86 protein-coding genes (1 of these 86 only partly in view) are annotated in these 115,343 nt (G+C 63.2%); 51 read left to right on the top strand and 35 right to left on the bottom strand.

Going from position 1 to position 115,343, the window contains the following annotated elements; genetic code table 11:
- Window position 1 precedes the first annotated feature (1 nt).
- From PPGU16_RS24270 to PPGU16_RS24260, 3 genes are read right to left on the bottom strand one after another with little or no spacing between them, the layout of a single operon-like run.
- Window positions 2-559, bottom strand: coding sequence for a MarR family winged helix-turn-helix transcriptional regulator (locus PPGU16_RS24270; RefSeq protein WP_180722954.1), 558 nt, complete (start codon window positions 557-559; stop codon window positions 2-4).
- Window positions 556-1,335 carry an SDR family NAD(P)-dependent oxidoreductase gene (locus tag PPGU16_RS24265; RefSeq protein ID WP_180722953.1) on the bottom strand — a complete coding sequence of 260 codons (780 nt, stop codon included), beginning with the start codon at window positions 1,333-1,335 and terminating at the stop codon, window positions 556-558. Before PPGU16_RS24265 ends, PPGU16_RS24270 begins: the two co-directional genes overlap by 4 nt.
- Window positions 1,335-3,707: a bifunctional salicylyl-CoA 5-hydroxylase/oxidoreductase gene (locus PPGU16_RS24260; RefSeq protein ID WP_180722952.1), complete on the bottom strand. Its 2,373-nt coding sequence runs from the start codon at window positions 3,705-3,707 to the stop codon at window positions 1,335-1,337. Before PPGU16_RS24260 ends, PPGU16_RS24265 begins: the two co-directional genes overlap by 1 nt.
- Window positions 3,708-3,983: 276 nt before the next feature.
- Here PPGU16_RS24260 and PPGU16_RS24255 point away from each other — a divergent pair, with 276 nt between their 5' ends.
- The 3 genes from PPGU16_RS24255 to PPGU16_RS24245 all read left to right on the top strand — a co-directional run bounded on the left by PPGU16_RS24255 (window position 3,984) and on the right by PPGU16_RS24245 (window position 8,596).
- Entirely contained in the window at window positions 3,984-4,994 is a 1,011-nt protein-coding gene (locus PPGU16_RS24255) for an MBL fold metallo-hydrolase (RefSeq protein ID WP_243460607.1), read from the top strand.
- Window positions 4,995-5,714: 720 nt separating this feature from the next.
- Entirely contained in the window at window positions 5,715-7,892 is a 2,178-nt protein-coding gene (locus PPGU16_RS24250) for a TonB-dependent siderophore receptor (protein WP_180722951.1), read from the top strand.
- A gap of 404 nt (window positions 7,893-8,296) precedes the next feature.
- Window positions 8,297-8,596 (top strand): DUF4148 domain-containing protein, encoded by a 300-nt coding sequence (locus PPGU16_RS24245; protein WP_180722950.1) that lies wholly within the window; start codon window positions 8,297-8,299, stop codon window positions 8,594-8,596.
- 16 nt (window positions 8,597-8,612) lie between these two features.
- Here PPGU16_RS24245 and PPGU16_RS24240 read toward each other — a convergent pair whose 3' ends face one another.
- The 4 genes from PPGU16_RS24240 to PPGU16_RS24225 all read right to left on the bottom strand — a co-directional run bounded on the left by PPGU16_RS24240 (window position 8,613) and on the right by PPGU16_RS24225 (window position 13,467).
- Window positions 8,613-9,347, bottom strand: coding sequence for a hypothetical protein (locus PPGU16_RS24240; RefSeq protein WP_180722949.1), 735 nt, complete (start codon window positions 9,345-9,347; stop codon window positions 8,613-8,615).
- 22 nt (window positions 9,348-9,369) lie between these two features.
- Window positions 9,370-11,850 (bottom strand): TonB-dependent siderophore receptor, encoded by a 2,481-nt coding sequence (locus PPGU16_RS24235; RefSeq protein ID WP_180722948.1) that lies wholly within the window; start codon window positions 11,848-11,850, stop codon window positions 9,370-9,372.
- Window positions 11,851-11,963: 113 nt separating this feature from the next.
- Window positions 11,964-12,950, bottom strand: a complete 987-nt coding sequence (locus PPGU16_RS24230; protein ID WP_180722947.1) for a FecR domain-containing protein — start codon at window positions 12,948-12,950, stop codon at window positions 11,964-11,966.
- Window positions 12,951-12,954: 4 nt separating this feature from the next.
- On the bottom strand, window positions 12,955-13,467 hold the full coding sequence (locus tag PPGU16_RS24225; protein ID WP_180722946.1) for a sigma-70 family RNA polymerase sigma factor: 513 nt from the start codon (window positions 13,465-13,467) through the stop codon (window positions 12,955-12,957).
- Between the two features lie 388 nt (window positions 13,468-13,855).
- On the opposite strand from PPGU16_RS24225, the gene PPGU16_RS24220 reads away from it, so the two are divergent.
- A complete protein-coding gene (locus tag PPGU16_RS24220) occupies window positions 13,856-17,224 on the top strand; it encodes a DNA-binding protein (RefSeq protein WP_224029367.1) in 3,369 nt (1,122 codons plus the stop codon).
- Between the two features lie 16 nt (window positions 17,225-17,240).
- Here PPGU16_RS24220 and PPGU16_RS24215 read toward each other — a convergent pair whose 3' ends face one another.
- The 5 genes from PPGU16_RS24215 to PPGU16_RS24195 all read right to left on the bottom strand — a co-directional run bounded on the left by PPGU16_RS24215 (window position 17,241) and on the right by PPGU16_RS24195 (window position 23,424).
- Window positions 17,241-18,548: a four-carbon acid sugar kinase family protein gene (locus PPGU16_RS24215; RefSeq protein ID WP_180722944.1), complete on the bottom strand. Its 1,308-nt coding sequence runs from the start codon at window positions 18,546-18,548 to the stop codon at window positions 17,241-17,243.
- Entirely contained in the window at window positions 18,545-19,831 is a 1,287-nt protein-coding gene (locus PPGU16_RS24210) for a ribulose-bisphosphate carboxylase large subunit family protein (protein WP_180722943.1), read from the bottom strand. The genes PPGU16_RS24215 and PPGU16_RS24210 overlap by 4 nt, the downstream gene beginning before the upstream one ends.
- Window positions 19,828-20,367, bottom strand: a complete 540-nt coding sequence (locus PPGU16_RS24205; RefSeq protein WP_180722942.1) for a VOC family protein — start codon at window positions 20,365-20,367, stop codon at window positions 19,828-19,830. Before PPGU16_RS24205 ends, PPGU16_RS24210 begins: the two co-directional genes overlap by 4 nt.
- 70 nt (window positions 20,368-20,437) lie before the next feature.
- Window positions 20,438-22,348 (bottom strand): TRAP transporter large permease, encoded by a 1,911-nt coding sequence (locus PPGU16_RS24200; protein ID WP_180722941.1) that lies wholly within the window; start codon window positions 22,346-22,348, stop codon window positions 20,438-20,440.
- A gap of 53 nt (window positions 22,349-22,401) precedes the next feature.
- Window positions 22,402-23,424 carry a TRAP transporter substrate-binding protein gene (locus PPGU16_RS24195; RefSeq protein WP_180722940.1) on the bottom strand — a complete coding sequence of 341 codons (1,023 nt, stop codon included), beginning with the start codon at window positions 23,422-23,424 and terminating at the stop codon, window positions 22,402-22,404.
- Between the two features lie 234 nt (window positions 23,425-23,658).
- On the opposite strand from PPGU16_RS24195, the gene PPGU16_RS24190 reads away from it, so the two are divergent.
- Window positions 23,659-24,714 carry a LacI family DNA-binding transcriptional regulator gene (locus PPGU16_RS24190; protein ID WP_180722939.1) on the top strand — a complete coding sequence of 352 codons (1,056 nt, stop codon included), beginning with the start codon at window positions 23,659-23,661 and terminating at the stop codon, window positions 24,712-24,714.
- Between the two features lie 18 nt (window positions 24,715-24,732).
- On the opposite strand, the gene PPGU16_RS24185 is transcribed toward PPGU16_RS24190, so the two are convergent.
- Window positions 24,733-25,158, bottom strand: a complete 426-nt coding sequence (locus PPGU16_RS24185; RefSeq protein WP_180722938.1) for a VOC family protein — start codon at window positions 25,156-25,158, stop codon at window positions 24,733-24,735.
- 102 nt (window positions 25,159-25,260) lie between these two features.
- Between PPGU16_RS24185 and PPGU16_RS24180 the strand changes: the two genes are divergently transcribed.
- On the top strand, window positions 25,261-26,136 hold the full coding sequence (locus PPGU16_RS24180; RefSeq protein WP_180722937.1) for a LysR family transcriptional regulator: 876 nt from the start codon (window positions 25,261-25,263) through the stop codon (window positions 26,134-26,136).
- A gap of 30 nt (window positions 26,137-26,166) precedes the next feature.
- Here the strand turns inward: PPGU16_RS24180 and PPGU16_RS24175 are convergent, their stop codons facing one another.
- Window positions 26,167-27,198, bottom strand: a complete 1,032-nt coding sequence (locus PPGU16_RS24175) for a LacI family DNA-binding transcriptional regulator (protein ID WP_180722936.1) — start codon at window positions 27,196-27,198, stop codon at window positions 26,167-26,169.
- A gap of 194 nt (window positions 27,199-27,392) precedes the next feature.
- On the opposite strand from PPGU16_RS24175, the gene PPGU16_RS24170 reads away from it, so the two are divergent.
- Complete coding sequence (locus PPGU16_RS24170) at window positions 27,393-28,448, top strand: sugar ABC transporter substrate-binding protein (protein ID WP_180722935.1); 1,056 nt, start codon at window positions 27,393-27,395, stop codon at window positions 28,446-28,448.
- Window positions 28,449-28,466: 18 nt separating this feature from the next.
- On the top strand, window positions 28,467-29,468 hold the full coding sequence (locus tag PPGU16_RS24165) for a fatty acid desaturase (RefSeq protein WP_180722934.1): 1,002 nt from the start codon (window positions 28,467-28,469) through the stop codon (window positions 29,466-29,468).
- A 65-nt stretch (window positions 29,469-29,533) separates the two neighbouring features.
- Here PPGU16_RS24165 and PPGU16_RS24160 read toward each other — a convergent pair whose 3' ends face one another.
- Window positions 29,534-30,706: a thiolase family protein gene (locus PPGU16_RS24160; RefSeq protein WP_180722933.1), complete on the bottom strand. Its 1,173-nt coding sequence runs from the start codon at window positions 30,704-30,706 to the stop codon at window positions 29,534-29,536.
- Between the two features lie 78 nt (window positions 30,707-30,784).
- Window positions 30,785-32,092: an MFS transporter gene (locus PPGU16_RS24155; RefSeq protein ID WP_180722932.1), complete on the bottom strand. Its 1,308-nt coding sequence runs from the start codon at window positions 32,090-32,092 to the stop codon at window positions 30,785-30,787.
- A 305-nt stretch (window positions 32,093-32,397) separates the two neighbouring features.
- Here PPGU16_RS24155 and PPGU16_RS24150 point away from each other — a divergent pair, with 305 nt between their 5' ends.
- Entirely contained in the window at window positions 32,398-33,165 is a 768-nt protein-coding gene (locus PPGU16_RS24150; RefSeq protein WP_180722931.1) for an SDR family oxidoreductase, read from the top strand.
- A gap of 10 nt (window positions 33,166-33,175) precedes the next feature.
- Window positions 33,176-33,979: an enoyl-CoA hydratase/isomerase family protein gene (locus tag PPGU16_RS24145; RefSeq protein ID WP_180722930.1), complete on the top strand. Its 804-nt coding sequence runs from the start codon at window positions 33,176-33,178 to the stop codon at window positions 33,977-33,979.
- On the opposite strand, the gene PPGU16_RS24140 is transcribed toward PPGU16_RS24145, so the two are convergent.
- Window positions 33,966-34,880, bottom strand: coding sequence for a LysR substrate-binding domain-containing protein (locus PPGU16_RS24140; RefSeq protein ID WP_180722929.1), 915 nt, complete (start codon window positions 34,878-34,880; stop codon window positions 33,966-33,968). The genes PPGU16_RS24145 and PPGU16_RS24140 overlap by 14 nt on opposite strands.
- Before the next feature lie 186 nt (window positions 34,881-35,066).
- On the opposite strand from PPGU16_RS24140, the gene PPGU16_RS24135 reads away from it, so the two are divergent.
- On the top strand, window positions 35,067-37,076 hold the full coding sequence (locus PPGU16_RS24135; protein ID WP_180722928.1) for a CoA transferase: 2,010 nt from the start codon (window positions 35,067-35,069) through the stop codon (window positions 37,074-37,076).
- A 125-nt stretch (window positions 37,077-37,201) separates the two neighbouring features.
- On the opposite strand, the gene PPGU16_RS24130 is transcribed toward PPGU16_RS24135, so the two are convergent.
- Together PPGU16_RS24130 and PPGU16_RS24125 are read right to left on the bottom strand one after the other, a co-directional pair.
- Entirely contained in the window at window positions 37,202-37,693 is a 492-nt protein-coding gene (locus PPGU16_RS24130) for an SRPBCC family protein (RefSeq protein ID WP_180722927.1), read from the bottom strand.
- Window positions 37,665-38,033: an ArsR/SmtB family transcription factor gene (locus PPGU16_RS24125; protein ID WP_180722926.1), complete on the bottom strand. Its 369-nt coding sequence runs from the start codon at window positions 38,031-38,033 to the stop codon at window positions 37,665-37,667. The genes PPGU16_RS24130 and PPGU16_RS24125 overlap by 29 nt, the downstream gene beginning before the upstream one ends.
- Before the next feature lie 97 nt (window positions 38,034-38,130).
- Here PPGU16_RS24125 and PPGU16_RS24120 point away from each other — a divergent pair, with 97 nt between their 5' ends.
- The 3 genes from PPGU16_RS24120 to PPGU16_RS24110 all read left to right on the top strand — a co-directional run bounded on the left by PPGU16_RS24120 (window position 38,131) and on the right by PPGU16_RS24110 (window position 40,534).
- Window positions 38,131-38,949, top strand: coding sequence for a class I SAM-dependent methyltransferase (locus tag PPGU16_RS24120; protein WP_180722925.1), 819 nt, complete (start codon window positions 38,131-38,133; stop codon window positions 38,947-38,949).
- 190 nt (window positions 38,950-39,139) lie between these two features.
- The gene (locus PPGU16_RS24115; RefSeq protein ID WP_180722924.1) at window positions 39,140-39,592 is read left to right on the top strand and encodes a hypothetical protein; all 453 of its coding nucleotides are present in this window, start codon (window positions 39,140-39,142) and stop codon (window positions 39,590-39,592) included.
- 183 nt (window positions 39,593-39,775) lie between these two features.
- Window positions 39,776-40,534, top strand: coding sequence for a YoaK family protein (locus PPGU16_RS24110; protein WP_180722923.1), 759 nt, complete (start codon window positions 39,776-39,778; stop codon window positions 40,532-40,534).
- A 62-nt stretch (window positions 40,535-40,596) separates the two neighbouring features.
- Here PPGU16_RS24110 and PPGU16_RS24105 read toward each other — a convergent pair whose 3' ends face one another.
- The 6 genes from PPGU16_RS24105 to PPGU16_RS24080 all read right to left on the bottom strand — a co-directional run bounded on the left by PPGU16_RS24105 (window position 40,597) and on the right by PPGU16_RS24080 (window position 45,687).
- Window positions 40,597-41,307, bottom strand: coding sequence for a dienelactone hydrolase family protein (locus PPGU16_RS24105; RefSeq protein ID WP_180722922.1), 711 nt, complete (start codon window positions 41,305-41,307; stop codon window positions 40,597-40,599).
- Between the two features lie 144 nt (window positions 41,308-41,451).
- Window positions 41,452-41,676 carry a hypothetical protein gene (locus PPGU16_RS24100; RefSeq protein ID WP_180722921.1) on the bottom strand — a complete coding sequence of 75 codons (225 nt, stop codon included), beginning with the start codon at window positions 41,674-41,676 and terminating at the stop codon, window positions 41,452-41,454.
- A 233-nt stretch (window positions 41,677-41,909) separates the two neighbouring features.
- A complete protein-coding gene (locus PPGU16_RS24095; protein ID WP_180722920.1) occupies window positions 41,910-42,347 on the bottom strand; it encodes a carboxymuconolactone decarboxylase family protein in 438 nt (145 codons plus the stop codon).
- 206 nt (window positions 42,348-42,553) lie between these two features.
- Window positions 42,554-43,399, bottom strand: coding sequence for a carbohydrate ABC transporter permease (locus tag PPGU16_RS24090; protein ID WP_035999640.1), 846 nt, complete (start codon window positions 43,397-43,399; stop codon window positions 42,554-42,556).
- Window positions 43,396-44,286, bottom strand: coding sequence for a carbohydrate ABC transporter permease (locus PPGU16_RS24085; RefSeq protein ID WP_180722919.1), 891 nt, complete (start codon window positions 44,284-44,286; stop codon window positions 43,396-43,398). The genes PPGU16_RS24090 and PPGU16_RS24085 overlap by 4 nt, the downstream gene beginning before the upstream one ends.
- Window positions 44,287-44,454: 168 nt before the next feature.
- Window positions 44,455-45,687, bottom strand: a complete 1,233-nt coding sequence (locus PPGU16_RS24080) for an ABC transporter substrate-binding protein (protein ID WP_180722918.1) — start codon at window positions 45,685-45,687, stop codon at window positions 44,455-44,457.
- 307 nt (window positions 45,688-45,994) lie between these two features.
- Between PPGU16_RS24080 and PPGU16_RS24075 the strand changes: the two genes are divergently transcribed.
- The 3 genes from PPGU16_RS24075 to PPGU16_RS24065 all read left to right on the top strand — a co-directional run bounded on the left by PPGU16_RS24075 (window position 45,995) and on the right by PPGU16_RS24065 (window position 48,835).
- Window positions 45,995-46,768, top strand: coding sequence for an SDR family oxidoreductase (locus PPGU16_RS24075; RefSeq protein WP_180722917.1), 774 nt, complete (start codon window positions 45,995-45,997; stop codon window positions 46,766-46,768).
- Window positions 46,769-46,826: 58 nt separating this feature from the next.
- Entirely contained in the window at window positions 46,827-47,900 is a 1,074-nt protein-coding gene (locus tag PPGU16_RS24070) for an ABC transporter ATP-binding protein (RefSeq protein ID WP_180722916.1), read from the top strand.
- 62 nt (window positions 47,901-47,962) lie between these two features.
- Window positions 47,963-48,835 (top strand): MurR/RpiR family transcriptional regulator, encoded by an 873-nt coding sequence (locus PPGU16_RS24065; RefSeq protein WP_091779138.1) that lies wholly within the window; start codon window positions 47,963-47,965, stop codon window positions 48,833-48,835.
- A 14-nt stretch (window positions 48,836-48,849) separates the two neighbouring features.
- Here PPGU16_RS24065 and PPGU16_RS24060 read toward each other — a convergent pair whose 3' ends face one another.
- The gene (locus PPGU16_RS24060; RefSeq protein ID WP_180722915.1) at window positions 48,850-49,674 is read right to left on the bottom strand and encodes an IclR family transcriptional regulator; all 825 of its coding nucleotides are present in this window, start codon (window positions 49,672-49,674) and stop codon (window positions 48,850-48,852) included.
- Window positions 49,675-49,676: 2 nt separating this feature from the next.
- Window positions 49,677-50,480 (bottom strand): IclR family transcriptional regulator, encoded by an 804-nt coding sequence (locus PPGU16_RS24055; RefSeq protein WP_180722914.1) that lies wholly within the window; start codon window positions 50,478-50,480, stop codon window positions 49,677-49,679.
- 273 nt (window positions 50,481-50,753) lie between these two features.
- Between PPGU16_RS24055 and PPGU16_RS24050 the strand changes: the two genes are divergently transcribed.
- From PPGU16_RS24050 to PPGU16_RS24000, 11 genes are all read left to right on the top strand, one after another.
- Complete coding sequence (locus tag PPGU16_RS24050; RefSeq protein WP_180722913.1) at window positions 50,754-51,713, top strand: MBL fold metallo-hydrolase; 960 nt, start codon at window positions 50,754-50,756, stop codon at window positions 51,711-51,713.
- A 42-nt stretch (window positions 51,714-51,755) separates the two neighbouring features.
- Window positions 51,756-53,468, top strand: a complete 1,713-nt coding sequence (locus PPGU16_RS24045) for an FAD-dependent oxidoreductase (protein ID WP_180722912.1) — start codon at window positions 51,756-51,758, stop codon at window positions 53,466-53,468.
- Between the two features lie 43 nt (window positions 53,469-53,511).
- Entirely contained in the window at window positions 53,512-53,760 is a 249-nt protein-coding gene (locus tag PPGU16_RS24040; protein WP_180722911.1) for a DUF2783 domain-containing protein, read from the top strand.
- A 114-nt stretch (window positions 53,761-53,874) separates the two neighbouring features.
- Window positions 53,875-55,206: an MFS transporter gene (locus tag PPGU16_RS24035; protein WP_180722910.1), complete on the top strand. Its 1,332-nt coding sequence runs from the start codon at window positions 53,875-53,877 to the stop codon at window positions 55,204-55,206.
- A gap of 464 nt (window positions 55,207-55,670) precedes the next feature.
- The gene (locus tag PPGU16_RS24030) at window positions 55,671-56,387 is read left to right on the top strand and encodes an RNA polymerase factor sigma-70 (RefSeq protein WP_180722909.1); all 717 of its coding nucleotides are present in this window, start codon (window positions 55,671-55,673) and stop codon (window positions 56,385-56,387) included.
- 58 nt (window positions 56,388-56,445) lie between these two features.
- On the top strand, window positions 56,446-56,679 hold the full coding sequence (locus tag PPGU16_RS24025; RefSeq protein WP_180722908.1) for an MbtH family protein: 234 nt from the start codon (window positions 56,446-56,448) through the stop codon (window positions 56,677-56,679).
- A 139-nt stretch (window positions 56,680-56,818) separates the two neighbouring features.
- On the top strand, window positions 56,819-57,844 hold the full coding sequence (locus tag PPGU16_RS24020; RefSeq protein WP_180722907.1) for a TauD/TfdA family dioxygenase: 1,026 nt from the start codon (window positions 56,819-56,821) through the stop codon (window positions 57,842-57,844).
- A 4-nt stretch (window positions 57,845-57,848) separates the two neighbouring features.
- Window positions 57,849-58,691 carry an ABC transporter ATP-binding protein gene (locus PPGU16_RS24015; protein ID WP_180722906.1) on the top strand — a complete coding sequence of 281 codons (843 nt, stop codon included), beginning with the start codon at window positions 57,849-57,851 and terminating at the stop codon, window positions 58,689-58,691.
- Window positions 58,688-60,814 (top strand): Fe(3+)-hydroxamate ABC transporter permease FhuB, encoded by a 2,127-nt coding sequence (gene fhuB, locus PPGU16_RS24010; protein WP_180722905.1) that lies wholly within the window; start codon window positions 58,688-58,690, stop codon window positions 60,812-60,814. The genes PPGU16_RS24015 and fhuB overlap by 4 nt, the downstream gene beginning before the upstream one ends.
- A gap of 2 nt (window positions 60,815-60,816) precedes the next feature.
- Entirely contained in the window at window positions 60,817-61,614 is a 798-nt protein-coding gene (fhuF, locus tag PPGU16_RS24005; RefSeq protein WP_180722904.1) for a siderophore-iron reductase FhuF, read from the top strand.
- The gene (locus tag PPGU16_RS24000; RefSeq protein ID WP_180722903.1) at window positions 61,611-62,627 is read left to right on the top strand and encodes an ABC transporter substrate-binding protein; all 1,017 of its coding nucleotides are present in this window, start codon (window positions 61,611-61,613) and stop codon (window positions 62,625-62,627) included. The genes fhuF and PPGU16_RS24000 overlap by 4 nt, the downstream gene beginning before the upstream one ends.
- A gap of 757 nt (window positions 62,628-63,384) precedes the next feature.
- Here PPGU16_RS24000 and PPGU16_RS23995 read toward each other — a convergent pair.
- Complete coding sequence (locus PPGU16_RS23995) at window positions 63,385-65,184, bottom strand: cyclic peptide export ABC transporter (protein WP_180722902.1); 1,800 nt, start codon at window positions 65,182-65,184, stop codon at window positions 63,385-63,387.
- Between the two features lie 255 nt (window positions 65,185-65,439).
- Between PPGU16_RS23995 and PPGU16_RS23990 the strand changes: the two genes are divergently transcribed.
- The 6 genes from PPGU16_RS23990 (at window position 65,440) to PPGU16_RS23965 (ending at window position 85,729) form a co-directional block, all read left to right on the top strand.
- A complete protein-coding gene (locus PPGU16_RS23990) occupies window positions 65,440-75,036 on the top strand; it encodes a non-ribosomal peptide synthetase (RefSeq protein WP_180722901.1) in 9,597 nt (3,198 codons plus the stop codon).
- 11 nt (window positions 75,037-75,047) lie between these two features.
- Window positions 75,048-80,030 (top strand): non-ribosomal peptide synthetase, encoded by a 4,983-nt coding sequence (locus PPGU16_RS23985; RefSeq protein ID WP_180722900.1) that lies wholly within the window; start codon window positions 75,048-75,050, stop codon window positions 80,028-80,030.
- Window positions 80,031-80,046: 16 nt separating this feature from the next.
- Window positions 80,047-81,045 carry a GNAT family N-acetyltransferase gene (locus PPGU16_RS23980; RefSeq protein ID WP_243460606.1) on the top strand — a complete coding sequence of 333 codons (999 nt, stop codon included), beginning with the start codon at window positions 80,047-80,049 and terminating at the stop codon, window positions 81,043-81,045.
- Window positions 81,046-81,109: 64 nt separating this feature from the next.
- Window positions 81,110-82,495: a lysine N(6)-hydroxylase/L-ornithine N(5)-oxygenase family protein gene (locus PPGU16_RS23975; RefSeq protein WP_180722898.1), complete on the top strand. Its 1,386-nt coding sequence runs from the start codon at window positions 81,110-81,112 to the stop codon at window positions 82,493-82,495.
- Window positions 82,496-82,543: 48 nt separating this feature from the next.
- Entirely contained in the window at window positions 82,544-84,733 is a 2,190-nt protein-coding gene (locus tag PPGU16_RS23970; RefSeq protein ID WP_180722897.1) for a TonB-dependent siderophore receptor, read from the top strand.
- A 48-nt stretch (window positions 84,734-84,781) separates the two neighbouring features.
- Entirely contained in the window at window positions 84,782-85,729 is a 948-nt protein-coding gene (locus PPGU16_RS23965) for a GNAT family N-acetyltransferase (protein ID WP_180722896.1), read from the top strand.
- Window positions 85,730-85,741: 12 nt separating this feature from the next.
- On the opposite strand, the gene PPGU16_RS23960 is transcribed toward PPGU16_RS23965, so the two are convergent.
- On the bottom strand, window positions 85,742-86,215 hold the full coding sequence (locus PPGU16_RS23960) for an Lrp/AsnC family transcriptional regulator (RefSeq protein ID WP_180722895.1): 474 nt from the start codon (window positions 86,213-86,215) through the stop codon (window positions 85,742-85,744).
- A gap of 474 nt (window positions 86,216-86,689) precedes the next feature.
- On the opposite strand from PPGU16_RS23960, the gene PPGU16_RS23955 reads away from it, so the two are divergent.
- The 3 genes from PPGU16_RS23955 to PPGU16_RS23945 all read left to right on the top strand — a co-directional run bounded on the left by PPGU16_RS23955 (window position 86,690) and on the right by PPGU16_RS23945 (window position 89,997).
- On the top strand, window positions 86,690-88,159 hold the full coding sequence (locus tag PPGU16_RS23955; RefSeq protein WP_180722894.1) for an NCS1 family nucleobase:cation symporter-1: 1,470 nt from the start codon (window positions 86,690-86,692) through the stop codon (window positions 88,157-88,159).
- Between the two features lie 241 nt (window positions 88,160-88,400).
- Window positions 88,401-89,327 carry a LysR family transcriptional regulator gene (locus PPGU16_RS23950; RefSeq protein WP_180722893.1) on the top strand — a complete coding sequence of 309 codons (927 nt, stop codon included), beginning with the start codon at window positions 88,401-88,403 and terminating at the stop codon, window positions 89,325-89,327.
- A 106-nt stretch (window positions 89,328-89,433) separates the two neighbouring features.
- On the top strand, window positions 89,434-89,997 hold the full coding sequence (locus PPGU16_RS23945; RefSeq protein ID WP_180722892.1) for an RrF2 family transcriptional regulator: 564 nt from the start codon (window positions 89,434-89,436) through the stop codon (window positions 89,995-89,997).
- 76 nt (window positions 89,998-90,073) lie between these two features.
- On the opposite strand, the gene PPGU16_RS23940 is transcribed toward PPGU16_RS23945, so the two are convergent.
- From PPGU16_RS23940 to PPGU16_RS23930, 3 genes are all read right to left on the bottom strand, one after another.
- The gene (locus PPGU16_RS23940) at window positions 90,074-90,745 is read right to left on the bottom strand and encodes an FMN-dependent NADH-azoreductase (protein WP_180722891.1); all 672 of its coding nucleotides are present in this window, start codon (window positions 90,743-90,745) and stop codon (window positions 90,074-90,076) included.
- A 488-nt stretch (window positions 90,746-91,233) separates the two neighbouring features.
- Window positions 91,234-91,674, bottom strand: coding sequence for a DUF3331 domain-containing protein (locus PPGU16_RS23935; RefSeq protein ID WP_180722890.1), 441 nt, complete (start codon window positions 91,672-91,674; stop codon window positions 91,234-91,236).
- A 318-nt stretch (window positions 91,675-91,992) separates the two neighbouring features.
- Window positions 91,993-92,424 (bottom strand): cupin domain-containing protein, encoded by a 432-nt coding sequence (locus PPGU16_RS23930; protein WP_180722889.1) that lies wholly within the window; start codon window positions 92,422-92,424, stop codon window positions 91,993-91,995.
- 307 nt (window positions 92,425-92,731) lie between these two features.
- On the opposite strand from PPGU16_RS23930, the gene PPGU16_RS23925 reads away from it, so the two are divergent.
- Window positions 92,732-93,967 (top strand): YbfB/YjiJ family MFS transporter, encoded by a 1,236-nt coding sequence (locus PPGU16_RS23925; RefSeq protein WP_180722888.1) that lies wholly within the window; start codon window positions 92,732-92,734, stop codon window positions 93,965-93,967.
- A 187-nt stretch (window positions 93,968-94,154) separates the two neighbouring features.
- Window positions 94,155-94,652: a hypothetical protein gene (locus PPGU16_RS23920; protein ID WP_180722887.1), complete on the top strand. Its 498-nt coding sequence runs from the start codon at window positions 94,155-94,157 to the stop codon at window positions 94,650-94,652.
- A 56-nt stretch (window positions 94,653-94,708) separates the two neighbouring features.
- Here the strand turns inward: PPGU16_RS23920 and PPGU16_RS23915 are convergent, their stop codons facing one another.
- Window positions 94,709-95,602 carry a LysR family transcriptional regulator gene (locus PPGU16_RS23915; protein WP_180722886.1) on the bottom strand — a complete coding sequence of 298 codons (894 nt, stop codon included), beginning with the start codon at window positions 95,600-95,602 and terminating at the stop codon, window positions 94,709-94,711.
- Between the two features lie 90 nt (window positions 95,603-95,692).
- Between PPGU16_RS23915 and PPGU16_RS23910 the strand changes: the two genes are divergently transcribed.
- From PPGU16_RS23910 to catC, 3 genes are all read left to right on the top strand, one after another.
- Window positions 95,693-96,850 carry a muconate/chloromuconate family cycloisomerase gene (locus PPGU16_RS23910; RefSeq protein ID WP_180722885.1) on the top strand — a complete coding sequence of 386 codons (1,158 nt, stop codon included), beginning with the start codon at window positions 95,693-95,695 and terminating at the stop codon, window positions 96,848-96,850.
- A gap of 79 nt (window positions 96,851-96,929) precedes the next feature.
- Window positions 96,930-97,832: a catechol 1,2-dioxygenase gene (gene catA / locus PPGU16_RS23905; protein ID WP_180722884.1), complete on the top strand. Its 903-nt coding sequence runs from the start codon at window positions 96,930-96,932 to the stop codon at window positions 97,830-97,832.
- Window positions 97,833-97,952: 120 nt separating this feature from the next.
- Complete coding sequence (gene catC / locus PPGU16_RS23900; RefSeq protein ID WP_180722883.1) at window positions 97,953-98,243, top strand: muconolactone Delta-isomerase; 291 nt, start codon at window positions 97,953-97,955, stop codon at window positions 98,241-98,243.
- A gap of 106 nt (window positions 98,244-98,349) precedes the next feature.
- On the opposite strand, the gene hmpA is transcribed toward catC, so the two are convergent.
- Window positions 98,350-99,531 carry an NO-inducible flavohemoprotein gene (gene hmpA, locus PPGU16_RS23895; protein ID WP_180722882.1) on the bottom strand — a complete coding sequence of 394 codons (1,182 nt, stop codon included), beginning with the start codon at window positions 99,529-99,531 and terminating at the stop codon, window positions 98,350-98,352.
- Between the two features lie 134 nt (window positions 99,532-99,665).
- Between hmpA and norR the strand changes: the two genes are divergently transcribed.
- The 6 genes from norR (at window position 99,666) to PPGU16_RS23865 (ending at window position 106,922) form a co-directional block, all read left to right on the top strand.
- Window positions 99,666-101,264, top strand: coding sequence for a nitric oxide reductase transcriptional regulator NorR (gene norR, locus PPGU16_RS23890; protein WP_180722881.1), 1,599 nt, complete (start codon window positions 99,666-99,668; stop codon window positions 101,262-101,264).
- A gap of 83 nt (window positions 101,265-101,347) precedes the next feature.
- A complete protein-coding gene (locus PPGU16_RS23885) occupies window positions 101,348-101,785 on the top strand; it encodes a MarR family winged helix-turn-helix transcriptional regulator (RefSeq protein WP_180722880.1) in 438 nt (145 codons plus the stop codon).
- A gap of 182 nt (window positions 101,786-101,967) precedes the next feature.
- Window positions 101,968-102,405 carry a MarR family winged helix-turn-helix transcriptional regulator gene (locus PPGU16_RS23880; RefSeq protein ID WP_180722879.1) on the top strand — a complete coding sequence of 146 codons (438 nt, stop codon included), beginning with the start codon at window positions 101,968-101,970 and terminating at the stop codon, window positions 102,403-102,405.
- A 35-nt stretch (window positions 102,406-102,440) separates the two neighbouring features.
- Entirely contained in the window at window positions 102,441-103,949 is a 1,509-nt protein-coding gene (locus PPGU16_RS23875; RefSeq protein ID WP_180722878.1) for an efflux transporter outer membrane subunit, read from the top strand.
- 33 nt (window positions 103,950-103,982) lie between these two features.
- Window positions 103,983-105,287: an HlyD family secretion protein gene (locus tag PPGU16_RS23870; RefSeq protein WP_180722877.1), complete on the top strand. Its 1,305-nt coding sequence runs from the start codon at window positions 103,983-103,985 to the stop codon at window positions 105,285-105,287.
- Window positions 105,288-105,362: 75 nt separating this feature from the next.
- Window positions 105,363-106,922 carry a DHA2 family efflux MFS transporter permease subunit gene (locus PPGU16_RS23865; RefSeq protein WP_180722876.1) on the top strand — a complete coding sequence of 520 codons (1,560 nt, stop codon included), beginning with the start codon at window positions 105,363-105,365 and terminating at the stop codon, window positions 106,920-106,922.
- A gap of 76 nt (window positions 106,923-106,998) precedes the next feature.
- On the opposite strand, the gene PPGU16_RS23860 is transcribed toward PPGU16_RS23865, so the two are convergent.
- Window positions 106,999-108,609 (bottom strand): tetratricopeptide repeat protein, encoded by a 1,611-nt coding sequence (locus PPGU16_RS23860; RefSeq protein WP_180722875.1) that lies wholly within the window; start codon window positions 108,607-108,609, stop codon window positions 106,999-107,001.
- 714 nt (window positions 108,610-109,323) lie between these two features.
- Here PPGU16_RS23860 and mprF point away from each other — a divergent pair.
- The 3 genes from mprF to PPGU16_RS23845 all read left to right on the top strand — a co-directional run.
- A complete protein-coding gene (gene mprF, locus PPGU16_RS23855; protein ID WP_180722874.1) occupies window positions 109,324-111,918 on the top strand; it encodes a bifunctional lysylphosphatidylglycerol flippase/synthetase MprF in 2,595 nt (864 codons plus the stop codon).
- Window positions 111,915-113,192 carry a virulence factor family protein gene (locus tag PPGU16_RS23850; RefSeq protein ID WP_180722873.1) on the top strand — a complete coding sequence of 426 codons (1,278 nt, stop codon included), beginning with the start codon at window positions 111,915-111,917 and terminating at the stop codon, window positions 113,190-113,192. Before mprF ends, PPGU16_RS23850 begins: the two co-directional genes overlap by 4 nt.
- A gap of 666 nt (window positions 113,193-113,858) precedes the next feature.
- Window positions 113,859-115,343 carry the 5' portion of a xanthine dehydrogenase family protein molybdopterin-binding subunit gene (locus tag PPGU16_RS23845; RefSeq protein ID WP_180722872.1) on the top strand. 816 nt of this gene lie beyond the right edge of the window, so only the first 1,485 of its 2,301 coding nucleotides appear in the window; the start codon lies at window positions 113,859-113,861; the stop codon falls past the right edge of the window.

The raw sequence follows: 115,343 nt of genomic DNA, 5'->3' as shown, positions 1-115,343 counted from the left end.
GTCAGCTCTTGATCGTGTTCAGCAGATGCTGCTTGAGCTTGCCGAGCTTTTGATGCGTGCGCGATTTCTCATCGAGATCGAGGCCGCCGAACATCTCGACGACCCATTGTTCGTGTGCGACGGCCATTCTGTCGAACAGCGCGCGGCCTTCCGGCGTGAGACGCACGCTGATCGAACGGCGGTCGTTCTGATCGGTGTCGCGCGCGACGAGGCCTTCTTTTTCCAGTTGATCTGTAATGCCGGTGATATTGCCGCCCGTCACCATCAAGCGGCGCGACAGTTCCGTCATCTTCAGGCCTTCAGGATGACGCTCCAGTTGCGCCATCAGATCGAAGCGCGGCAACGTCGTGTCGAACTCGTTGCGCAGACGCTTGCGCAATTCCGCTTGCACGAGGTTGGTCGTCGTCAGCATGCGCAGCCACAGGCGTAAGCCCATGTGGCTGTCCGCGCCCGTGCTCATTTCCATGTCCACGACGTTCTCCGCGGGTTTCGCAATGCCTTTGCGCGTCGGTTTGGAGTCGGCGGCGTCGGTAGTTTTCTTCTTTGCAATGTTGCTCATGTGACTTCTCCGCCTGAAACGGAAACAGATTGACCTGTGATGGATTCGGAACCCGGCATGCACAGCCACAGCACGGCGTTTGCGACTTCGGCGGGCGCGATGAAGCGGCGCTGCGGGTTGTTGCGCACGAGAATGTCGCGTGCTTCCTGCTCGCTGCGCGAAGTCTTCGAGGTGATCTGGTCGAGCGACGCGCGCAGCAGTTCCGTTTCCGTATAGCCGGGACAGACGGCGTTGACGGTGACGCCCTTCGTCGCGACCTCGAGTGCGAGCGAGCGCGTGAGGCCAATCACGCCATGCTTGGCCGCGCAGTAAGCGGCGACGTACGCGTAACCGATCTGTCCCGCCGTGCTCGCGACGTTGATGATGCGGCCATAGTTGCGGTCGAGCATCGACGGCAACACGGCGCGCGTGCAGAGAAACACGCCCGTCAGGTTGACGTCGAGCATGCGTTGCCACAGCGCCATATCCGTCTGCGTGAACGGTGCGGCTTGTGCCTGGCCTGCATTGTTGACGAGCACGTCGACAGCGCCTGCAATCGACGATGCTTCAGAAAATGCCTTGTTGACAGCGCTTTCGTCGCACACATCGACGCTGATGCAAGCTGCGATCTCGCCATACGCGCTCAACGTTTCGCGCTGCGCGGCAAGACGTTGCGCATCGCGGCCCATCAACGTGACGCGCGCACCCGCGCGAACCAGCGCTTCTGCCGTCGCCGCGCCGATGCCGCTGCCGCCGCCCGTGACTACCGCGTGTTTTCCCGCAAGGGTGCTGTTCATCAAACCGTTCCTTCCGCGCGTTGTGCGCGCTCTAGCGGCGACAGCCGTGCATTCTCGGCGGCCTGTGCGCGCTCGCGCTCGTAGTTGCGTTCGAGTTGCGACTTGGCGGCGGTGTACTGCTTCGGCCAGTTCACGTCGAAGTAGCCGATCTTCGCTGCTTCGTTCAGCGTCCACGACGGATTCGCCAGATGCGGACGCGCAACCGCACACAGGTCCGCGCGGCCCGCAGCGATGATGCTGTTCACGTGGTCCGCCTCGGAGATCGCGCCGACCGCGATCGTCGCGATGCCCGCTTCGTTGCGGATGCGATCGGCGAACGGCGTCTGGAACATGCGACCGTACACGGGCTTTTCTTCCTTGCTCACCTGTCCCGACGACACATCGATCATGTCCGCGCCCGCCGCCTTGAACGCGCGCGCGATCTCGACGGCATCGTCGGGTGTCGTGCCGCCGTCGACCCAGTCGTGCGCGGAAATGCGCACCGACATCGGCTTGTCCTGCGGCCAGGCCTTGCGCATCGCGGCGAACACTTCGAGCGGATAGCGCAGACGATTCGCCAGCGTTCCACCGTATTCGTCAGTGCGATGATTGGTGAGCGGCGAGAGAAAGCTCGACAGGAAATACCCGTGCGCGCAGTGCAATTCGAGCCAGTCGAAGCCCGCTTCCGCGGCCATTTCCGTCGCACGCACGAACTGTGCTTCGATCTCGCGCAGTTCTGCATGCGTCGCTTCGCGCGACCATTGGCTCACGCCGCGCAGGTATTGCTGCGGCGATGCCGACACCAATGACCAGTTGTCTTCGGGCAAGGGCTGGTCGATGCCGTCCCAGCTGACACGCGTCGACGCCTTGGCGCCCGCGTGGCCGAGCTGCATGCCGATCTTCGCGTCGGACTGCGCGTGCACGAACTGCACGATGCGACGCCACGCGGCCAGATGTTCCGGCGCGTACATGCCGGGGCATCCGGGCGTGATGCGTGCCTCGGGCGACACGCAGGTCATCTCGGTCATCACGAGCGCCGCGCCACCCATGGCGCGAGCGCCGAGATGCATCAGGTGATAGTCGCCCGCGACGCCGTCGACGGCTGAATACTGCGCCATCGGCGACACGACGACACGGTTCTTCAGCGTCACGCCTCGCAGTTTGAACGGCGTGAACATGGGCGGAACGGAGTGCTTGTCCGGCGCGCGTTCGATGCCCGCGCGCGCTGCGAGCCAGTCTTCGAATGACGAGAGATAGCCGGCATCGCGCTCGCGCAGGTTCTCGTGCGATATGCGCTGCGAGCGAGTCAGCAGCGAATATGCGAACTGCTCCGGCTCGAAAGACGTGTAACGGTCGACATGCTCGAACCATTCCGTCGAATTGCGCGCGGCGTTCTGGATGCGCAGCACGTCCACGCTGCGCACTTCCGTGTAGTGCGCGAGCGCGGCGGCGAGATCATGCGGATGCGCGTCGATGCTGTTCGCGAGTTCGATCGCGTCTTCGAGCGCGAGCTTGGTGCCGGAACCGATCGAAAAATGCGCGGTGTGCGCGGCGTCGCCCATCAGCACGACGGGTACGCGTTTGCCGTCGGCGGCTGTTTTCCAGTGCGCCCATTCGCGATTGACGACACGCGGAAAGCGGATCCATTGCGACGAGCCGCGCAAGTGGCTCGCGTTCGACATCAACGGATGGCCGTCGAGATACTTCGCGAACAGCCGCTCGCAGAACGCGATGCTCTCTTCCTTGCTCATTTCGTCGAGTCCTGCCGCGCGCCACACGCGCTCAGGCGTTTCGACGATGAACGTCGACGTCTGGTCGTCGAAGCGGTACGCGTGCGCCTGGAACCAGCCCCATTCGGTCTTTTCGAACGCAAATGTGAAGGCGTCGAAGAGCTTGTTCGTGCCGAGCCACACGAAGCGGCAATCGCGCATGTCGACGTCGGGCTGATAGGTCGAAGCGTATTTCTGGCGGATGGCGCTGTTCAGGCCGTCGCTGGCGATGATGAGGTCGGCGTCGTAATCGTCGTCGTTCGTGACCTGCGTTTCGAACACCAGCTTCACGCCGAGTTCTTCGCAGCGCGCCTGCAGGATGTTCAGCAGCCGCTTGCGGCCGATGCCGCAAAAGCCGTGTCCCGACGAGCGTACCTTCGCGCCGCGAAAGTGGATTTCGATGTCGTCCCAGTGATTGAACGCGCCGAGGATCATGTCGGCGCTATTGGCGTCGGCGGCGCGCAGATTGCCGAGCGTCTGGTCTGAAAACACGACGCCCCAGCCGAAGGTGTCATACGGCCGGTTGCGCTCGACGACGACCACTTCGTGCGCCGGATGCCGGTGCTTCATCAACAACCCGAAATACAGCCCAGCCGGGCCGCCGCCGATACAGACAATGCGCATGCTGGTTCCCCAACGTGTGTGCTCGGCTTTACTTTAGGTTTTGATAGTTTAGGTGTCAAGTAAATTTGCGAGACGATGGGTTCGTGCCCTTGATCCGTGGAGAGCCGGCCAACTATAGGCGTTGCTTATCGTTTGAATAGTAAACAGGTCTTGGACGCTATAGCCGCGTCGCATCACTATTTCTTCGCCCTTTGGGGAAATGACCCGTTCGCCGGCTATCCCCATTGCTCGACAAGCATTCAGATGTACCGGTTTCCCAAACGAAAGCGAAGAACCATGAATACGTTGATCAAGCCAGGAAATAAAGGCAGCATGCTTTCCACACTGTTTGTATTGCTCGCGATTGCTGCGGGGTCGTCGCTAGCCTCGACGGCAGCGTTCGCTGAAACGGGCAGTCCACCTTCACCAGGAAGCAACGCCGGACCAGACGACTATTTTCACACTGGTGCAGGCGCCCGATATTTACGCCGTGCCGACGGGGAAATCGTCGTGCAGCCATTGCGTGGAAATATCACCGTGCTGATGGGTTCAGGCGGCAACATTACCGTCCTGTCGGGCAAGGATGGCAAATTTCTGGTCGACGCGGGCATTAGCAAATCGCAAGAAAAGCTGCAGGCCGCCCTCGGCAAGATCAGTCCCTCACCGCTGAAATACGTGGTGAACACGCATTGGCATTGGGACCATACCGACGGCAATGCATGGATGCACGCAGCTGGCGCCACCATCGTTGCGCACAAGAATACTTTGAAGCATCTGACCGAGACCACGCATGTCAACGCCTGGAATTGGACCTTCGATCCGGTGCCGGCCGGTGCACGCCCAACCCTGATTGTCGATAACGAAAAGACTTTCAACTTCGCAGGAACGACGATTGAAGTAGAGAACTTCGGTGGTGGCCACACCGATGGAGATCTATGGGTCTACTTCAAAAAGGCCGATGTTCTGGCGCTGGGAGACACCTTCTGGAACGGCATTTATCCGTATATCGACAATGAAGATGGCGGCAATATCGACGGTGCGATCAAATGGGCCAACAAGGCTGTGGCATCTACCACAGACCACACCATCGTCGTTCCCGGCCATGGCGCGGTGGGGACGCGCACTCAACTGATCGAATTCCGCGACATGCTGGTTACGGTCCGCAATAACGTCGCAGCCTTGAAATCGCAGGGCAAATCACTGGACGAAATTATCGCCGCCAGGCCGACCGCGGCCTTCGACGCGAAATGGGGGAATTTCGTGTTCAACGGCAGCCAATTCACAAAGATGGTCTACGACGGGCTGTAGTAAATAACTCTAAAGCGCCCGGCAATCTTCGGCGGCTTCAATGTTTCCTCGTACGGGCGTCACGTGGCGCTCGACAACCACGCTGCAAGTCGCACCATTCCGATCAGCGCACCGGCCCCCACAATAGCGAATCCGGCAGCACGCCGGATATATCGTCCAGCGTTTCCGCGTCGCTGCTGAGCATCCACATTTCTGCCGTCGAACCATACGTTCATCGTTTTGCTCCCTGTGTCTCCTTCAACCCGTGGCGGACATCCATCGCCGGGTGTCACGGGTGCGCGGATGTTCCAGCGCGGTCGGTCGTGACAGCAAGCGTTGCGTATTCGGCGATCAGCACGACAAGCAAAGAGTAATTTGCACTCCGAACGATACGATAGAGCCTGAAGAACATAGGTCCCCATCTACCGCCTGTCATCTGTCGCAATGCGTCATAGACGAGGGGAAACACGCGCCTGGCAAGAGTATGCCACATTTTCGTCGTAAATGCGAATGAGTCGCATTTGATAGTTTTAGTAAGAAACACGGCGCGCCTCGTGAGCGCCGCCACGGGTCGGCGCGAGCGGCATCTACACGCGAAAAACAGGCTGTGGCGTGGTGACGACTAAATGTACTAAACGGTCAAATTGATTTGCAATTGCGAATCGTTGTCATTACCATTCACCCGAAATTTTCGCCACCATTTGCACCAGGTGTTTCGTAACCCGCCTGCCATAACAACGAATGAAGATTCTGAAGTCTGACCACGCGCTTACCGCTCACCGCTATTCCCGTAACCAGTCTGTTCTCGGCGCCGCGCTACTCATCAGCGTCGGACTGGCGCTATCGACTGCGACGTCGTGCGCTCGCGCGGACGACGCGGTTGCCGCAGACGCGACGCTCCCAACCGTCAGCGTGAAAGCGTCGGCGGATAACAATGGGGCGCAGCCCGACAAGATCAGTGCCGGTGCGCTCGGCACACTCAAGCAGGTCGACACGCCGTTTTCGACGCACGTCGTGACGAGCGAAGAGGCGCAGGATCTGTTCGCGAATACGGCCAACGACCTGTTCCAGTACGACCCGGCCGTGTCGATCACGAGCACCAACGCCATCGGCGAAAACTCGATGTTCAACGTGCGAGGCCTGCCGATCGACACGCTCAACAGCATCAAGGTCGATGGACAGAGCTTCCCGTCGTGGGACACCGATCTCGCACTCGAGCCGTTCGAGCAGGTCGAACTGCTGAAGGGGCTGTCGGGCTTCATGTACGGGTTCGGCTCGCCGGGCGGTATCGTCAACTACGTGCTGAAGCGTCCGACCGATACGCCGTATCGCAGCTTTTCGGTGGGCTATCAGTCGGCGGGTGTGTTCAGCGAGAAGCTTGACGTTGGCGGCCGCTTTGGCAAGGACGACCGGTTCGGCTACCGCTTCAACCTCGTCAACGAGGAAGGCAATACGGCCGAGGCAAATGGACATCTGCGACGCCAGGTGGCGTCGGCGGCGCTCGACTTCCGCATCACGCCGGACCTGACGTGGACGGTCGACGCGTTCTACACGAAGCGTAAGCAGGAAGGCACGATCTTCGGCCTGATGTTCGGCTCGGACGCGGGCGGCATTCCGGACGCCAGTCTGGTCACGCACAATCTGTCGCAACCGCAGAACTACTACCAGGTCGAAATGGCGTCGTTCGGAACGGGGCTCGACTATCGGCTCTCCGAGAACTGGCACGCGAGCGTGAAGTACCGCTTCGCGAAGGAAAACCGCACGAACTCGGACAGTCTGCTGTACGTGTACAACACGGCCGGTGACTACTCCAACACGCTGTATGCGGCGATGACGCGATACTTCTACCAGAACGTCGACGCGATGGTGGAAGGCAAGTTCAACACGGGCAGCATCAAGCACGATGTCGTCTTCGGTGCGGGCTATCAATCGCAAGTCACTGAGTACGATAACAGCGAAGGCTGGAACGACGGGTATACCCTCGGTATCGGCAACATCTATAGCAGCACGTTCCTGACCAATGCCGACGTGCATATCGGCGAGAACCTGTACAAGCAGTCCCGCACGACACAGGCCGCGATCTACGCTAGCGACACGGTTCAGTTCACGCCGCGCATTTCGGCGCTGCTCGGCTTGCGCTATACGCAGTTCCATCAGTTCACGTACGATCCGACGGGCGCGACCACGGCGAACTACAGCGCGTCTCCCGTGACGCCGACTGTGGCGCTGATGTACAAGACGGACGCGTATTCGACGCTGTACTTCAGCTACGTTCAGTCGCTGGAGCAAGGCGGTTCGGCTGCGAACACCAACCTCAACTACCCAGCGACGTTCGGTCCGCTGCGCAGCAAGCAATATGAAGTGGGCTTCAAGACGGATCGCAGCAAGTGGGGTGCGAATCTCGCGCTGTTCCGCGTCGATCAGGGCTACAACTACACGAACTCGGCGAACATCTTCGTTCAGGACGGCACCAAGCGTTACACGGGCGTCGATGCGAGCGGCTGGCTTCAGCTTGCCAGCGACTGGCGCGTGATGGGTGGCGTGATGTGGCTCGATACCAAGGCCGTCGATATCGACGATCCGACTATCGAGGGCAAGCGTATCTATGGGGCGCCGCGATGGACCGTGACGGGCCGCGTCGAATACAACCCGTCGTACATGCGTCGTCTTACGCTTGCGTTCGGTGGCCGCTATGTCAGCGATATGGCCGTGGATGCCGCCAACACGCAATTCGTGCCGGCATATACGGTGTTCGATCTGAGCGGCAAGTATGAAACGCGTATTGCGGGCAAAGAAGTGACGTTCCGCGCGGGTATCAACAACCTCCTCAACCGCCGTTACTGGACGACCGCGTGGGGCTACTACGTCAGCCCGTCCGCGACGCGTACGGCGGTGGCTAGCGCGACGATGCAATTCTAAGCAGGAAGCTGCGATAATCAGCGCAGAGAGGTAAAGGAAGCGACAGGCATACCATGCAGTGTGACTGTCGCTTCGTCTAATGCGTCCAACGCATTCACCAGCGCCAAGCAAATCCATCTTGTTCGAACGCTCATCGACAGATTGACGCTTCGAATACAGCCGAACGTACGCCATCGATTGACACCTCATTCGATGACCTTCCTTGCAGATAACAGATTCGTAATCGAGCGGCCAGATTATGGTCATCCGCGCTCGACAATAATCTAACCGTCACAAACCTGGTCCCAAGCCTGATGACAACGGCAACTTGAAATCGTCGTGAGCGAATAAGGAACCGTTAAGTCTTTTGGACCTAATCTGAACGGGCATCTTTTTGAACCTGTTCACCAAGCAAGGAGAGTTCGATGAAAACCTCAATCACCATCGCAATGCTGACGGCCGTGCTTCTGATGCCTGCAATCTCATACGCAAAGATCGATTCGAATCAGACGACGACGCGCGGCGAAGTCAAGGCGCAAATCGTGCAAGCCGAGAAAGATGGCACGTTGCATCAATCGAAGGTGCACTATCCCGACTACAACGCAAACGCGTCGACAGTGGCACAGCAATCGGACAGCGGCTACGGAACGATGCCGTTGAATTTTTCGCAATCGGGGTCTCCGGCGCAAGGCATCAACAATAGCATCCTGTTCGACCATCATTGATCCGAGCCGGGGATGCCTAACGTTTGATGGCCCAGTCTATCGCGGCATCGAACAATTGCTGGCCTGACTGCGAGAGGTTCGCGAAGGAGTCGTTGCTCATGAAGAACATCACGCGTCGAGCGGGTGCGAGCGCTTCGTAGTCCATCGTTGCGCCCGCTTCGTAGGCGAAAATGGCAGCCTTGTCGGGCTGACCGTAGACGCTCGCGATAACGGATGCGCCGAGGCCCGGCTTGCCCCAGCTCATCGCCGCCTGCTTTCCGTACACGTTGACGACGCCTGCCGGCAAGCCCGCAGCAATCGGATGCGGTGCATTCACCAGCCACAGGTAGCGCTCTTTATCGGTCTCACCGAAATCGACATCATGGCGTTTGCCACACATCGCCAAATCGTCGAGCAAGTCGTTTTCCCAGGTGACGAGCGGCACGGGTAACGTGCGCCATCCAGGCAGTACATCCTTCGACGACACCGTCGACGAGATCACGATCAGATTCGCGTCGCGCGCGAGTTCGGGGCGGTAATCCTGATCGACGAGTTGAACCGAGTAGCCGCGTGCGCCGAGATGGGCTGCAATGCGCTGATCGGTCGCGAGGTTGGGGCCGTTCAGTTGTACGACCATCACGATGTTTTTTCGAGCGTCTTTGGTATTGGCGCGAGCGATGGACGGTAATAGCGCGGCAGTCGCCAAACCCAAAAGCGAAGAGAGCGCATGGCGTCGCGTGTGATCGGGCGCTGCCGTTCGATTGCGTTTCATGTTGATGTCCTCGTGGCCGCGTTCAGAATTCGAGCGTAGAAAGAAGCGAAACCTGCCGCGCGTCGCCGACCGCGACGAAATAGCGATTAGCGCTGGACGGGTAATAGGTCTTGTTGAAGAGGTTCTTCACATTCAACTGGAACGACACGTTATGTCCGCCCCATTTCGTGTTGTAGTTTGCGAACGCATCGGCGACGGTATAGGCGGGCAGGGTGAAGCTGTTCGCCGAATCGCCGGGCCGTTCGCCGACGTAGTGCGCGCCCGCGCCCACGCGCAACTGATCGCCGCCGAAGATCGCACCGAAGTCGTAAACGGCCGCGAGCGACGCCGTATGCTGCGCGACATTCCACAGCCGGTTGCCCGCATAGAGCGGGTCTTCCGTCGTTTTCGCGTCGATATACGCGTAGCTCGCAATGACGCTCCAGCGTTGGCCGATCTGCCCGGCGACATCGAGCTCGATGCCGCGCGAGCGCGCCTTGCCCGACGTTCGCCAGTCGGTTTGTTTGGTCGAGTCGTTGTACTGTGACACCAGCACGTTCGATTTATCGATGTTGAAGAACGCGAGCGTGCCCGTCAGGCCGGCCGGCATGGCGACTTTCGCGCCGACTTCCCACGAGGTCGCTTCTTCGGGCAGCACCGACGAGTCGATCACGACGCCCGTGCTGAGCGGAGCGATCGTCGACGTTGGCTTCAGCGATTGCGTATAGCTGCCGTACAACGAGACGTTATCGGTCCACTTGTAGACGATACCCGCGCGCGGCAACCATTTGGTCCCGTTCAGATCGGTGTTCACGTGGAACGGGCGGCCGCGTCCCGCGACCTGGTTGTACGACAGGAACCGTGCGCCGCCGACGAGGATCCATTTGTCGGTCAGATGCAGGCTGTCCTGAAAGAACACGGATGCGTCATGCAGCGTGTCGGTCTGGTCGCTGTCGCTGGCGGACACGGTGGTCGACGGGCTTTCGAGCCCATACACGGGGTGCAAATAGTTGAACGTGTACTTCGTCGCCTGCCGCAACAGGTCCTTCCGATAGATGCGCCGATATTCGTCGTCGACACCCACTTGCAGGTCGTTGCGCAATCCCGCCACCGTGAAATGTCCATCGATATAGGCGATCGCGTAGCTGTCCGTGCTGAGCGCGCCGTGCGTCGCGTCGTTGCTGCGCGAGAGCACGCCTGTCGTGCTGTTGACGCCTTGCACGCGCAACTGGCCGGCGTCGTACGTTTCGCGGTTGTAGCTGTAGCCGAAATGCGCCTTCCAGTTCGCGTTGATCTGATGATCGACGGTCAGTTGCGCGAGATGCGATTCGCCGTCCATTTCGTTGAACGGCTCATCGAGACGCTCGCGCGCGGGAATGGCCAGCGGCTCGTTGGTCTTGGGATCGAGCGCGGTGCCGCGATCGAACGGATACAGAAACTTGCGATACTCGTAGGACAGTACGACCTGGGTATCGCGTCCATACCAGGCAAGCGAAGGCGCGACGAGCGTTTCGCGGTGTTCGCCAAAGTTGCGCCAGTATTGTTCGTTGACCTGGTCGACGATGAGACGGTACGCGAGGCCCGAATCGCCGATGGGTCCTGTCAGATCGAGCGTGCCATCCGCGCCGTTGCGGCCGTGGCCATAGGTCGAACCGAGCAACGAGACGGCGTGATAAGGCGTGAGCAGCGGCTGCTTGCTCACCACGTTGACGACGCCGCCCGGGTCCATGATGCCGTAGAGCAGCGATGCCGGTCCCTTGAGCACTTCGACGCTATCCGCTGCGGCGTTGAGGCCGCGGCCCTGCACGAGCGGCATGCCGTTGTGCATGATCGAGCCGTCGCGGTTGCCGCCGAAGCCGCGTTTGAGCAACGTGTCCTGCGTGCCCGCCAGCGTGTTGCCTTGCACGATGCCGCTGACGTTGGCGAGCGCGTCGTCGAGATTGCGCGGACGCTGATCGCGCAACACTTGCGCGGGCACGACGTTGATGGCCTGCGGCGTATCGATGACGGGAATGTCGGAGCGCGTGATATTCGCTTCGGGTGGCGGTCGGTAACTCCCCGCGCTGATGCCTGTCGAGGCGACCTTGACGGTGGGCAATACGGCCGTGTCGTCGAGTTCGACATTGCTGGCATCTTCGACCAGCGTGTAGCTGCCGTTGCTCTGTTGAACGGACGACAGCCCCGTGCCGCGCAACAGCCGCACGAGCCCCTGTTGCGTATCGTATTCGCCATGCAGGCCCGCGCTATGACGATTCGCGGTGAGCGCGCTCGGATACGACAGCATGATGCGCGCTTGCTGGCCGTACTGGCTGAGCGCGCTTTCGAGCGGTCCGGCAGCGACATCGAAAGTCTTGCGTGGTGAGGCTTGGGCCGTTTCCGTTGCATCGGCGGCGAAGACGGTGGGAGACGCAATGGTCGCGAAGATGGTTGCCGTCGCAATGCCGATGATGTGCCGTCCGGGAAACGCACGACGACGTGATTCTCGTGCGGCGGTATTCGCGCTGGCTCTTGCAGAAAGTCCCATGTTTTACGAGGCTCGAGGAGGTAGATGATCTGGTGTTCTCATCTGCCTTGTCCCGCGAGAATCGAAAACAGCTCAATGTCGACGAAAATTTTTTGCCGCGTAGTGATTGCGCGCTACGAACGCGCTCGCTTCACCGTTACCCAGTAGCGCGTGATGTACTCCAGTTCGACGGGCAGCGTGGTCGCGAGGGTGTTGAGCACGCGATCGGTGTCCGATAGCGGATACGTGCCTGACAAGCGGAAGTCCGCGATCGAAGGATCGCAGCGCAGGTAGCCGTCCCGATACCGTCCGAGTTCCGACAGGAAGTCGGTCAGACGCATGTTGCTGGCGACCAGCATGCCTTGTGTCCATGCCGCGGTATCCGCGCTTGTCGGCTCGATAGACATGATCTGCGTGGCGGTGAAGCGCATGCGCTCGCCTGCATGCACGACCTTCGACACCCCCGGCGCGTGGCCCGGTTCGACCTTGACCGCGCCTTCGAACACGTCGAGCCGGGTCGTCGAGTCTTCCTGTCTGAGCGAGAAGCGCGTGCCGAGCGGTATCGATACGCCTTGTGCCGTCTGTGCGACGAACGGGCGCGGCGTGGGTCCGTCGTCGTGCCCCGTGACGACCATGATTTCGCCACGAAGCAGAACGATGCGGCGCTCGGTGTCGGAAAAGCGGACATCGACGGCGCTCGCGGTATTGAGCATGAGCCGCGTGCCGTCGGCGAGCGTCACGTTGCGCTGCTCGCCCGTGCTGGTGCGCAGATCCGCGCTCCAGCTCCGCCACGCAATCTGATCGCGCGCAAGCCAGGCGGTCCCGCCCGCAAAGAAGAGCAGGACCAGCGCCTTGACGCCCGCGCGCCGCGCGGGCGAACGTGGACGCGTCAACGCGGCGCGCGCGGCACTCCCGCCTGCGCCATCGTTGAGCGTCTGAAAGCGTTGACTCACGGACTGGATATGCCGCCACGCGCGATCGTGGTCGGCATGTTCGGCCCGCCAGCATTCGAACGCGCGTCGTTGCGAGTCCGTGATGTCGCCGGACTGCAGATCGAGCCACCATTCGACCGCACGACGCGCGACATTGGGCGCGATGCCAGGAGGGCTGCCGATATTCACGCGTTCATTCCAGTTTCATTGCAAAGAAGCATTGCGCGGCTGCTTTCAGCAGATAGCGCTTCACCGTCGCAAGGGAAATGCGCAGCGTGGCGGCGATTTCCGTCTGCGTCGCGCCGTCGAGTTGCGCCATCAGGAACGCGCGTTTTACCAGTACGGGCAGACCGTCGAGCAACGCATCGATCTCGCACAGTGTTTCGAGCAGCACGGCACGCTCTTCGGGCGACGGCGCAAGCGGCTCCGGCACCAGCGCGAGCGCTTCGAGGTACGCGCGCTCGATCTGCTCGCGTCGCCAGTGATTCGCCAGCACGCGCTGGGCGACCGTCGTCAGGAAGGCGCGCGGTTCGAGCAGTTCAAGCGGTTCGTCGCGCGCGAGCAGGCGCATGAAGGTGTCGTGCGCAAGGTCGGCCGCCCGATGCGCGCATCCCAGCTTGCGGCGCAGCCACGTGTGAAGCCAGCCATGATGGGCGACGTAGAGGTCTTCGACCTCGAGACGCAACGAGAGATTGTCTGCCGGCATGCGCGGTCTTCCGGACGAGTCCAGTAAGCAAAAATAAAGCTTCTAAATGAGAATTATTCGTATTGTCGCATAAGGGAAGAGAATCTTGCACGCGATCAAATTTCCCGCGCGAGTCCCGCCTGCCGACGGCGATGGCGCGTGGGCATACGTCCTGCAACCGGGTCGAACGCCCGTTGCGCGGGTTCTGACAACCGTTGGCCCAAAGCCATCGCCCATCCCGTCGATGCCGCCTGTCAGAATCAGGGCGTAGCGTTACGGACGCCTGCACCGCCCTTCAAATGCTTGCTGGATGCGCATTGGCACGTTTCTTACGTTGCGGATGCCGCCGATCGTAGTAACGTATCGAAAATTTTGTCTTTCGCCTGGCCAGTTGATTCTCGAGGCGCCTATGTCCACCGACACCGACACCACCATGATTGATGAGCAGGTCGCAGCCGTTGCAGACCGCATGACCGAAGAAGGCCGTCTGGTTTCCCCCGTCACGATCTGGGCGGAAGTTCGCAGCGGTTCGATCGTCGCGGTCGCCGCCGCGCTGCAACGCTGGCGCGAGGCGCGCGAGCCGCAGCCGCCGGCACCGGAGACGCAAGCGCAGAAGGCGCTGCCGGGCGAACTGGCGGAAACCTTGATGGAAGCCGCACGCCGCATCTGGACCGCTTCACAGGACGACGCCGGGCGGTTGCTCAGCGAAGGCCTGGATGCGGCGAGCCAGCAACTCGATGTCGTGCGCAGGGAGCGTGACGAGGCGCTTGCCGCGTATCAGGAGACGGGGGAAGAGGCCGCGACGGGGCGCGAGCGGCTGGACAGGTTGCGCCACGACCTCCACGCGTTGCAGGAATCCGCCGCGCAGGTTCGCGCCGACTTCGAAACAGTAACCGCGCGCGCGGAAGCCGCCGAGGCCAGCGCCCAGAACCTGAGCGAGCGCGCATCGGCGGGCGAGGCCAGGCTCACGGCGATCCAGAGCACGCTCGAAGATCAGCACCGGGCAAATGAATGGCTCGCCGCGACGGTTTCGGGCAAAAACGACGAGATCGCGCGGCTTGGCCGCGAGCGCGATGACGCGCGTCGGCAGATCGCGACACTGGACGAGGCTTGCCAGGCGAAGTCGGAAGAAGCCGAGCGCTGGTCCCAGGAAGCGGCCGCAGCGGTGTCGCGCGCCGATGCAGCGGCGGCGCAGGCGAACGAGAGCACCGCGCGCCTCGCATCGGTCGAGGCCGACCTGAACGAGACCCGCAATGCACTCGCCGCGGAACGCGACGCCGCGCTGGAACATGCCGCCGACCTGTCCGAGCAGCGCAACGCACTTGAGCGCGTCAACCACGAACTGAACGAATCCCGAGCGCAGATCGGCGCGCTGACCGAGGCGCACACGCTGGCGGCAGCCGAACTGGCGCGCATGACGCAGGACGTCTCTGCCGCGACCGAACGTGCCGACGCAGCGGAACAACGCGCGTCCCAGCTGGACCAGAGCCTGACGGTGGAACGCGAGGCCACGGCGGCGCAGCGCGACGAACTGCAGCGCGTCACACGCGAACTGGAAGAAGCACGCACGCGTGCCGATACGCTGACCGAGGCGCAGACGGCCGCGAGTGCCGAACTGGCGCGGGTCTCGCAGGACGCGTCCACCGCGAAGCAAAGGGCCGATGCGGCCGAGCAGCGCGTGTCGCAACTCGAGCAGAGCCTGACGGTAGAGCGCGAGACAACGGCGGCGCACAGCGATGAACTTCAGCGTGTCAGGACCGAACTGGACGAAGCTCGCGCGCAGATCAATGCGCTGACCGAGGCGCAGACGGCCGCAAGCGCCGAACTGGCGCGGGTCACGGAAGACGCATCGTCGGCAAAACAACGGGCCGACGCGGCCGGGCAGCGAGTAGCGGAACTGGAGCAAAGCCTCGCATCCGAGCGCGAGGCCACGGCGGCGCAAAGCGACGAACGGCAGCGCGTCACGCGCGAACTCGACGAAGCCCGTTCACGGATCGACGCGTTGACGCAAGACTCGACGGCCGCGAAGGAAAGGGCCGAAGCCGCCGAACGACGCGCAACGGAGCTGGAGCAGAACCTCGCGAGCGAGCGAGAGGCATCGGCGGCGCGGACCAGCGAATTGCAGCGCGTCACGGATGAACTCGAAGGCGCGCGAACACAGATCCACGCGCTCACCGAGGCGCAGACGGCGGCAAGCGCCGAACTGGCGAACGTCCGGCAGGAAGCCGCATCCACGAAGCAGCGGGCCGAAGCCGCCGAACAGCGCGCCGTCCAGCTGGACGAGAGTCTTGCCGTCGCGCGCGAAGCAGCCGTGGCGCGCAACAGCGAAGCGTCCGCTCAGTTCGACGAGTTGCAACGCGTCACGCGCGAACTCGAAGAGGCCCGCAATCGGATCAACGCGCTGACCGAGGCGCAAACGGCAGCCGCCGCCGAACTGGCGCAGATGACGCAAGATGCATCCGCCGAAAAGCGCCGCGCCGATGCAGCCGCGCAACTGTCAGCCCAGTTGGGACGGGATCTCGATGCGGAACGCGAGGCAGCGACAGCGCGAAGCGCCGAAGCGTCGGCTCAATCGAACGAGCTGCAACGCGTTACGCGCGAACTCGAAGAAGCGCGTAATCAGATCAACGCGCTGACCGAGACGCAAACGGCGGCAGCCGCAGAACTGGCGCAGGTGACGCAAGACGCATCCGCGGCGAAGCACCGCGCGGAAGCAGCCGAACAAACGCTCGCAGCCGAACGCGATGAAGCCCGCAAACAGGCAGCCGCGCTGACGGAAGCCCAGTCCGTCGCAAGCGCCGAACTGTCGCGGCTCACGCAAGAAGTATCCGCCGCAAAAGAACGAGCGGACTCAGCCGGGCAACGTGCAGCACAACTGGAACAGAGCCTCGCAGCGGAACGGGAAGCCGCCGTCGCGCGCAACAGCGAAGCATCGTCGCAACTCGACGAACTGCAGCGCGTGACGCAAGAACTCGCCGAAGCCCGCAAGCAGATCGACACGCTCACCGACGCGCACACATCCGCGAGCGCAGAACTGGCAAAGCTCGCACAGGACGCATCGGCGGCGAAGGAAAGAGCGGACGCAGCCGAACGTCAGGCAGCGCAAGCAGAGCAGAGCCTTTCATCCGAGCGCGAGGCGGCCGCAGCGAAAAGCGACAGCGCGTCGACGCAACTCAACGAACTGCAGCGCGTCACGCGCGAACTGGACGAAGCCCGCGCGCAGATCAGCGCGATGAGCGAGTCGCAGACGGCGGCCAGCGCCGAACTGGCGCGCGCGACGCAAGACGCGTTCGCCGCGAAAGAGCGGGCCGATGCCGCGGAACAGCGCGCAGCCGAACTGGCGCAAAGCCTGGCCGAGCGCCCGCGCGAACAGGCATCGACACAGGGTGCGCAAGGCGGCGAACTGCCGGGCGGAGCCGATGTCGCGGAAGAACTCGCGTCCTTGCAACGCCAGATCGCGGCTCAGGCGAAGACTCACACGAAGGCCTACAACGAGCTTCGCGCGAACGCCGAGCAATGGGTGACGTACGCGAAGGACATCAAGCAGCGGCTCGACCAGGCGAACGAAAAAATCCTCTTCATCGACGCGCGCAGCACCGGCGAAGTCGCGCTCTTGCGCAGGCTGTCATTCGAACTGGAGCGTCTCAAGCCCGATCATGAACTGGTGTTCAGGGAAGCGCAGAAGAAGCTGATCGGCGCGACGATGACCCAGCAACTCGCGCAAAAGGGCTACCAGTACGATCCGGCGACGTCGGTGATGTCGAAGCTGGAGGGCTGACGCGCACAACGCGCATTCAGCCTTCGATCAGCCGTTCGAGGACATCCACGTCGCCCATCTGCCCGCCTTTGAACATGATGTCGGTGCCGTCGAGCCAGGGCTCGTCGGCATGCAGGCGGCAGACGGTGACGCCCGCCGTCAGCGGCGCGCGATAGGACAGACCCCACGCATCGAGTGCCTGGACCGCATGGCTCGATGTGTCGCCGCCCGCAATGCCGATGCGTCGTGGCCTCGCCGCGCGCACCACGTCGCGCAGCAGCGCCGCGCACGCATGCGCAGTCTGCTCGCGGCTTGCGTCCACCTGCTGCGCGTCACGCGCCGATGCGTGCGGGCGGCGCGTGAACGCGAGCACATTGCGTCCGTCGCGCAGCATGTCGACGATGGGCGCGGCTTTGAAACGCAGCGTATCGCCGTCGCACGCGAGCGGATCGAGTTCGATCTTCCAGTACGAGCGGGTGGCTTCGATCTGCGCCGCCGTGACGGGCGACAGGCTGCCCGCGAGCGCGAATACGGGCCCTTGCGCGCGGCCGAGCGGCGGCGCTTCACGTTCCCGGCATCCAGCCGACGCGCCATCGGCAGCGCACCATGCCTGCGCGACGCTGCTCGCGCCTACGGCCAGCAGCGGCGCACGCTGCGAACGCGCCGAGATCAGGCGTCCAAGCGTCAGCAGATCATCGTCGCGCAGCACGTCGAAAACGATAGCGGACGAACCCAACGCGACCTTCGCATCGACCATCGCTTCGAGTTCGTCGAACGGCATTGCGTACGCGCGCCAATCCACCGATGCCACATCGCGCATGCCCTGAGCTTCGAGATGCAGCCGCAAATCGGCTTCGTGCATCGGCGTGACGGGATGACGGCTCATCGTCGGATGTCGGTCGATGCGATGAACGGCGCGCGTATCGCCGCCCGATGCCGCGAACAGTTGCCCGAACGCGCAGTAGCGCAGCAGCCCAGGCTGGCCGCCGACAATGGCAACGAACGGATTGTCGACGTAGCGGCGCAGCGTCGCGACGGCAGTCGCGATGTTGCCGACGTCCGGCGCGCTGTCGAACGTCGAGCACACCTTGTAGTGCATCACGCGCACGCCGAGCGCGGCGAAGCAGGCGCCGACCCGCGCCAGCTCGTCGGCCATCGCGGCGGGCGGCATCGCGCGCGCGGCGCCCGCAATGCCGATCGCGTCGAGCGGGCCGACACTGGCGAGCCGCGCCTGACTGGGCGGCGCGAGAAACAGCAGTGACTTGCGGCCGGCACGGGCGAGATGCGCGAGCGTGTCGGTTGCGCCCGTAAAATCGTCGCCGTAGAAACCGTACGATGCGCTCATGTCCGCGGTCCGAAGAACGCGAGCGCGGCGCGCAGTTCCGGCGCGTGCGCGGCATAGTCGTGCAACGGAGTGCGCGATTGCGCGGCGTCCCACGCCTGCCGCACGCTGCGCACGCCCGCCGCCGGACCGTCCGGATGCGCGAGCACGCCGCCGCCTGACATGAAGAGCAGATCGCTCGTGCCGATCGCATCGAAGGTGGCGGGGACCGTGCCCGCCCATTGTCCGGACGAGAACGCGGGCAGCACGCGGTCGTCGAGTCCGTCGGCGAGCGGCGTGGCGCAGTCGCGAGCGGATTCGGTCACTTCCGTGTCGCTTTGCGCGAACTTGCCCGCGAGTCCATGCACGTGCATATGATCGACGCCCGCGAGTCGCCATAGCGTCTGATAAGCCTGAAAGCCGATGCCGAGCGAAGCGTCGCGCGACATCATGCCGAAGCCGTTGCGATGCGCGTGCAGCGCGAGCGGCGTCGCGCGGCGCAGCGCCTGGATCGCGGAGAAACCGCACCAGTTGATGCTCGCCATCACGCAGTCGCCTTCTTCGCGTTCGACGAGTTCGGCGTGACGCCGCATCGCGTCCATGTCGTCGGTGATGTTGAATGCGATCATCACGCGCTTGCCCGTGCGCTCGCGAAACGCGCGCACTTCGCGCATCACGGCGGGCACGCGCTCTGCGATCGGCGCGTGCTCCGGGTTCGCGCAGACCTCGTCGTCCTTGATGAAATCGATGCCCGCCTCGCACAGCGTTCTGACGAGTTGCGCGGTCTCCTGCGCGGACAGCCCCACATTCGGCTTGATGATCGTGCCGACCATCGGCCCTTCGACAACGCCCGTCAGACGCCGCGTGCCCGCGACGCCGTGCTCGGGAAGATCGAAGCGCTCGCGATACGCACGCGGCACACGCACGGACTGCAGACGCATGCCCGTCACTTCGCCGAGATCGTACAGATTGCCGGCGAGCGTCGCGGCGAGCGTCGGCAGATTGGCGCCGATGTTCGCGACCGGAAACGACAGCGTGACGCGCGCGCGCCTGAACGGCCCGTTCACGCGTTGCCTTGTGAGCCATGCGCTCGGCAGCGACGCATGCGGCACTGGCTCCAGCTCCTCGATGCGCAGCACGCTTGCGCGGCTGCGCGCGCGCAACGCGTCGCTTTCATTGGCAACGCGCACGAAGGTGCCGCTCGATTGTTCGCCCGCTATCGTGTCGGCGACCCGTTCGAGGTCGAGCGGTGTCTCGATCAGATAATCGGCTTCGACGCTGTCGTCGCGAGAGGATGGCGCGCTCATAGCGTCGTCAGATCGGGAAACGGGCGCACGGCATCGCGGCCGTCCCAGTTCAGCGACGCGGCACGGATCATGTCGAACAGCTTGCCCTTCGGCCCCGCCACTTCCGACAGTTCGATCACCGTCCCCGGATGCTGCTCCGTGTCGAAGTACACGAAGCGCCCGTTCTTGCCGACGTTGCCGCTCATCGCCACCTTAAAGCCTTGCTGAAGCAGACGTTCGAGATCGGCATCGAACGAAGTCGTCCAGTAGGCGTTGTGCTGCAAGCCAGTGTGACCGGCCGCGAGAAAGTCGCGGTACATCGAAGGCGCGTCGTTGCGTGTCTGGATCAGTTCGACCTGCAAGTCGCCCGAATTCGCGAGCGCCACCGAGTTATGCACGTCGTAGTGTTCGCCGCGATAGCGATAGTCCTCGATAGGCACGCGTTCGTTATAGAACCACGGGCCGACGCCGAGCACGCGGCTCCAGTGGTCCATTGCCGCCTCGATGTCGCGCACGACATAACCGGCCTGGCGGATTTCGCCGAAAAAACGACTCATGAAGACACTCCCAATACCAGAGAAGGGATCGTGATGAAACGGTGTAACGATGGATAAAACGGAAGCGCGCTCAGAGAAAGCCGGTCGATATCCACGGAATGAACGCGACGAGAATCAGGCCGATCACCAGTGCGCTCATATAGCCGACGATGGGCCGCATGCCGGCATCGGGATTGATGCGGCTGACCGCGCACGCCGAGTAGTAGCCGACGCCGAACGGCGGCGAGAACAGGCCCACGCCCATCGAAAGAATCACGACGATGGCGTAGTGCACTTCGTTGACGCCGGCGGCGCGCGCAATCGGAAACAGCAGTGGACCGAACAGCACGATCGCGGGAATGCCTTCGAGCACGCTGCCGAGCACGATGAACACGACCATCGACAGCGCGAGGAACGCCCACGTTCCGCCCGGCAGGGCAGTCATCAGTTCGGCCAGGTCCTGCGAGAAGCCCGATTGCGTGAGCGCCCAGGCCATCGCCGTCGCGCAGCCGATGATGAAGATGATCGCACCCGACAGCGTCGCCGCATCGATCAGCATGCGCGGCAGGCGGGACCACGCGAAGCGCCGGTAGACGAACAGGCCGATCAGCACCGCATACGCGATGCCGATGGTCGATACTTCCGTCGCCGTGGCGACGCCTTCGACTACCGCGCCGCGAATCACGAACGGCAGCGCGAGCGCAGGTAACGCGACGACGAACATGCGGCCGATTTCACGCCGGTTGAAGCGTTGCGCGTGGCTCAGATCTTCCTTGCGATAGCGCAGCCACACGACGAAACACAGCATCAGCGCGAGCACCAGCGCGGGCAGCATGCCCGCCGTGAACAGCGCGGAGATCGACAGGCCCGTGACGGAGCCGATCGTGATGAGCACGATGCTCGGCGGCACGGTTTCCGTCTGTGCGCCCGCCGTCGAGAGCAGGGCGACGAGGTCGCCTTCGTCGGCGCCGCGCCGTTTCATTTCGGGGAACAGCACGGGCGCGATGGCGGCCATGTCGGCGACCTTCGAACCCGAGATACCCGACACCAGATACATCGTGCCGATCAGCACATATGACAGCCCGCCGCGCACATGACCGACGAGGCTCGCGAGAAACTGGATCATCGCGCGCGCCATGCCCGTCATTTCGATCATCAGGCCGAGGAATACGAAGAGCGGCACAGCGAGCAGCACGAGATGCGACATGCCCTCGTCCATGCGTCCGACGATCACTTCGAGCGGTGTATCGGTGGTGAGGCTCAGATAGCCGAAGGTCGCGAGCGCGAATGAAAAGCAGATCGGCACGCCCGAGAAAATGCCGATCGCGACGACGCCGACGAAGAAGATCAGCAGATTCGCCTTGCCGAGATCGGGCAAGACAGGCGCTGCCCACAAGATGACGCCCGCGACCACGGCGACGAACACCAGCGCCATGACGACGTCGCGCACGCGGCTCACTTGCGCGAGGCGGATCAAGCCGACGAGCAGCATTAACGCCGCGCCGACGGGCAGCGCGAACGCGCGCCAGGCGTCGCTGATCTGCAGTGCGGGGGTGAGGATCACGGTCTCGGCGGCGGCGAAGTCATACGCGGGCCACAGCACGAGCGCGAGCAGTGCGATCGAGAGAACGATAGCCAGCGTATCGACGAGCGCGCGCCGCTGCGGGGACAGGCGGCTGACGAAGGCTGTCATCCGCATGTGCTCGCCGCGCCGTAACGCGAGCACGGCGCCGAGCATCGACAGCCACAAGAACAGAATGCCCGCCAGTTCATCCGACCAGACGAGCGGCTGATGCAGCGCATAGCGGCACACCACACCCACGAACAGCACGACGATTTCGACGGCAAGCAGCAGCGCGCACGCGCTTTCGACGAGCGCAATGAGCGCGCGGTCGAAGCGCCGCAGCCAGCGCCTCGGGCCGCTCGCGGCGAGTGCGGCATCGAATTGCGCAGCGGCGGCCCCATCCGCGAGCGCTGCGTGCGGCAGTGCCTGATCCGTCATGTCGGTCTCCCCAATGAGCGATGCGCGCGGCGTGCGCGGCACACCGCGCCGATTCACGCGAGCTTGCCCGTGTAGCCTTCCAGCAGCGACCACGCCTCGTTGCCGAAGCGGCCTTTCCAGTCGGCATAGAAGTTCGCTTGCCGAAGTGCCGAGCGGAACGTGTCGGGCGACGGGCGGTTGATCGACAGGCCTTTGGTTTGCAGATCGGCGATGGCGGCGTCGTTGAGCTTGCGCACGTCGTCGCGCTGGCGCAGCGCGGCCTGGTTGAACGCATCCGACGCGATGCCTTGCAGGTCCTTCGGCAGCTTCTGCCACGCACGCTGGTTCAGCACGAACCAGAAGCCGTCCCAGATGTGATTCGTCAGCGAGCAGTACTTTTGCACTTCGTAGAGCTTCGCGACCTGCACGATGGGCAGCGGGTTTTCCTGCGCATCGACGATATGCGTCTGCAGCGACGAATAGACCTCGCTGAACTGCAGGCTCGTCGGCGCCGCGCCGAGACCCTTGAACATGTCGATGCTCAACGGGCTCACGGGCACGCGAATCTTCAGCCCGTGCATGTCCGCTGCGTTCGCGATTGCGCGTGTGCTCGACGTGGTCTCGCGAAAGCCGTTGTCCCACATCTTGTCGAACGATTCGAGACCGGCCTTCAACATCGCAGCGCGCACATACGCGCCGAGCTTGCCGTCCATCGCGCTCCACACCTGCGAGTAGTCGCTGAACGCGAAGCCGATCGCGTTGATCGCGGCGACGGGCGCGAGCGTCGACACGACGAGTGCCGACGGCGTGAACATTTCGATGCCGCCGCTGCGCACCTGCGCGAGCATGTCGGTATCGCCGCCCAACTGATTGTTCGGGAAGATGCGGATTTCCATGCGCCCCTTCGACTGCTCCTTCACCTGATCCGCCGCTTCCTTCGCGCGGATGTTGAGAGGATGCGTGAGGGGCAGGTTGTTGCCGTACTTGAATGTGTATTGCGGCGCAGCAGCACGGACGATGGCGGGAAAGCCGAGCGCGCCGGCGACGGGGGCTGCCGCGGCGGCGCGAAGCAGCGAGCGCCTGACGAGATTGGTCATTCGAATGTCTCCTTCCTTTGTCCCATGCATGAGGGTTGTTCGTTTTGTGTGATGTGTGCCGCTGTGGCATCATGCGCCATCAAAAACCATCAAGTCCCGCACGCGCGCTGCCGAAGATTTTTCGCTACGCTGTGCCGTATCTGCATGATGTTGCTGCAAGACTAGGGACCACCACTCGCCCTGTCAAACCGCAAACCTGATTGTTTTTGATGGACTTAGCCCTCAGGAACCCGCATGGCTGACGCGCCTATTCCTCTTTTTCCGCCGCGCGCGCGGATCGCGGACATCGCCGCTGCGGCGGGCGTGTCGACGGCGACAGTCGATCGCGTGTTGAATGGCCGCGACGGTGTGCGGCCGATGACGGCGCGCCGAGTGATGCAGGCAGCCGCGCAGGCGGGCTACGCGATCGATGCGCCCACACCCGAAGCGAAACCGGCGCGGCCGCTGAAGATCGAGTTTCTGGTGCCGGCGGGCACGAACCGCTATTTGCGCATGTTGGGCGATTACATCGAGTTCGCGCACAACCAGTGGGCCGCGCAAGGGATGCGCTGCCGGGTGCATTACGTGGAGAGCTTCAATCCGAACGAACTCGCCGCGCGTCTGCTGCACTACGGTCAGCGCGCGGACGGCGTGGTCTTCATGGCGCTCGAACATCCCGTCGTGCGCGATGCGGTGAATGCGCTTGCCGAACAGAACGTGCCCGCCATTACGCTGATCTCGGATCTGTCGAATTCGCGCCGGCTCGCTTATGTCGGCATCGACAACCGTTCAGCGGGGCGCACGGCGGCGCTGCTGCTGGGCCGCTTCATGGGGCCGCGACCGGCAGGCAAGATTGCGATGCTGGCGGGCAGTCTCAACTATCGCGGGCATGAGGAACGCGAGATCGGCTTTCTGCATCTGATCGAATCGACGTTTCCGCAGGTGAAGGTGATTGGCTTGCGCGAAGGGCAGGACGACAGCGAGCGCAATTACGTGCAGACGCGCAACCTGATCGCGCAGCATCCCGATCTGGCGGGCATCTACAACAGCGGCGGCGGCTCGGATGGGGTGGCGCGTGCGATCGTCGAAGCCAAGACCGAACAGAAGATACTGTTCGTCGGACACGGCCTGACGCCGGATACGCGGGCGTTGCTGATCGATGGAACGATGGACGCGCTCATCACGCAGACGCCGCAGGCGATGGTCGGCAACTGCCTGAAAATTTTCGGCAACGTGCGTGAGGGGCGCGACGCGCTGGACGGCGTGAAGCCTGTGCAGTTCAGCATCGTGCTGCGCGAGAATCTGCCGTGAAGCATCGCGCGTCGTGCGTTACTTCGCGAATAGCTGGCCGATATCCTTGAACGCCTTGAACTCCAGCGCGTTGCCACACGGATCGAACAGGAACATCGTCGCCTGTTCGCCGACCTGCCCCTGAAAGCGGATATACGGCTCGATCACGAACTTCGTACCGAACGATTTCAACCGTTCCGCAAGCGCTTCCCATTGATCCCATGCGAGCACGACGCCGAAATGCGGCACGGGCACGTCATGGCCGTCGACGGGATTGCTGTGCACGCTCTCTTGCGAAGCGGTCTTCGGATGTTCGTGAATCACGAGTTGATGGCCGAAGAAATTGAAGTCCACCCATTGTGCGCTGGAGCGGCCTTCTTCGAGGCCGAACACGCGTCCGTAAAAGTCGCGCGCGGCGGGAAGATCGTAGACGGGAATGGCCAGATGAAAAGGGGAAAGGCTCACTGTTTTCTCCATGTGGGGCGCTCGCAGATCGCACATACTACGCGGCGGAATTGAAAAATAGAATCAATATATAATTTCGTCAAACACAAACAGAATTTATCAATGATCCGTGAGCTGAAAACGCTGATCGCCGTCGCCCAGGAAGGCACCTTCGCTGCTGCCGGCAACAGGATCGGTCTGACCCAGGCTGCCGTCAGCGCGCAGATGCAGCGGCTCGAAGCGGAAATGGGCTTTGCACTGTTCGACCGCGAAGGGCGGACGGCGCGTTTGAATGCGACGGGTCAGCAGATACTCGTGCAGGCGCAGGAAGTCGTCCGGCTATACAACAACCTCAGTTCGTCAGCGGCCGATCCGGCGGCCATCGTGCGCGTGACTATCGGTGCGATTGCATCGGTGCAGCGCTCGTTGTTGCCCGATGCCTTGGCGCGGTTCCATGCGCAATGTCCGGGCTGCACCACGCGTGTGATTCCCGGTGTGTCGATGGAACTCGTCAATCTCGTCGACGCCGGTGAGATCGATATCGCCGCGATCATTCGTCCGCCGTTTTCTTTTCAGAGCGATCTGCGCTGGACCGCACTCGCACAAGAGCCGTTCAGGCTGATCGTGCCGCGTAGTGTGAAGGGCAAGGACTGGGCCGAACTCCTTGCGGATCAGCCGTTCATTCGCTACGACCGCGCGTCGTTCGGCGGCCGGCAAGTGGACCGATTCCTGCGCCGGATGCACTTCACCGTGCGCGAAGTGTGCGAACTGGACGAACTCGAAGCGATCGTCAGACTGGTGGAAAATGGCGTCGGCGTGGCGATCGTGCCGCAAACGGCGACGTACCGGCGCTGGCCTGCGAAGGTGCGTGCCGTCGACCTCGGGCATCACACGTTTCATCGCGACATCGGCCTTGTGCATCGCGCGCCGCAGCATCTGAGCGACCCGGTGAAGGTGTTGCTTCAACTGATTGAAGCGCAGGCGCGGAAGAAGCCCTGAACAGGCGATCGTTCAAACACGTTTTCTAGATCACGATGCTGGCGGCAAGTTCTCCTGCAGATAGATCGACATCGGCGTTTGCAACGGAAGACCTGAAGGCGTGCCCCTGTTGTAATGACCCAATATCGCTTCGACGGCCCGCACTGCTTCGACAAAGGGACTCTGATCGAGCACGGCATCCATCACGCCGTCTATCAGCAACGCCCGGCTGATCTCAGTCAGTTCGTGACCGATCAATACTGTCGAATGCTCGCGCTTGAGTGCCTTGAGCGCGCGCGCAATGCCCTCATCGCCAACTGACAGGTTGTAAATGCCGCGCAAATCCGGGTACTTTTTGAAGGCATCGCGCGTCAAGCGCTCAGTTGATTTTTCGTCTTCACGGCTTTCGACAGTCGCCACCACGTCGCACGCAGGAAACTTGCGGCGCATGACTGAGCGAAACGCGGCTTCGCGTTCTTCGTGCCCGAGATACGTGCGCAAGCCCGCAATCACGATGACCTGTCCGCCGTCGCGTCCGATAAACCGGCCCATCAGTTCACCCGCGGTTCGTCCCGCACAGCGATTGTCGATGCCGACATACGCGAGCCGCCCCGTGTCTGGAAGATCGCTCGCCAGTGTCACGACGGGAATCTTGCGCGCGACGCGCGAGATCGCATCGACGACGACGCTGTGCTCGTACGCGACGACGATCATCGCGTCCGCCTTCTGCGAGGCGCGATTGATGACGGCCGCCAGCGACTTCGGTTCGAGGTCGTCGAAAAACGTCAGATGGCACACCACGCGATGCGTTTCGAACGACTTCTGCGCAAGCTCGAACCCCTGCCGTAGCGCAACGTAGTACGGCGACGATGGTTGTTGCGTGAGGATCGCGATGCGCAGCCAGCGCACCGACACTTCGTCGAGCGCGCGATCCATCTTGAGCTTGCGCGCCCATTCGAGCACGCGCGATTCCTTCTCGCGTGCCACGCCGCCACGCCCGTTCAGCACGCGCTCGACAGTCGAATAGCTGACGCCCGAGGCCTTCGCGACATCTTCCATGGTCGGCTTGCGTCTGACGTTCATACGGTCCCTCCTGTTTGAGGAAATATCCTCAATAAACCGTTTGAGAGCAGAGATTCGATCAACTAGATTCTAACCACCGGAAGCGACCGGGCGTTAGCGATAAAGCCCCGGCGATCAAGATCCGGTGGCCCGGCGTCGCGCATCTCCGCAGAGTGCATTCCGCCATGCCAATCCCATGTCAGGAGACAACCATCATGGACAAGCCCGCATTTCGCGCAACCCAACGCGCGGTCAAACGAATCGCCTCTGCGCTCGCAGCGCTGACGCTGGTCACCGGCTTCGCCGCGAACAGCGCCGCCGCCGACGAGCGCTTCGTGATGGTCAGTCACGGATCGGATTCGAACGTCTGGTGGAACACCGTCAAGAACGGCATGCGCGACGCGAGCGAAGATTTCAACGTGCCCGTCGATTACCGCAATCCGCCTTCGGGCGATACGGGCGACATGGTGCGCATTCTCGAACAGGCGGCGGCGCGCAACTACTCGGGCGTGATCACGACGGTGCCGAACTTCGACATGATCCAGAAGGGTCTGACGGGCGTGAAAGCGAAGCACATTCCGCTTGTCACGATCAACGGCGGGCCCGAATCGGGCATGAAGCTCGGCGCGTTGATGCACATCGGCCAGCCCGAATACGATGCCGGCAAGGCAGCGGGCGAGCGCGCGAAGGCGGCGGGTATCCACGAGTTTCTGTGCGTGAATCACGGCGCGGACATTCAGGCGCTGTGGGACCGCTGCAAGGGTTTCGCCGATGCGCTCGGCGTCGACTACAAGAAGTCGACGATGGATAGCGGCGAAGATCCGACGGTGATCGAAAGCAAGGTCGCCGCCTACCTGAGATCGCACCCGACGACGCAAGCGATTCTCGCGCTCGGTCCCGATCAGGCGACGGGCGTGCTGCGCGGCGTGAAGGACGCGGGCATGAGCGGGAAGATTTACGTTGCCACGTTCGATCTTTCGCCCGACATCCTGAAGTCGATTCAGGCGGGGCAGATCGCATTCGCCATCGACCAGCAGCCATATCTGCAAGGCTATTTGTCCGTCGCGGCAATGGCGATTGCGATTCGCGACAAGACGAACGACTCCGCGCGCATCGTCGCGGCATTGAGAGAGGACAAAAAGGTCGCGGCGCGGCTCGCCAAATACGATCTGAAGCCGGTTTATACGGGCTCGACGGTGAGTTCCGGGCCGAGCTTCGTCACGAAGGACAACCTCGCGCCCGTGCAGAAGTACGCAGGCTCATATCGTTAATCGTGTGGGGATGACGCAATGAACATCGATATGCACGCGTGGCACAGGGTCGACATCGATCGCAAGATGCTCAAGGATTTTTCCACGCGTTCCGATGCGCGCGGTCTCGTACAGGCGGGCGGCTTCTTCGCGCTCGTTGCGGCGACAGGCGCGCTCGCGTGGGCATCGCTTGGCACAGCATGGGTGATTCCCGCGTTTCTTTTGTACGGAACGGTGTTTGCGTTCAGCGAGGCCGCCGCGCACGAACTGGGGCATGGCACGGTATTCAAGACGCGTTGGCTGAACGAGGCCGTCTACTGGGCGATCTGCCTCATGTCATGGCGCGAGCAGGTGTATAGCCGCTGGCTTCATGCGAAGCATCACACCTACACGCATCTGACGGCAGCGCCTTATAAAGATCCTGAACTGGCGTTCAAGCGTCGGCCGCATAGCTATATAAAACTGATGACGGATTTCGTGCGCGTATCGCATGGCGTGCAGTTTCTCGGCGCGGTCTTTCTGCACAGCTTCGGCATTATCACGAAGGGCGCGAAAGAGGTCGTGCCCGAGGCGGAGTACAAGAAGATGTGCGATAACTCGCGTGTGCTGCTTGCGTGCTATGTCGCTGTGTTCGTTTGGGCCGTGCTTGCGCATAGCTGGTTGCCTATCGTGTTTCTGTTTCTGGCGCGTGCTTATGGAACCTGGTTGCATGAGCTGTGCGCGTTGACCCAGCATACGGGCCTGAAGGAGAACGTGCTCGATCATCGCGTGTCCAGCCGTACCGTGAAGCTGAATCCGGTTGTGCGCCTGCTGTACTGGAACATGAATTTCCATATTGAACATCACATGTTCCCGAGTGTGCCGTTTCATGCACTGCCGAGATTTCACGAGGCCGTTGCTGAGCAGATGCCGCAACCGTATGGGGGCTTGTGGTCTGCGTGGCGTGAAATCCTGGTGATCTTCGCGAGGCAGCGGCGCGATCCCGAGTATGTCGTCGTGCGCGAGTTGCCGGTTGGCAAGCGGGGGAGTGCGGTGGCGTGAAATTGCGCCGTATCCAGACGTCGCGCCGCGTGCTTCACGCGGCGCGACGGTACAGCAAGCTGCAATCAAGTCGACAGAATCGTCACCAGCGCAACCGCCGAATCCCCCGCCAGTTGACCGCCATTATTCTCGGCCAGCGCCACCTTCGCCCCAGGCCGTTGCCGTGCGCCCGCCTGACCGCGCAATTGCTGCGTCAGTTCGACGATCTGCGCGACGCCCGTCGCGCCGACAGGATGACCGCGCGACAACAGGCCGCCGCTCGGATTCACGGAAATCCGCCCGCCGATATCCGTATCGCCGGAACGAATCAGCTTCGGCGCATCGCCGGGTGCGCACAGACCGAGGTTCTCGTAGTGAATGAGTTCGGCAGGCGCGGAGGCGTCGTGCAATTCGACCACATGCACATCCGACGGACCGATGCCCGCCTGTTCATACGCCGCATTCGCTGCGCGCACCGCGACGAGTTCGCCCGATCCATCCGCTTTCGCCGACACGATCGAACTCGCGCGGATGTACACAGGACGAATGTCGCGCTTCGCCGCGAATTGTTCCGAGCAGATGAACACAGCCGCGCCGCCGTCGCCGATCGACGAGCACATGAAGAGCGTCAGCGGATCGCTGACCATCCGGCTGGCGAGCACTTCTTCGACGCTCGTCTCGTTGCGAAACTGCGCATGCGGATTCAGCGATCCGGCGCGGCGGCTCTTCACGACGACGCGCGCGAAATCGCTCGCCTGGGCGCCCGTCTTTTCCATCCATTTGCGCGCCTTGGCCGCATAGAGGTCCATGAAGAGTGAGCCCGTTCCCGTCGTGACGCCTTCGGGCAGCGGCTCTTCGAGATCCACGGCTTTTGCGAACGCGCCGAACGAGATCGCCTTGTCTTCGTGCGTGAGCTTTTCGACACCGACCACGAGCGCCGTTTCCGACTGTCCCGAAGCAACGGAAAGCCATGCGAGATTCAACGCCGAACTGCCCGACGCGCACGCGTTCTCGACGTTGAACATCGGCTTGCCGTCGAGCCCCGTATTACGCAGCGACGACTGCGCGCGAATCATTTCCTGACCGGTGACGACGCCTGCCGCCGCATTGCCGAAAAACACGCGATCGACCTCGTCGACGCTGACGCGCGCATCCTTCAATGCGAGCGAGACCGATTCTTCCGCGAGCGACTTCAGATTCCGCTCCAGGAATTTGCCAAAGGACGTCATGCCGACGCCGCCGATTACCACTTTGCGCATTGCTGCCTCCAATAAACGAACATCAGAACCTGTGACGACGAGCGAGTCTGCCGAATGCTCAGTAACGTTCAGTAACGCTCAATCCAGAACCTTCCCGCGCGTCTCCGGCATCCGTGCATAGACCACGAAGCCCACGGTGCACACGGCTGCGACGTAGACCCACAGGTATTGCGACATACCGGAACTCGACATCGCGGTGACGATGTAAGGCAGCGTCCCGCCGAACAGCGCCGCCGATACCGCATAGGGCAGCGCGACACCCGTCGCACGCACTCGCGCCGGGAACTGCTCGGCCATCACCGTCGCGCAGGTTGCGGCGAAGCCCGATGAAAGCAGCATGCCGATCGTGACGATTGCGGTGGCGCTCCAGAAGTCGTTGCTGAGGAAATGCAGCGCGGGCCATGCGAACAGCGCCGAGCCGCCTGCGAAAACGAGCAATACGGGCTTGCGGCCAATGCGGTCCGACAACTTGCCGATAAACGGAATCGCAATCAGCGAGACGACGATCGAAATCACGCTCGCGTTGAACGCGTCATGCAGCGGCAGGCCCGTGCGCAGATGCGCAAGCGTCGGAAACAGCACGAGCCACAGATAGATGCAGAGGTTGCCCGCCATCGCGATGCCGATCACGCGCAGCGCGGCGCGAGGATGCTCGCGAACGATCTCGAGAAACGGATGACGCGTGCGTTGATGCGTCGCGGCACTCTTCTTGAACGCATCGGTTTCGGCGACGGCAAGGCGGACCCACAACGCAACGAAGCCGAGCAGGCCGGCAATCGTGAAGGCAACGCGCCAGCCCCACTTCGCCATGCCCGCATGATCGATCATCGACGTGAGGATCGCGCCGATCAACGCCGCCACCAGCACGCCTGCATTGACCGCGAAGTGTTGCCACGAGCCCGCGAAGCCGCGCCGCGAAGGCGCGGATGATTCGATCAGGAACGTCGACGCCGAGCCGAACTCACCGCCCGCCGCAAAGCCCTGAATGAGCCGTGCGAGCACGAGAATCAGCGGCGCCGCAATGCCAATCGATTCATAGCCGGGACACACGGCGATCACGAGCGAGCTGCCCGCCATCAATGCGACCGACAGCGCCAGGCCGTTCTTGCGGCCGTGCCGGTCGGCATACGCGCCGAGCAGCGCGCCGCCGATAGGCCGCATCACGAAGCCGACCGCGAACACCGCGAATGCGGAGAGCAGCGATACGCGGTCGTTGTTCGCGGGAAAGAAGTGCCGTGAGAACAGCGCGGCAAAGGTCGCGTAAATGATCCAGTCGGTGAATTCGACGACCGTGCCGAGCGTCGCCGCCACGATGGCTTTTCTCTGCGCTCGCGTGAGCGGCGTCGCGGATTCCTCGTGCGCAACGCCCGGAAGGATGGTGTCCATGCTGTCTCCGTGTCTCTTGTGGTGAGCGCGCGCTGGTTGCGCGACGCAGGTGAGAAGTGCTGAACGTATCGCTTGATCCGGCACATGGACGCATCGTAGGTTTCGCCAGATGCGCCGCGCAAACGACTTTTTCTGCGCTTTCGATTGATATTTTTTGCAGCGAAGCCGCAGACCGCCGAGGCGCGGACGCGAGCGGTTTCGATTGAGCGAAAGTCAATTGAAGCCGCGAAAAAAGTCGTTTGAGCGTGGGGTGTGGTGCGCCCTAGCATGGGATGCACAGGCTTTTCATTCCATGGAGACACGTCATGAACGCATCACCTCACAACCCGGCCGCCGAAGTCGCCATCGTCACGGGCGGCGCGAAGGGTATCGGCTTCGGCATCGCGGCTGCGCTGGCTCGCAACGGGCGCCGCATCGCGCTGTTCGATCTCGACCGCGCGGCGCTCGATCACGCCGCCAGCACGCTGGCCGCCGCGGGTGCCGATGTGATCGCGCTGCCCGTCGATGTGACGAATAGCGCGTCCGTCAACGAAGCAGTCGAGGCTGTCGTCGAACGCTTCGGTCAGATCGACGTGCTGGTGAACAACGCGGGCATCGTGCGCGACAAACGCATCACGAAGATGAGCGACGACGATTGGGATGCCGTGATCGGCGTGAACCTGAAGTCGCAGTTTCTGTGCTGCCGCGCCGTGCTCGCGCATATGAGCGCCGCGCGCTATGGGCGCATCGTGAACATTTCGTCGCGCGCCTGGTTGGGTGGTGTCGGGCAGTCGAACTATTCGGCGGCGAAGGGCGGCGTGGTGAGCCTGACGCGCAGTCTCGCGCTCGAATGGGCAAGCGCGGGCATCACGGTCAACGCGATTGCGCCGGGCATCGTCGATACGCCGTTGTTTCAGGCCTTCGATGCGGACCTTCAGGAGCGGCTGAAGAAGTCGGTGCCCGTGCAGCGCATCGGCACGCCCGACGATATCGCGCAGGCCGTCTTGTTCTTCGCGCAGCGCGAAGCGTCGTACATCACGGGGCAGACGCTTTATGTGTGCGGCGGCCGTTCGCTGTCGTCACCGAGCGTTTGAGGAGCACATCATGACGATTCACTACAGCGTGTCGGACCATGTGGCGACGGTGAGCCTGGACCGTCCCGAAGCGCTCAACGCGCTCGACCTCGACAGCCTCAAGGATTTGCGCGCCGCGCTGGCGGAAGCGCGCGACGACGATGAAGTGCGCGTAATCGTGCTGACGGGCGCAGGCCGCAAGTCGTTCTGCGTCGGCGCGGATCTGAAGAACACGCTGCCGCCTTCGACCAGCTTTAGTTCGTCGTTCGTGCGATCCATCGACCGCGCTGCCGCCGAAGGCATCTATGTGCGCCTGATGGATCTCACCTCGCTGCGCCTCTTCAAGCCGGTCATCGGCGCGATCAACGGCTATTGCCTCGGCGGCGGACTCGAACTGGCGCTGCAATGCGACTTGCGGATCGCCTCGACGGAGGCGGTGTTCGGTTTGCCCGAAGCTGTCGTCGCGAGCATTCCTGCCGTATGCGGCATTCAGACGTTGCAAAAAGCGGTGCCTTCCGCAATCGCGATGAAGATGCTGCTGACGGGCTGCAAGATCGACGCGGCATACGCGGAGCGGATCGGGTTGATATCCGATGTCGTCGAGCCCGAAGCGCTGATGGACAAGGCGCGCGAGCTCGCGCGCGCGATTGCATCGAATGGTCCGCTTGCCGTGCAGATGATCAAGAAGGTCGCGGAAACGAGCAGCAATGTGCCGTTGGCGCAAGCGCTCGAATTTACCGAGCTGGCGTGGGGCGCGATGCGCGATTCGGAAGATCGCGTGGAAGGGCGTAAGGCCTTCGCCGAAAAGCGTAAACCGCAATTCAAGGGCCGCTAGACGCGTCAGGCGCTTCGCCAATCGACAAAAGCCAGTTGCGGAACGCAGCGAACTCGGCATTCGACAGATGCTCGCGCGGATAGATCAGGTAGTAGGTGTAGGCGCCCTGGTCGAGCACGAACGAGAAGGGCATCACGAGCGTGCCGTCGCGCAACTGATCGGCGACGAGCACGCGCTGCGCCATCGCAACGCCCACGCCTTGCGTCGCCGCGAAGTACGCGAGGATCGAGCTTTCGTAGCTGAGTCCGCTCAGCGGATTGACGCCGCGCACGCCCGCCGCGTCGAGCCACTTGGCCCAGTCTTCGCGGCGCGCCAGCGAATGCAGCAAGGGCACGTTGCGCAGCGCCTCAGGCGTGGCATCGGCGAGATCGGGATGCGCGCGCAGGAACTCGGGGCTGCACACGGGCACGAGTTCGTTCGGTACGAGCCGGTCGTAACCGAGATCGGACGATGGCGCATGTGAGAGGCGGATCGCCGCGTCGACGTCTTCAGTGTTGAAGTCGACGGGTTGCAGCGAGGTGGTGAGACTGACTTCGATATCGGGATGCTCGCGATGAAACGTCGACAGACGCGGCAGCAGCCAGTTCATCGAGAACGTCGTGTAGCCGCGAATCTTCAGCGTGCGGCGGCGGCGGGCTTCCGTGAGATTGATCGTCGCGGTGCGCAGCGTTTCGAAGCCGCGCACGACGTCGGCGAGGTAGCGCTCGCCCATCGGCGTCAGTGCGATCGCGCGATGACCCCGCTCGAACAGCAGCACGCCGAGCTGGTCTTCGAGCAGCTTGATCTGCCGGCTGACAGCCGCGGGCGTGACGTTGAGTTCGTTCGCGGCGAGCTGCACGCTGAGCAGGCGGCCACAGACCTCGAAGGCGCGCAGTGCGTTGAGTGACGGAAGGGTTCGCATCGAAAAATGGTAGCACGCGCTTTGCACGCTGCATGCCGGGATTGCTACGTAGAAGCGCGTCCGCATTCGCGGTTGCATTGGCGTCAGCAAAACTCAATCGAGTGCGCAGCAAATGTCGTTTGAGCGCGCCTGTTGCGCGCCGTATCGTTGATTCAAAGGCAACTGGTGGGACTGAAGGAGACAACCATGCTGGACGGTGTGCAAATTCTGGCCTGGGGCTCGCGCCAGGCCGTGAGGCTCGGTGCGACGCTGCTCGAACGCGCCGGGGCGCAAGTCACATTTGCGCAGGCGCAGCCAGCGAATGGCTTCGCGTATGACGTGTTCGTCGTTTCATCGGACGTGAGCACGGCGAGCGAACGAAACGCGATCGCGGAAATGAAGGCAGCGGGCAAGCATATCGTTTGCGATATCACCGCGACGGGACCACAAGGCGCGCGATCGGGCATGCGTGCATCCGATGCGCAGATCCAGGCGATCAGCGGCCTGATGGACACGACGGGCTTTGCGCATGGCGAGCCGGTGCGCATCGGCGTGCCGTTCACGGAGATATCGGCGGCGCTGTATGCGTGCGCGTCGATTGCGGCGGCCGTACGCGTGAAGCGCCTGCACGGCATCGCGCAGAACATCGACGTGACCTTGTTCGGCTGCGCGGCGAGCGCGCTCACGACGTTTCTGCCCGCAGCGTTCGCGCAACGGACGGTTGGCCGCGTCGGCAATCGTCATCCAGCTTGCGCGCCGTGGAATGCGTATCGGACGCTCGACGGCTGGGTGCTGATTTGCACCAGCACCGAAGAGCAGTGGCGCAAGATCAAGCGCGCGGCGCGCGTGCCGCAACTCGACGAGCCGCGCTTCGACACGTTGCAAGGGCGTGTGTCGAATGTCGATGAACTCGATGCGCTGATCGAAACGTGGACGTCCACGCTGACGACGGACGCATGCTCGCAACTGTGCGAACAGATTGGCGTGGCGGCCGGACCGATCGTGTCCGTCGCGGGACTGTCCAGCGAGCCGAACTTCCGCATGCGGCACGCGGATGCGGCGGCGCAGATCGACGCGCGCGGGATCGATGGCGAGACGTATCGGCAGGTGTCGATCTTCGGCATGTCGCGCTTGACGGACGACGCATCTTTAGCGGCGCGTACAGGCGTCGAAAGCACAGTGCGCTCCTGCGACGCCGGGCCGCTTGCCGGTATCAAGGTCGTCGAGATCGGGCAGTACACGACGGCGCCGCTGGTCGGCAAGCATCTGGCGGCGCTGGGCGCGGACGTCGTGAAGATCGAGCCGCCCGACGGCGAGGTCGCGCGCGCATGGACGCCGGGGCAGGCGGGCACGAGCTACTTCTTCGCGCTCAACAACACGGACAAGCAGACCTTGGCGCTCGATCTGAAGCAGCCGGCCGACCGCGCGCATCTGCGCACACTGCTCGCCGATGCCGATGTGCTCGTGGAGAATCTGCGGCCGGGTGCGCTCGCAAAGCTCGGTTTCGGACGCGAGGCGCTTGGCGAGATCAACCCGCGCCTGATCTATTGCTCGATCTCGGGTTTCGGCATCGCGTCTGCCTACCCGGCGCGGCCCGCGTTCGACACGGTCATCCAGGCGATGGGCGGCCTCATGGACCTGACGCGCGGCAATGGCCAGCCCGTGAAGCTCGGCGCATCGGGCGCGGACATTCTGGGCGGGCAGGCTGCGCTGCTGGCAATCGTCGCGCTCCTCGCCGATCCCGCGCGGCAGGCCGGGACCTTCGTCGAAATATCGATGCAGGACGTGGCGGCCTGGTGCGCGCTGTTTGCGTCGGGCAATCCCGCATGGGAGGGGATCGCTGTCGCGTGCATCGACGGACATGTGTGGCTCGAAAGCGATGAGCGTTTCGATGTGGCTGCGCTCGCGGCTTGCGCCAGGCGCGAGCGGTGCGGGTCGCTGTCGCGGGCCTCGGCGGTTGCCGCGCTGGCAAACGCAGGCGTCAGCGCGGTGCCTGTTGCGCGTGTCGATGAACTGATCGAAGACGGCGATTTTCTCGCGGACGTGCTGAGCGTCGCACGCGATGCGAGCGGCGCATTCTGGCCGATTCTTAAGGTGCCGTACCGCTTGTCGCGCACGCCTGCGCGCGTTCGCGCGGTGCCGGGCGCGCCCGCGCGATATGCGGAAGAGACTTCGCGAGGGCCGGCTATGAAGTGGGGAATGGTCGAGGCGGGTTGAACGCCTGCTGAGACGTCGATGTACGGTCGTTCTCCGTTCACCCGGCACCGCCGCGCGATGAAGGCGCCTCTGGCCACTGATACCGTTTGACGTTCAGCGCGCGAGGCCCGCTCACGCGCCGGTGCTTACGCCCGGCCTAGCGTGAGCGCGAATTCGTCGAGTTGCGTGATGCAGGTGTTCCAGCCGTCGAAGAAGCCGAGTTGCTCGTGCCGGTCGCGCGTCGCGGCATCGGGATGCATGACGCGCGCGATGTAGCGGCTGCCTTCGCCTTCCCCGGACATGGCGATGTCGGCGGTGAAGCCGAGCCAGGGCGTGTTGGGACGCCAGCCCGCCGTGAGCATCGACGTGAACACGATGCGCGCTTGCGGGGCGACTTCGAGAAAGCAGCCGGGGTTGTCGCTCGTGCCGCCATCGGGACCTTGCATGAAGGTGTGGAAGGCGCCGCCCGGCCGCAGATCGAACGCGCGGACTTCAGTGGTCCAGGGCTTCGGGCACCACCATTCCTTCAGCAGGTCCGGTTCGGTCCACGCGCGCCACAACGCAGCAACCGGTGCGCGCAGCACGCGCGTGATGACGAGATCGTTCGTGTCAGCGCTTTCGACGGGTTGGGTTGACATCAGCTTGCTCCTCTTGATGAAGCTGTTCGACGAATTCGACCATCCGGTCGGATCGTGCTTCCCACGCGGCGCGCTGCGCGGCCAGCCAGGTTTCGACTTCCGTCAGCTTCGCGGGCATCAGTTCACAGGTGCGCGCGCGGCCGATCTTGCGCGTGCGGATCAGACCGCTGTGCTCCAGCACGGCGACGTGTTTCATGAACGACGGCAACGCCATGTCGAACGGCTGGGCCAGCACCGAGACGGTCTGCGCGCCGCGCCCGAGCATGCCGACGATCGCGCAACGGGTCGGATCGGACAGCGCCTGGAACACCTCGCTTATTTCGCCATGATAGTTAGCCATAAGGCTAAGTATAGTGCAAAAACGGTGGCGCAGCGAAGGCGCGCGTCTAAGCTGTCCACATGGGCTTTGCGTCAATCGCGCGGAACGGAGGCGTCCGATGAGCACATCCAACGACACGGGTTTCACTGGCTCGATCCCTGAAATCTACGAGCGCTACCTCGTGCCGATGATCTTCGAACCCTACGCACGCGATCTCGCCAGCAGGGCGGCGTCGGTTCAACCGTCGTGCGTGCTCGAAATCGCGGCGGGCACGGGCGTCGTCACGCGAGCGTTGGCGGAGGCGCTGCCCGAGCATGTCGAAATCATCGCGACAGATCTCAATCAGGCGATGCTCGACTGCGCCGCAACGCTCGGCACGCGCAGGCCCGTGACATGGCAGCAGGCGGATGCGACGCACCTGCCATTCGGCGACGCAAGCTTCGATCTGATCGTCTGCCAGTTCGGCGCCATGTTTTTTCCCGACAAGGCGCGTGCGTATGCCGAAGCGCGGCGCGTGCTGCGAAGCGGCGGCGTGCTGCTGTTCAACGTCTGGGATCGCATCGAAGAGAACACGTTTGCCGATACGGTTTCGGACGCGCTCGGCAAGCTATATGCGGCGGACCCGCCGCGGTTCATGCAGCGCGTGCCGCACGGCTATTGGGACACCAACATCATTGCGCGCGACCTCGCGAACGGTGGCTTCGATGCGCCGCCGCCGCGCATCGAGACGATCGCGCAACGCAGCGGCGCGGCGTCGGCGCAGGCAGCCGCGATCGCGTTCTGCCAGGGGACGCCGATGCGCGCCGAAATCGAGAGCCGCCCGGGCGCGACGCTCGACGAAGCGACCGCAGTTTGCGCAGCCGCCCTTCGCGAACGTTTCGGGGCTAACGCAATCGACGGGAAGATTCAAGCGCACGTCGTCGCTGCACAACGTTGAGCGACGAAAAAGTGTGTCCTGCTGAGCGCAACGATGGCTCAGAAAGCCGCGCGCGCCTTATCTGGCGGGCCAGTCGCCCCAAAGCGGGCGGAAATTGTTACACCTCTTACCGGGAGGAATGACCGGTGTTACGAATGCCTTTCAGGGCGTTGGTTATACTCGGCCCGTCTCAAAAACTACAGATCAAACTATGTCGAAGCGAATCATTCAGATGGTGGCCATTGCAGCGCTGACGGCTGCGGCCTCGTTGCCGGCGATGGCTGGCGATATGAACAATGCGCTTGGCGGCGCGCTCGGCGGCGTCGCCGGCGCGGCATTGGGCGGCGCAGTGGGCGGTAGCACGGGCGCCGTGATCGGCGGCGCGGTGGGTGGCGGCGCGGGTGGCGCGGTCACGTCGAACCGCCGTGAGCGCACGGGCGCGATCATCGGCGGCGCGCTCGGTGGCGGTGCAGGCACCGCGGCGGGCAACGCGATGGGCGGGCGCGGAGGCGGCCTGGTCGGCGCGGCGCTGGGCGGCGGCGCCGGCTCGGCGCTCGGCGGCAACATCTCGCGTTCCAACTCGTACGCCGACGACTATTCGCGCGGTTACGGTTCGCACGGTTCGTACAAGCGCAAGCACAAGCATCGTCACTACGACGACTGATTGGCGAACTGACGGCCTTGCGAGTTCGCTGAACGGCGAACTCGCGGGCCGGACGGGCACGATCTCGCAGCGGCGACGATGCCCTGCGACAAATCATCGCAGGGTGTTGTCGGGCATCAAAAACGAGATAAGCGCCATTTGAAGGTAGGATTGTCGAAATTCCCTTCTTTTGCAGGCGTCATCGTGCCCGTTGACTATCTTCGCGGCTTTACCTCGGCCGCTCGCACTGACGCCGCCAACCGGCGGCTTGGCCTCGCGCTCGCCGGGATTGCCGGCGCTGCAAACGCTGGCGGCTTTCTGGCGATCGGCCAATACACGTCGCACATGTCCGGCATGGTGTCGTCGCTCGCCGACAATCTCGCGCTCGGCAACCTCGCGTTCGTGCTGTCGGCGGCGAGTTCGATCTTCGCGTTTCTCGCGGGTGCGGCGAGTTCGGCCATTCTGATCAACTGGGGCCGACGACGAGGCACGCAAAGCGTCTACGCGATGCCGCTCGTGCTCGAAGGGCTACTGCTGTTGTGCTTCGGCGTGCTCGGCGCGAACCTGGAGCAGCACCGTCTGCTGTTCGTGCCCGCCACCGTCACGCTGCTTTGCTACGTGATGGGGCTGCAGAACGCGATGATCACCAAGATATCGAAAGCGGAAATCCGCACGACGCACGTCACGGGACTCGTGACGGATCTCGGCATCGAAATCGGCAAGGGCTTGTACTGGAACCGGGGCGTGCCGTCGACGGAAGCGGCTTACGTCGGCGCCGATATGCGGCGGCTCGGTTTGCTCGCCTCGCTGCTCGGCATGTTTCTCGCGGGCGGGCTTGCCGGCGCGATTGCGTTCAAACAGGTGGGATTCATTGCGACGCTGCCCCTCGCGGCGCTGTTGCTCGTGCTGGCCGCCGTGCCCGTTGCCGATGATCTGTTGAGGTATCCGCGACGGGCGCGGTGAACTGCGCCCGCCGGGCGGACCCGAACACGCTTTTCACGCGCGCACATCGCGCGCTGCGACTTTTACTTCTCCCAGAGCTTGCGCCCCAGAAAGGTCAGCGTCCGATCCCACGCCATTTCGGACCACACCGGGTCGAACTGCGTGCCGGCGATGCGGCTGAAGCCGACGGCTGTTTCGTTGGCGAACGCGTGATGCGCGAGATAGCGATGGAACTCGACATCGACGTTCGCGTCGCGCAGCTTCGATTCGAGCGTTTCGACCGTCGCGATCGGGAAGAACGCGTCCTGCGTCGCGTAATGCCCGATAACCGGCACCTTGATTTTCGACGCGTCGATATAGTCGAGCGGAGGGAAGCCGTAGAACACGACGCCTGCCGATACTTCCGGGCTTTGACCCAGCGTGAGCAGGGTCAGCGCGCCGCCCATGCAATAGCCCATCACGGCCACGCGGCCCGAGCGCTGCTTGAGGTACTGCGCCGCGCCGCGAACGTCCTGCGATGCGGCATCGCCGAAATCGAGTCCGTCCATCAGGTGATGCGCTTCTTCCTCTTCGACCGTCGACTTGCCGCGATACAGATCGGGCACGAGCGCCAAGTAACCAGCTGCCGCGAGGCGATCTGCGACGCCGCGAATCTGGTCGTTCAAGCCCCACCATTCCTGAATGACGACCACTGCGGGCGCGCCATCTGTTTTCTCGGGCGTAGCCAGATAACCTTGCAGTTGTTTACCGTCTGGGCGGCTGAAAGTGATCATGGAGCCTGTGGTCGTTTTCATGAGCGTGTTCCTGGTGAGTGGGTCCATTAGCATAGCGCCAATGCTGGCCGAACGCAGGCCCACGGGCCTGGCCGGGAAATGAAAACACCCTGCAAGCTTGAGTGCTTGCAGGGTGTCGCGCTTCATTCGTTCAGTGCGGGTTCTTTAATCGCCCGGAAGCCAGTAGCAATCCGAAGGATCCCAGCTGGGATCGCAAATCCAGTAGCCGAATGCGAGTGTCTGATCGGCGACCGAAGCGCTTTTCGGCCCGTCCGATTTCATCGCGAAAGGTTGCCCTTCCAGCGCGTTCGGTGCTGCCGATGCGGACTGCGCGAAACACGACAACATCGATGAAGCGAGCAACGCAAGTAATGCAGATTTCACTTTCATGTCAAATGCTCCGTTGTTATCTGAAGATCACGATGCACCGTTCATCAAGGTGTCATCGTACGGAGGACTGTATTGACAGCAGTGAGCTTCGTTAATCAGATCTGTCTTCAGCGCTCGTCAGGATTGTCCGATTTTGCGGAGGTTCGGCGCGAAGTCAAAGTCTGTTCGACGTAAAAAAGCGGGCATCGATGCCCGCTTTCTTCACACGCCGCCCGAAACGCTCGACAGGCGCCTTACGCCGGCGTCTTGCGGAACGAAATCGCGAAGCGGTTCCATGCATTGATCGCCGAAATCAGCAGCGTCAGGTCGACCAGTTCGGCCTCGCTGAAATGCGGCTTCACGGCTTCCCACACAGCGTCCGGCACGTGATTCTCGGAGACCAGCGTCACGGCTTCCGTCCATTCCAGTGCCGCGCGTTCGCGCGCCGTGAAGAACGGCGTTTCACGCCATACGACGACCGTCGCCAGACGCCGATCCGTCTCGCCGCCCTTGCGTGCGTCGGCGGTGTGCATGTCGACGCAGAACGCGCAGCCGTTGATCTGCGATGCGCGCAGGCGGACCAGTTCCGTCAGCGACTTTTCGAGGTCGCTCTTGCCGATGCGCTCTTCGAGCGCGAGCATCGCCTTGATTGCGTGTGGGTTAGCTTTGTAGAAGTCGAGACGTTGTTCCATGATCGTTTCCTCAGTGAGAGTGCGCATTGATCTGCGCGACACATGAAGATTAGGCGTGAAACTGGCCGTAGAAAATGGCCAATTTTTACCAATTTGAGGTAACCACTTCTGCGCTGTTGCGGAACCACTGTACAAGGCGGCAGGAAAGGGCGCAGACGAAGGGCCGCCGCGGCGCGACGGCCCTTGTGTGACAGAAAGGAGAGGGCTTACTTGACCGCGCCGAGTGCGAGGCCCTTCACGAGATAGCGCTGCAGCCACGCGAACACGATCGACACCGGCAACGTCGCGCACAGCGTCGCGGCCATCACCAGATGCCATTCGACGACGTACTTGCCCGCCACCATATCCGTGACCTGCACGGTGAGCGTCTTGTTCTCGGGCGAGCGGATCAGCGTGTAGACGACGGCGAACTCGTTCCACGCATTGATGAACGTGAAGATGGCCGTCACGACGATGGCGGGCACCGCGAGGGGCAGAAACACCTTGAACACGGCGCGTGTGCGGCTGCATCCTTCGAGCCACGCGGATTCTTCGAGATCGCGCGGCACGGTCTGGAAATACGACGACAGCATCCACACGGCGAAGGCGATATTGAACGCCGCATACGAGACGATCACGCCGATCTTCGAGTCGACGAGATTGCCGTCGCCATACGGAATCATCGCGGCGAGACGGAACAGCCCGACCACGAGCAGAATCGGCGAAAGCATCTGCGTGACGAGCAGAAACTGTCGATACAGCCCGCGCCCGCGAAACGGAAAGCGCGCGAGCGCATACGCGGCGGGCAGGCTGACGGCGAGCGCGAGCGCCGTCGACAGCAGGCTGATGACAGTGCTGTTGCGCAAGGCGACGCCGAAGTTCGCGGCCGTCCACATGTCGACGAAGTTCTGCCATTGCCAGTGCATCGGCAGCCAGCGCGCCGGATAGACGAACACTTCGTTCGCAGGTTTCAGCGCGGTGAAGAACATCACCGCAAACGGGAACAACACGACCACGATAAGCGGCGACAGCGCGAGCCAGCACCACACGGTGCGTTTCATCTTCGCGTTCATGCGGGCTCTCCTTCTTTCGACGGCTGAATGCGCAGATACAGCACCGAAAACACGAACAGCATGATCAGCATGACGAGCGACACGGCCGCCGCCTGGCCCGGACGTCCGAGCCTGAAGCCGAGTTCGTACAGATAGGTGACGAGAATATGTGTGCCGTTGTCGGGGCCGCCTTGCGTCATCACCCAGATGATCGGGAACGAGTTGAACACGTAGATCACGTTGAGCAGGATCGCCATGTTCACGAACGGGCGCAGCAAGGGCAAGGTCAATTGACGGAACTGTTGCCACGCGCTCGCGCCGTCGATGCGCGCGGCCTCGTAGATGTCGCCCGGCACGGACGACAGGCCGCCGAGCAGGATCGTCACCGTGAACGGTATCGACACGAGAATACCGACTGCGATCTCGACGGGAAACGCCAGTTCGGGCGTCGCCAGCCAGTGAATCGGACCGCCGATCAACCCAAGCCGCTGCAGCGTCACGTTGACCATGCCGTAGTCGTCGTTGAACGCCCAGCGCCAGACGACGGCCGTCATCGTCAGCGACACGGACCACGGCAGCATGATGATCGTGCGCGCGATGCCGCGACCGTGGAAATCCTGATTCAGCACCAGCGCAACGGGCACCGAAATGATCACCGTGCCGCCGACGACGGCTGCCGTCCACACGATGGTCCGGCGCAGCGAATCGAGAAACACGGGGTCGGCGAACACCGTGAAGAAGTTCTTCAAGCCGGTGAAATCGCGAATCGCGCCGAAGCGCGAGACATCGTGTACCGACTGATACACGATGTTGAAGATCGGGTAACTGATGATGAACAGCGCGAGGATCAGACTCGGCGCGATCAGCCACCAGGGCGCGGCGGCGCGTGGCGAAATGGAACGGCTCATGCGTGCTCGATCGACGGATGCTTGGGCATTGGAACTCATGAAGCCCTCGGGACGGAATGGGCCGGCGGCGCTTTGCTTGAAAGCACTGCGCTTATCGAATGCGAAGCCGCATCGGCCTAAAACCGATGCGGCTTCCAGTACTACATCAACAGATCATCAAACCGCGCGTTACTGACCAAGCGCCTGATTCGCCTGGCTTGCGGCCTGTTTCAGCGCATCGTCAGGCTTGGACTTGCCGAGGTAGACGGCCTGCATCGCGTTGGTCACGGCCTTCGCGGTGTCTTCCCAGCCCGACACGGTCGGCGCGAAGCGCGCTTGCGGCAGCAGCGCGATGAAGGCCTTCGTGTCCGCATCGTTGAATGCGGGGTCGGCGGCCTCGGCCTTGGTGGTCGGCAGGAAACCTTCCGTGCTCGTGAACTCGACGCGCGGTTCCTTCGTGAACAGATAGTCGAGGAACTTCCAGGCGTCCTTCTTCACCTTCGAGTTCTTGAACATCACGATCGAATCGGTGACGGCATACGTCGCGCCATTCGTGCCGACGGGCAGCGGATCGATACCGTACTTCAGGTTCGGCGCTTCCTTCTTGATCTGCTTCGCGAGGAACGGCGCGGAGATCATCATCGCGACACGGCCCTGCTTGAAGAGGTTCTGCACGTCTTCACGGCTGTAGCCCGTGACGCCCGGCTGCGTCAGGCCCTGATCGATCATCGACTTGTACAGCGTCGCCGCCTTGATGCCCGCCGGCGAATCGAAACCGGCCTTGCCCTGCTTGTTCAGCACGTCGCCGCCGTTGGTCCACAGCGCGTAGTAGTAGTACACGTCGGTTTCGATTTCCTTGCCTTGCAGGCCGAAACCGGCAACGCCCTTCGCCTTCAGCTTCTTCGACGCATCGATCACGTCATTCCACGTCTTCGGGCCATTCGGATAACCGACGCTCGCGAGCAGATCCTTGTTGTAGTACAGCGCGCGTGCCGAAGCGGCGATCGGGAGGCCGTAGGTCTTGCCGTTGATCTGGCCGGGCGCGAGGAACGGGCCAATGAAGCGGTTCTTGAAGTTCGCGTCCATGTACGGGTCGAGCGGCTCGGCGACGTCGTCCTTCACGAAGTCGAGCAGCCAGCGCGTGCCGACGATCGCGAGATCGGCGTTGGCGTTGCCCGAGATATCCGTTTGCAGCTTCTGTTGAAGCGTGTCCCAGTTCACGTCCTCGATCTTGATCGTGGTGCCGGGGTTGGCCTTTTCGAACTGGCGGGCCATTTTTTCGAAGTACGGTGCCGTCGCGTCGCTGTAATGCGCGACCGTCACACGCACCGTATCGGCGTTCGCCGATAGGGCAAGACCTGCAAACGCGAGCGCTGCGGCGACTTTGCCGAGCGTAAGGGAAGCACGTGCATGCAACGACATTTCGTCTCTCCTGGGGTGGTCTGCCGCCGTTGCCGGCCGCTTGGGTTAAATTGTTTGAAAAAATCCTACACACGAAAAAAAAGCTTGTCACGTAGGGCTGACCATATTTTTTATCGGACGGTTTTGCGCATAACATGCTGTAAAGGATGGGCTTTTTGTGCGTTGCGGGGTGTTTGCCCTGGAAAGCGTCCGGATGGCTGGCAGACCGTGTAAATGTGCAATATGTAGGAAATTTACAAGCGGGCGCGGCTTTTGGCTGGACGGAAAAGGCCGCCCGCAGTTGTGAACATCGCAAAGAGGACAGGACATGAAGCGTGTCGTGCTGGTGACGGGAGCGTGCGGCGGGATCGGCAGCGTGTTGTGCCGGCGTTTCGTGCAGGACGGCGCGACGGTGCTCGCGCTCGATGTCGACGCGGCCGCGCTGGAGAAACTGGCTGCGGAACTGGGCGCCGACAGCGTGACGCCCATCGCCGTCGATCTGTGCGACGCCGACGCCGTGCGCGTAGCGGTCGCGCAGGCAGTCGAAAAACGCGGTCCCGTCGATGTGCTCGTTGCCAACGCTGGCGCGGCGCAAGGACTGACGCTCGCGAAGACGGACGCCGCGAGCTGGCGGCGCGACGTCGAGTTGAACCTGAACGGCACGTATCACACGGTCGAGGCGGTGCGCGCGTCGATGATCGAGCGCCAGCACGGATCGATCGTGCTGATCGGTTCCGTGAACGGCCTGGCGGCGCTCGGCCATCCCGCGTACAGCGCGGCGAAAGCGGGGCTGATCAGCTACACAAAAGCGCTGGCGATCGAGCTTGGCCGCTACGGGATTCGCGCGAACATCGTGTGTCCGGGCACGGTGAAGACACAGGCATGGCAGGCGCGCGTCGACAAGAATCCGCAGGTGTTCGAGGACCTGAAGAAGTGGTATCCGCTGCGCGACTTCGCGACGCCTGACGATATCGCCGACGCCGTGCTGTTTCTGGCGTCGCCGATGGCGCGCGTGATTACGGGCGTGGTGTTGCCCGTCGATGGCGGGCTGATGGCGGGCAACCGGCTGATGGCCGAAGAACTGACGCTCGAATCGCTGTAGCGCCTGAGTAAAAGCGCCCGAAACACGCGACACAACCGCAACCGACGATGAGGACAGCATGGCAGCAGTGCAACTGAGCGGCATCTACAAGCGTTACGGCGACACGCAGGTCGTGCACGGCATCGACCTGCATATCGACGACGGCGAGTTCGTCGTGCTGGTCGGCCCGTCCGGTTGCGGCAAGAGCACGCTGATGCGGATGGTGGCGGGCCTCGAGGAAATCAGCGGCGGCGATCTGATGATCGGCGGCACGCGCGCGAACGGCTTGCCGCCGCAGCAGCGCAATATCTCGATGGTGTTCCAGAGCTACGCGCTGTACCCGCATCTGTCCGTGTACGACAACATCGCGTTCGGTCCGCGTATCCGCAAGGAAGCGTCGACGAGTTTCAAGCCGCGCATCGAAGCCGCGGCGAAGATGCTGAATCTCAGCAGCTATCTGGACCGCCTGCCGCGCGCGCTGTCGGGCGGCCAGCGCCAACGTGTCGCGATGGGCCGCGCGGTGGTGCGCGAGCCGTCGCTGTTCCTGTTCGACGAGCCGCTGTCGAATCTCGATGCAAAGCTGCGCGTGCAGATGCGCACGGAGATCAAGGCGCTGCATCAGCGGCTGAAGAACACAGTGATCTACGTCACGCACGACCAGATTGAAGCGATGACGATGGCCGACCGTATCGTCGTGATGAACGCGGGGCGCATCGAGCAGATCGGGCGTCCGCTGGAACTTTATGACAGGCCGGCGAATCTGTTCGTCGCGAGCTTTCTCGGCTCGCCTTCGATGAATTTCGCCGAGGGCGAAGTGGTGAGCGCGCCGAACGGCGTCGCACTGAAACTCGCGGACGGCGTGCAGATTCCGCTGCACGGTGTGAGCCAGGCGGCAGCGCAGCCGGGCGCGAAGGTCACGCTCGGCGTGCGGCCCGAGCATATCGAAGCGTCGAATGAAGGCATTCCGATGGATGTCGAGGTCGTCGAGCCGACGGGCGCGGAGACGCATCTGTACGGCAAGATCGGCGGCGCGGCATGGTGCGTGACGATGCGCCAGCGCGCGTCGATCGAGCCGGGCCAGCGCGTGACGGTGCGCTTTCCGGATCAGCACACGCATTTGTTCGACACGGAGAGCGGCAACCGACTGGGCTGACAGCATCAGACCGGCACCGATGACATGCCGCTGATTCATCTTCCATCCAAAGGAACGCACGGGTGTCCGCACCGAACCTGATTCCTCACATCCGCAGCGCGCTCGAGTCGCTGCGGCCCGCCGAGCGCAAGGTCGCCGACATGGTGCTGTCCGATGTCGACTTCGCGATGCGCGCGAGCATCACCGAGCTTGCGCAACGCGCGGACGTGTCGGAGCCTTCCGTCACGCGTTTTTGCCGCGCGGTGGGCGCGCATGGTTTGCGCGACTTCAAGATGCAGCTTGCGCAGAGCGTCGCGGGTGGGATGCCGTATGCGTCGACGGCCGTGGCGCGGGGCGACGACACGCAGACGCTGATCGACAAGGTCGGCGAAGCGGCTGTCGAGGGCATCACGCAGGCGCGCAGCGCAATCGATCCTGTTGCGGTGAATGCTGCGCTCGCGGCGCTGGCGAGCGCGCGGCGCGTGTATTTCTTCGGTGTCGGCTCGGGTTCGGGACTCGTCGCGCAAGACGCGGCGTTGCGTTTTTTGCGGCTCGATATCGCCGCGAGCGCTTTCACGGATGCGCATTTGCAGCGGCTTTACGCGGGCCTGCTCGAACCCGGCGATGTCGCGTTCGCCATTTCGCACTCGGGCCGCAGCGTCGAAGTGAACGAGAGCATGCAGATTGCGAAGGAGCGCGGCGCGACGACGATCGCGCTGACCAATGTCGGCTCGCGGCTGGCGTGGCTCGTCGATATTCCGCTGCTGCTGCGCGTGCCGAGTCCTATCGATCCGAACACGCCGGGCGTGTCGCGGCTCGTACATCTGTGTGTGATGGATGCGCTTGCGATTGGCGTCGCGTTGCGGCTGGAGCCGCACACGCTGGAGAAGATGCGCCATGCGAAGGCGCGGCTGTCGCAGGAGACGGATGCGGCGGCGGAGGATGGGGCGCAATAGTCTTCACAGCGCGCTCAGCCCTGCACGTACCCAAACCTTCGCGACAATCTTTGCGTCGCCGCCAGCAACGTTTGCGCGGCGCCACCTTGTGTATCGCTGTCGAAACTTCCCGCCGTGCCCATCAACGCGATCACCAGCACGATGCTGCCGGTGTGATCGAACACGGGCGCGGCCAGCGTGCTGATGCCTGGGATCGGCCTGTTGAGCGCGGTGTCGATGCCCTGCTCGCGAATTTGCGCGAGACGTTCCGCATACGGCGGCGCGAGCTTTGCATCGTGCGTATCCGAGGCCGACGCGCCTGCCAGCCGTAGATGATCTTGCGCAAGCAGACCCTGGCGCACATCGTCGGCGACGTAGGCGGCGAACACGCGGCCAATCGCCGTGTTCACGAGCGACATCACCGTACCGACGCGCAAGCTCACATGCAGTGGCCGCGCGGATTCTTCGAGCCGCACGACAGTTGGCCCGAGCGGACCGAGCACGGCCATCGCGACGCTCATGCCCGTCGTCACCGCGAGATCGACGATTTCCGGCTCGGCCTCGCGGGTCGGCGACAGACGCTGCAAACCGATCAGCCCGAGTTCGAGCGCGAGCGGCCCCGCTTCGAAACAGCCGGACGCATCGCGGCTCAACAGGCCGATCTTCTGCAGGCTCACCAGATGAGGAAACGCCTTCGCAGGCGGCATATCCGCTGCCGCGGCGAGATCGCGCAGCGACAACGGCTTGCCCGCCGCGACCAAAGCCGTTAGCAGTTCGCCCGTACTGTCGAGCGACTGGATGCCGCGCTGCTGTTTCGCGTCGGCATTCTCGGACGATGTGTTTTCGAGTGCTTCTTTCATGTTCAATCCGCCGCGATATCCGCGCCGATGTCACGTGCCGCCTGTCGAAGCGCGCCCGCGACGGGTCCGTCCCAGTTCACATCGATCGCGCCGCTCGGCCCGATCACCGTCAGCGCGAGACACAGTTGCCCGTGGGCATCGAGCACCGGCGCGGCAAGGCTGCTGATGCCGGGGCTGGGCGCATCGATGCCGCGTTCGATGCCGCGCTCGCGGATCGCCGCGAGCGTCGCGTCGAATGCTTTGCGCTCCGAAGGCGCCACGATCTCGCCCGCGCCGCCCGACTGGTTCGCCCACATCGTCTGCAAGGTCTCGGGCGCGAGGTGCGCGCAGAACACGCGTCCCGTCGATGTCGCGGGCAACGACATCACCGTGCCCACGTGCAGGTTCACATGCAGCGGAAACCCCGCATGTTCGTATCGAACGATGGTCGGGCCTTGCGGCGCCACCGTGCAGATCGCAACGCTGAATCCAATTTCTTCCGCCAAAGCCGCGACGCGCGGCACGGCGGCGCGAAACGCCGGCTGGTTCGCCAGCTGCATCAGGCCAAGCCTTAAAGACAGCGGCCCCGGCTCGTAGCGTCCCGACAGTTCATCGCGCTTGATGAGGCCGAGCCGCGTGAGGCTCACGAGATACGCATGCGCCTGGCCGGGCGCGATGTCGGCGCTCGTCGCGAGATCGGACAGCGCGAGCGGCGTGCGTGCTCTCGCGAGCGCATGCAGCACCCGTCCGCCGACCTCGACGCTCTGGATGCCGCGTTGCTGCTTGCCCGAACCTGTCGCCTCGTCGTCTTTTGCCGTCTTCGCCATGCCGCTCACGTCGCCTGTATCGGAAAAAAAGGTCCATGTTAAACGAACGCCAACCTTCGGCCCGTTCGAGCCCTGAACTGCCCAGGGTATACGAGAAATTAGCGTATAGCGATACGTTTCGCTATTGACAAATAATCGGCAGAGTCTAAGATGAAATCACTCCGGCCTGATAGTCGCCGGACATCATTCCAATCAGACAGGACGAGACACCTCACTACCGCTGCGCCAGCGCGCCGCGTCTCGCCCGTCGCCCCTCAATCAACGGAGACGAGCATGGCCAAGGCATTCGCATCGCAAGCCGACCTCGAAGAAAAGAAGATCACGTGGACGCAGCTGTCCGAGAACGCGTATGCGTACACGGCGGAGGGCGACCCGAACTCGGGCGTCGTGATAGGCGACGACGGCGTGCTGATCGTCGACACCACCGCGACGCCGGCAATGGCGCAAGACCTGATCGCGAAGATCCGCAGCGTCACCGACAAGCCGATCAAATACGTCGTCCTGTCGCACTACCACGCGGTGCGCGTGCTCGGCGCATCGGCGTATTTCGAAGAGGGCGCGCAGCAGATCATTGCGAGTCGCGGCACGTATGAAATGATCGTCGAGCGCGGCGAGGCCGATATGAAGTCGGAGATCGAGCGCTTTCCGCGTCTCTTTGCAGGCGTCGAAACGGTGCCGGGCCTCACGTGGCCGACGCTCGTGTTCGAGAAGGAAATCACGCTGTTCCTCGGCAAGCTCGAAGTGCGCATCGCGCATCTCGGCGCAGGTCACACGAAGGGCGATACCGTCGTGTGGCTGCCGTCGCAGAAGGTGCTGTTCTCCGGCGATCTCGTCGAATACGACGCCGCCTGCTATTGCGGCGACGCGCAACTCGAACAGTGGCCCGCCACGCTCGAGGCGCTGCGCGCGTTGAACGCGAACATGCTCGTGCCGGGTCGCGGCCCCGCGCTGACCACGCCGGAAGACGTGAACAAAGGTCTCGACTACACGAAGGACTTCGTCACGACGTTGCTGCAAAGCGGCCGCGAAGCCGTCGCCGACAAGCTGGATCTGAAGGCCGCGATGGCGCACACGCGCAAGGCGATGGACCCGAAGTTCGGCCATGTCTTCATCTACGAGCATTGCCTGCCGTTCGACGTGTCGCGTGCGTATGACGAAGCGAGCGGCATCACGCATCCGCGCATCTGGACCGCGCAGCGCGACAAGGACATGTGGGACGCGCTGCAGGCTTGATGACGCAGCAATAGCTCAGTGCAGATGGATGGAGACAGCAGAATGAGCAGCATCAACTATCAGACTTTGTCGTTCGAATACCGGCGCTGTGCCGAGCAGGACGCAGTCGCAGCGACGACAGACGCGGCGCGGCATCCTGTCATCGTGGTCGGGGCGGGGCCTGTCGGTCTCGCGACGGCGATCGATCTCGCGCAGCAAGGCATTTCCGTCGTGCTCGTCGACGACGATTGCTCGCTCGCTACCGGTTCGCGCGCAATCTGTTTTTCGAAGCGATCGCTCGATATCTTCGACCGCCTCGGCTGCGGCGACCGCATGGTCGACAAGGGCATCAGCTGGAACGTCGGCAAGGTGTTCCTGCAGGACGAGATGGTGTACACGTTCAATCTGCTGCCGGAGGCGGGGCATCATCGGCCCGCGTTCATCAATCTGCAGCAGTACTACGTCGAAGGGTTTCTGCTCGAACGCGCGCAGTCGCTGCCGAACATCGACATCCGCTGGAAGAGCAAGGTGGTCGGCTTGCAGCAGCAAGGCGAGCCGGGTTCGGCGGACGCATTCGTCACGCTCACCGTGGAGACGCCCGAAGGCGAGTACGCATTGTGCGGCCGCTATGTGGTCGCGGCCGACGGCTCGCGCAGCCCGATCCGCAACATGATGGGCCTCGACAGCAAGGGCCGCGTGTTCAAGGACCGTTTTCTGATCGCCGACGTGAAGATGGAAGCGGAGTTTCCGAGCGAACGCTGGTTCTGGTTCGATCCGCCGTTTCATCCTAATCAATCGGTGTTGTTGCATCGGCAGCCGGATAACGTGTGGCGGATCGATTTTCAACTCGGCTGGGACGCTGACCCTGCGCTTGAGAAAACGCCTGAACGTGTGCTGCCGCGCGTACGCGCGCTGCTCGGGCCGGACGTCAAGTTCGAGCTGGAATGGGTCAGCGTTTATACGTTCTCGTGTCTGCGCATGGAGCGCTTCCGGCATGGCAACGTGCTGTTCGTCGGCGACGCGGCGCATCTGGTTTCGCCGTTCGGCGCGCGCGGTGCGAATAGCGGCTTTCAGGATGCGGAGAATGTGGCGTGGAAACTGGCGATGGTACTGGGCGACCGCGCGCCCGATGCGTTGCTCGACACGTATGCGAGCGAACGCGAATACGCCGCCGATGAAAACATCCGCAACTCGACGCGCTCGACTGACTTCATCACGCCCAAGTCGCCTGTCAGCCGCACGTTTCGCGACGCCGTATTGAAGCTTGCGCGCAAGCATCCGTTTGCGCGTCAGCTCGCGAACAGCGGGCGGCTTTCGGTGCCTGCCGTGCTGCGCGATTCGGCGCTCAACTCGGTCGATAACGACGGCTTCGAAGGCAAGATGGTGCCGGGCGCTTCGTGCGTGGATGCGCCTGTTTTATCGAATGGCACGCCGGCATGGCTGCTAGCGCAACTCGGCAATGCTTTTACGGGTGTCGTTTTTTGCGGCAAGGAAGGCATAGATGCGCAGACGCAACGCGCGTTGAAGACGCTGCAGACGGGTTCGATTCCTTTCAGGCTCGTTGTCGTCACATCGCACGGAATACATCATGATCTGCATGATGCCGCCGTGCTCGAAGACGCGGAAGGCCTCGCATGGTCGCGCTACGACGCCACGCCCGGCACGTTCTATCTGATTCGTCCGGACCAGCACGTGTGCGCGCGCTGGCGCACGTTCGACGCGACGCAGGTCGAGGCGGCGCTCAAGCGGGCGCTGTGTGTGGAAGGCGTTGCCTGAGCACGCCGACGCGCAACGAAACGATAAAAGCTGGAGACAAAACGTGGCACTCATCACGCAACTCAATCTGACGCAGCCCGACGACTTCTACGAAGCGCTGATCGACATGCACCGCGATTTCGACGAAGCGCAAAGCCAGGCCGCCAACGCACAGCTGATTCTGCTGCTCGCGAATCATATCGGCGATTACGCGACGCTGATGGAGGCGATCCGATACGCGCTCGAAGGCGTCGATCAGCCGAATCCATCTGCTGCGCAGCACACGGCCGACGCGCCGCGCGTCGCCGCCTGATCACCCGATGCGGCTCGCCCATTAGACGAAGCGCGAGCCGTCTTCCCTGACAACACGGCGCAACAGACGCCGGACCCAATGGGTCCGATGGACCCGCATTGCCTGGAGATCTCGATGAGTCAGTCAATCACGCATGCCTATGAGCCCGGCGAACCCGCCGCCGCGTATCAGGACGACAGCGCGCTGTATCGCAAGGTGACGTTGCGGATCGTGCCGTTTCTGTTTCTCTGCTACGTTATTTCGTTTCTCGATCGCATCAACATCGGCTTCGCGCAATTGCAGATGAAGCACGACCTCGGCTTCGGCGATGCGATGTACGGACTCGGCGCGGCCGTCTTCTATATCGGCTATGTGCTGTGCGAAGTGCCGAGCAACCTGCTGCTCGCGCGCTTTGGCGCGCGTCGCACGTTCACGCGGATCATGCTGCTGTGGGGCATTGCATCGGTATGCATGATGTTCGTGTCGCAGGCTTCGCATTTTTATCTGCTGCGCTTCATGCTCGGCGTGTTCGAAGCGGGCTTCTTTCCTGGCATCGTGCTGTATCTGACGTATTGGTATCCGGCGCGGCGGCGTGCCGTGATCCTGTCGATTTTCTTCGCAGGCGTTGCGGTGGCGGGCGTGCTCGGCGGTCTGGTCTCCGGCTGGATCATGCGCGACATGGCGGGCGTGATGGGCCTGTACGGCTGGCAATGGATGTTCGCCATTGAAGGCGCGCCCGCTGTCGTGCTGGGACTGCTCGCGGCGTTCTGGCTGGTCGACGGCCCGCAGCAGGCAACGTGGCTCACGCCGCAGGAAAAGGCGCATCTGATCGAGCAGCGCGACGCCGAGCATCGGCCCACGAACTCGCACTCGTCGCGCGCATTCATCGACGCCTTGCGCAACCCGCGCGTCTATCTGTTCGCGTTCATCTACTTCTCGCTGACGTGCGCATCGCTGACGCTCAACTTCTGGATGCCGCTGATGATCCGCGACTTCGGCGTGCACGACGTGTTGTGGATCAGCCTGTACACGGTGATTCCGAACGCGATCGGCGCGGTTGGCCTGATTCTGATCGCGCGACATTCGGATCGTCACGGCGAGCGGCGCAAGCATTTCGCGGCGTGCACGATCGGCGGCGGCATCGCGCTTTCGCTGTTGACGCTGCATTTGAGCAGCTTTGCCGCGATGCTCGGCATTCTTTCGATTGCCGCCGTGCTGATTTTCGCCGCGCTGCCGATCTTCTGGACGGTGCCGTCCGGTTACCTGTCGGGCAAGGCTGCGGCAGCGGGTATTGCGTTGATCAGCAGTATCGGGATTACGAGCGGCATCGTGAGTCCGTGGGTCATTGGCCTCATCAAGACGCATACGGGCAGCATGGACAACGCGTTGTATCTGTTGACGGCATTGTTGTTCATGAGCGGGATCGCGCTGCTGCGTGGGGTGCCTGAGAAGCGGGTCGTGGGATAAAGGCGCGGGTCGATGTGTCGACGTTCATGCGGCTCGCCGCGTTCGCGTTCTCGACGTTATCTGTCGATGTGTGCGGACGGGCGGGCCGATTTCATCTTCAACGCGACGCGATTGGCTTTGTCCGCATGCGTGCGGCGTTATCCGATTAGACGGAATTCGCGCCTGCGAGCGGCGACGTTTCGGCACGTGTCGCGCAACTAACCGTCCTTCCGGATATGCGCCCACCTGTTTGGCCGCCGCGCTTGGACTGCTCGCTTTCCTACAAAACGGGCCATCCACCCAAACCCAATACCCACAAGGCTATGCGCCCTGCATCGCCCAATCCCACGCCTTCAAAAAAACCCATCCGTCAAGCATAAACGTCATCAAAAAATAATAAGAATAGGCTGATATTTGATTGAGAATGATTCGCGTTTACGTTAGATTCGCTTCCATCTGACCGATAGCGACATGGAGACGATTCGATGGCTGAATCAATGGCGAGGTTTGCCGCGCGGATCGACCGACATCCGGCGGCGTTCGCAAGCGGAGCACTGGACGACATCGATTGCGAGCCGTCCGGCACGCCCACCGAAGCACACGCGAGCGAAAGCGAAGAACGCGGCTGCGAAGGACTGCTGCTCGACGTGCTGATCGAAAATCGCCGCTCGCTGATCCAGCTTGCGCGGTCGTTCGTCGGCTGTTCGAGCCGCGCCGAAGACGTGGTGCACGACGTCTTCATCAAGCTCACGGGCTTTTCGAACCAGGACGACGTGCGGCAACCGCTCGCCTACGTGGCGCGCATGGTGCGCAACGCATCGATCGACGCGTGCCGCCGTCAGTCGCTCGAAAACACGTGGCACGCATGCGAGGAAGATGGGCTCGATGTGCCATCGCCCGAACCGACGCCGGAGTCCGCGCTCGTCACGCGCGACTCGCTGCGCCACGCGTTCGACGCCCTCGCGCAATTGCCCGAACGCACGCGCAGTGCTTTCGAGCGCGTGCGTCTGCGCGAAGAGACCTTGCAGGAAACCGCGCGCGCCTTGAACGTCTCGCAGACGCTCGTGCATTTCATGGTTCGCGACGCCGCGAAGCATTGCGCGGACTGCATGCACGCAGGCGCGAAAAACGTCGCGTATGGAAAGACGGCAGGCCGCACTAAAAAAAGCTGCGCGTCGAACGTCAAGCAGATGACGGCCTAGCGAATACACGCAGGCAAACGTTCAACTGCATCTCACCTGATACGCAAGCAGACACGACATGACCCAGAACACGCATCAAGACGCACAGGACGACGTTCAATACACGGTCGTCATCAACGACGAAGAACAGTATTCGATCTGGCCGACGTTTCGCGACGTGCCCTCGGGCTGGCGCGAAGTCGGCGTGCGCGGAGCGAAAGCCACGTGCCTCGAACATATCGAAACCGTGTGGACCGACATGCGACCCGCGAGCCTGCGCCGTCACATGGACGCCGCGCCGACGACGCGCTGAGCTCTACGCTGCCGCCCTGCAAGGCGGAACGCAGCAAAGATTCTCGCGCGCCACGAGCGCGCCGCGCGAGACCGTTCTTCGAGCCGCGTCAATGCGTTATCAACGCATGATCGGCGCGGCCCGCCACTGAGGACACGTCATGACAGCGTCTCTCCCGACACTCGACGACTTGCGCATCGAGCCCGGCCTGCCGACCATCGTGTCGCCGCGCCACGACCAGTCGATCACGCTCGAAGCCGCCGCGCCGCTGTTGCGCGACATCGCGAACAACTGCATCGAGCGCGCCGGCGGCGTGCTGTTCACGGGCTTCGCCGTGCCGTCGATCGACACGTTCCAGCAATTCGCTGCTTCGTTCGGCTCGCCGCTGATCGGCTATGAGTTCGCGTCGACGCCGCGCAGCCAGGTCGAAGGCGCCGTGTACACGTCGACGGAATATCCGCCGCATCGCTCGATTCCGCTGCACAACGAGCAGTCGTACACGCGCGAATGGCCGATGCGCATCTGGTTCCATTGCGCGCTCGCCGCGCGTTCCGGCGGCGCGACGCCGATCGCCGACAGCCGCGCGATCTATCGCGCGCTCGACCCCGCGTTGATCGAACGCTTCGCGCGACGCGAACTGCTGTACGTGCGCAATTTCGGCCAGGGGCTCGACTTGCCGTGGCAACAGGCGTTCGGCACCGAAGACCCGCGCGCCGTCGATGCGATGTGCGCGGCGCGCGGCATCGATTGCGAATGGCGCGAAGACGATGACGGCGAACCGCTGCTTCGTACCCGCGAGCTTTGCCAGGCGGTTGCCGTGCATCCACGCACGGGCGAGCGCGTGTGGTTCAACCAGGCGCATCTGTTCCATCTGTCCGCGCTCGATGAAGACATGCAGGAAGCGCTCGTCGATGCAGTGGGCCTCGACAACGTGCCGCGCAACGTCTATTACGGCGACGGCGCGCCGCTCGAAGCGGACGCGCTCGCGGAGATTCGCGGCGTGCTGGATCAACAGCGCATCGTGTTTCCGTGGACGGGCGGCGACGTGGTGATGCTCGACAACATGCTGACGGCACATGCGCGCGATCCCTTCGAAGGCCCGCGCAAGGTCGTCGTCGCGATGGCGGAAAGCTACAGCGTTCCGGCCAGCGCGCGACCGCTCAGATCATTTGCCACCGCTACATGACTCGATGAAAAGCAGTTCGAACCTGGCACTGTCGGCGCGTTCGCTGACGGTGGGATACCGCGATCACGTCGTCATCGATTCGCTCGACATCGACATTCGCGCGAATCGCGTCACCGCGCTGTGTGGGCCGAACGGTTGCGGCAAGAGTACGCTGCTGCGCTCGCTCGCCGGTTTGCAGCCCGCAATGGCGGGCGAGGTGACGGTCGCGGGCAAGGCGCTTGCGTCGTATCGACGGCGCGATCTCGCGCGCACGCTGACGATGCTTTCGCAATTCAACCAGATTCCCGCCGGTCTCTCCGTGCGCGATCTGGTCGCGTACGGACGCTACGCGCACGGCGGCTGGATGCGCGGCTTGTCGAAGGAAGATCGCGCGGCGATCGACGACGCGCTAGCCGCGGCCGGTATCGCCGACGATGCCGCGCGCGATGTCGCCGCGCTCTCTGGCGGCGAGCGCCAGCGCGCGTGGATTGCGATGGCGCTCGCGCAACGCGCGCCCATCGTGCTGCTCGACGAGCCGACCACGTACCTCGACATTCATCATCAACTCGACATTCTCAGCGAGCTGCGCCGGCTGAATCGCGAGCGCGGTCTGACGATCGTCTGGGTGCTGCACGATCTGAATCAGGCCGCTGCATACAGCGATGAAATCGTGTTGATGCGCGCGGGCCGTATCGTCGCGCAAGGCACGCCTGACGCGATCATCGACCCGCAGCATCTCGAAGCGACCTTCGGCGTGCCGATGTTGCGCATCGCGCATCCGCAGACGGGCGCACCGATGTGCGTGCCCGCTCATGCCGAAAGCGATGAGCTGGCCAGCGCATCCGCCGACAAGGGCCTTGCCGCATGACCACGCTTGCCGCGAGAAAACGCATGCAGCGCGCGCAGACACGCGCGTTGCCGAGTTGGCGTGAGGCGCAGCATAGCCGCGTCGGCGTGTTGACGTTCGCGCTGCTCGCGATGATCGGCGTGATTGCGGCGCTGCGCCTCGCTCCCGATCTGTCGATGTTGCTGCACGCCGCAACGTCGAATGCAGCACATGACACCGACGAACACGCGCTCGCGCATGTGCTGCTGTTCAATCTGCATTTGCCGCGCGTGCTGGCCGCGCTGGTGGCGGGCGGATGCCTCGGCGTATCGGGTGCATTGTTCCAGTCGCTGACGCGTAATCCGCTCGCGTCGCCGGATCTGCTCGGCATCACGGGCGGCGCGCAGCTCGGCCTGCTCGCCGCGATGCTGATACCGGCGCTGGCGGGCACGGCTTCCGTGCCGCTGCTGTTCGGCTGCGGCCTGCTCGCCGCTGCCTGCGTCGCGGCGGCAGCGGGCGGCTGGCGCGCGACGCCGTTGCGCATGGTGCTCGCGGGCAGCGTCTGCATGCTGCTGTTCTCGGCGATTTCGACGCTCACGCTCGCGTTCTTCGAGCAAAGCATCGCGGGCGTCGCGCTGTGGGCGAGCGGCAGCCTTTATCAACCGGGCGCGGACGGACTGGCTACCGCAGTGTTGTGGCTGCTATTGCCGCTCGCGGCGCTGCCGTTCGTCGTGCGTCCACTCGATCCCATCGCGCTCGGCGACGACGCAGCGCTTGCCGTCGGCGTGCGCGTGGATACCGCGCGCTTTTATGCGCTGCTCGTCGCGATCGGCTTCGCGAGCGTGGCGGTGAGCGTTGCAGGGCCGATGTCGTACGTCGGGCTGATTGCGCCGAATCTGCTACGTCATTTACGCGGCTCGCGCTCGACGCGACTCGCCGCACTCGCACCGTTGTCCGCGCTGGTCGGCGCGCTGCTCGTGCTCGCAACCGATAGCGCCGTGCTCGCACTCGATCTGGACGGCACGCTGTCGACGGGCGTGGCAATCGCGGTAGTCGGCACGCCGCTGATGCTCGCGATGATCCGTCACGGCGGCGCATGGACCTCAGCGCTTACGCAAGCCGGCGAGGCTTCCACGCAAGCGGCGCGCGGCCGATTCGCTACGTGGATCACGGGACTTTCTCCGCTTGGCGCGGGTTCGATCGTGATTGCCGTCGCGGCTATTTCGATCTACGCCGCAGGCACGTTGGGCGAAACCACGCTCGATCCGTCGCGCTGGCTCAGCGCATTGAACGGCAGCGACAGTGTCGCGCGCATGCTGCTCGATCTGCGTTTGCCGCGCGTGGTGTGCGCGTTGCTTGCAGGCGCGATGCTTGCGGCCAGCGGCGTGCTGATGCAAAGCGTCGTGCGTAATCCGCTTGCCGGGCCGGAGGTGCTGGGCGTCGCGCAAGGCGCCTCACTTGCGACGCTCGTCGCGCTGCTGTTCTGGCCACTTGCCGCGCACGCGACGATTGCTATGTCGTCGCTGATCGGCGGCGGCGTCACGCTCATCGCGATTCTCGCGCTGAACCGGCGCATGCGTTACGCGCCGCTTGCGGTTGCGTTGACGGGGCTGGTCGTTGGCACGTTGTGGACCACGCTCGCGCAATGGGTGATCGTGCAGGAAAGCGTGCAGCCCGCGCGCTTCGTCGTGTGGCTGGTGGGCGGAACCTATGGCCGCAGCTGGAGCGATGTGCTCGCGCTGTTGCCGTGGTGCGCGCTCGCGCTGCCTGCGTTCGTGCTGCTCGCGCGTCCGCTCAATCTGCTCGCACTCGGCGACGATCAGGCCGCATCGCTCGGCTTGCCCGTCGCGATGCTGCGTCCGCTTGCGCTGACGGTGGCGACAATCGCCGCCTGCGCGGCCGTCGCGGCGGTCGGACCGATCGGTTTTGTCGGCCTGATGGCGCCACATCTCGCGGCGATGCTTGGAGCGCGCGCGCATCGCGTGCGCTTGTGGCTCGCGGCGATCTGCGGCGCAGCGATTCTTGCCGCTGCCGACATCGGCGCGCGCACGCTGCTCGCGCCGCGCGAAATTCCCGCGGGCGTGCTGACGGCACTGATCGGTGCGCCGTATCTGCTCGCGCTGCTGATCGTGCAGGCAAGGCGCGAACGCACGCGCGGACGGTGAACATGCTCTCTGCAGCGAAACCGTTCGCGTCGCTTGTCGCCGATACGCCCTTTGCCGCGTATGTCGAACGCGTGTGGCTCGGCATGCCCGTTGAAACGTCAGACACCAGCGACGCCACGCAAGTGCGCGTGCCGCTCACGCAACTCGCGACGCAGCGCGAAGCGATGCTCGATGCCATGCTCGTGCGTTACGGCGGCGATCCCGAACGTCACGCACGCGCTCTGCTGTCGCAGTGGAGCAAATACTATTTCGGCCTTGTCGTGCCCGCCGCGCTGGTGTCCGCGCTCGCCTTGCAAAGACCGCTCGACATGAACCCCGCGCGCTGTGTGCTGTTGCTGCGCGAAGGCATGCCTGAAGCGCTGTATCTGCCGCACGATGCACTCGCGGACTCGACGGACGATCCCGCGCGCCGTTATGCGTCATTGATCGATGAGCATCTGCGTGGCGTGATCGATCTGCTCGCGGGCATGACGAAGATCGCGCCGCGCGTGCTATGGAGCAACGTCGGCAATCTGCTGGACACGCTGTTCGAGCAATGCGCGGCGATGCCGGGCGCGGCCCGCGACGCCGCGTGGATGTTCGAATCGCGCGCGCTGTTCGGCGGCGACGAGCCGAACCCGCTACGCGTGCCCGTGCGCAACGTGACACCGCGTTCGACGCTGCTGCCCGCGCCGTTTCGCGCGCGCCGCGTCTGCTGTGTGCGCTATGAAATACCCGGAGAAGATCAACTGTGTGCGAGCTGTCCGCTACTACTCACGATGAGCGACGAAGATCTCGCGCGGCAAGAGGCCATACGATGAAGCAGGCGCTGCGCGCGACCGTATGTGCTGCGTGCCTTGCGTTTGCCTGTACTGCGAACGCTGCAGGCGCGACACCAGCGCCTCGCGACGCGGTCGCGCTCTCGTGTACGCCGCTGTCCGCGAATCCCACCGTGACACAGGCGAGCGACACGTTGCCCGCGCATCCTAAGCGCATCGTCGTGCTCGAATTCCTGTTCGCCGAAGCGCTGCTTTCGCTCGACGTCACGCCTGCCGGCATGGTCGACACCGCGTATTACCCGTCGTGGATCGGCTATGGCGTCGAGCGCATGAAGTCCGTGCCCGATGTCGGAACGCGCCAGGAGCCGAGCCTCGAAGCGATTGCCGCGCTCAAACCCGACCTGATCATCGGCGTTGGCTTCCGGCACGCGCCGATCTTCGCAGCGCTTCAATCGATCGCGCCGACCGTGTTGTTCCAGTTCAGCCCGGAGATGAAGCTCGACGGCGCGCAGGCGACGCAGCTCGAATGGGCGCGGAGGATCTTCGATACGATCGGTTGCATTACGGGGCGCACGGTTCAGGCGCAAGCCGTCGAACGGCAGCTCGATGAGGGCCTCGCACGCGATGCAAAGCGTCTGGCCGATGCGGGCCGCTCGCATGTTGACTTTGCGTTGTTGCAGGAACTGGGTTTGCCCGACCGGTACTGGGCCTACACGAGCAACAGTATGGCGGGCGGCGTCGCGAAGAAGCTCGGTGTGACGCTATGGCCTTCGAAGCCGACTCGCGAAGGGACGACTTATCTGACGTCGGAGGATTTCTTGAAACGCCCCCAGACGAGTGTGTTGCTGACGAGCGCAACTGGGCCGGAAGTGACGCTTGATGCGAAGCTCGATTCGCCTGTCTGGAGATTTGTGCCTGCTCGGCGTGAGGGACGGGTGACGTTGGTCGAGCGTAATGTTTGGGGGTTTGGTGGGCCGATGTCGGCGTTGAGGTTGTCGCAGGCTATGACTGATGCGTTGCTTTCGCTGCCGGTGGGATCGTCCGCTTCGCGGTGATGGTGGTTTGGTTTTGCTTTTTGTTTTTTGGTTTTTGATTTTGGCGGCATTCGTGTTGCGCGGGCGGTTTGGTTGTTTTGCCTTTGCGTTGGCATCCGCGTGATGTTATTGGTCTGCAAACGTTGCCCCTGTGCGGGGCGGCACCTACTTTTCTTTGCCGCCGCAAAGAAAAGTAGGCAAAAGAAAGCGGCTCACACCGCCAGCCCGTGTTCTCATCCACGGGCCCCCAACGTCCGCATCCCTCACACGGCAGTGCCCTGGCCAGTTCTCGTTGCCATCGCTTCGAATGAACGCCTCACCCGCTTCGAATACCCGTACTTGAGCCAGCGGCAGCGAATGGTTTGCGCCGCCCAGGTGGCAAACTGTGTGTAGGTTATCGCGTCGTATAGGGCAGCGCTTTTACAGGGTGGAACGCGTGCGCTATCGGTCCGGAGTGAGGCGTGTGGAGTGCTTGGGCCTACACACAGTTTGCCACCTGGGCGGCGGTGGAATAGCTGGTACGGCGTGCTGTAACGCGGGAGCGCAAAGCGGGTGAGGCGCATCGCAAGAGCGCTGGCAACGAACATGGGTCACATGGTTGCCGTGTGAAGCGCAAGACCCTATGGGGGCCCTCAGGCAAACACAAGAACTGGCGGTGTGAGCCGCTTTCTTTTGCCTACTTTTCTTTGCGGCGGCAAAGAAAAGTAGGTGCCGCCCCGCACAGGGGCAACGCTTGCGAACCAATAACATCACGCGGATGCCAGCGCAAAAAAACCCTTCAACTCGCATCAACCTTGGTCTGAATCACATCAACCTGAACCGACGGCACACGGACAGTGCCACTTCCAGCAACCGCCCGCGGCGCACCGCGCGTCTCATTCACAATCGCCCCGTTATCCAGCTTCAGCACGCGGTCAGCAAGTGAAAAATAACGATCATCATGCGTAATCACAACGACCGTCTTGCCGCGCCCGCGCAACTCCGGCAACAGTTGCTCATAGAACACAGCCTTGAACGAAGGATCCTGATCGGCCGCCCATTCATCGAACAGATAAAACGGTCGATCTTCAAGATACGCAACCACCAGCGCAAGGCGCTTGCGCTGCCCCGTCGATAGCGCACGCGTCGAGAACGTGCCGTTCTCCACACTCACCTTGTGATCGAGCGCAAGCTTCGCGATCAACGCATTGGCGCGCTCATCGGCGGCGGCGCGGGCGCTTTCGTTCGTGTCGTCCGGATCGACGATGCCGAGCAACGTGTCGAACAGATGAAAGTCGTTGAACACCGTCGAGAAGCGCTCTCGATACGCAGGCCGCGTGTCCCGCGTGACGGGCAAACCATCCACTTCGATGACGCCGCCTTCCGGCTCATACAGACCCGTCAGCACCTTCGCGAGCGTCGTCTTGCCGCTGCCGTTGCCGCCGACGATGAACACCAGTTCGCCCGGCTTGAACGTCAGGTCGATTGGCCCAATGCGGAACATGCGCTCGTCGCGCTCGTGGAAATACGCATGCGTAATGCCGCGCAACGTGAGCGTGTCAAAGGCCGCGACCTGAGCGCCGGAGGAAGGCACTGGCAAGGCCGCCGCGTGATGCGGCTCCTCGAACTCCGCGAGCACACGCTCGATTCGTTCCAGCGACACGCGCGCCGCGTTGACCGTCGGCAGATTGTTCAGCAGACCATCGAGCGGCACCAGCATGAACAGGAACACGATCACATAACCGGCGGCGGCTTGCGCATCGGCATGCACGCCGATGGATGGCAGGAAGGTCGCCGCGCCGAGGAATACGTAGAACAGAAAGATGATCCAGCCGACGCCGATCGCATAGGCGACGAACGCGCGACGCCGATGGTCGCGCACTTCGTTGATCGCGGCACCCAGTTGCCCGTCGACGAATTGCCGCGCGCGCTCCCGATGCAGCTTCAGTTCTTTCGCACCCGCGAACAGCGAGCCGAGGTAATCGAACAGCCGGTCTTGCGCGCTGCCCGCGGCTTCGAGCGACGCGATCGCGCGAATATCGCCAAACCGGTAACCCAGCGAGCCGACGACGATCGCACTGAGCGCCAGCACGCAAACGGGCCACGACAGCCACGCGAGATAGGCAAGGCAGCCCGCGACGATCGAGCCGTGCATGACGATGTTCGGCAGCGCGAAGAACAGCATCGACACGTTGGTGGCGTCGTCGGTGAGGATCGATTGCACGGGCGCCGCGCCGACACGCTCGACGTCGCGCAACTCGGCAGCCGCGACGCGCGCGGACACATGCTCGCGCATGCGGCCCATCGTGTCCTGCGACAGCCCCGCGAACAACACGCCCGAAACGATGCGCGCAATCAGTGCAACCAGCGCGCATGCAGCGAAGCGCAACGCGAGCGGCAGATCGGCGGCGGCGGGCGCGCTCAGCGCGCGATTGAGCGTCGCGACCAGCAATACGCTCGACACGCCATTGGCAACGCATGCGACCAGCGCGAGCGCGAGCGCGCCGCGCGAGCGTCGTAATAGCGATAACAGCAGACGGGTAGCGGGTTTGTTCGGGCGATCCGAACCATTCACGGGCGGTGCGTTGGAAACAGTCATCGAAAGCGGGCGTGAGAGTGAAGGTGCGCAGAGCGCATGAAGGGTCATCCATCGAATAGACGTTTGAGCCTCGCAAAACTTTAGTTAAACCGCCGCGAGCGCGAGCAATCAAGGACTCCGCAGAATTTATTCCCCTGAAGGGGTAAATTTTTTTTCGCGCGATTCGTCACCTGTGTGAAGCCGCTGAAATTGGGACCGGGACAAACTGCGTCCCGATGCAGCGGCATAGCGGCTTTGCCGAAGGACTTCACACGAATGACGACTTTTCCGACTGCCTTGCATCAGCGACTGCGCGAACTCGCGCGCAGTGCACCCAACGCACCCGCGCTCGCCGCGTTTTCGCCGCATACCGTACGCATGTCGCGCGGCGAACTCGACGCTCGCGCGTCGCACGTCGCGGCGATGTTGCGCGCGCGTGGCGTGGGGGCGGAAGTGCGGGTGGGCGTGTGCATCGACAGGTCGTGCGATCTGTTCGTCGCGTTGCTCGCCGTGCTGAAGGCGGGCGGCGTGTTCGTGCCGCTCGATCCGCGTCATCCCGCGCAACGTCTCGACTGGATGGTGCGCGATGCGGGTCTGCAGCACGGCATCGTCACGCGCGCGGCGGACGCTACGATGCGCGCGAGATTCGAGCACTGCATCGAGGCAGATGCCATCGACATCACACAGCCCCTTGCATTCGACGATGCTCGGGTTCATCCGCGCTCGGCTGCGTACATGATCTACACGTCGGGATCGACGGGCACGCCGAAAGCCGTGGTCGTCGAGCATGGTCCGCTTGCGGCGCATTGCGACGCCGTGATCGATGCCTATCCGATGACGGACGCGGACCGCGTGCTGCATTTCGCGTCCGTGAATTTCGATCTCGCGCACGAATATTGGCTCGCGCCGCTCGCTGCGGGCGCGAGCATCGCAATCACCGCACCCGGCGCGGTTGCGCCCGACGACGCACGCGCACTTGTGGAGCAGGAGCGTGTGACGATTGCCGCGTTTCCGCCCGCGTATCTGCGTGAATTCGCGCAAGCCGCGCGGCTTCACGGCGCGCCGGCTGCGTTGCGTGTGCTCGCGTTCGGCGGCGAAGCAATGCCCGGCGATGTGTTCGCTGAAATCAGGCAAACGTTTAACAACGCGCGTCTGATCAACGGCTACGGCCCGACGGAGACGGTGATCTCGCCGATGCTGTGGCCGCTCGATGTGAGTGGCTCGTTCGATGACACGTCATGCGCATCGTTGCCGATCGGCAGGCCGATCGGTTTGCGCACGGCTCGCGTGAGCGCGCCCGGATCGGCTGATGGCGCTTCGATCGGAGAGGGCTCGGCAGGCGAACTGCTGCTGGGCGGCGCATGTCTCGCACGCGGCTATCACGGACGCGCGGCGCAAACGGCTGAGCGTTTCATTCCCGATGCCGATGGCGCGCCAGGTTCGCGGGTGTATCGCACCGGCGATCTCGCTTGCCTCGGAAGTGACGACGCTTATGACTACATGGGCCGCATCGACGATCAGGTGCAAATTCGTGGCGTGCGTATCGAACCCGGCGAGATCGCGCAATGTTTGCGCTCGCATCCCGGCGTGCGCGATGCGGCTGTGCTGGTCGAACAGATTGCTGGGCGTGTGCAGTTGACCGCTTGTGTCGTGACTGAGAACACAATTGATGAAAGCGCTTTACGTGAGCATCTGTCGCGGCACTTCCCTGAAGCATGGCAGCCGCATCGCTTCGCGGTGTTGGAAGCACTGCCCTATACGCTGAACGGCAAGCTTGATCGCGAAGCGCTGCGTGCACGCGTTGCGTCGCAAGAGGCCGTTGCGTCGTATCGCGAGCCGCAAGGCGACACCGCACGCAAACTCGCTGCGATCTGGCATGCGATCCTGGGCGGCGAGCCTGTCGGCCTCGATGACCGCTTTCATGCGCGAGGCGGTGACTCGATTGCGATCATGCGCATGCAGGCCGCGATCCGCGCGGAATTGCGCGTGAACCTGCGCCTGGATGCGCTGTTTGCCGATCGTTCGCTCGAAGAACTTGCCGCGCTCGTCGATGCTAGCGAAGCAGAAGATCTCACACAGCCGTTGCCGTTGAAAGCCGCCATGCGAAGCACGACGGCAAAGGTCTACACGGACCATCGCGCATCATTTGCGCAGCAGCGTTTCTGGGTGCTCGCTCAAACGCGCGACGCCGGCGACGCTTATCACATCGCCGCGCACTGGAACATTCGCGGGTCGATCGATCATCCGTTGCTGGAAAAGGCGCTCGCGCAAGTGATCGAACGTCACGAGGCCTGGCGCACGACGCTGCACGAAGACGACAACGGCATCGTGATGCAGCGCGTTCATGGGCGAATCGCGGTGCCTGTCGAGCAAATCGATCTGCGCGGCGTCGCGCTCGGGTCACGCAAGGCACGCGCAAGCGAACTCGCAGACGAACACGCAGCGCGGACTTTCGATCTTCAACGCGGTCCCTTGCTGCGCGCGTCGCTCGTCACGCTCGCTGCCGACGAGCATCGCCTGATGCTGACAGCGCATCACGCGATCAGCGACGGCTGGTCGTCGCGTTGCGCATTCGCGGAACTGGCGGAAGCCTACGCTGCGCTGTCGGAAAACCGCGCCGCTGCGTTGCCGATGCTCACCGCGCAATACGCGGACTTCGCGCAATGGCAGCGCGAATGGCTCGATGGCGCGGAACGCGAGCGGCAACTCGGCTATTGGCGCGATGTATTGAAGGACGCACCCGCGCCGCTCGCATTGCCCGTCGATCGCACGGCACCCGCGGAGCGCACGCTCATCGGCAAGCGCGCTTCGCGGCGTCTTGATCAACATGTATCGGCCGCTGTGCGCGATCTCGCAAGCGGCGCGCATGCATCGACATTCATCGTGCTGCTGACTGCGTTGCATGCCTGGCTGCATCGGCTGACGGCTGCGACGGATATCGTGATTGCCGCGCCTGTCGCCAACCGTCAGCGCGAGGAAGTAGCGAATCTGCTTGGCCTGTTCATCAACACCGTAGCGTTGCGCGCACACGTGTCGCCCCATGCGCCGTTCGGCGCGTTGCTCGCGCAAGTGCGCGACACCACGCTCGGCGCGTACGCGAATCAGGACATCCCGTTCGATCAGGTGATCGATGCCGTCAAGCCGCCCGTGCGGCGCGGCGAAGAATGGCTGCGCGTGAAGTTCGCGCAGCAGTTCGTGTTCGACGAACCTGTCGCGTTGCCGGGCGCGGTCGCGACATTGACGCCTGGTCCCGACAACGCGGCACGTTTCGATTTCGCGCTGGATTTCACCGACGACACGCGCGGCATTGAGCTGGTCGCGGCGTGGGCGACGGATTGCATCGACGATGCGACTGCACTGGCATGGCTCGACGGTTTTGTTGCGCTGCTGACGGATAGCGTGGCGAATCCGGCGTCGTCGGTCAGTTCGTTCGCTTGTGCTGGCTCAGACGGCAACGTGCTGCAAGGCCGTACGCAGGCGTTCGAATTCGCTGATGTCGTTACAGCGTTCACGCATCACGCGAACACGACGCCAAAGCAGATCGCCGTCACCGACGCACAGCGGCAACTCACGTTCGAAGAACTCGACCGCACGTCGTCGCTCGCCGCGCACGCGTTGATGAAACGCGGCGCGGGCACGGAGCAGGCGGTTGCGGTGTGCATCGACCGCTCAGTCGATTTCGTCGTCGCGTTGCTCGCGGTATTGAAGTCGGGCGCGATGGCCGTGCCGCTCGATCCTGCCGCGCCGCGTGAACGTATCGAAGCGTCCGTCGCCGGATGCGATTCGCGCTGTGTGATCGTGGCCACCGGTGCACCCCAGATCGAAACCAAAGCGCCTGTCCTGTCGCTCGATACATTGATCGACACGCACAACGAAGCCGCATGCGCCTCGATTGCGCCTGAACAGGCCGCTTACCTGATCTACACCTCAGGTTCGACGGGCACGCCGAAGGGCGTCGTCGTCTCGCATCGCGCGCTCGCCGATTACGTGCAAGGCATGCTCGACGAACTGAGATTCGCGCCCGGCGCAAGCATGGCAATGGTATCGACGGTTGCCGCCGATCTCGGCCACACGACGCTGTTCGGCGCGTTGTGCTCGGGTCGCACGCTGCATCTGCTGCCGAAAGAAGCCGCGTTCGATCCCGACCGCTTTGCCGCGACGATGCGCGAACGTGGCGTCGGCGTGCTGAAGATCGTGCCAAGTCATCTGCACGCGTTGCTCGAAGCGCAGCAACCCGCCGACGTACTGCCGTCGCACGCGCTGGTGCTGGGCGGCGAGCCGTTGCCGTGGACGCTCGTCGAACGGATTAAATCGTTGAGGCCTGCATGCCGCGTGATCAATCACTATGGCCCGACGGAAGCGACCGTCGGCGCGCTCGCGTTCGACGCGACCGCGAACATGAACGGCGCGAGCGCATCGGCGGGCGTGCCCACCGGGCGTCCGTTGCCGAACGCGCACGCGTGCGTACTCGATGCGAACGGCGCGCCCGTTCCGGTCGGTGGAATCGGTGAACTGTATCTGGGCGGGCCCGGGGTCGCGCGCGGTTATCTGGGCCGGCCCGCGGCGACTGCGGAGCGTTTCGTGCCGGACGCGACCGGCGCGCGCATGTACCGGACGGGCGACCGCGTGCGCCTGCGCGCGGACGGCGCAATCGACTATCTGGGCCGTCTCGACGATCAGGTGAAGATTCGCGGTTATCGCGTCGAGCCCGGCGAAATCAGCGCGACCTTGCGTGCGCTCGATGGCGTCAGGCAGGCGGAGACGCTGGCGATCCATGAAGACGGCCGCGCGCGGCTCGCGTCGTTCGTCGTCGTGCAAGGAGCGGGCGACGAAGCATCGCTGCGCGCGCAACTCTCCGCGCGACTGCCCGACTACATGGTGCCCGCGACGTTGATATTGTGCGACGCGTTCCCCGTCACGCCGAACGGCAAGATCGACCGTGTGAAGTTGCGTGAGCTTGCGCAACGGCCCGTCGTGCAAGCCGCGAGCGAAGCGCCGCTCGAAGGCGCGGAACGCATTCTCGCGGACGTATGGAAAGAAGTGCTGCGCGCGGAAACCGTTGGCCGCGACGACAACTTCTTCGAATTGGGCGGCGACTCGATTCTCGCGTTGCAGGTGATTGCGCGTTCGCGCAAACGCGGGGTGCGCTTCACGCCGAAGCAACTGTTCGACAAGCCGACCGTCGCGCAACTCGCGCAAGTTGCTCAAGCGGTTGCCGCCGCCGAGCCGAAAGCGGAAGCCCGCTCCGTTTCAAAACCGGACGCCTCACATGCCGCGCTGACGCCTGCGCAGCAGCGCTTTTTCGAGTTGACGATTCCCGCGCGCCACCACTGGAATCAGGCTATCGAACTGCACGCGACCGAACGCTTCGATCTCGACGCATTCGCGCAGGCGTTCGACGCAGTGCTCACGCATCACGACGGGTTCCGCCTTCGCTTCACGCAAGACGCGTCCTCTTCGTGGAGCGCGCGCCACGCCGACAAACCGTTCGACACGCTGCCGCTGATCGCCATTGAAGCCCGCGACGAACACGACGCACTCGCGCAATTCGACGAGTTGCAGCGCAGCTTCGATCTCGCGCGCGGTCCGCTTGCGGCCGCGCTCGTCGCGATGCTCCCCGATGGCACGCCGCGTGTGTGGATCGCGATTCACCATCTGATCGTCGATGGCGTGTCGTGGCGCGTGCTGCTCGAAGATCTCGATGCCGCCTACGTCGCGGTACGCGAGCGGCGTTCCATCAGGCTCGCGGCGCAAGGCGCGCAAGCGTCGGACTGGGCGCAACGTCTCGCCAGCAACGCAACGGCGCTATTCAGCCAAGAACTGCCGTACTGGACCTCGATGCAGTACGCGAGCGCCGCCTTGCCGTTCGACGATCCGCAAGGCACGGCGATCAATGCCGGCGCGTGCACGGTCGAATGGACGATCGACACCACGCTCACGCAGACGCTGCTCACGGAAGCGAACGCCGCATGGCGCACGCAGACGCTCGATCTGCTCGTCGCCGCGCTCGCTCACACATTGGGTGCAAGCGTCGAAGCGAATTCGCTGCTGATCGAACTCGAAGGCCACGGACGCGAAGCGCTGTTCGAAGACTTCGACACGAGCCGCTCGATCAGCTGGCTGACGAGCCACTATCCCGTCGCGCTGCCCGTCGGTGCGTCGGGTGCCGATACGCTCACGGCCGTCAAGGAGGCGTTGCGCGCAGTGCCGAACAAAGGTGTTGGCTTTGGCGTGCTGCGCTATCTCGCCGACGATGCGACGCGCGCGACGCTTGCCGCGCTGCCGCGCCCGCGTGTGACCTTCAACTACCTGGGCCAGTTCGGCGAAGCGTCGAACGACCGGGCGCTGAGCGGCCGCTTCGGCGGCGCAGGTTGCGAGCGCGACCCGGCGGGTCCGATGTCGAATGCACTGGCGATTCACGCGCATATCGACGGCGCACGCAAGCTGAAGGTGCATTGGGTCTATAGCGCCTCGATGTTCGAGGCGGGCACGATCGAAAAACTTGCGCGCACCTTTGAAACCACGTTGCGCGATATCACGGCACGTTGTATCGAACGCGTGTCGACACGCGGCGCGAGCGCCACGCCCGCCGATTTCCCGCTCGCGCAGCGCGCGGGTCTCTCGCAGCCGATGCTCGAACGCCTCGACCTCGATTTGCGCACGGTCGACGACATCTACCCGCTATCGCCGATGCAGCAGGGCATTCTGTTCCACTCGCTGTATGCGCCCGATCGCACCACCTATGTCAATCAACTCGTCGCGACGCTGACCTCGCCGGATATCGCACGCGTGACGGATGCGTTCAATCGCATCGTGCCGCAGCACGACATCTTGCGCACGAGCTTCTGGCATGACGCCGATGTGCCGCTGCAGATCGTCCATCGGCAGGCAAAGCTGCCGGTCGCCGTGCTCGACTGGCGTGGCCGCGATGCGCAAGACCCAAACTTCGAGCAATGGCTGACGGAAGATCGCGCACAAGGCTTCGATCTGACACAAGCGCCGCTGATGCGTGTGACGCTGATCCGCCTCACCGACGACGAATGGCGCCTCGTGTGGACGCGTCATCACTTGCTGCTCGACGGCTGGAGCACGGCGCGCATGTTCGCCGACTTGCTGCGCGACTATATGAGCGAGCGCCGCGCGTTGTCATTTGGACAGGCGGCGCGGCTGCGCTATCGCGACTTCATCGCGTGGCTCGATGCGCGCGATCACGAAGCCGATAAGGCATTCTGGCTCGAACGCCTCGCCCGCTTCGACGAGCCGACGCTCGTCGCGCCGAACGTATCGCCAGACCATGCTGCCGATGCACCCAGTGACACCTGGCGCGCGCAACTCGATGCGGCCGCGACCACGAAGCTGACCGCGCTCGCGCGCAGCCTCAAGTTGACCGTGAATACGCTGGTGCAGGGCGCATGGGCGCTCGCCTTGCAACGGATGACCCATCACGCGACGGTCGCATTCGGCGCGACGGTCGCGGGCCGGCCCGATGCATTGCCCGACGTCGACAGCGTGCTCGGCCTGTTCATCAACACATTGCCCGTCATTGCTACGCCTGCGCCGCAACGGCGCATCGCTGACTGGCTCGCGGACCTGCAGCGCGACAACGCGGCAAATGCCGAGCATGCGCATACACCTCTCTTCGACATACAGCGTTGGGCCGGACAGGGTGGCGGCGCGATGTTCGACACGCTGGTCGTGTTCGAAAACTATCCCGTCGATCCGGCGTGGTCGGCGAACGACGAACGCGCGCTGCGCCTGTCGGACATTCGCAGCGTCGAATCGACCGATCTGGCCGTCACGCTGGTCGTGCAGGCAGGCGATACGCTGACGATCGACTACGGCTACGACACGGCGCGTATCGACGAAGCGCGCGTGCAGGTGCTGCATCGCGCGTTCAACGCAAGCATCGAAGCGTTTCTCGCCGATCCGCACGCGCTGCTCGGTAGCGTGTCGATCGCGACGCAGGACGATTGCGCGCAACTCGCGCGTTTCAACGATACCGCGCACACGTGGCTCGCTGAACAGCACCTGCCGCTTCATCGCCAGTTCGAACATCATGCTGCTGCGACGCCGGACGCAATCGCGCTGGACTTCATCGACGCCAACGGAACGCGCACGCGTGTCACGTATGCCGAACTCGATGACCGCGCGAACCGCGTGGCCGCATCGTTGCTCAACGCAGGCGTCAAGGCGGACAGCGTGGTCGCGCTATGCGTCGAGCGTTCTGTCGATATGGTGGTCGCGCTGTTCGGCGTGTTGAAGGCGGGCGCCGCCTATCTGCCCGTCGACCCCGACTATCCCGCCGATCGCATCGCGTATCTGCTCGACGATGCTCGGCCCGCCGTCGTGCTCACTCAACGGTCGCTGCATGCACGCGTTGTCGCTTCGATCCGCAGCGATAGCACACGCGTGCTGTGCGTCGAAGAACTCGATGCGAATGCCGCGCTCGAAACGCCCATCACCGTCGAGCAAGATCAGCTTGCGTACCTGATCTACACATCGGGATCGACAGGCAAGCCGAAGGGCGCAGGCAATACGCATCGCGCGCTCGCGAATCGGATCGCCTGGATGCAGGACGCGTACCGATTGACGCCGCAAGACGTCGTGCTGCACAAGACGCCGTTCGGCTTCGACGTTTCGGTATGGGAGTTCGTGTGGCCGTTGTCAGTCGGCGCGACGCTCGCTATCGCCGCACCGGGCGATCATCGCGACCCCGCGCGCCTCGCGTCCGCCATCGCCACATTTGGCGTAACGACGCTGCATTTCGTGCCGTCGATGCTCGGCGCGTTCCTCGGCCATCTGAAGGACTTCGATGCCGCTGGGCAATGCATGAGCATTGCGCGCATCGTGGCAAGCGGCGAGGCGCTGTCACCCGAACTCGTGGCACGCGCACGTGTGCTGCTGCCGCAGGCGCAATTGCACAACCTGTACGGCCCGACGGAAGCGGCGATCGACGTGTCGCACTGGACGTGCACGGAGGCCGATGCGCAAGCCGACGCGGTCCCCATCGGCAAGCCGATTGCAAACATTCAACTGCATGCGCTCGATGCGTCGCTGCATCCGTTGCCAGCGGGCGCAATCGGTGAACTGTATCTGGGCGGCGTTGGACTCGCGCGCGGTTATCTGGGGCGCGCCGCACTGACGTCCGAGCGCTTCATCCCCGATCCGTTCACGCCGGGGGCGCGTCTCTATCGTACGGGCGATCTCGTTTGCCGGCGCGCGGACGGCGTGCTCGACTATCTCGGCCGTGCCGATCAGCAGGTCAAATTGCGCGGCTTGCGTATCGAACCGGGCGAGATCGAAGCGCTGCTGCGGGCTGCGCCCGGCGTGCATGATGCCGTCGTGATCGTGCGCGACGAGCAGTTGATCGGCTATGTCGCACGACGCGCTGAAGAAGCATTCGATCAGGCCGCGCTGTTCGTAACGTTGAACGCGCAGTTGCCCGCCTACATGGTGCCTGCGCATGTGATCGAACTCGAAGCGCTGCCTGTCACGCCAAACGGCAAGTGCGACCGCAACGCGTTGCCCGCGCCGTCGCTGCAAACGGAAGAAGCGGCCGAGCCGCAGACCGATACCGAGCGCGAGCTCGCCGCGATCTGGACACGCGTGCTGCGCATCGACGCGAGCCACGCGATTGGCCGCGATGCCGACTTCTTCGCGCTAGGCGGACATTCGCTGCTCGCAACGCAGGCGAATGCGCAAATCAATCTGCACTGGTCTCTCGCGCTGCCGCTGCGCACGCTGTTCGATGCCCGCACGCTGTCGCGCTGCGCGGCGGCCATCGACGCGGCGCTCGAAGCGCGCGGCGCTCACTCACTCGACGACGCAGCGCGCGCGATCGACGCGCTGCTCGGCGAACTCGAAGCGCAATGAGGAACGATCGAATGACATCCAAACCCGATCTGCTGGCGCTTGCCGCGCGTTTCGCGCAGTTGCCTGACGCACAGCGCAAGCTGTTCATCACGAAGCTCGGTGAGGCAGGCATCGACTTCCGCGTACTGCCGATTCCGGCGCGCGCGGACCGTTCGTCGGCCGTGCCTGCATCGTTCGCGCAGACGCGGCTGTGGCTGCACGCGCGCATGATCGACGAGCCGGCTGCGTATCACGTGACGAGCCGGCTGCGGCTCGACGGCGACCTGAATCGCGCGGTGCTGCGGCACGCATTCGATGCGCTGATTGCGCGTCATGAAGCGTTGCGCACGACCTTTGCCGAATCCGCCGATGGCGGCGTCGAACAGGTCGTGCAAGCGCCTGCGCGGTGCCCGTGGCGCTTCACCGATCTGTCGCGCGCGGCAAGCGACGAGCGTGAACGCATCGCTGCCGATGTGGCGGCGAAAGACGAAGACCAACCGTTCGATCTCGCGCAGGACTCGCTCGTGCGCGTCCATCTGATCGCGCTCGGCGACTCGACGCACTGGCTCGTGCTGACGATGCACCACATCGTCTCCGACGGCTGGTCGATCGATGTGTTGCTTGAAGAACTGGCCGCGTTCTACCGCGCATACGCGAATGGCGAGACTGTTGAACTCGCGCCGCTGCCCGTTCAATACGCGGACTTTTCGCTGTGGCAGCGCCGCTGGCTCGATGCGGGCGAGGCCGAACGTCAGCTGCAATTCTGGCGCGAACAGGTGAAGGCCGATGCGGGCGTGATCGCGTTGCCGGGCAGCGGCGCGCGGCCGATGCAGCGCAGCGCGCACGGCGGACGTCACTACTTCACCATCGATACAACGACCGCGCAGCGCGTGCGTGCGCTCGCGCAGGCGCGTCGCGCGACGCCGTTCGCGGTGCTGCTCGCGGCCTTGCATGCATTGCTCGCGCGGGCGAGCGGCGAGACGCATGTGCAGATCGGCGTGCCGGCCGCGAATCGCGAGCGCGCGGAAACGGCGGGGCTGATTGGCTTCTTCGTTAATACGCTCGCGGTAGGCGCGACGGTCGATATGCGCAAGCCGTTCGACGCGTTGATCGACAGCGTGCAGCGTGCGCTCGTCGATGGCCAATCGCATCAGGACGTGCCGTTCGAGCAGGTGGTCGAAGCGCTCGGCGTGCCGCGCAGCGCGAGTCATCATCCGCTGTTTCAGGTGATGGCGTCGTATGGGGCGCGCCGGGCGTTGCCCGCATTCGGCGACGTGCGCATGACCGGTCTTCCGTTCGGCGCGCCTTATGCGAAGTTCGACCTGACGCTCGGGTTCGAGGAGCGCGAAGACGGCGCGCTCGATGCCGCGTTCGTCTACTCGACCGATCTGTTCAACGCGCAGGCCGTGCAGCGGATTGCGGGCGAGTACGCACAATTGCTCGACAGCGCGCTTGCATCGTCGCACGCGCCCGTCGGCGACCTCGAATGGCTGACACGGGACGAGCGCGCGCAGCTGGATGCGTGGAATGCGTACGAACATACGGATGCGCCGTTCGTCCCTGTGCATGCGAAGCTCGCGCAGCACGCGAAGAAGAAGCCCGATGTAAGCGCGGTGATCGACGCCGAAAAGACGCTCACGCGGGCAGAACTCGACGTACGCGCCGCGCGGCTTGCGGCGCGGATGATGGCGGCGGGTGTCGGCGCGGAAACGCGAGTCGGCATCGCGGTCGGTCGCTCGACGGATCTGTTCGTGGGCCTGCTTGCTATCCTCAAGTCGGGTGGCGCATTCGTGCCGCTCGACCCGACGCATCCGCGCGACCGGCTCGCGCACATCGTCGACGACGCGTCGATCGAACATGTCGTTACTGAACGACGACATGTGCCCAAACTCCCGCTGCGGCACGGCACGCGCGTATGGCTAATCGACGCGGAAGATGAAGCGTCGCAAAGTGAAGTTGAATATCACGAACCGACCATTGCGCCGACGCAGGCCGCGTATCTGATCTACACGTCCGGCTCGACGGGAAAGCCGAAAGGCGTGGTCGTCGATCACGCTTCGATCGCGATGCACTGCGCGGCGATTGCCGCGCGATACGGCATGCGCGAGAAAGACCGCGTGCTGCACTTCATGTCGATCAATTTCGATGGCGCACATGAATGCTGGCTCGCGCCGTTGACAGCAGGCGTCGACATCCGCATCACCGACGATGCGTTGTGGCCGCCCGCGCAAACCTGCGAAACGATCGCGAGCGAACGGATCACGATTGCGGCATTCCCGCCGAGCTACGCATTGCAAATGGCCGAATGGGCGCGCGCACACGGCGCCCCGCGTTCGCTGCGCTCGCTCACGGTCGGCGGCGAGGCGACCTCGCGTGAAGCGTTCGCGGCGCTGCGGCAGGCGTTTCCCGATGTGCGCGTCGTGAACGGCTACGGTCCGACGGAGACGGTGATTACGCCGTTGCTGTGGATGATCGACGCGCACGAGGACGCCAGCGATATCGCGGATGCCGCATATCTGCCCATCGGCACGCCGGTGGGCGAACGCACCGCGCATGTGCTCGACGCGAACCTGCGGCCGCTGCCGGTCGGCGTGACGGGCGAACTGTATCTGGGCGGCACGGGCGTCGCGCGCGGTTATCACGCGCGCGCTGCGCTGACGGCCGAGCGCTTCGTGCCCGATCCGTTCGGCGCGCCGGGCGCGCGGCTGTATCGAACGGGCGATCTGGTTCGGCGGCGCACGAACGGCGTACTGGAATTCGTCGGCCGTATCGATCATCAGGTGAAGGTGCGGGGCTTGCGTATCGAGCTTGGCGAGATCGAAGCGCGCCTGATGACGCACGACGATGTTCGCGATGCGGTGGCCGTCGTGCGTGGCAGTGGCGTGGATGCGGCGCTCGCTGCCTATGTCGAACTCAGCGACGCGGCGCGCGAGCGCAGCGAGCGAGTCGATGGCGATGCGCTCGCTGCGCATTTGCGCCGCGCGCTACCGGACTATATGGTGCCGCCGCAGATCGTCGTGCTGGATGCATTACCGCGTAACGCGAACCGCAAGATCGATCGCGCGGCGTTGCCGGAACCGGTGCGCGTCGAGCGCGCATTCGACGCACCCGCAGCTGGCATCGAAACGGCGCTCGCGGCGATCTGGTGCGACGTGCTGCGCGTCGAGCGCGTGAGCCGCGCCGATCATTTCTTCGAACTGGGCGGTCATTCGCTAGCGGCCGTGAGCGTCGCGACGCGCGTCAGCGAACGGCTCGCGCACGATGTGCCCGTTCGCACGCTGTTCGAGGCGTCGACGCTCGCTTCATACGCACAACGCGTGGCTGAGTCGCCGCGTGTCGGGGCGCGCGAGATCGAGCGTGAAGAGCCGGAAGTGAAAGAGGCAACCGATCTCGCGCTGAGCGATGCGCAACGCGCGCTGTGGTTCTTGTGGCGCGCGCAGCCGGAAAGCGCCGCGTACAACATTCCCGTCGCATTGCGCCTGCGGGGCGCCGTGGATGCGACCGCACTCGAAAACGCATTCGATCATGCAGCGCGCAAGCATCCCGCGTTGCGCGCACGCCTGGTATCGGCCAAGGGCGCGGCCGAACCGCGTCAGGTGATCGACGCGCATCGACGCGTGACGTTGCCCGTGGTCGATCTGCACGCGCTTGCGTCGATGGATGAACGCATTGCGCGGGCGACGCAGCTTACGGATGAAGACGCGCTAGCGCCATTCGATCTCGCCCAGGCGCCGCTGTGGCGCGCGCGCCTGATCCGCCTCGACGACGAGGAGCATGTGCTGTCGGTCGTGATCCATCACATCGTCGCCGACGGTCATTCGATCGACGTGTGGCTCAACGACGTGCAACGCGCTTACGCGGCATCCGCGACAGGCGGGCCGTTGAGCACGTCGTCGATGAAACCCGCTTTCGCCGCACGCACGAAACCGAAACAAGCCGACCTGAAGTACTGGCGCGATGCATTGCGCGACATACCGTTTATGCGTTTGCCGCAGCCTGCGCGCGAGCGCCCCGTTTCGCCCGAATGGAGCGCGGGACGCATCGCGTTCGAGTTCGACGCGCAGACGGTCGAACGCGCGAAGGCGTTGGCGATGTCGTCGCACGCCACGCTGCCGATGCTGTTGCACGCGGTGCTGAACGTCGCGCTCGCACGGCAGACGGGCGCGCTCGATCAGGCGGTGGGCGTACTCGCATCGACACGCGATGCCGCCACCGACGACGTAATCGGTCTCTTCATCAACGCGGTCGTCGTGCGCACGGCGATGCGCGAAGCGGGCTCGCCGCGCGAGGTGATTGCCGCCGTGCGCGAAGCGGCGCTGGGTGCGTATGCGCATGTCGCGGCGCCGTTCGCGCAGGTCGTCGACAGTGTGCGAGCGTCGCGCACCGCGAACGGCAATCCGCTGTTCCAGGTGATGTTCAACTATCTGCGGCCTGCGCAAAGCGATACGCGCGAGTGGCACGGCGTCGAAGTGGATGAATTCAACGACGTGCGTCATCGCGTCGTGTTCGATCTCGAACTCGATATCGTCGAGCATCCGGATGGCCGCGTGACGGGCGCGTTCTCGTATGGACGCGAACTGGTGGATGGCGAGTTCGTCGCGCGGTTGTGCGCCGGTTATCTGGCCGCTGTCACGCGTTTTATTGATGCGCCGGAAGAAGCGATTGTCATTTCGGGCGAGCCGTCCAATCCCACGCAGTCGGAATCGCATCACACGCCAGTCGATCCAACGCCGCGCACTGCACGACTCACGCAGACGCTCGCGCGAATCTGGGCCAATACCTTCGACGGCCATGCGCCCGATCACGACGACAACCTGTTCGAGGCCGGCGCGACGTCGTTCGATGTCGTGCGCTTCGTCGATGCGGCGAACGCGGCGGGCTACGCAATCAGGATCGACCACGTGTTCGTTCATCAAACGCTGACGCGCGTGGCCCATGCGCTGGCGCTGCGGACCGACGCGAACATCGCGCCCGAAGCACGCGAACCGGCGACGGAGCTGCGCGATGCACGCTGATTTCACACGGAGTGACATGAACACGTTCAAACAGCCGTCGCTGGCGGCATATCTGGAAGGCGATGCGATCACGGTGGCAGAAGACGGCCGCGCAGAGGGCATCGTTCTGAATGCGCGCTGGACGCACGAAGATGGTTTGCACATCGTCGAATGGTGCAAGGGGATTTCGCCGCTGGGGCAACGGCGCGCGGTACTGGCCGCATTGCGTGCGGCGTTCGGCGCGAGCCGCGACAGCAAGTCCATCGCGCTCGATAGCGACGGGCTGCATCGCGAGGCGTACGACGCGCTGCGCCACAGCGGCGTGTTGACGGCGCAGCACCTATGCCTGCGCGATGCATGGGCGCAGCAGCCTGATCTGTGGCTCACGCGCGATGCGTCGATCCCTCACGCAGCGCTGTCTTACGCGATGACGGACGGCGCGCGGCATCCGCGGCGCGCGCCTCATGCAGACGGCGTCGTCTATGCGCGCGATGTGCCCGGGTTCGGGCATCGCCTCACGTTGCACACCGCATCCGTCGCGCAGGACCTCGAACACCTGCACGCGTGGATGAACGAGCCGCGCGTCAACGCGTTCTGGGGCGAGGCGGGCACACTCGACGCGCATCGCGCGTATCTCGAACGCGTGCTGTCGACACCGCATGTGCATCCGTTGATCGGCGCATTCGACGGCGAGCCGTTCGGTTACTTCGAAGCGTACTGGGCGAAGGAAGACCGCATTGCGCCGTTCGCGGCATCGGCGGATTTCGATCGCGGCCTGCACATGCTCGTCGGCGACACGCGCTGGCGCGGCGCTGCCTGTGTGGCCGCATGGCTACCGTCACTGGTTCATTACCTCTTTCTCGACGATCCGCGCACGCAGGCGGTGGTGTGCGAGCCGCGTCACGACAACGCTCGCATGATCGATTACCTGAAGCAGCATGGTTTTTCCAGCATCGCGCATTTCGAATTTCCGCACAAACGGGCGTTGCTGATGCGCGTGGTTCGCGAAGCGTTCTTCGATGGTCGTCATCTGTGATGGCCCGCTGCGCTTTCCGTCACACGCACGACGTTCGTCGCCACTGGTAGAAGGGAGACATTTCATGAGTCAACGAGAATACATTCACGATCTGATCGGCGTCGGCTTCGGGCCGTCTAATCTCGCGCTGGCCGTGCGCCTCGCGGAAAACGGCGGCGCGCCGGGCGCGCATTGCTTCATCGAACGGCAGCCGGAATTCGGCTGGCATCGCGGCATGCTGCTCGACGACAGCCGCATGCAGATTTCCTTCCTCAAGGATCTCGTCACGATGCGCGATCCGAAGAGCCGCTTCACATTCATCAACTATCTGTTCGAGCGTGGACGTCTGCAGGATTTCGTCAACCTGAAGAACTTCTATCCGACGCGGATCGAGTTTCATGACTATCTGCGCTGGGTCGCGAGCGCCTTCGACGATCAGGTGCATTACGGCGAGTCGGTCACGCAGATCGAGCCGGTCGCGGACGAGAGCGACCCGCGCACCGTCACGCACCTGCGCGTGCATTCGCGCGATGCGCAAGGCAAGGTGCGGCATCGGTTGACGCGTGCGTTGTCGGTCGGCATGGGTGGTGTGCCGCAGATTCCTGCCGCGTTCGCGGCCTTGCGCGACGCCGCCGTGATCCACTCGTCGAACTATCTGACGACGATCGGCAGCGTGATTGGCGACGGCAAGGGCGACACGGCGCGGCGTCGCGTTGCCGTGGTGGGCAGCGGCCAGAGCGCGGCTGAAGTGTTCATCGATCTCACGCGCCGCTTCCCGCACGTCGACGCGACGCTCGTGATGCGCGCGCCCGCATTGAAACCCGCCGACGACAGCCCGTTCGTCAATGAAATCTTCAACCCGTCGTTCACCGATCTCATCTATTCGCAGCCCAAGGACACGCGCCGCTCGCTGCTAGATACGTTCCGCGACACCAACTACTCGGTGGTGGACCGGCCGTTGATCGAGCAGATCTATGAACTGCTGTACGTGCAAAACGTGAGCGGCACGGCGCGTCATCGTCTTCTGAACAACTGTGCGATCGAGTCCGTGCGTGAAGTGCAAGGTGCGCACGGGAATGAAATCGACATGCGTCTGCGCGATCGCATGGACGGCGATGCGCGTGGCGAATGCTTCGACGCCGTCGTGCTCGCGACGGGTTATCGGCGCGATGCGCACCACGCATTGCTCGATCCACTCGCCGACGCATTGGGCAAACCCGTCGAGCAATGCGAAGTGGCGCGTGACTACCTGCTCGCGACGCCGGCGCATTTCCAGCCCCGCATCTATCTGCAAGGGTGCTGCGAAGACAGCCACGGCTTGAGCGACACGTTGCTCTCGATCCTCGCGCGCCGTGCAGATGAAATCGCCGGCTCGCTCGAAGCCGGCAACAACGACAACAGTTTCGCAGTTCAAACGCGCACAGGGGCGCAAACCGGGGTGAGCGGCGGCCGCGTGGCTTTCGCTCTTTGATAACAACAAGCGGCGCGATGCGCCGTCATCAATCTTCCGAGGTATCAGATGGAGTGGGTCAAAGGCACGCAACGGCGTGCCATTGCTGCGGCAGCCAGCATGACTTTTCTCGCAGCCGCAACGGGTCAGGCACACGCGCAACAGACGCCGGATAACCAGAACGACGCGCGAGACAGTGCCGCGACATTGCCCGCCGTGAAAGTGCAAGGCACGGCGGCGGGCGATACGGAGGGCTTCGTCGCGCATCGCACTGCGACGGCGACGAAGACGGACACGCCGCTCGATGAAGTGCCGCAGACGGTGAACGTCGTGACGGCGGCGCAAATCGAAGAGCAGGGCGCGACGTCGATCAACCAGGCGCTGCGTTACGTGCCGGGCTTCTCGTCGTACGGTGCGAGCACACGCTCGGACTGGTACACGGCGATTCGCGGCTTTACGCCGAGCGTGTTCGTGGATGGCTTGCAGGTGCCGAATACGCTGAACCTCGCGAGCTGGCGCGTCGATCCGTATCAGGTCGAAAGCATCACGGTGCTGCGCGGGCCGACGTCGGTGCTATACGGACAGGGCGACCCGGGTTCGCTCGTCGATATTCAGACCAAGCAGCCGACAGCCGAACGCATCCGCGAAATCGAATTGCAGATCGGCACGGATGCGCGCAAGCAGATCGCCATCGACCTGGGCGGCAAGATCGATAAGGACGGCACGCTGACCTATCGCTTCGTGGGCGTAGGCCGCGACGGCAACATGCCGACGGGGCCGAACGCGGATCAACGCCTGATGTTCGCGCCGTCGATCAAATGGCAGCCCACGGCCGATACCTCGTTGACGCTGTACGCGACTTATCTGCGCGACAACACGGACGTGTCGGATAACTTTCTGCCCGCGTCCGGCACGATTCTGCCGAACCCGAATGGGGTGATTTCGAACGACCTCTATACGGGCGACGGCAACTTCGCGCGTTACGACAAGCGGCAGTGGTCTGTCGGTTATCAGTTCGAGCAGCGCCTGAATCCGACGTGGACGTTCCGCCAGAACACGCGCTACATGCATCTGTCGTTGAACAACTCGACGGTGTACGGCGGTGGCCTCGATCCGACCGACCCGACGGAAGCGTCGCTGACGCGTTACGCGGGCCTGTTCCAGCCGAACTACTCGCGCTTCGACATCGACAATCAGGCACAGGCGCAATTCCAGACGGGCTCGATCGGGCATACGGTGCTGCTCGGCTTCGAATACAACCGGCAGTTGTCGACGGACAGCGAACAGCTTGCGCTGGCGCCAAGCCTGAACATGTTCAATCCCGTCTACGTTCCCGTGACGTCGGATATCTTCAGCGGACCGAATTCCTTCGGTTATAGCGATACGAAAACGAAGCTCGACAGCTTCGGCGTCTACGCGCAGGACCAGATCAAGCTGACGCCGCGCATCGTCTTCACGATTGGCGGGCGCCAGGACTGGAGCCGCAACACGACGACGGATACCGTCGCGAACACCGAGCAGCGACAGAACGATCATGCGTTCACGTATCGCGTGGGCGCCGTGTATCTCGGCGATTACGGTTTGTCGCCATACATCAGCTACGCGACGTCGTTCAATCCCGTGATCGGCGTGAACGCGGACGGCACGCCTTTCCAGCCGACGAAGGGAAAGCAGATCGAACTCGGTTTGCGCTGGCAGCCGTTCAACAAGAACCTGATGTTGAACGCGGCCATCTATCAGATCAATCAGACCAACGTTACGACGCCCGATCCGAACGATCCAACGGGAACGTTCAGCGTGCAGACGGGTGAAGTGCGCTCGCGCGGCATCGAGTTCAGCGCGGTCGGCAACGTGACGCGCGATCTGAGCATCATCGCTTCGTACGCGTATCAGGATGTGAAGAACATCAAAGCCAACGACGATTCGCTGAACAAGTGGCCCGTGGCGATTCCGTTGCCGCACCAGACGGCTTCGCTATGGGCAGACTGGACCTGGCACACGGGGCCGCTGACGGGTCTCGGCTTCGGCGCTGGCCTGCGTTACGCGAGCTATAGCGCGGGCGCGGCGGACAACTCGCTGCATGTGCCGGGCTACACCGTGTACGACGCGGCCGTGCACTACAACATCAGCAAGTGGCGTTTCGCCGTGAACGCGACGAACATTTTCAACCGCCGCTATGTGACGGGTTGCCAGAGCGCGTTCGCGTGCTTCTACGGCAACCAGCGCACGGTGCTGGCGACGGCGCGTTACGACTGGTAAGTGGTAACGCGCCACGACCATTGAATCATTTGAGGAAGGAAGACAAGCATGAACGCTCGCGTGGCCTTTGAGGAACTTGTTCCGACGCCGGACGGCTTTGCATTGTCGGCGTGGCCGCGCGATGCGGCACCCGTGCAGCTATTGCCCGCGCTCGCGGAGATCTTTTGCCGCGATGCGAAGCGACAGCAGGTGTCGCTAACCTTGCCGTTCGAACACGACGACGCGACGCACGCGTTCGTCATGCGTGCGATCCGCGAGGGTATCGTGGATACCGCGGCGCACGAAGGCTCGACACTGCGGCTCACGACGTCGCGCGCGACCTTCTGGCAGCAGCCGTCGCTGTGGCTCACGGCGCCTTCTTCTGCGGGTATGCCGGTGCGCTACACGATCCATCACAACCGCCGTCATCCCGTGCGCGCGCCGAAACCGCAAGGCACGGTGTATCGCCGCTTCATGCCGACGGTCGGTATGACCTTCACGCTGCGCACGGTCGATGTCGAGCGTGATACGGATACGTTTCACGCCTGGCAGAATCAGGATCGCGTTGCGCACTTCTGGGACTTCAAGGGCACGCGCGAGGAGCATGCGGCGTACCTGACCGAGCAGTGCGCGGACCCGCATGTGCATCCGCTGATCGGTTGCTTCGATGACGAGCCGTTTGCGTACTTCGAGGTCTATTGGGCGAAGGAAGATCGCGTTGCACCGTTCTATGACGCCGGCGATTTCGATCGCGGCCTGCATCTGCTCGTCGGCAACAGCGACTATCAGAGCGCGGGCAAGCTGCGCGCGTGGTTCAACGGCATCCTGCATTACATGTTTCTCGACGATCCACGCACGCAACGCATTGTCGGCGAGCCGCGCATCGATCACACGCGGCACATTGCCTGGATGCACCGGCTGGGCGCTTTCACGCTGAAGGAGTTCGATTTTCCGCACAAGCGTGCGGCGCTTGTGATCGTCGAGCGCGAGACGTACTTCGGGCAGTTCGGGCCTTGAGGTGTCGCGCGGCTAGACCTGCACCGACGGTATGTTCTTCATGCAGCGCAGCGCGAACATCGAGCGGCTGTGGCGAATGCCGGAGATCTTGTAGAGCTTTTCGCGCAGGAAGCGCTCGTAGCCGGCGGTGCCGTCGACGGCAACCTTGATCAGATAGTCATACTCGCCCGACACCAGATACGCTTCGAGCACTTCTGGCAGCGTCGCAAGTTCGTCGCCGAAGCGCGCCAGTGCGTTCTCGTCGTGCCGGTCGAGCGTGACTTCGATCAGCACGACATCCGCGAAGCCGAGCTTCTGCTGATCCAGCAACGCGACGTAGCCGCGGATATAGCCGTCGGCTTCCAGCTGGCGCGTGCGGTTCCAGCAAGCGGTCGTCGACATGCCGACGATCTCGGCGAGTTCGGCATTCGACAGTCGCGCGTTCTTCTGCAGCGCGCGCATGATCGCGCGGTCCTGGTTGTCCAGCGGACGATTGCGGGCTTGCATGATTGGATCCGGAAGAATGTTCGGCTTATGGCGATTCTACAGGAATAGTCTTCCGGGTTAAGGCGATCAGGGCCTGCAAACAGGAAGCCTATCCAGGAGATCAGCCGGTATATTCTTCACCATGCTTCCTTGCCCGCAACGACGGGCGGATTACCCTCCGCAGACGGGCGCCGCGTCATTCGCAAGATGACGCCGGCAGGGGCGGTCAGCGGCGAAACCCACGCCGTGCGACGCGTTCATCGGTCACGGAAGCATTCACCCCTCCGCGCTTTTCTCCCTCCTTGTGCTCCGCGCCTTTTTGAAAGCATCGACAGACGCTTTTATTACTAAAACAATCTATATTGCAGAAACAAGACCCTTCATCGCGAATCGCGATTTCCATCGGGCCTGTAGTAGACCGTGCCTGCATGCCACGTCGCATCCGATCACGGCGGTCTTCACAAGACGGCCGTGCTTCATCCAGCAGGGGGAGCCATGTCTACGTCACCGCTTTTCGATGCGCCGCACGGTCTTGGCGATTCCGCCGAACAGGCCGACTCACGTTTGCACAATCACGATCTCGCGCCCGTGCCGCACACCCGGCGGACGTGGACGGGCTATAGCATCTTCGCGATGTGGATGTCCGATGTGCATAGCGTCGGCGGCTATACGTTCGCAGCGAGCCTGTTTCTGCTCGGTATTTCCGGCTGGCAGGTGCTGACTGCACTGACGGTCGGCATTCTCGTCGTCTACGTGCTGATGAACTGGGTGGGCAAGCCGAGCTATATGCACGGCATTCCGTTCCCGGTCATGGCGCGCGTGAGCATGGGCGTGATGGGCGCGAACCTCGCAGCCGTGATTCGTGGTGTGGTCGGCATCGTCTGGTATGGCGTGCAGACTTACTTCGCTTCGAAAGCGGTTGCGACGCTGCTGGTTTTGTTCGTGCCTGCCTCGACGGCATTGCAAGGTGTCAGCTTTCTGCGCCTCGACGGTTTGGGGTGGGTGAGCTTCCTGTTCATGTGGTTCTTCCAGTTAGTGATCTTTCAGCGCGGCATGGAGACCATCCGCAAGTTCATCGATTTTTGCGGGCCGGCCGTGTATGTGGTGATGTTCGTATTGATGGCGTGGATACTTTCGCAGGCCGGGCTTGGCAGCCTGAGTCTGACGCTTGGCGGCAAAACGCTAACCGGTGCGGAGCAATTCGCGGGCATGGGCAATGCGGTGCTACTCGTCATCAGCTATTTCGCCGCGCTGCTGCTGAATTTCGGCGACTTTTCGCGCTTTGCGAAAAGCGAACATCAAATGAAAGTCGGCAACTTTTTGGGGTTACCCGTCAATTTCATCGTGTTCGCGATCATCACGGTGATCGTCACGTCGGGTAGCGCGACCGTGTTCGGATCGATGATCATGGACCCGGTGGCGATCGTCGCGCATATCCAGAATAAAGTGGCCGTCGTGATTGGCAGCGTCACGTTTATCGTGGCGACGATGGGTATCAATATCGTCGCCAATTTCGTGTCGCCCGCTTACGACATTGCGAATCTTTTCCCCAAACATGTCGATTTCAAGCGCGGCGGCCTGATCGCTTCCATTCTCGCGGTACTCGTGTGCCCGTGGATATTCGTCGACAGTCCCAAGGCCATTACGATTTTCGTCAGCGTATTTGGCGCCGTGCTTGCGCCGCTCTATGGCGTGATGATGGCCGACTTCTATTTAATCAAGAAACAGCAGGTGCAAACGGCCGAGTTGTACACGATGTCGTCGACGGGCCGTTTCTATTACGACGGTGGCTGGAACCGGGTTGGCGTCGCGGCGCTCGTGCTGTCGGGCTGCATTTCTATTGGCTGGGAATTGTGCACGCAACTACTGCACGTCCTGCCTGAAAACAACTTTGGCTGGCTGATCGGCGCGGTGGCGGGCGCGGTGCTCTACGTTGGGATGATGCGCGCTGCACGCAGAACCTGACGCAACTGAAACTGACCGCCTGGCGCTATAGCACGAATGCCGACGCATTAGCGTTATGGACCGATTTAGGCGCTAGTTTGTCTTTAGAGACCGATCGAATTATTCGATACTCAGGAGTCGATTCGTGACGTGCGATGGTGCGGCACGGCCGTTTTATGCGTGCATATCCAATCGCATATGACGGCAAGGTCACTGAATCGAAATAACTCCATACTGCTACGACTTTCGAACGGACACGAAGATGGACCGGCTTGACGCGTTAAGGCTGTTTGTCGAAATCGCCGAAGCCGGGAGCTTTTCCGCGGCCGCGCGAAAGAGCACCGTGTCGACATCGACGGTTACGCTCGCGCTGCAAAAGCTGGAAGAGGAAGTGGGCGCGCGCCTCATCATGCGCACGACGCGCCGCCTCGCTTTTACACACGAGGGGCAACGCTTTCTTGACGACGCGCGCCGCGTACTCGCCGATTGGGATGCCGCGATTCTGAGCCTGCGCGAAGACGGGCCATTGAACGGTCCGATCAGGCTGACTGCCAGCAACGACTTCGGCCGCACGCGCGTCGTGCCATTGCTCGACAAGTTCATGAGCGAGCATCCGCAGGTGCAGGTGTCGCTGATGCTGACGGATGGTCACGTCGATCTCGTCGATCAACATCTGGATCTTGCGCTGCGCAACGGGCCGCTGATCGATTCGCGGCTCAAGGCGCGGCTGTTGCTGACGGGGCCGCGCGTCGTGTGCGCCGCGCCATCGTATTGGGCGACGCACGGCAAGCCGATGCATCCGGCCCAGTTGTCTTCGCACAACTGCCTGATTCTTGCGCGGCCCGATGCGCCGTTCTCGAACTGGCCGTTCGTCGTCGATGGCAAGCAGGTCGCGGTGAGAGTGTCGGGTAACCGCGTGGCGAGCGACGGCGGCGTGTTGCGCGAATGGGCCGTGCATGGCTACGGCGTGATCCTGAAGAACCGCTGGGATATCTATCACGAGCTGATGTCGGGCAGACTGGAAACGGCGCTCGACTCGTTCATTGGCGAGCGCGTCGATCTGTTCGCGGTCTATGCGGGCGCGGTGCCGAGCCGCCGCGTCGGCACGTTCATCGACTTCATTGCGCGCGAGCTGTCCGTCGACGACACGCTCGAACTTCATCCGCTGGACAGTCTACGACCGCTTTAGCGACGCGCCCGGATTGTTCAGACTTGAACAGGTGATGCGCGACGCCGAGTTGCACCGGTTTGCAAAAGCAGGTAGCCTAACTCCGATCGCATTTGTCGGAGTGACTATGTCTCACATCAGCGCAGGCGTCGAATACGGATTGCACTGCCTGCTTTTCCTGACGGAAGCGGCGCCCGGCGGCGTGCCCGAAGCGAGCGTGCGCGATCTCGCGGAACTTCAAGGCGTGCCCGCCGACTACGTGGCGAAATTATTTACGAAATTGCATAAGGCCGGGCTGGTCATCGCGACGGAAGGGGCGAAGGGCGGTTTTGCGCTCGCGCGTCCGGCAAACCAGATTTCGGTGCTCGACGTGGTGACGGCGATCGACGGCGACAAGTCCTTGTTCGAGTGCCGTGAAGTGCGCACGCGTTGCGCAGTGTTCGGCGAGACGGCGCCGACCTGGGCGACGAGCGGCGTGTGCTCGATTCATGCCGTGATGCAGAACGCCGAGAAGCGCATGCGCGAGGCGCTGGCAACGCAATCGCTGGAGGACCTGGCGGTCCGCACGACGGCGAAGGCGCCGCGCACATATGGACCGCAAGTCGTGAAGTGGCTGGACGGCCGCACGACGGGCAGGCGCCGCGATCGTGGCGGTTCGCGCAATGGTTCGACGCCCGGCTCGCGTTCCTAAGCGACACGCTGTCTGCAGAACGAAGGCCGCAGCCTTGAAAGCTGCGGCCTTTTCGTTTTGGCCTTTGTACTGACGATTACGCCGTTTCTTGCAACTCACTGCCGACGCGTGCACGTTCCCATGTGGCCCAGTCGGCGGCCACGGCTGCCAGTTCGGCGTTCGCGCGCTTCAGCGCTTCGATGCGTGCTTCCTGATCCGAGAACTGCAACGGCTGCGCGTCGACGAAGCGCGGATCGTTGGCACCGATGAAAGCAAATGCGGCTTTGAGCGCCGGCGTCAGCGCATCCATCGACGAAAACGGGGTGCCGGGACGCAGATCGGCGCCGCGCGTCGTGATGAACAACACCTTCTGGCGATTCAGCTGGCCGACGATGTTCCCGTCGGCGCTCGTCTTGTAGGTAATGCCGGGACGCGTGGCGCTGTCGATGAACGCCTTGAACGCCGAGGGCATCGACCAGTTGTACATCGGCATTGCAAACACGAAGGCGTCGGCTTCGAGCAGGCGCTTGCAGAGCGCGTCGGAGGCGGCAAGCGTGGCGCGCATCTCGGCCGTGCGCTCGTGCTCTTCCTTGTACGTTGCAATGGCAAAGGCCTCGGTGACGTGCGGCGGCGTATCGACCGTGACGTCCAGATAGTCGACCTCGACATCCACGCCCTCGGCGCGCAGATTTTCGATGAACTGACGCGACAGGGCGCGGGAATTGGACCGTTCGCGCTTGGCGCTTGAATCGACGTGGAAAATTTTCATCTTGCTCTCCGGTAACTGCGATCAAAGTTGTCGTAGTTGTGAGGATAAGGAATTTGCTTGCAATGCGCAACGGAGAGGGCGCGCGCGGACGGACGCAGGTGTGTTTCGAAGGCTCGCAGGAAAGCGGCGCACGCCTTATGTAGCAAGGCATTACGCGCTTGTTGCGGCAACGCGGCAGAGTGATAGGGGAGAAAAACGAGATTCAGTGTTGCGCGGGACGAATGCGGTTGCGACCTTGGTCGATGCGGTCGCGACGCAGGTGTCACCGCTGTGCCGTCGCGCTATCGCGTGGGCACGCTTCGCCTAACCATTGCAAAAGTCATGCGTATGACAAAGTCACGCGAGGCCATATCAGGCCATGCGTGACGAAGGTAACGCGCCGATCAACAGCGCGCAGCACCAATATGTGGAAGCGCCAGGACTTTGCAACGTGGGGCGCTTAAGATTTGTTCAGGTTTCCCGATGCACAGAGAAACATGCATGCGAAATTAATCGAGCATGATTCCGCTCGGACAGGACGGCACAGCGGATGCCAGAATCATCCTGTCGCGGTTAGCCGGGAAATAGCTTTCGCAAGCTCTTGGTCGAAACACGGGGTCGCCGCGCCGGATCGGCATGCCCGTCAGCACGCAGAACGAGTCCATGCGTGCAAGCCCGATTCGCCATACCTGATCGGCGTAATGACCTGAGCGTGGATCGCTCCAGCATACGCTAAGCGTTTTCGACGACAGTTGTTCGAGAATGGAGATATGCGCCGGCGGTGGTTCGACCTCGACAGGCTCGAGCGCTTCAGGCGGCGGCCGCTTGGTCATGCGGAATTTCTTTTTTGGACCGTATTGTGCTTTCTTTGCTGATTCAACGGGTGTAGGCATCAGGACGCCTACCAATGCGCGTCTAACGATATCTTCTTCAACCGGACGAGTCATCATTCACCTCCGTCACAGAGTTTGGCTGGCGGCACGCTCCTTCGCGGCCGAGGTGCTGCTGCTGACGTCAACAGTGTTGTACGGTGTGGCTCGCAAGGCAGATCCAGCGACTTGCCTGCATGGCGCGCAGCGATACGCGAAACCAGGTCCCGACATCAACGCGCCGTGACTCCATATTGGACGTTCAGGCGGCCATACAGCAAGTTAAGCGTTGTTAACCGGAAAGTGCAACGTAATACTTTCCGCTTCAGGTGTCTTTCCTTAACGCACGACAAAGCCCGCTTTACACGGCGAGCATGTCGGCTTAAAGATGTATTGCCATTACTTCTTGTCCCATGTGACGAGGTCTTTATCGTTGTCGTCGGCGACAAAGATGGCAAGCAGCTTCGCAGGTTTGGTCTTGCTTGCGTTCTCGCTGACCATGTGGTGCACGCCCGGTGCTTCCGTCCAGCTTTCACCTGCGTGATACACCCGCTCTTCGCCATCGTCGACCTTGCTTCGGATCTCGCCCTGAAGCACGTAGCCGACCACGAACGCCTGACCATGACGATGCGACGGTGACACGCCGCCTGGTTTGTAGTCGACCACGATGGCCGTCATGGTCTTACCCGGCACATTTGTAATAGGCGTCTGGAACGCCGGGCTGATGTGCTCGCGCGGCCCATCGACACCATGCGCGTGCGCCGCGTGCGGCGCCGTCAATGCGATGCAGGCTGCGGCCGTGGATGCAAGAACGGTCTGAACGAAATTCACTTTAACTCTCCGAAGAATGAATGATTTGCGATGGGCTGCGCATCAGGTAACGCAAGCCCGCATCTGAAACTTCTTAACTGCGACTAAGTGAGTCGTAGTTCGGAGAGTAAACGCTTTTTTGACGGCATGCAACGAAACGTACGTTTGCACGTGCGTCATTTCCCTTTTGGCGAAATGGATTCTTGCCATCTTTGTCAAGCATGTCTAGAATTCGCGAAATTGACAAGACTGTCAAAGATGGCGCGAAAATGACCTGCAGCTGACAAAACTGCCACGCGACGCGTGGCTTCAACCGGAACCCTTTCTCATGTCCACCGATGCATCACTTCCAATCACAACTGCCAGCGGTCGAACTGCCGTATGGCGGCACATCTTCGCGGGCTTCTGCGCGAGCCTCGTCAGTATTGGGCTGGCACGCTTCGCCTATACACCGCTGATTCCGCCGCTCATTCAGGCTCACTGGTTCGCCGCATCGGACGTGGTGTATCTGGGCGCGGCGAACCTCGCCGGCTATCTGCTTGGTGCGCTGCTCGGCCGTCCTGTTGCGCACCGTCTGACGAACACGCATACGTTGCGGGCGATGATGGTGCTGGTCACAGCGACCTTTTTAGCGTGCGCGTTTCCCGTCTCGGTTGCGTGGTTCTTCTTCTGGCGGTTGCTGTCGGGCGTGGCGGGCGGAGCGATCATGGTGCTGGTCGCCGCTACGGTGCTGCCGCACGTGCCCGCGGATCGGAAGGGACTGGCGAGCGGTGCGATCTTTCTTGGCCTGGGCGTCGGCATCGCGGCATCGGGGACGATCGTCCCGCTGTTGCTCAATCTCGGCTTGCGTAACACGTGGATCGGCATCGCGATTCTCTCGGCGATTTTGACGCTGGCGACGTGGTACGCGTGGCCGTCGGCGACGAAAGCGCACGCACATTCTGCGCATGCAACTCCAACTGCGAAAGCGCACAACCCGTCGACGGTCCGCGTCCTCTACGCCGAGTACGCGTTGATGGCCGTCGGCCTCGTTCCCACTATGGTTTTCCTCGTCGATTTCATTGCGCGCGGACTTGGCGCGGGCGCGCATCTCGGCGCGGCATATTGGATTCTGTATGGCGTCGGTGCAATTTTCGGTGCGCCCGTGTATGGTCTCGTCGCGGACCGCTTAGGCGGACGCTTTGCGATCCGCGCGCTGTCGTTGTTGCAGATCGTCGTGGTCGCAGCGTTTGCGATGTCCAGCAACTACATCTTGATCGGCGTGCTGACGCTCATCATTGGTAGCTATCCGCCGGGCATCGTGCCGATGATGCTTGCGCGCATACACGAGGTCCTGCCGAACGACCATGTCGGGCAGCACAAGAGCTGGAGCCGCGCCACGACGACGTTTGCGGCATTTCAGGCGCTCGCGGGCTACACGTATTCGGCATTGTTCAATAGCAGCGGTGGCAACCATCGTCTACTCTTTGCAATTGGCGCGGTCGCGCTTGTGTTCGTCGTCGTAGTCGACTGGGTGGCGCCGTTGTTTGTACGAGAGACTGATCAAAAACAGAACAACGGATAAAACAAAAAGCCGCTGCGTGACTCATCGTTTGAAAAGCGCGCCCGATCAGGTCGTTTAGAGAGGATGACCGGGCGCTGCGCATGCGTGACGTTAACAAGGATTAACTACCGCTCACGTTTTCCGCGACCGACAATTCCTACTTCCAGTTTCGCAATGACGTGCGTGTATCGACGCGGAGGTTTCGAACGTGAAGGCAGGCGTGGACCGCTCGTTCCGGAACGCCGTGGACGTCGCCGATGCGCAGCGTCCCGAAGGCGTGCTGCCGCCGTCGTTGCAACGCGGCAGCCCCCGGCTTGCGCTCGTACCGCGTCTGCTCATTCTCGGCGTGTGCGGCTGGTCGCTGATCGAAACGCCTGCGGAGTACGATCCTTCCGCAGGCGACCTGGGCATCGCGGCCCTCGCATTGGCGAAGATTGCATGGATCGTGATCGGCCTGGCGGCCGCGCGTGGAATGAAGCGCGCGCAGTGGATCTTTTCGTTTCTGTGCGGGCTGAGTCTCGTCGCCATCGTGCCGGGCCTGCCCATCGAGCTGAACGAATCGGCATGGATCTTTACGCAATCGCTCGTCGAGTGTGTGCTCAAGGCGGGTGCTCTGCTCGCATTGGGGCTGTCGCGCGTCACGCGCCCAGCGGCGATCGATGTCGCGTCATGGCATGACGACGACGGAAGCATCCAGCGGCCTTAGAAAGAGAGTAAAAAGCCTTCCTGGCACTGCATTTCGCAGATGCTCTGCCTCCACGTCTAGACAGACATCGGCCTCTTGAACAGATCACGCGCAATCGAGCAGAACAAATCTGTCGTTGCGCTTTGATCCTGCAAACGCCGGCTCATGATGATCGGCGACGACACATTCGTTTCCTCGATCGACCGATAGGTCACGCCGCGCGCCCGCAAACCCCGCACGCTTTCGGGCACGAGACACACGCCCACTTGAGCGGCGACGAGCCCCAAGGCGGTTTGCAGTTCTCGTACCTCATGAATGGCGGCCGGTTCGACGGCATGGTCGCGGAACGCGGACAACTGTTGATCCGCGTAGCTCGGGCGCGGCGTCGACGGATAGATGATCAGCGTTTCTTTCGACAGCGCATCGAGCGTCAGTTGCGCGGCGTCGGCGAGCGCATGGCCCGCGGGCAATGCGGCAATCAACGGCTCTTCGACGAGCACTTCGCGCGCCAGTTGCGATTCGTCGAAACGCAGCCGGCCAAAGCCCACGTCGATGCGTCCGCCCTTGAGCGCGCTCAACTGCTCGATCGTGAACATCTCGATCAGCGAAATCTGGATCAGCGGCGCGGCTTCCCGGAACGCGCGGATCACGTCAGGCAGTGGGCCATACAGCGTGGACGGCACGAAGCCGATCACGATGCGCTCCGCGAGTTGCGCGAGCCGCCGCGTGAGCGGCAGCAACTCATCGCTTTCTTCAAGCAGGCGCTTGGCCTGCACATAAAACACGCGCCCGGCTTCCGTCAGCTTGAGCGGGCGCGCGCCGCGTTCGAACAGCGCGAGCCCCACGCTGTCTTCGATCTGCTGGATCTGCCGCGAGAGCGGCGGCTGCGTCATGTTCAGGCGTTCGGCGGCCCGGGTGAAGTTCCTTTCCTCGGCGACCGCCACGAAATAGCGAAGTTGGCGCAGTTCCATCTATGCCCTGAAGGTATGGAAATAGACTTAATCGGTCTTGGACGGATTCTGCCGGCGCCCCTAGTATGGGCACATCAGCAGGAGAGCCGTATGATACCAAGCGCCGTTCAGATACAAGCTGTAGAGACTATTCTCGTCGATGTTCCGACGATTCGCCCGCACCGCCTGTCGGTCGCCACGATGAATTGCCAGGCCCTCGTGCTGGTCCGCATTCAATGCGCGGATGGTATAACGGGCTGGGGCGAGGCGACCACGATCGGTGGCCTTGCGTACGGGGAGGAAAGCCCCGAAAGCATCAAGACCAACATCGACACCTATTTTGCGCCGCTGCTCAAGGGCATGGACGCGACCCGTCCCGGCCAGGCGATGGCGAAGCTGCGCGAATGCTTCCAGGGCAACCGCTTTGCGAAGTGCGCGATCGAAACAGCGTTGTTCGACGCGCAGGCACAGCGTTTCGGCGTGCAGCTATCCGAGTTGTTCGGCGGCCGCGTGACGGATTCCGTCGAAGTCGCATGGACGCTGGCGAGCGGCGACACGGGCCGCGATATCGACGAAGCGCATCAGATGCTGGAAATGAAGCGGCACCGCGTGTTCAAGCTGAAGATCGGCACGCGTGCGCCGGCCGAGGACATCGCGCACGTCGCCGCGATCAAGGCGGCCGTGGGCGACCGTGCCGAAGTGCGCGTGGACGTGAATCAGGCGTGGAGCCAGGCGGAAGCGCTATGGGCAAGCGAACGCCTCGCGGACGCGGGCTGCAATCTGATCGAGCAACCCATTGCTGCCGACGACCGCCGTGGTCTCAAGCGTCTCACGCATCGCTCGAAAGTGCCCATCATGGCCGACGAAGCGCTGCATGGTCCCGTCGATGCATTCGATGTCGCCAGCGCACATGCAGCCGATGTCTTCGCCGTGAAGATCGCGCAATCGGGCGGCCTGACGGGCGCGGCGAGCGTGGCCGCGATTGCGCTTGCCGCGGGCGTCGACCTGTACGGCGGCACGATGCTGGAAGGCGCGGTCGGCACGATCGCTTCCGCGCAACTGTTCAGCACGTTCCGCGAACTGAAGTGGGGCACCGAACTGTTCGGACCGCTGCTTCTCACGCAAGAAATTCTCACCGAGCCGCTGCGCTACGAGAACTTCTCGTTGCAATTGCCGCAAGGCCCGGGACTCGGTATTCAACTCGACCTCGACAAGATCGGGAGACTGCGCCGCGACTCGAAGCACGGCGCGAGTGTAGTCAAAGGTTAGCTATGGCGGTGCTGAATCCGCAGCGCCCTAAGCACATTTGGCATCGTCATCAGTGATTGGACTAAAAGGAGACATCCCCATGGACATCAAAACCATCGACGCCCTGTTGAACAAGATCAACGAAAGCGCGACGCACGAAGGCAACGCCCGCACGAAGCAGGTAGTCAACCGCATCATCCGCGATCTGTTCATCACGATCGACGAACTCGACGTGACGCCGAATGAGTTCTGGTCCGCGCTCAACTACCTCGGCGAAGCGGGTCAAAGCGGCGAACTGGGTTTGCTGGCAGCAGGTCTCGGGTTCGAGCATTTCCTCGACGTGCGTCTCGACGAAGCGGAAACGAAGGCTGGCCTCGCGGGCGGCACGCCGCGCACGATCGAAGGTCCGCTGTACGTGGCGGGCGCGCCGGAGTCGACGGGTCATGCGCGTCTCGACAACGGCAATGAGCCGGGCGAAACGCTCGTGATGCGCGGCCGTGTGCTCGGCGAAGACGGTCAACCGGTGCGCGGCGCGCTGGTCGAAGTGTGGCACGCGAACCATCTGGGCAACTACTCGCACTTCGACAAGTCGCAAGCCGAATTCAACCTGCGCCGCTCGATTCGCACCGACGAAAACGGCACGTACAGCTTCCGCAGCGTGGTGCCGATCGGCTATAGCGTGCCGCCGGAAGGCAAGACGCAGCAACTGCTCGATCTGCTCGGCCGTCACGGTCATCGCCCGGCGCATATCCACTTCTTCGTGTCGGCGCCCGGTCATCGCAAGCTGACGACGCAGATCAACATCGAAGGCGATCCGTATCTGTGGGACGACTTCGCGTTCGCCACACGCGAAGGTCTCGTGCCCGCCGTCAAGAAGGAAGAAGGTGCAACGGGCAAGCCTTATGGTATCGACGGCCAGTTCGCGTTGATCGACTTCGACTTCAGCCTCGTCAAGGAACGCAACAACGTGCCGACGAGCGAAGTGGAACGCGTGCGCGCCTGATATCAGCGGTATCGATGCAAGTGCATGAATGCGGCCGCCACTCGACGTGGCCGCATTGTTTGAAAGCGCGGCATGCAGTCACAGCCGCGCACTCGCAATGAATCTACAGGGAGTCCACGAATGCTATTTCACGTGAAGATGGTCGTTAAGCTGCCGCCCGATATGCCCGTCGAGCGCGCCAATGAATTGAAGGCCACCGAAAAGGCCATGGCGCAGCGTCTGCAAAAGGAAGGCATCTGGCGGCATCTCTGGCGCATTGCGGGCCTGTACGCGAATTTCAGCGTGTTCGACGTGGAAAGCCCCGCGCAACTCAATGACATCCTCATGCAGCTGCCGCTTTATCCGTATATGGAAGTGACGGTGGATGCGATGTGCCGCCATCCTTCGTCGATTCACGAAGACGATCGCTAGGCGCTCACGCAAATAAAAAAAGGAAGAGACGCGGAGTACCGTCTCTTCCAAAACACTACCAGGGTAGCCCAACAGACAACAACAACTACAGCAAAAAAACGCTATATCAGTCGAGTGCGGAAGCGGGACCGAAGAACTCATAACGGCTCTGCTTTTCCGGCACGCCAATCGCCTTCAGATGGCGCTTCACTGCCTTCATGAACGGCTTCGGTCCGAGGAAATACACATCGACATCACGGGTGGCCGGCAGCCATTCGATCAGGCGCGCTTCGTCGATATAACCTTCCGCGTGATGCGCGTCGTCGTCCTGACGCGGCTTCTCATATACATAGAAGCGCTTCAGTTGCGGATGACGTGCCGCCAGTTCGTCGATGTGGTCGCGGAACGCATGCACGCCACCGTCTCGCGCGGCGTGAATGAAGTGAATGGGACGCGACGTTTGCAGTGCGGCATTGAGCATCGCGAGCGTCGGCGTAATGCCGACCCCGCCGCTGATCAGCACGAGCGGCTTGTCGTTGTGCTCCAGTGTGAAATCGCCCGACGGCGTGAGCAGATTCAGCGTCGCGCCTTCATTCACCGAGTCGTGCAGATAATTCGACGCCTTGCCGTTCGGCTCGCGCTTCACGCTGATCCGATATTCGCGGCCGTTTGCCGCAGCCGACAGTGAATAGTTGCGGCGAATTTCTTCTCCATCGACGATCAGTTTCAGGCCAATGTACTGGCCCGGATGGAATTCGAGCAGCTCGCCGCCGTCGGCGGGACGCAGATAGAACGACGTGATTTCGTCGCTCTCCTTGACCTTGCGCGCCACGACGAACGGGCGCGTGCCACGCCAGCCGCCCGTCGCGGTTTCCTTCTCGACATACACCTTTTCTTCGAGGCCGATCAGCAGATCGGCCAGTTGCTGATACGCGGCGCCCCACGCTTCGATCACGGCATCCGTAGCGATTTCCGCTCCGAGCACTTCGCGGATCGCGCGCAGCAGACATGCGCCGACGATCGGATAATGCTCGGGCAGGATGTTGAGCGCGACGTGCTTGTTGACGATTTGCGAAACCAGTCCGCCGAGTTGTTCGAGTTGATCGATATGACGCGCGTACATCAGCACGGCATTTGCGAGCGCGCGCGGCTGATCGCCCGATTGCTGGTGCGCCTGGTTGAACAGCGGGCGCACACTCGGGTACTCCGCCAGCATGGTCTGGTAGAAGTGCGTCGTGAGCGCTTCGCCGCCGCTTTCGAGCAGCGGAACAGTTGCCTTGACGATTGCGCGATGTTCGGCTGACAGCATGAGTTGATTCCTCGCAGTTGGGGTGAGTGGGGGTCCCGCGCGAATTCGGCGGGCTTCGGGTAATCTCTTATGCATCTATCGGGCCAGCTTCAAACAACCGTAAAATCAGCAGCTTAGAAACATCAGACGTGAATATGACAAGGGTTAAAACGACCTCGTCCGAGGTTAAACTGACTGCATCCGAGGTGCTCGACGCGCTGATTCCGCTGGTCGAAGACCTGTCGCGCGACCTGCCGGAGCGCGAGCGCTATCGCCGTCTTCTGACGACGCTGCGCACGCTTTTCCCCGGCGATGCAGCGGCCCTGTTGCGTCTCGATGAAGACACCCTCGTGCCGCTCGCCATCGACGGCCTGTCCAGCGACACGCTCGGCCGCCGCTTTCGTGTGAGCGACCATCCGCGATTCGAAGCGCTGCTGTCGAGTGAAGAGCCCACGCGCTTTCCCGCCGCCTCCGATTTGCCCGACCCCTACGACGGCCTCGTGCAGGGCGTGAGCGGCCATCTGGAAGTGCACGACTGTCTCGGCTGTCCGCTGCTGATCGGCGGCAGGCCGTGGGGTCTGCTGACGCTGGACTCGCTCGACCCCGAGCGTTTCGACAGCATCGATATGAACACGCTGCAGGCGTTCTTGAGCCTCGCGGCGGCGACGGTGAGCGTCGCGGAGCGCATCGATACGCTCGAACGCAACACCGAAGAAGAACGTCAGCGCGCCGAGGCGTACCGCCAGGCAAGCGGACAGAGCAGCCGCGAGCTGATCGGCAGCAGCGCGGCGCATCAGCAGCTGGTCAACGAAATCCGCGTGGTCGCGAACAGCGAGCTGACCGTGCTCGTGACGGGCGAAACGGGCGTCGGCAAGGAGCTGGTCGCGAACGCGATTCACACCGGCTCGCCGCGCGCGAACAAGCCGATGATCAGCCTGAACTGCGCTGCGCTGCCGGACACGCTGGTGGAAAGCGAACTGTTCGGGCACGTGCGCGGCGCGTTCTCGGGCGCGTCGTCGGACCGGCGCGGCAAGTTCGAGCTTGCCGACGGCGGCACGCTGTTCCTGGATGAGGTCGGCGAGTTGCCGGTCGGCGTGCAGGCCAAGCTGCTGCGCGTGTTGCAGAACGGGCAGTTGCAGCGGATCGGCTCGGATAGCGAGCACAAGGTGGACGTGCGGCTCATTGCCGCGACCAATCGCGATCTCGCCGAAGAGGTGCGCGCAGGGCGTTTTCGCGCGGACCTGTATCACCGGCTGAGCGTGTACCCCTTGCGCGTGCCGCCGCTGCGCGAGCGCGGGCGCGATGTGTTGCTGCTCGCGGGCTATTTCCTGGAAGAGAACCGGGCGCGGCTCGGGCTGCTCAGCATCCGGCTCGGCCACGACGCGCAAACCGCGCTGCTGGCGTACAACTGGCCGGGCAACGTGCGCGAGCTCGAGCATATGATCGGCCGCAGCGCGTTCAAGGCGCTGTCGCGTCATCGCGAGCGGCCGCGCATTCTCACGCTGACGGCGGCGGATCTGGGCATGTCGGCGAACAATGGCGGCGAAGTGTCAGCGGCTGCGTCCCTTTCGGCGTCGACGGGCGCCGACGAAGCAGGCGCGACCGACTTCCGCAGCGCCGTCACCGCCTACGAGCGCACGCTCGTCAGCGATGCGCTGGAACGCAACAACCACAACTGGGCGGCCGTCGCGCGCTCGCTCGGCATGGACCGCGCGAACCTCAACCGGCTCGCGAGGCGTCTTGGCCTGAAATAACCCACAATTTGCCGGGCCGCCGAGAACTGATTTGGTAGTATCTGATTTGTCAGTCAGATTGCCGTTCGTTCAGGAGGCTTCGCGTGCGTCACTACACCAAAGACAATTTCAGGCTCACGGAGAGCGTCGGCTACCAGCTCGTGAAGGCGCGCAACCTGATCACGACGGAGATGGACGCCGCGCTGAAGGATCTCGACATCTCCAGCCAGCAAATGGGCATCATGCTGATGCTCCGGCAGAAACTCGCGTCGACGCCGTTCGAACTGTCGAAAATGCTCGGCATCGACACCGGGCTGATGACGCGCATGCTCGACAAGCTCGAAGCGAAAGGGCTGGTAGTGCGCTCGCGCGACGACGAGGACCGCCGCGTCGTCAATCTGACGCTGACCAAACCCGGCATCGCAGTGGCCGACCAGATTCCCGAGATCGCGCCCGACGTCCTCAATGCGCGCCTGAAAGACTTCACCAAAACCGAACTGAACGAACTGCGCCGCCTGCTGCGCAAGTTTCTGAGCGACTGAACGACCGGGTACCGCTAGCACTTCAGCCTCCTTCCCGCCGCCTTCGGGCGGCGCGTGTCCGCCGATTATCCGTCTGAAAGATAAGAACTGCTGCATCTGATGAAACAATGAGTTTCGTCGTAATGCTGTTGACTGTATCTGACCTGTCAATTATTGTTCTTGCAAATAGCGAGGAGTCAGAGATGTCGCACTATTCGAAGGAAGATTTTCATTTGACCGACAACGTCGGTTTCGCGATCACCAAGGCGCGCAACCTCTTGACGGGGCGGATGGATGCAGCGGTGAAGGGCCTGAACGTGCGGGCGCACCACATTGGGATTTTCATGTCGCTGTTGCGCGGCACCGACACGACACCGGCGACGCTGTCGCGCCATCTCGGTGTCGACACGGGCCTGATGACGCGCACGCTCGACAAGCTCGAAACGCTCGGCATGCTGACGCGCACCCGCAGCGCGGACGACCGCCGCGTCGTGAATCTCGAACTCACGGAGGCGGGCCGCGAAGTCGCGCTGCGCATTGCGGAGATCGCCCCCGACGTGCTGAACGAGCGGCTTCAGTGCTTCACCAAAGACGAGTTCGACGAACTGCGCCGTCTGCTTCTCAAGTTTCTCAACGATTGAACATTTTTTTACCCAATTATCTGATAGGTCAGACAATGAGCAATCAACTAAACGCCAGGCGGGGCGCTTCACGGGCACTGAAAATCGGTGTGTCGGTGATGTTCGCGGCGGTGCTGTCGGCATGTGTGAACTACGCGGGCATCCACAGCGACGCGAAAACGGCCGAGCCGCAGCAGTACGCGACGCAGCAGAGCATTCCCGCCGGGCAGGGCCATTGGCCTGCCGCCGATTGGGCCGACCAGTTTGGCGACGCGCAACTGAAGGCGCTGATCGACGAAGCGCTGAAGAGCAGCCCGACGCTCGACCAGGCGCGTTCCCGCGTGGCAGCCGCCTCGGCGTACAGCGAAACGGCGAAGGCGAGCACCATGCCGCGCGTCGATGCCAGCTACTCGCTCACGCGCCAGCAGTATTCGGGCACGGCACTGGTGCCGCCGCCTGCAGGGGGTTCGTGGCAGACGGAGAACAAGGGCCTGTTGAGCGCTTCGTACGATCTCGACCTGTGGGGCAAGAACCGCGAAGCGCTGAAGGCGGCGATTTCGCAGTTGCAGGCGAGCCAGGCCGATGCGGAAGTCGTCAAGCTGACACTCACCACGTCGATTGCGCGCACCTATAACCAGCTTGCGCGTCTTTACGTGTTGCGCGATATCGCACAACAGGAAATCACGCAGCGCGAACAGATCGACCGTATCACGGCGGGGCGTATTGCGACGGGGCTCGACACGGAAGTCGAACGCAAGACCGCACAGGCGAATCTCGCGACGAGCCGCGCCGCGCTGAAGGCGCTCGACGGACAGATTCTCGCCACGCGCTATCAGATTGCCGCGCTGCTCGGCGCGGGTCCGGACCGTGGCCTGCAAATCGCGCGTCCGACGCTGGGTATCGGCGACGCCGTCGATCTGCCCGACAACCTGCCCGCCGATCTCGTGAGCCGCCGCCCGGACATCGTCGCTGCGCGCTGGCGCGTCGATGCGATGACGCATGACGTGAAGGAAGCGAAGGCCGAGTTCTATCCCGACATCAATCTGAGCGCCGCAATCGGGCTCGACGCGTTCGGCTTCGGACGCTTTCTGACGGCGGCGAGCCGTACGGCGTCGGTGGGTCCCGCGATCCATCTGCCCATCTTCGACGCGGGCGAACTGCGCGCGCAACTGAAGGGCCGTTACGCGGACTTCGACTACGCCGTCGCGACCTACAACCAGACGCTCGTGACCGCATTGAGCGAAGTCGCCACGCAACTGGCCGGCGTGCGCTCGACGGACGGCCAACTCGTCGACGCGCAAGCCGCGCAGACGGCCGCGCGCCAGGCCGACCAGCTTGCGCTCGTGCAATACAAGGCGGGACTCACGAACCAGCTGACCGTACTGAATGCCGACGTCAACGCGCTCGCCGCCGATCAATCCGTCGCGAACCTGCGCATGGATCGCCGCGACCAGCAGATCGTGCTCGCATCGGCGCTCGGCGGCGGATTCGTCGACACGTCGAACGCCGATCAGAACGCAAGTGTTGCCTCGACCACCGAAACGCCTGCTGCCGCAGCACATTGAGCGGCCCCTCATCGCATTGCCTGGAGAACTGAAATGAGCGAAATAAACACCCCGGAACGCGAGCCGAAGCAAGCGCCGGATTCGAAGCCCGATGCAAAGCCCGCTGCAGCATCGGCGAAAGCTGTCGAAGCGAACGAGCCCAACACGCGCAAGCGCAAGTTGCTGCTGTCGCTGCTGGGCGCGGCCGTCGTCGTGTCGGCTGCCGCTTACGGCGCGTACTACATGACTTATGCGCGCTATCACGAGACCACCGACGACGCCTATGTCAGCGGCAACCTCGTGCAACTGACGCCGCAGGTGACGGGCACCGTGATTGCCGTGAACGCCGACGACACGCAGATCGTGAAGGCAGGCGACCCCGTCGTGACGCTCGACAACGCCGACGCGAAAATCGCGCTCGGCAACGCGGAAGCGGCGCTCGGACAGACCGTGCGCCAGGTGAGCAGCCTGTACGTGAACAACGACTTCTACGCGGCGAACGTCGCGCAGAAGCAATCGGACCTGGCACGCGCGCAGGACGATCTGCGCCGCCGCCAGGCGGTCGCGGGCACAGGCGCGGTCTCCGCCGAAGACATCGCGCATGCACGCGACGCCGTGAACGCCGCGCAAGCCGCGCTCGACGCCGCGCGTCAGCAGGCGGAAGCGAACCGCGCGTTGACCGACCACACGACGATCGCCGACCACCCGAACGTGCAGGCCGCGGCATCGAAGGTACGCGACGCGTACCTCTCGTACGCGCGCAACACGCTGCCCGCGCCCGTTACCGGCTATGTCGCGAAGCGTTCGGTGCAGGTCGGCCAGCGCGTGTCGCCGGGTACGCCGTTGATGGCCGTCGTACCACTCGACGGCGTGTGGGTCGACGCGAACTACAAGGAAAGCCAGTTGCGCAACATGCGCATCGGCCAGCCCGTCACGCTGACGGCCGACGTGTACGGCGGCAAGGTCGAGTATCACGGCCGCGTGGTCGGATTTTCGGCGGGCACGGGCAGCGCGTTCGCGACGCTGCCGGCGCAAAACGCAACGGGCAACTGGATCAAGGTCGTGCAGCGCCTGCCCGCGCGCATTCAGCTCGATCAGAAGGAGCTGGAGGCGCATCCGCTGCGGATCGGCCTGTCGATGGACGTCGATGTCGACACGCGCGACAACGCGGGCCCGCAACTCGGCGCTGCGACGAACACGACGTATCGCACGGATGTGTTCGCGCAGTACGGCGCGCAGGCCGATGCCGAGATCGACCGGATCATCTCGCAGAACATGGTGTCGACGCGTGACGCGTCGCGGCCCCTCGCGAAGCGCGAAGCAGGCGACAAGAGCGCCAGGCCGCAGCGCGCGGGCTAAGGCGCACCGGAGGACGCAGCGGCAAGTGCGTCCTCGTTCGTTCAAGTCATTGACAGGTCAGATAAAGAAAGCGCCATGAATCCCTCGACGCAAACCGCACCGGCCCCGTTCACAGGCGGCAAGCTGGTCCTCGCGACACTCGCCGTCGCGCTCGCGACGTTCATGAACGTGCTGGATTCGTCCATCGCGAACGTTGCGATTCCCACCATCTCCGGCAATCTCGGCGTCTCCGTCGATGAAGGCACGTGGGTGATCACGTTGTTCTCGGCGGCCAATGCGATTGCCATTCCGCTGACGGGCTGGCTCACGCAGCGCGTCGGCCAGATCAAGCTGTTCGTGATCTCGATCCTGCTGTTCGTGTTCTCGTCGTGGCTGTGCGGCATCGCGCCGAACCTGGTCGTGCTGCTCGCCGCGCGTATCTTGCAGGGTCTCGTCGCAGGACCGTTGACGCCGCTTTCGCAAGCCATTCTGCTCGCGTCGTATCCGAAGGAAAAAAGCTCGACGGCGTTGTCGCTGTGGGCGATGACGGCGACGGTCGGCCCGATTGCGGGTCCCGCGCTCGGCGGCTGGATCACCGACAGCTACAGCTGGTCATGGATCTTCTATATCAACATTCCCGTCGGTCTGTTCGCTGCGGGCGTGACGTGGATGCTCTATCGCGACCGCGAATCGCTGACGCGCAAGCTGCCTATCGACAAGGTCGGTCTGTTCTCGCTGATCGTCTGGGTGGCATCGCTGCAGATCATGCTCGACAAGGGCAAGGATCTCGACTGGTTCAGCTCGCCCGTGATCTGCACGCTCACGGCTGTCGCGGCCGTCAGCTTTATCTTTTTCCTGATCTGGGAGTTCACTGAAAAGAATCCGATCGTCGATCTGCGGCTCTTTGCGGTGAAGAATTTCCGCGGCGGGACGATTGCGATTTCGGTGGCGTATGGCGTGTTCTTCGCGAACCTCGTGATTTTGCCGCAGTGGATTCAGGGCTATCTCGGCTATCGTTCGGTGGATGCGGGTCTCGTGACCGCGCCGCTCGGCATCTTCGCCGTGCTGCTCGCGCCCGTCATGGCGAAGATCATGCCGAAGACCGATGCACGGGTGCTCGCGACGCTCGCTTTCCTCGGCTTTGCAGGTGTGTTCATCATGCGCTCGCATTACACGACGGGCGTCGATCCTTATACGTTGATCGTACCGACGCTGCTGCAAGGCATTCCCATGGCGCTCTTCTTTACGCCGCTCACCGCGATCATCCTGTCGGGGCTGCCCGCCGAGAAGATTCCCGCGGCGGCCGGCCTGTCGAACTTCGTGCGGATCTTTGCGGGCGGCGTGGGCACGTCGCTGATCTCGACGGGCTGGAACAACCGGACGATCCTGCATCACGCGCAGCTTGCTGAACAGTCGAGCGTGAACAACCCCGACTACACCAACGCGCTCGGCACCATTCACGCGACGCTCGGCGGCAGCACGGATCAGGCAATGGCGTTCTTCGAGCGCTCGCTGAACGCGCAGGCCGCGATGCTCGGCTTGAACGACATCTTCTGGCTGTCGGCGATGATCTTCATCGTGATCATTCCGCTGATCTGGCTGACGAAGCCGCGCAAGGGCGGCGGCGGTGGCGCAGCGGCAGCGGGCGCGCACTGAGCCTGCACGTTGAGTCGAGAAAGCCCCGGCCTGCACATGCAGCCGGGGCTTTTGTTTCGCTTGCGCAGCCGCGCGTTCAACCGCGCTGCTGCTGCGCGATGGCGCTGCGGATAGGATCGTCGGTACCCTTGACGTCGATCGTGCCATTGGTCTTGTTCACGTTGCGGGCCGTACCTTTGGCGGGCAGCGTCAGTTCGGGCTTGCTGCAGGTTTTATCGCTGGCATTGGCGTGCATCGCGACAGGCTGCATGCCGCGTGCGTCCCGGCTGGCGCCTGCTTCGATCTGCGCATCGCTGCAGCCCCACGATTCGAGTAGCGAGCGCGCCATGCCCGACGTGCACTGTGCACGGCTGCGCGTGATGCGCGCCGCGACTTTCGCGAACGCACTGTCGCGCAACGTCGTAAGCCGCTCATACGCGCGGCCGGCATCGTCGATATTCAGCGCAACGGCCGTGCGGTACGCGTCGCGTGCTTCATCTAGCGTCGCTGTTGACACGAGGCCCGTTTTCATCGACGGCAACCGCAGTGAGTCGCCGAGATTCACATACGCTTCCTGATAACCCGGATTCTTCTCGATCGCGAGCCTCAGTTCGCGCACGGCGGCCGCGCGATAGTCGCCATGCCCTTGCGATGTTGCGCCCGCGAGCGTCGGCGTTTGCGCGAGCGCGAGCCATGCGCGGCCCAGCGCGTTGTGTGCGGGCGCATAGTCCTTGTGCAGTTCGGCCGCGCGCCTGAGCACGTCGGCGGCCTGCTGGTAGCAACCCATGTCCGACAGCGCAACGCCCCAGTTGTAGTACGCCCACGGACGCACGCGCTTCCACGCGTGCAACTCTTCGCTCATGTCGACGATGCTGCGCGCGTGACGGATCGAGCCTTCGTAGTCGCGCGCATAGGTGTCGAGCTTCGACAGCGCGAGCAAGGCCCACGCCGCCTCTTCCCTCGACGCACCCGACGCATCCCGCCCCGAGCCTGCCGGGATCTGCGCGAAGCGCTCGCGTACGTCGTCGAACTGGCATGGCGCGTCGCCTGTCAGGCAGCGCTTCTGCTCCATCTGCGTCAGATACGACGCATGCAGCAGCGGGCTCTGATGCTGAAGGATCGTCGCGGCGGCCTGACGCAGCGCATGTCGCATGGCCAGCGATTCATTGGTCACGTTGGGCTTCGCGCCCGTGTCGGGCGGCACGTCGTTGCCGAGCGCGACGGTGCGCCCATCGGGGTCGCGCAGCGTCAGCATCACGGCAAACGACGACGGCGAGCCGACGACGCTGCCATAGACCGACGAATCGCGCTTGAGCAGCGTGCGCGCAAATTCGATCAGCGGACGCACCGACAACCCCGTACCGGGGACCGTGAAGTCGGGCAGCTTGAACTCGGCGAGCACGTTTTCGGTGTCGTTGGCGGGCGTGACGGATCCGGCTTCCTTGCGCACGTCGCTGAGCGTATCGACGAGCAGGTGCTGCAAGGTCTGATCGGTGTAGCCCTGACGCCTGAAGTCGTCGGAGACCCCGATCGGCTGGACGAGCGTCAGCGGCTCGAACCACACGCCGCACAGCGCGATGACGCGCGGCCCGAGGTAAAACGCGGCGACGAGAATCAGCGGCACCACGATGCCGAGATACAACACGTGACGGCAGAGGAACCGGACGGCCCAAAGCAGCGAGGCGAACGGGTTGTCGAAAGGCTTCATGCAGGTCTCCTTGCGGCGCGCTGCGATTGGCGCACCTGTCACAAGGCATCGAACATGCCAATTCGTCTGACGCTTGCGGGGCAAGGGGGCGCGGAAAAGGTCGTCCGCGCATGTTGGGTCGGCTCCAACCATTACGCCCGGTTGAGTCGGATTACACACGTCATATCGCAGGCCACCCGAGCGCCAAATATGAAATAAAACAGCCGGTTTGGACGGCTCGGCCGTTCGCGAACCGTAGGCCGACGAAAGCCCGTCGAATCTTCGATAAAGCTAAACGCAAGGTCAAATCTGGTATCGTGCGTCCGGGCTCGATTAACCGGAACGCGAGGCGAATGCCGTCAGGGTTTGTACCAGTCGGTACATCCGCCGCGAACGCGCCGGATGTAAAGCGAGTGTCCATGCGGCCTGCGGCCGTGCGGCGCCGCATAACGCGCGCGAGCCGCGCAGCGCTGAGCCCGCAGAAAGATTCAGCTCAATTTCCGATCGATCATCGGCCACATCAGGATTTCTTAAGCGAAAACTGCAAATATTCGCCTCCGGGTTGCTCCCGGTGTCAACCTTTTGGACAAATTGCCGTTGTCCATTTGTAAAGAGTTGAAACGGCGAGATCAGGACGGCTGTAACGCCCGTCCGGCGCGCTCCGAAATCCAACCTCATTCGATGCCATAGCAACGAGACCATTGCTACTGCATCAGGCAATACCCGGGTTCATCCATGTCTGACCTTCCCCGTTCTTTTTCTAGCCGCGCCGCCGCGCTGCTTCAGCGAGCGTTCGCCGCGGCCGGCAGCCGCCGCGTGCTGTCGCCTGCGTTGTCACTCGGCGTCTGCGTGCTGCTGCTGATCGTGCTGCAGCACCTGTCGCAGGCCGTCGATTACCGCTCGGTGATCCGCCACCTGCGCCATCTGACGGCGGGCGAATGGTCGGCCGCGCTCGGCGCGACGATTCTCAGCTATATCGCCCTTGTCGGACGCGATGCCGTCGGGCTGCGCTACATCGGCAAGGCCGTGCCGCGCGCCGCGCTGTGGATCGGCGCGACGGCGGGCTCGGCGCTCGGCAACGCGACCGGTTTCGGCGCGCTGACGGGCGGCGCGGTGCGCGCGCGCGTCTATGCCGTCGCCGACGTGACGCCGGCGCAAATCGGCCGCATGACCGTGTTCACGAGCGTTTCGCTCGCCCTGGCCCTCGTTCTGATGACCGCGCTCGGCATGCTGTGCGACGCGGGTACGCTTGCGCCGATGCTGCACAGCCCGACGGGCGCGCTAGCCTGGGGCGGCGCGGCGCTTCTGACGGTGCTCGGTCTGCTGACGCTCGCCTGCGGCAAGCAGACGCGCCAGATCCGCACCCGCTGGAGCTGGCTGTCGTTCGACGTGCCCGCGCGCCGCGATTTCGTCGAACAGGTGCTGCTGGCCGTGCTCGACGTCGTCGCAGCCGGTCTCGCGCTGTGGGCGCTGCTGCCCCATGCGCATGTGGGCTTCGTGTCGTTCATCACGATCTACGCGGCCGCGATGCTGCTGGGCCTGATCGGCCACACGCCGGGCGGCGTGGGCGTGTTCGAGGCGGCGATGGTATTCGCGCTCGGCGGCAGTGTGCCGACACATTCGATGGTCGCGGCGCTGCTCGCGTACCGCGCGATCTATTTCGGCTTGCCGCTGATCGTGTCGGCGGGCCTGCTGGCCGGTTTCGAAGGACGCGCGCTGAAGAAGCACCTGCCCCTGCATCACGCGGCTACCGTGTCGCAACTCGCGCCCTTGTTCCTGAGCCTCGTGACCTTCGTGGTCGGCGGCATGCTGGTGATTTCGAGCGCGACACCCGCGTTCTGGCAACGCATCGCGATCCTGCGCGACTTCGTGCCGCTGTGGGTGCTCGAAAGCTCGCAGATGCTGTGCAGCGTGGTAGGTGTCGCGTTGCTGTTCGTCGCGCGTGGCCTGTCGCGCCGTCTCGATGCCGCATGGTGGCTCACGCTGGGTCTCGCGGTCTTGAGTCTTGCGCTGTCGCTGACCAAGGGTCTCGCGTTCGTCGAAGCCGGCGTGCTGACGACGCTGATCGTGCTGCTGATCGCGACGCGCTCGCGCTTCAATCGCCGCTCGTCGCTGTTCGCCGAGCCGTTCACCGCAGGCTGGCTCGTATCGGTGGCAATGGTGTTGATGCTGGCCGTGTGGGTGATGCTGTTCGCGTTCCGCGACGTGCCCTATACGCGTGACCTGTGGTGGCAATTCGCATTCGATGAGCGCGCGCCCCGTGCATTGCGCGCGACACTCGCCGCGAGCCTGTTCGCCGCGACGTTCGCTTTCTGGCAATTGCTGCGTCCCGCTGCGGGCCGCTTCGTGAAGCCCGTGAAGCAGGACCTCGACGACGCCGCGCGCATCTTCCGCGCGCAGGAGCGCAGCGACGCGGGCCTGGCGCTGATGGGCGACAAGAGTTTTCTCTTTTCCGAGTCGCGCCAGGCGTTCCTGATGTACGCGAAGTACGGCCGCACGTGGGCCGCGCTGCACGACCCCGTCGGTCCGCGCGCGGAGTGGGCGGAACTGATCAGCAAGTTCGTCGCGCTCGCGCATGCGCACGGCGGCCGCGCGGCGTTCTATCAGGTGCGCGCGAATGCGCTGCCGCTCTATCTCGACGCCGGTCTCACGCTGATGAAGCTCGGCGAGGAAGCGCATGTCGTGCTCGACGAATTCGATCTGAAGGGCTCGCACCGCGCGCATCTGCGCTATGCGCTCAAGCGCGGCGAGCGCGATGGCTTCGCCGTCGAAGTGATCGAGCCGGCGCGCGTGCCGGAATCGATCGAGACGCTGCGCGCGATTTCCGATGGCTGGCTCGATAGCCGCGATGCGCGCGAGAAGAGCTTCTCGGTCGCCGCGTTCACGGAAGACTATCTCGCCGCGCAATCGGTGATGCTGGTGCGTCAGAACGGCGCGCCCGTTGCGTTCGTCACGTTCATGACGACGGACCTCAACACCGAGGCCACCGTCGGCGTGATGCGCCACGTGCCGCAGGCTTCGGCGTATGCAATGGAGTATCTGTTCACGCAGCTCGCGCTGCATCTGAAGCACGCGGGTTTCCGCTCGCTCAGCCTTGGTATCGCGCCGTTCTCGGGCATGTCGCCGACGCCGCTCGCGTCGCGCTGGCATCGGCTCGCGAATATCGTGTGGCGCTTCGGCGGCCGCTTCTACAACTTCCGCGGACTGCGCGCTTTCAAGAGCAAATTCCAGCCTCAATGGGAGCCGCGCTATCTCGCTGCATCCGGTTCTGTCGGCGTGTTCTTCACGCTCGCGGACCTTTCGCTGCTGGCAGGGGGCCGGCGTTCATGATCATGCAAAAGTTTTACCGGCTCGCCGCATTGGCGAGCGTGTCGTTGTGCTCGCTCGCAGGCGTGATGCCGACGGCGCACGCTTACGAGACCGTATCAGGCGGCCGTTACGGCCAGGTCACGGTGACGAAGCCCGTGGGTGACGTGCGCGGCTTCGTCGTGCTGTTCTCGCGCGAGAGTGGCTGGAATCCGGCTGACCAGCAGGCTGCCGACGCCCTCGCGAAAAACGGCGCGATGGTGGTGGGTGTCGACACCGCAAAGTACGCGGCGAATCTCGCTGCAAAGAAAGAGGCGTGTCATCAACTGGTGGGCGATGCCGAAGCCGTGAGCCATCAACTCGAACGGCAGGTGCAGTCGAACCGCTACTTCATGCCGATCGTCGCCGGCTCGGGCCAGGGCGCGACGCTCGCGATGCAAGTGCTGAAGCAGGCACCGGAAAACACGGTGGCGGGCGCGGTATCCGTTGCCGCGCAGCGCGATCTCGACAAGCGTTTCAGCCCCTGCGCGCCGGACCCGACCGTGACGCACGGCCCCGGTTTGCCCGGCTTTGCCGAAACGGACGCGAACGCGTCGGCCGGCACGCAGCGCATCGTCGAACTGACGACGCCGCATCTGCGCGTCGCCGCAATGAAAGAAGAGGACGTCTCGGACCTGCCGTTGATCGAACTGCCCGCCGCGCATCCGACGGGCATGATGGCGATCGTGATTTCCGGCGATGGCGGCTGGCGCGATCTCGACAAGACGATCGCCGAAGAACTGCAGAAGGATGGCGTCTCTGTGATCGGCTGGGACAGCCTGCGTTATTTCTGGTCGGAGCGCTCGCCGCAGCAGACGAGCAACGACCTCGCGCGCGTGCTGAAAACCTATACGACGCGCTGGCATGCGGATCATGTCGCATTGATCGGCTATTCGTTCGGCGCCGACGTGATGCCGTTCGCGTACAACCGCTTGCCCGATGCCGTGCGCGCGAAGGTTTCGCTGATCTCGCTGCTCGGCTTTGCGCCTTCGGCGGATTTCCAGATTCGCGTGACGGGCTGGCTCGGCATGCCCGCCAGCGACAAGGCGTTGCAAGTGCAGCCCGAGTTTGCGCGTCTGCCGCCGAAGATCGTGCAATGCTTCTACGGCGAGCATGAAGAGGACACGCTGTGCCCGACGCTCACGAAGACGGGTGTCGAAGTGATCCGCACGTCCGGCGATCATCATTTCGGGCATGACTATGCCGCACTCGAAAAGCGCATTCTCAACGCGTTGAAAAAGCAGGCTGGCGGAGTTTGAAAAACGGAAAGCAGTGCGGCGGCTGCGCATCGATGAATGCACAGTCGCCGCGCTTGCATGGACCGCGGGCGAGCCCGCGATTCTGCTGAAAAGATGCGGTCGCAAAGACCGCTGCTGTGCGCAGTATTGCGAGTCCTTAGTGGAAAATCAGATACAGAATCACAAGGACGATAAGCGGCACACCTAGCAACCAACCGATCAGATAAGGCATCTCTTTCTCCCTGTGCGACTGCCGAGACCAGGCGGTCGTCGTGACACAGCGCTGTGATGGGGATTAATGCAAGCGATATGCCATCACGCTCGAATTGCAGCGCAGCATGATGGCAGGCACACGCTAAAGCCTTGTCGCAGAACGCTTTAAACGCCCTTCGACGGCATGCGCATATTGCGCTTCAGATAGGCTTTGCGACCGCTTTGCACGGGTCGGCCCTGCGCGAATTGCCGCTTCTTCGCAATCTTTTCACCCTGTCGTTCCCGCGCATTCAATGCGGCGAAATTCACCACGCGCACTAATATGAACTTTGACGGGATCGACTGACGCTTGTCGAACCGGGCAAACGCGGACTCGCGAGGCGACATAACGCTGGTATTCGAATGCGCAGTTTCAGTTGAGCCGCGGCTGGTGCGTTTTACTGGTGTCCATGCTGGATTCCTCCGAGAGAAGCCATGCTGAAGCGTCGAACCTTCCTGTTGGGCGGCGCGGGCTTAGCCGGCGCGCTGGTGGTCGGATGGTCGGCGCTGCCGCCGCGTCAACGGCTCGTCGCGTCGGAACCGCTGCCGGTGCGTCCTGGCGAAGCGGCGCTCAATGGCTACGTGAAGATTGCCGCCGACAACACCATCACGGTCCTCATGTGCAGGACGGAGATGGGGCAGGGCGTGCATACGGGGCTCGCGATGCTCGTCGCGGAAGAACTCGATGCGAACTGGGCGGACATCCGCGTCGCCAATGCGCCGCTCGACCAGATCTATAACAACGTCGAAAGCGTGATTGGCGATCTGCCGTTTCGTCCCGACGACGACAGCGTCGTCAAGGAACTCGCGGTATGGCTCACGCGCAAGCTCGCGCGCGATTTCGGCACCGTCATGACAGGCGGCTCGTCGACCATCAACGATCTCTGGCAACCGATGCGCGAAGCAGGCGCGTGCGCGCGGAGCATGCTGATCGCCGCGGCGGCCGAGCGCTGGAGCGTGAAGGCCGCCGATTGCCGCATCGAAAAAGGCATCGTAGTGCACGAAGCGGGACATCGCGCATCGTTCGGGCAACTCGCGCTGGAGGCCGCGCGCCAGCCATTGCCGCGCAGGCCGGTGCTGAAAGATCCCGCTACATTTCAACTGATCGGCAAGCCGCTTACGCGCATCGAAGCCGCTTCGAAGATGGACGGCAGCGCGATCTTCGGCATCGACGTCGTGCCCGATGGCCTGCTCTACGCAAGCATCAAGATGTGTCCGACACTCGGCGGCACGGTGCGGCATGTCGATGGCGCGGCAGCAGCGGCGTTGCCCGGTGTGCACAAGGTCGTGGCCGTCGATGCATACAACGGTGGTACGGGCGGCGTTGCTGTCATCGCGGACAACCTGTTCATCGCGATGAACGCACTCGAGGTGTTGAAGATCGACTGGAACGATGGGCCGAGCAAAGGGCTGACCAACGCCGAGGTCGACAGGCGCCTCGTGCAGGCGCTCGACGAGAGCGAAGGGCACGCATGGTATCGCCATGGCGACGTCGATGATGCGCTGAGCCGTGCCACGCATTCGTTGAAGTCGACGTATCGCGCGCCTTATCTCGCGCACGCGCCGCTGGAACCCGTCAATTGCACGGCGCAAGTGAAAGACGGCAAGGCGACGGTATGGGCGGCGACGCAGGTGCCCGCAGTCGCGCGCATGCATGTCGCGCGGGTGCTCGGCATCGGCACGGACGATGTCGATTTGCAGCAGCAGATGCCGGGCGGCGCGTTTGGACGCAGACTCGAAGTCGACTTCATTGCACAGTCGGTCGCGATCGCACGCGAAGCGGACGGGCGCCCTGTGCAAACGCTCTGGACGCGTCAGGAGGACATGCAACACGATTTCTATCGTCCCGCGTGCCTGTCGCGCTTCCGGGCGGGACTCGATGCGCAGGGACAGCTGATTGCGTGGCATAACACATCGGTG

Origin of the sequence: Paraburkholderia largidicola (assembly GCF_013426895.1) — a bacterium.
GTDB lineage: Bacteria > Pseudomonadota > Gammaproteobacteria > Burkholderiales > Burkholderiaceae > Paraburkholderia > Paraburkholderia largidicola.
This window is presented reverse-complemented; position numbering and strand designations above follow the sequence as displayed.

What these genes read in the sequence shown, in the direction of transcription:
- catA (WP_180722884.1), top strand. Translation starts at nt 96,930, where the DNA reads ATGGACATCAAAACCATCGACGCCCTGTTGAACAAGATCAACGAAAGC.
- PPGU16_RS23980 (WP_243460606.1), top strand. Translation starts at nt 80,047, where the DNA reads ATGAACACGTTCAAACAGCCGTCGCTGGCGGCATATCTGGAAGGCGAT.
- PPGU16_RS24225 (WP_180722946.1), bottom strand. Translation starts at nt 13,467, where the DNA reads ATGCCGGCAGACAATCTCTCGTTGCGTCTCGAGGTCGAAGACCTCTAC.
- PPGU16_RS24085 (WP_180722919.1), bottom strand. Translation starts at nt 44,286, where the DNA reads ATGAGCCGTTCCATTTCGCCACGCGCCGCCGCGCCCTGGTGGCTGATC.
- PPGU16_RS24105 (WP_180722922.1), bottom strand. Translation starts at nt 41,307, where the DNA reads ATGAAAACGACCACAGGCTCCATGATCACTTTCAGCCGCCCAGACGGT.
- PPGU16_RS24055 (WP_180722914.1), bottom strand. Translation starts at nt 50,480, where the DNA reads ATGGCGAAGACGGCAAAAGACGACGAGGCGACAGGTTCGGGCAAGCAG.
- PPGU16_RS24080 (WP_180722918.1), bottom strand. Translation starts at nt 45,687, where the DNA reads ATGTCGTTGCATGCACGTGCTTCCCTTACGCTCGGCAAAGTCGCCGCA.
- PPGU16_RS23995 (WP_180722902.1), bottom strand. Translation starts at nt 65,184, where the DNA reads ATGACTGTTTCCAACGCACCGCCCGTGAATGGTTCGGATCGCCCGAAC.
- PPGU16_RS24250 (WP_180722951.1), top strand. Translation starts at nt 5,715, where the DNA reads ATGAAGATTCTGAAGTCTGACCACGCGCTTACCGCTCACCGCTATTCC.
- PPGU16_RS24175 (WP_180722936.1), bottom strand. Translation starts at nt 27,198, where the DNA reads ATGAACGTCAGACGCAAGCCGACCATGGAAGATGTCGCGAAGGCCTCG.
- PPGU16_RS24160 (WP_180722933.1), bottom strand. Translation starts at nt 30,706, where the DNA reads ATGCGCAAAGTGGTAATCGGCGGCGTCGGCATGACGTCCTTTGGCAAA.
- PPGU16_RS23910 (WP_180722885.1), top strand. Translation starts at nt 95,693, where the DNA reads ATGATACCAAGCGCCGTTCAGATACAAGCTGTAGAGACTATTCTCGTC.
- PPGU16_RS24045 (WP_180722912.1), top strand. Translation starts at nt 51,756, where the DNA reads ATGAGCAGCATCAACTATCAGACTTTGTCGTTCGAATACCGGCGCTGT.
- PPGU16_RS24120 (WP_180722925.1), top strand. Translation starts at nt 38,131, where the DNA reads ATGAGCACATCCAACGACACGGGTTTCACTGGCTCGATCCCTGAAATC.
- PPGU16_RS24210 (WP_180722943.1), bottom strand. Translation starts at nt 19,831, where the DNA reads ATGAGCGCGCCATCCTCTCGCGACGACAGCGTCGAAGCCGATTATCTG.
- PPGU16_RS24100 (WP_180722921.1), bottom strand. Translation starts at nt 41,676, where the DNA reads ATGAAAGTGAAATCTGCATTACTTGCGTTGCTCGCTTCATCGATGTTG.
- fhuF (WP_180722904.1), top strand. Translation starts at nt 60,817, where the DNA reads ATGCTCTCTGCAGCGAAACCGTTCGCGTCGCTTGTCGCCGATACGCCC.
- mprF (WP_180722874.1), top strand. Translation starts at nt 109,324, where the DNA reads ATGTCTGACCTTCCCCGTTCTTTTTCTAGCCGCGCCGCCGCGCTGCTT.
- PPGU16_RS24180 (WP_180722937.1), top strand. Translation starts at nt 25,261, where the DNA reads ATGATCCGTGAGCTGAAAACGCTGATCGCCGTCGCCCAGGAAGGCACC.
- PPGU16_RS23940 (WP_180722891.1), bottom strand. Translation starts at nt 90,745, where the DNA reads ATGAAAATTTTCCACGTCGATTCAAGCGCCAAGCGCGAACGGTCCAAT.
- PPGU16_RS24025 (WP_180722908.1), top strand. Translation starts at nt 56,446, where the DNA reads ATGACCCAGAACACGCATCAAGACGCACAGGACGACGTTCAATACACG.
- PPGU16_RS23945 (WP_180722892.1), top strand. Translation starts at nt 89,434, where the DNA reads ATGTCTCACATCAGCGCAGGCGTCGAATACGGATTGCACTGCCTGCTT.
- PPGU16_RS24260 (WP_180722952.1), bottom strand. Translation starts at nt 3,707, where the DNA reads ATGCGCATTGTCTGTATCGGCGGCGGCCCGGCTGGGCTGTATTTCGGG.
- PPGU16_RS23870 (WP_180722877.1), top strand. Translation starts at nt 103,983, where the DNA reads ATGAGCGAAATAAACACCCCGGAACGCGAGCCGAAGCAAGCGCCGGAT.
- PPGU16_RS24030 (WP_180722909.1), top strand. Translation starts at nt 55,671, where the DNA reads ATGGCTGAATCAATGGCGAGGTTTGCCGCGCGGATCGACCGACATCCG.
- PPGU16_RS24200 (WP_180722941.1), bottom strand. Translation starts at nt 22,348, where the DNA reads ATGACGGATCAGGCACTGCCGCACGCAGCGCTCGCGGATGGGGCCGCC.
- PPGU16_RS24235 (WP_180722948.1), bottom strand. Translation starts at nt 11,850, where the DNA reads ATGGGACTTTCTGCAAGAGCCAGCGCGAATACCGCCGCACGAGAATCA.
- PPGU16_RS24205 (WP_180722942.1), bottom strand. Translation starts at nt 20,367, where the DNA reads ATGAGTCGTTTTTTCGGCGAAATCCGCCAGGCCGGTTATGTCGTGCGC.
- PPGU16_RS24070 (WP_180722916.1), top strand. Translation starts at nt 46,827, where the DNA reads ATGGCAGCAGTGCAACTGAGCGGCATCTACAAGCGTTACGGCGACACG.
- PPGU16_RS24190 (WP_180722939.1), top strand. Translation starts at nt 23,659, where the DNA reads ATGGCTGACGCGCCTATTCCTCTTTTTCCGCCGCGCGCGCGGATCGCG.
- PPGU16_RS24195 (WP_180722940.1), bottom strand. Translation starts at nt 23,424, where the DNA reads ATGACCAATCTCGTCAGGCGCTCGCTGCTTCGCGCCGCCGCGGCAGCC.
- PPGU16_RS24145 (WP_180722930.1), top strand. Translation starts at nt 33,176, where the DNA reads ATGACGATTCACTACAGCGTGTCGGACCATGTGGCGACGGTGAGCCTG.
- PPGU16_RS23965 (WP_180722896.1), top strand. Translation starts at nt 84,782, where the DNA reads ATGAACGCTCGCGTGGCCTTTGAGGAACTTGTTCCGACGCCGGACGGC.
- PPGU16_RS23970 (WP_180722897.1), top strand. Translation starts at nt 82,544, where the DNA reads ATGGAGTGGGTCAAAGGCACGCAACGGCGTGCCATTGCTGCGGCAGCC.
- PPGU16_RS23990 (WP_180722901.1), top strand. Translation starts at nt 65,440, where the DNA reads ATGACGACTTTTCCGACTGCCTTGCATCAGCGACTGCGCGAACTCGCG.
- PPGU16_RS24220 (WP_224029367.1), top strand. Translation starts at nt 13,856, where the DNA reads ATGTCCACCGACACCGACACCACCATGATTGATGAGCAGGTCGCAGCC.
- PPGU16_RS24170 (WP_180722935.1), top strand. Translation starts at nt 27,393, where the DNA reads ATGGACAAGCCCGCATTTCGCGCAACCCAACGCGCGGTCAAACGAATC.
- PPGU16_RS24255 (WP_243460607.1), top strand. Translation starts at nt 3,984, where the DNA reads ATGAATACGTTGATCAAGCCAGGAAATAAAGGCAGCATGCTTTCCACA.
- PPGU16_RS24125 (WP_180722926.1), bottom strand. Translation starts at nt 38,033, where the DNA reads ATGGCTAACTATCATGGCGAAATAAGCGAGGTGTTCCAGGCGCTGTCC.
- PPGU16_RS24060 (WP_180722915.1), bottom strand. Translation starts at nt 49,674, where the DNA reads ATGAAAGAAGCACTCGAAAACACATCGTCCGAGAATGCCGACGCGAAA.
- PPGU16_RS24020 (WP_180722907.1), top strand. Translation starts at nt 56,819, where the DNA reads ATGACAGCGTCTCTCCCGACACTCGACGACTTGCGCATCGAGCCCGGC.
- PPGU16_RS24245 (WP_180722950.1), top strand. Translation starts at nt 8,297, where the DNA reads ATGAAAACCTCAATCACCATCGCAATGCTGACGGCCGTGCTTCTGATG.
- PPGU16_RS23875 (WP_180722878.1), top strand. Translation starts at nt 102,441, where the DNA reads ATGAGCAATCAACTAAACGCCAGGCGGGGCGCTTCACGGGCACTGAAA.
- PPGU16_RS23880 (WP_180722879.1), top strand. Translation starts at nt 101,968, where the DNA reads ATGTCGCACTATTCGAAGGAAGATTTTCATTTGACCGACAACGTCGGT.
- PPGU16_RS23865 (WP_180722876.1), top strand. Translation starts at nt 105,363, where the DNA reads ATGAATCCCTCGACGCAAACCGCACCGGCCCCGTTCACAGGCGGCAAG.
- PPGU16_RS24265 (WP_180722953.1), bottom strand. Translation starts at nt 1,335, where the DNA reads ATGAACAGCACCCTTGCGGGAAAACACGCGGTAGTCACGGGCGGCGGC.
- PPGU16_RS24035 (WP_180722910.1), top strand. Translation starts at nt 53,875, where the DNA reads ATGAGTCAGTCAATCACGCATGCCTATGAGCCCGGCGAACCCGCCGCC.
- PPGU16_RS24270 (WP_180722954.1), bottom strand. Translation starts at nt 559, where the DNA reads ATGAGCAACATTGCAAAGAAGAAAACTACCGACGCCGCCGACTCCAAA.
- PPGU16_RS24000 (WP_180722903.1), top strand. Translation starts at nt 61,611, where the DNA reads ATGAAGCAGGCGCTGCGCGCGACCGTATGTGCTGCGTGCCTTGCGTTT.
- PPGU16_RS24155 (WP_180722932.1), bottom strand. Translation starts at nt 32,092, where the DNA reads ATGGACACCATCCTTCCGGGCGTTGCGCACGAGGAATCCGCGACGCCG.
- PPGU16_RS24140 (WP_180722929.1), bottom strand. Translation starts at nt 34,880, where the DNA reads ATGCGAACCCTTCCGTCACTCAACGCACTGCGCGCCTTCGAGGTCTGT.
- PPGU16_RS24240 (WP_180722949.1), bottom strand. Translation starts at nt 9,347, where the DNA reads ATGAAACGCAATCGAACGGCAGCGCCCGATCACACGCGACGCCATGCG.
- PPGU16_RS24135 (WP_180722928.1), top strand. Translation starts at nt 35,067, where the DNA reads ATGCTGGACGGTGTGCAAATTCTGGCCTGGGGCTCGCGCCAGGCCGTG.
- catC (WP_180722883.1), top strand. Translation starts at nt 97,953, where the DNA reads ATGCTATTTCACGTGAAGATGGTCGTTAAGCTGCCGCCCGATATGCCC.
- PPGU16_RS23935 (WP_180722890.1), bottom strand. Translation starts at nt 91,674, where the DNA reads ATGATGACTCGTCCGGTTGAAGAAGATATCGTTAGACGCGCATTGGTA.
- PPGU16_RS23915 (WP_180722886.1), bottom strand. Translation starts at nt 95,602, where the DNA reads ATGGAACTGCGCCAACTTCGCTATTTCGTGGCGGTCGCCGAGGAAAGG.
- PPGU16_RS24090 (WP_035999640.1), bottom strand. Translation starts at nt 43,399, where the DNA reads ATGAACGCGAAGATGAAACGCACCGTGTGGTGCTGGCTCGCGCTGTCG.
- PPGU16_RS24050 (WP_180722913.1), top strand. Translation starts at nt 50,754, where the DNA reads ATGGCCAAGGCATTCGCATCGCAAGCCGACCTCGAAGAAAAGAAGATC.
- PPGU16_RS23960 (WP_180722895.1), bottom strand. Translation starts at nt 86,215, where the DNA reads ATGCAAGCCCGCAATCGTCCGCTGGACAACCAGGACCGCGCGATCATG.
- PPGU16_RS23860 (WP_180722875.1), bottom strand. Translation starts at nt 108,609, where the DNA reads ATGAAGCCTTTCGACAACCCGTTCGCCTCGCTGCTTTGGGCCGTCCGG.
- PPGU16_RS24075 (WP_180722917.1), top strand. Translation starts at nt 45,995, where the DNA reads ATGAAGCGTGTCGTGCTGGTGACGGGAGCGTGCGGCGGGATCGGCAGC.
- hmpA (WP_180722882.1), bottom strand. Translation starts at nt 99,531, where the DNA reads ATGCTGTCAGCCGAACATCGCGCAATCGTCAAGGCAACTGTTCCGCTG.
- PPGU16_RS23975 (WP_180722898.1), top strand. Translation starts at nt 81,110, where the DNA reads ATGAGTCAACGAGAATACATTCACGATCTGATCGGCGTCGGCTTCGGG.
- PPGU16_RS24130 (WP_180722927.1), bottom strand. Translation starts at nt 37,693, where the DNA reads ATGTCAACCCAACCCGTCGAAAGCGCTGACACGAACGATCTCGTCATC.
- PPGU16_RS23850 (WP_180722873.1), top strand. Translation starts at nt 111,915, where the DNA reads ATGATCATGCAAAAGTTTTACCGGCTCGCCGCATTGGCGAGCGTGTCG.
- PPGU16_RS23985 (WP_180722900.1), top strand. Translation starts at nt 75,048, where the DNA reads ATGACATCCAAACCCGATCTGCTGGCGCTTGCCGCGCGTTTCGCGCAG.
- PPGU16_RS24095 (WP_180722920.1), bottom strand. Translation starts at nt 42,347, where the DNA reads ATGGAACAACGTCTCGACTTCTACAAAGCTAACCCACACGCAATCAAG.
- norR (WP_180722881.1), top strand. Translation starts at nt 99,666, where the DNA reads ATGACAAGGGTTAAAACGACCTCGTCCGAGGTTAAACTGACTGCATCC.
- PPGU16_RS24115 (WP_180722924.1), top strand. Translation starts at nt 39,140, where the DNA reads ATGTCGAAGCGAATCATTCAGATGGTGGCCATTGCAGCGCTGACGGCT.
- PPGU16_RS24015 (WP_180722906.1), top strand. Translation starts at nt 57,849, where the DNA reads ATGAAAAGCAGTTCGAACCTGGCACTGTCGGCGCGTTCGCTGACGGTG.
- PPGU16_RS23955 (WP_180722894.1), top strand. Translation starts at nt 86,690, where the DNA reads ATGTCTACGTCACCGCTTTTCGATGCGCCGCACGGTCTTGGCGATTCC.
- PPGU16_RS23950 (WP_180722893.1), top strand. Translation starts at nt 88,401, where the DNA reads ATGGACCGGCTTGACGCGTTAAGGCTGTTTGTCGAAATCGCCGAAGCC.
- PPGU16_RS24215 (WP_180722944.1), bottom strand. Translation starts at nt 18,548, where the DNA reads ATGAGCGCATCGTACGGTTTCTACGGCGACGATTTTACGGGCGCAACC.
- fhuB (WP_180722905.1), top strand. Translation starts at nt 58,688, where the DNA reads ATGACCACGCTTGCCGCGAGAAAACGCATGCAGCGCGCGCAGACACGC.
- PPGU16_RS24150 (WP_180722931.1), top strand. Translation starts at nt 32,398, where the DNA reads ATGAACGCATCACCTCACAACCCGGCCGCCGAAGTCGCCATCGTCACG.
- PPGU16_RS23925 (WP_180722888.1), top strand. Translation starts at nt 92,732, where the DNA reads ATGTCCACCGATGCATCACTTCCAATCACAACTGCCAGCGGTCGAACT.
- PPGU16_RS24165 (WP_180722934.1), top strand. Translation starts at nt 28,467, where the DNA reads ATGAACATCGATATGCACGCGTGGCACAGGGTCGACATCGATCGCAAG.